The 115,343-nt window shown below is 39.1% G+C and carries 93 protein-coding genes and 3 pseudogenes (1 of these 96 running past the window's edge); 34 read left to right on the forward strand and 62 right to left on the reverse strand.

Features of this window, described 5'->3' with window-relative positions; all coding sequences use genetic code 11:
• The first annotated feature begins 436 nt into the window (after positions 1 to 436).
• Together OQZ33_RS15815 and OQZ33_RS15820 are read left to right on the forward strand one after the other, a co-directional pair.
• Positions 437 to 613: a hypothetical protein gene (locus tag OQZ33_RS15815; protein WP_265800073.1), complete on the forward strand. Its 177-nt coding sequence runs from the start codon at positions 437 to 439 to the stop codon at positions 611 to 613.
• Between the two features lie 137 nt (positions 614 to 750).
• Positions 751 to 1,128, forward strand: a complete 378-nt coding sequence (locus tag OQZ33_RS15820; protein ID WP_265800074.1) for a LytR/AlgR family response regulator transcription factor — start codon at positions 751 to 753, stop codon at positions 1,126 to 1,128.
• A 224-nt stretch (positions 1,129 to 1,352) separates the two neighbouring features.
• Here OQZ33_RS15820 and OQZ33_RS15825 read toward each other — a convergent pair whose 3' ends face one another.
• The 3 genes from OQZ33_RS15825 to OQZ33_RS15835 all read right to left on the reverse strand — a co-directional run bounded on the left by OQZ33_RS15825 (position 1,353) and on the right by OQZ33_RS15835 (position 3,319).
• Positions 1,353 to 1,667: a phage integrase SAM-like domain-containing protein gene (locus OQZ33_RS15825; protein WP_265800075.1), complete on the reverse strand. Its 315-nt coding sequence runs from the start codon at positions 1,665 to 1,667 to the stop codon at positions 1,353 to 1,355.
• Between the two features lie 654 nt (positions 1,668 to 2,321).
• Positions 2,322 to 2,831 (reverse strand): hypothetical protein, encoded by a 510-nt coding sequence (locus tag OQZ33_RS15830; RefSeq protein ID WP_265800076.1) that lies wholly within the window; start codon positions 2,829 to 2,831, stop codon positions 2,322 to 2,324.
• A 71-nt stretch (positions 2,832 to 2,902) separates the two neighbouring features.
• Positions 2,903 to 3,319 (reverse strand): lysozyme inhibitor LprI family protein, encoded by a 417-nt coding sequence (locus OQZ33_RS15835; protein WP_265800077.1) that lies wholly within the window; start codon positions 3,317 to 3,319, stop codon positions 2,903 to 2,905.
• A gap of 307 nt (positions 3,320 to 3,626) precedes the next feature.
• Between OQZ33_RS15835 and OQZ33_RS15840 the strand changes: the two genes are divergently transcribed.
• The gene (locus OQZ33_RS15840; RefSeq protein WP_265800078.1) at positions 3,627 to 4,043 is read left to right on the forward strand and encodes a hypothetical protein; all 417 of its coding nucleotides are present in this window, start codon (positions 3,627 to 3,629) and stop codon (positions 4,041 to 4,043) included.
• A gap of 148 nt (positions 4,044 to 4,191) precedes the next feature.
• Here the strand turns inward: OQZ33_RS15840 and OQZ33_RS15845 are convergent, their stop codons facing one another.
• The 4 genes from OQZ33_RS15845 to OQZ33_RS24530 all read right to left on the reverse strand — a co-directional run bounded on the left by OQZ33_RS15845 (position 4,192) and on the right by OQZ33_RS24530 (position 5,834).
• Positions 4,192 to 4,416: a hypothetical protein gene (locus OQZ33_RS15845; protein WP_265800080.1), complete on the reverse strand. Its 225-nt coding sequence runs from the start codon at positions 4,414 to 4,416 to the stop codon at positions 4,192 to 4,194.
• A 688-nt stretch (positions 4,417 to 5,104) separates the two neighbouring features.
• A complete protein-coding gene (locus OQZ33_RS15850; protein ID WP_265800081.1) occupies positions 5,105 to 5,263 on the reverse strand; it encodes a hypothetical protein in 159 nt (52 codons plus the stop codon).
• A 70-nt stretch (positions 5,264 to 5,333) separates the two neighbouring features.
• Positions 5,334 to 5,576, reverse strand: a complete 243-nt coding sequence (locus OQZ33_RS15855) for a hypothetical protein (RefSeq protein WP_265800082.1) — start codon at positions 5,574 to 5,576, stop codon at positions 5,334 to 5,336.
• Positions 5,577 to 5,615: 39 nt separating this feature from the next.
• Positions 5,616 to 5,834 carry an alpha/beta hydrolase fold domain-containing protein gene (locus OQZ33_RS24530; protein WP_416338758.1) on the reverse strand — a complete coding sequence of 73 codons (219 nt, stop codon included), beginning with the start codon at positions 5,832 to 5,834 and terminating at the stop codon, positions 5,616 to 5,618.
• A 463-nt stretch (positions 5,835 to 6,297) separates the two neighbouring features.
• Between OQZ33_RS24530 and OQZ33_RS15860 the strand changes: the two genes are divergently transcribed.
• A complete protein-coding gene (locus OQZ33_RS15860; RefSeq protein ID WP_265800083.1) occupies positions 6,298 to 7,716 on the forward strand; it encodes an MDR family MFS transporter in 1,419 nt (472 codons plus the stop codon).
• 56 nt (positions 7,717 to 7,772) lie between these two features.
• Here the strand turns inward: OQZ33_RS15860 and OQZ33_RS15865 are convergent, their stop codons facing one another.
• Complete coding sequence (locus OQZ33_RS15865) at positions 7,773 to 7,967, reverse strand: hypothetical protein (RefSeq protein ID WP_265800084.1); 195 nt, start codon at positions 7,965 to 7,967, stop codon at positions 7,773 to 7,775.
• 335 nt (positions 7,968 to 8,302) lie between these two features.
• On the opposite strand from OQZ33_RS15865, the gene fdhD reads away from it, so the two are divergent.
• Genes fdhD through OQZ33_RS15880 form a run of 3 tightly spaced genes read left to right on the forward strand, consistent with a single transcriptional unit; the run spans position 8,303 to position 11,857 of the window.
• A complete protein-coding gene (gene fdhD, locus OQZ33_RS15870; protein ID WP_265800085.1) occupies positions 8,303 to 9,169 on the forward strand; it encodes a formate dehydrogenase accessory sulfurtransferase FdhD in 867 nt (288 codons plus the stop codon).
• Position 9,170: 1 nt separating this feature from the next.
• Entirely contained in the window at positions 9,171 to 9,518 is a 348-nt protein-coding gene (locus OQZ33_RS15875; RefSeq protein ID WP_265800086.1) for a DUF7009 family protein, read from the forward strand.
• A gap of 8 nt (positions 9,519 to 9,526) precedes the next feature.
• On the forward strand, positions 9,527 to 11,857 hold the full coding sequence (locus OQZ33_RS15880; RefSeq protein ID WP_265800087.1) for an FdhF/YdeP family oxidoreductase: 2,331 nt from the start codon (positions 9,527 to 9,529) through the stop codon (positions 11,855 to 11,857).
• 26 nt (positions 11,858 to 11,883) lie between these two features.
• Here the strand turns inward: OQZ33_RS15880 and OQZ33_RS15885 are convergent.
• The 3 genes and pseudogenes from OQZ33_RS15885 to OQZ33_RS15900 all read right to left on the reverse strand — a co-directional run.
• Positions 11,884 to 13,002: pseudogene (locus tag OQZ33_RS15885) on the reverse strand (FAD-dependent monooxygenase); the annotation flags it as partial.
• Between the two features lie 13 nt (positions 13,003 to 13,015).
• A pseudogene (locus tag OQZ33_RS15890) lies at positions 13,016 to 14,100 on the reverse strand (MFS transporter); the annotation flags it as partial.
• A 206-nt stretch (positions 14,101 to 14,306) separates the two neighbouring features.
• On the reverse strand, positions 14,307 to 14,897 hold the full coding sequence (locus tag OQZ33_RS15900) for a Crp/Fnr family transcriptional regulator (protein ID WP_265800090.1): 591 nt from the start codon (positions 14,895 to 14,897) through the stop codon (positions 14,307 to 14,309).
• Between the two features lie 229 nt (positions 14,898 to 15,126).
• Here OQZ33_RS15900 and OQZ33_RS15905 point away from each other — a divergent pair, with 229 nt between their 5' ends.
• Positions 15,127 to 15,357: a response regulator transcription factor gene (locus tag OQZ33_RS15905; RefSeq protein WP_265800091.1), complete on the forward strand. Its 231-nt coding sequence runs from the start codon at positions 15,127 to 15,129 to the stop codon at positions 15,355 to 15,357.
• A gap of 136 nt (positions 15,358 to 15,493) precedes the next feature.
• On the opposite strand, the gene OQZ33_RS15910 is transcribed toward OQZ33_RS15905, so the two are convergent.
• From OQZ33_RS15910 to OQZ33_RS24355, 9 genes and pseudogenes are all read right to left on the reverse strand, one after another.
• Positions 15,494 to 17,206, reverse strand: coding sequence for a RagB/SusD family nutrient uptake outer membrane protein (locus OQZ33_RS15910; protein ID WP_265800092.1), 1,713 nt, complete (start codon positions 17,204 to 17,206; stop codon positions 15,494 to 15,496).
• A 10-nt stretch (positions 17,207 to 17,216) separates the two neighbouring features.
• Positions 17,217 to 20,369: a SusC/RagA family TonB-linked outer membrane protein gene (locus OQZ33_RS15915; protein WP_265800093.1), complete on the reverse strand. Its 3,153-nt coding sequence runs from the start codon at positions 20,367 to 20,369 to the stop codon at positions 17,217 to 17,219.
• Positions 20,370 to 20,424: 55 nt separating this feature from the next.
• Positions 20,425 to 21,528, reverse strand: a complete 1,104-nt coding sequence (locus tag OQZ33_RS15920; RefSeq protein WP_265800094.1) for a phosphotransferase enzyme family protein — start codon at positions 21,526 to 21,528, stop codon at positions 20,425 to 20,427.
• 50 nt (positions 21,529 to 21,578) lie between these two features.
• Positions 21,579 to 22,931, reverse strand: a complete 1,353-nt coding sequence (locus OQZ33_RS15925) for a Gfo/Idh/MocA family protein (RefSeq protein ID WP_265800095.1) — start codon at positions 22,929 to 22,931, stop codon at positions 21,579 to 21,581.
• Between the two features lie 242 nt (positions 22,932 to 23,173).
• On the reverse strand, positions 23,174 to 24,493 hold the full coding sequence (locus tag OQZ33_RS15930) for a hypothetical protein (protein ID WP_265800096.1): 1,320 nt from the start codon (positions 24,491 to 24,493) through the stop codon (positions 23,174 to 23,176).
• Positions 24,494 to 24,979: 486 nt separating this feature from the next.
• Complete coding sequence (locus OQZ33_RS15935; RefSeq protein WP_265800098.1) at positions 24,980 to 25,282, reverse strand: GNAT family N-acetyltransferase; 303 nt, start codon at positions 25,280 to 25,282, stop codon at positions 24,980 to 24,982.
• An 87-nt stretch (positions 25,283 to 25,369) separates the two neighbouring features.
• Entirely contained in the window at positions 25,370 to 26,539 is a 1,170-nt protein-coding gene (gene uxuA, locus OQZ33_RS15940; RefSeq protein ID WP_265800099.1) for a mannonate dehydratase, read from the reverse strand.
• 9 nt (positions 26,540 to 26,548) lie between these two features.
• Positions 26,549 to 27,373 carry an SDR family oxidoreductase gene (locus OQZ33_RS15945; protein WP_265800100.1) on the reverse strand — a complete coding sequence of 275 codons (825 nt, stop codon included), beginning with the start codon at positions 27,371 to 27,373 and terminating at the stop codon, positions 26,549 to 26,551.
• Positions 27,374 to 27,457: 84 nt separating this feature from the next.
• Positions 27,458 to 27,589 (reverse strand): annotated as a pseudogene (locus OQZ33_RS24355) (glucuronyl hydrolase); the annotation flags it as partial.
• A 170-nt stretch (positions 27,590 to 27,759) separates the two neighbouring features.
• Here OQZ33_RS24355 and OQZ33_RS15955 point away from each other — a divergent pair.
• The 4 genes from OQZ33_RS15955 (at position 27,760) to OQZ33_RS15970 (ending at position 32,122) form a co-directional block, all read left to right on the forward strand.
• Positions 27,760 to 28,797, forward strand: coding sequence for a LacI family DNA-binding transcriptional regulator (locus OQZ33_RS15955; protein ID WP_265800101.1), 1,038 nt, complete (start codon positions 27,760 to 27,762; stop codon positions 28,795 to 28,797).
• 131 nt (positions 28,798 to 28,928) lie between these two features.
• Positions 28,929 to 29,726 carry an alpha/beta fold hydrolase gene (locus OQZ33_RS15960; RefSeq protein ID WP_265800103.1) on the forward strand — a complete coding sequence of 266 codons (798 nt, stop codon included), beginning with the start codon at positions 28,929 to 28,931 and terminating at the stop codon, positions 29,724 to 29,726.
• A 1-nt stretch (position 29,727) separates the two neighbouring features.
• The gene (locus tag OQZ33_RS15965; protein ID WP_265800104.1) at positions 29,728 to 31,206 is read left to right on the forward strand and encodes a sensor histidine kinase; all 1,479 of its coding nucleotides are present in this window, start codon (positions 29,728 to 29,730) and stop codon (positions 31,204 to 31,206) included.
• Positions 31,207 to 31,591: 385 nt separating this feature from the next.
• Positions 31,592 to 32,122, forward strand: coding sequence for a ferritin-like domain-containing protein (locus OQZ33_RS15970; RefSeq protein WP_265800105.1), 531 nt, complete (start codon positions 31,592 to 31,594; stop codon positions 32,120 to 32,122).
• Positions 32,123 to 32,738: 616 nt separating this feature from the next.
• On the opposite strand, the gene OQZ33_RS15975 is transcribed toward OQZ33_RS15970, so the two are convergent.
• Entirely contained in the window at positions 32,739 to 33,635 is an 897-nt protein-coding gene (locus OQZ33_RS15975) for an SDR family oxidoreductase (RefSeq protein WP_265800179.1), read from the reverse strand.
• Positions 33,636 to 34,375: 740 nt separating this feature from the next.
• Between OQZ33_RS15975 and OQZ33_RS15980 the strand changes: the two genes are divergently transcribed.
• The gene (locus OQZ33_RS15980; RefSeq protein ID WP_056848743.1) at positions 34,376 to 34,747 is read left to right on the forward strand and encodes a response regulator; all 372 of its coding nucleotides are present in this window, start codon (positions 34,376 to 34,378) and stop codon (positions 34,745 to 34,747) included.
• 184 nt (positions 34,748 to 34,931) lie between these two features.
• On the opposite strand, the gene OQZ33_RS15985 is transcribed toward OQZ33_RS15980, so the two are convergent.
• Positions 34,932 to 35,060, reverse strand: a complete 129-nt coding sequence (locus OQZ33_RS15985; RefSeq protein WP_265800106.1) for a hypothetical protein — start codon at positions 35,058 to 35,060, stop codon at positions 34,932 to 34,934.
• Positions 35,061 to 35,668: 608 nt separating this feature from the next.
• Between OQZ33_RS15985 and OQZ33_RS24360 the strand changes: the two genes are divergently transcribed.
• The gene (locus tag OQZ33_RS24360; protein ID WP_265800107.1) at positions 35,669 to 35,821 is read left to right on the forward strand and encodes a DUF2256 domain-containing protein; all 153 of its coding nucleotides are present in this window, start codon (positions 35,669 to 35,671) and stop codon (positions 35,819 to 35,821) included.
• A gap of 127 nt (positions 35,822 to 35,948) precedes the next feature.
• Here the strand turns inward: OQZ33_RS24360 and OQZ33_RS24365 are convergent, their stop codons facing one another.
• The 3 genes from OQZ33_RS24365 to OQZ33_RS16005 are packed head-to-tail and all read right to left on the reverse strand — an operon-like array spanning position 35,949 to position 37,468.
• Positions 35,949 to 36,221, reverse strand: coding sequence for a UBP-type zinc finger domain-containing protein (locus OQZ33_RS24365; protein WP_265800108.1), 273 nt, complete (start codon positions 36,219 to 36,221; stop codon positions 35,949 to 35,951).
• A gap of 2 nt (positions 36,222 to 36,223) precedes the next feature.
• Positions 36,224 to 37,006: an NAD(P)/FAD-dependent oxidoreductase gene (locus OQZ33_RS16000; RefSeq protein WP_265800109.1), complete on the reverse strand. Its 783-nt coding sequence runs from the start codon at positions 37,004 to 37,006 to the stop codon at positions 36,224 to 36,226.
• 60 nt (positions 37,007 to 37,066) lie between these two features.
• A complete protein-coding gene (locus OQZ33_RS16005; RefSeq protein WP_265800110.1) occupies positions 37,067 to 37,468 on the reverse strand; it encodes an FAD-dependent oxidoreductase in 402 nt (133 codons plus the stop codon).
• 259 nt (positions 37,469 to 37,727) lie between these two features.
• Here OQZ33_RS16005 and OQZ33_RS16010 point away from each other — a divergent pair, with 259 nt between their 5' ends.
• The 7 genes from OQZ33_RS16010 to OQZ33_RS16040 all read left to right on the forward strand — a co-directional run bounded on the left by OQZ33_RS16010 (position 37,728) and on the right by OQZ33_RS16040 (position 44,289).
• Positions 37,728 to 38,225: a hypothetical protein gene (locus tag OQZ33_RS16010; protein ID WP_265800111.1), complete on the forward strand. Its 498-nt coding sequence runs from the start codon at positions 37,728 to 37,730 to the stop codon at positions 38,223 to 38,225.
• Positions 38,226 to 38,573: a hypothetical protein gene (locus tag OQZ33_RS16015; RefSeq protein ID WP_265800112.1), complete on the forward strand. Its 348-nt coding sequence runs from the start codon at positions 38,226 to 38,228 to the stop codon at positions 38,571 to 38,573.
• A gap of 184 nt (positions 38,574 to 38,757) precedes the next feature.
• A complete protein-coding gene (locus tag OQZ33_RS16020) occupies positions 38,758 to 41,160 on the forward strand; it encodes a TonB-dependent receptor (protein WP_265800113.1) in 2,403 nt (800 codons plus the stop codon).
• Positions 41,161 to 41,382: 222 nt separating this feature from the next.
• On the forward strand, positions 41,383 to 42,678 hold the full coding sequence (gene eno, locus OQZ33_RS16025; protein WP_265800114.1) for a phosphopyruvate hydratase: 1,296 nt from the start codon (positions 41,383 to 41,385) through the stop codon (positions 42,676 to 42,678).
• Positions 42,679 to 42,864: 186 nt separating this feature from the next.
• The gene (locus OQZ33_RS16030) at positions 42,865 to 43,164 is read left to right on the forward strand and encodes an FtsB family cell division protein (RefSeq protein ID WP_265800115.1); all 300 of its coding nucleotides are present in this window, start codon (positions 42,865 to 42,867) and stop codon (positions 43,162 to 43,164) included.
• Positions 43,165 to 43,179: 15 nt separating this feature from the next.
• Positions 43,180 to 43,626: a hypothetical protein gene (locus OQZ33_RS16035; RefSeq protein WP_265800116.1), complete on the forward strand. Its 447-nt coding sequence runs from the start codon at positions 43,180 to 43,182 to the stop codon at positions 43,624 to 43,626.
• A 48-nt stretch (positions 43,627 to 43,674) separates the two neighbouring features.
• Entirely contained in the window at positions 43,675 to 44,289 is a 615-nt protein-coding gene (locus tag OQZ33_RS16040; protein WP_265800117.1) for a trimeric intracellular cation channel family protein, read from the forward strand.
• Positions 44,290 to 44,466: 177 nt separating this feature from the next.
• On the opposite strand, the gene OQZ33_RS16045 is transcribed toward OQZ33_RS16040, so the two are convergent.
• Positions 44,467 to 46,551: a hypothetical protein gene (locus OQZ33_RS16045; protein WP_265800119.1), complete on the reverse strand. Its 2,085-nt coding sequence runs from the start codon at positions 46,549 to 46,551 to the stop codon at positions 44,467 to 44,469.
• Positions 46,552 to 46,757: 206 nt separating this feature from the next.
• Here OQZ33_RS16045 and OQZ33_RS16050 point away from each other — a divergent pair, with 206 nt between their 5' ends.
• On the forward strand, positions 46,758 to 47,492 hold the full coding sequence (locus OQZ33_RS16050) for a L,D-transpeptidase family protein (protein WP_265800120.1): 735 nt from the start codon (positions 46,758 to 46,760) through the stop codon (positions 47,490 to 47,492).
• Positions 47,493 to 47,722: 230 nt separating this feature from the next.
• Here OQZ33_RS16050 and OQZ33_RS16055 read toward each other — a convergent pair whose 3' ends face one another.
• From OQZ33_RS16055 to sucD, 11 genes are all read right to left on the reverse strand, one after another.
• Complete coding sequence (locus OQZ33_RS16055; RefSeq protein ID WP_265800121.1) at positions 47,723 to 47,992, reverse strand: hypothetical protein; 270 nt, start codon at positions 47,990 to 47,992, stop codon at positions 47,723 to 47,725.
• A gap of 211 nt (positions 47,993 to 48,203) precedes the next feature.
• Positions 48,204 to 48,947 (reverse strand): 3-oxoacyl-[acyl-carrier-protein] reductase, encoded by a 744-nt coding sequence (fabG, locus tag OQZ33_RS16060; protein WP_265800122.1) that lies wholly within the window; start codon positions 48,945 to 48,947, stop codon positions 48,204 to 48,206.
• 113 nt (positions 48,948 to 49,060) lie between these two features.
• Positions 49,061 to 50,137 (reverse strand): agmatine deiminase family protein, encoded by a 1,077-nt coding sequence (locus OQZ33_RS16065; protein ID WP_265800123.1) that lies wholly within the window; start codon positions 50,135 to 50,137, stop codon positions 49,061 to 49,063.
• Positions 50,138 to 50,256: 119 nt separating this feature from the next.
• Positions 50,257 to 51,132, reverse strand: coding sequence for a carbon-nitrogen hydrolase (locus OQZ33_RS16070; protein ID WP_265800124.1), 876 nt, complete (start codon positions 51,130 to 51,132; stop codon positions 50,257 to 50,259).
• 498 nt (positions 51,133 to 51,630) lie between these two features.
• Positions 51,631 to 53,598, reverse strand: coding sequence for an SPFH domain-containing protein (locus tag OQZ33_RS16075; protein WP_265800126.1), 1,968 nt, complete (start codon positions 53,596 to 53,598; stop codon positions 51,631 to 51,633).
• Positions 53,599 to 54,125: 527 nt separating this feature from the next.
• On the reverse strand, positions 54,126 to 54,398 hold the full coding sequence (locus OQZ33_RS24370; RefSeq protein ID WP_323670581.1) for a cysteine-rich CWC family protein: 273 nt from the start codon (positions 54,396 to 54,398) through the stop codon (positions 54,126 to 54,128).
• A gap of 189 nt (positions 54,399 to 54,587) precedes the next feature.
• A complete protein-coding gene (locus tag OQZ33_RS16085) occupies positions 54,588 to 56,972 on the reverse strand; it encodes a ribonucleoside-diphosphate reductase subunit alpha (protein ID WP_265800127.1) in 2,385 nt (794 codons plus the stop codon).
• 147 nt (positions 56,973 to 57,119) lie between these two features.
• Positions 57,120 to 58,091, reverse strand: a complete 972-nt coding sequence (locus OQZ33_RS16090) for a ribonucleoside-diphosphate reductase small subunit (RefSeq protein ID WP_056848724.1) — start codon at positions 58,089 to 58,091, stop codon at positions 57,120 to 57,122.
• Between the two features lie 455 nt (positions 58,092 to 58,546).
• Positions 58,547 to 58,927 (reverse strand): septal ring lytic transglycosylase RlpA family protein, encoded by a 381-nt coding sequence (locus OQZ33_RS16095; protein WP_265800128.1) that lies wholly within the window; start codon positions 58,925 to 58,927, stop codon positions 58,547 to 58,549.
• 144 nt (positions 58,928 to 59,071) lie between these two features.
• Entirely contained in the window at positions 59,072 to 59,572 is a 501-nt protein-coding gene (locus OQZ33_RS16100) for a methionine-R-sulfoxide reductase (RefSeq protein ID WP_265800129.1), read from the reverse strand.
• A gap of 314 nt (positions 59,573 to 59,886) precedes the next feature.
• Positions 59,887 to 60,759 carry a succinate--CoA ligase subunit alpha gene (gene sucD, locus OQZ33_RS16105; RefSeq protein ID WP_056848721.1) on the reverse strand — a complete coding sequence of 291 codons (873 nt, stop codon included), beginning with the start codon at positions 60,757 to 60,759 and terminating at the stop codon, positions 59,887 to 59,889.
• A gap of 300 nt (positions 60,760 to 61,059) precedes the next feature.
• Here sucD and OQZ33_RS16110 point away from each other — a divergent pair, with 300 nt between their 5' ends.
• Positions 61,060 to 61,482 carry a cupin domain-containing protein gene (locus OQZ33_RS16110; RefSeq protein ID WP_265800130.1) on the forward strand — a complete coding sequence of 141 codons (423 nt, stop codon included), beginning with the start codon at positions 61,060 to 61,062 and terminating at the stop codon, positions 61,480 to 61,482.
• A gap of 825 nt (positions 61,483 to 62,307) precedes the next feature.
• Here OQZ33_RS16110 and rlmF read toward each other — a convergent pair.
• Together rlmF and dctA are read right to left on the reverse strand one after the other, a co-directional pair.
• Positions 62,308 to 63,273 carry a 23S rRNA (adenine(1618)-N(6))-methyltransferase RlmF gene (gene rlmF / locus OQZ33_RS16115; RefSeq protein WP_265800131.1) on the reverse strand — a complete coding sequence of 322 codons (966 nt, stop codon included), beginning with the start codon at positions 63,271 to 63,273 and terminating at the stop codon, positions 62,308 to 62,310.
• 240 nt (positions 63,274 to 63,513) lie between these two features.
• Complete coding sequence (gene dctA / locus OQZ33_RS16120) at positions 63,514 to 64,782, reverse strand: C4-dicarboxylate transporter DctA (RefSeq protein WP_265800132.1); 1,269 nt, start codon at positions 64,780 to 64,782, stop codon at positions 63,514 to 63,516.
• Between the two features lie 181 nt (positions 64,783 to 64,963).
• On the opposite strand from dctA, the gene OQZ33_RS16125 reads away from it, so the two are divergent.
• Positions 64,964 to 65,560 (forward strand): RNA polymerase sigma factor, encoded by a 597-nt coding sequence (locus OQZ33_RS16125; protein ID WP_265800133.1) that lies wholly within the window; start codon positions 64,964 to 64,966, stop codon positions 65,558 to 65,560.
• A 1-nt stretch (position 65,561) separates the two neighbouring features.
• On the opposite strand, the gene OQZ33_RS16130 is transcribed toward OQZ33_RS16125, so the two are convergent.
• Entirely contained in the window at positions 65,562 to 66,563 is a 1,002-nt protein-coding gene (locus OQZ33_RS16130) for a hypothetical protein (protein WP_157255619.1), read from the reverse strand.
• A 137-nt stretch (positions 66,564 to 66,700) separates the two neighbouring features.
• Between OQZ33_RS16130 and OQZ33_RS16135 the strand changes: the two genes are divergently transcribed.
• The 4 genes from OQZ33_RS16135 (at position 66,701) to OQZ33_RS16150 (ending at position 74,319) form a co-directional block, all read left to right on the forward strand.
• The gene (locus tag OQZ33_RS16135) at positions 66,701 to 67,882 is read left to right on the forward strand and encodes a FecR family protein (protein ID WP_056848715.1); all 1,182 of its coding nucleotides are present in this window, start codon (positions 66,701 to 66,703) and stop codon (positions 67,880 to 67,882) included.
• A 141-nt stretch (positions 67,883 to 68,023) separates the two neighbouring features.
• Positions 68,024 to 71,467 (forward strand): SusC/RagA family TonB-linked outer membrane protein, encoded by a 3,444-nt coding sequence (locus OQZ33_RS16140; RefSeq protein ID WP_265800134.1) that lies wholly within the window; start codon positions 68,024 to 68,026, stop codon positions 71,465 to 71,467.
• Positions 71,468 to 71,476: 9 nt separating this feature from the next.
• Complete coding sequence (locus OQZ33_RS16145) at positions 71,477 to 73,021, forward strand: RagB/SusD family nutrient uptake outer membrane protein (protein WP_056848713.1); 1,545 nt, start codon at positions 71,477 to 71,479, stop codon at positions 73,019 to 73,021.
• 68 nt (positions 73,022 to 73,089) lie between these two features.
• Positions 73,090 to 74,319 carry a M14 family metallopeptidase gene (locus OQZ33_RS16150; protein WP_265800135.1) on the forward strand — a complete coding sequence of 410 codons (1,230 nt, stop codon included), beginning with the start codon at positions 73,090 to 73,092 and terminating at the stop codon, positions 74,317 to 74,319.
• 110 nt (positions 74,320 to 74,429) lie between these two features.
• Here OQZ33_RS16150 and OQZ33_RS16155 read toward each other — a convergent pair whose 3' ends face one another.
• The 10 genes from OQZ33_RS16155 to OQZ33_RS16200 all read right to left on the reverse strand — a co-directional run bounded on the left by OQZ33_RS16155 (position 74,430) and on the right by OQZ33_RS16200 (position 89,497).
• Positions 74,430 to 75,272, reverse strand: coding sequence for a cyanophycinase (locus OQZ33_RS16155; RefSeq protein WP_265800137.1), 843 nt, complete (start codon positions 75,270 to 75,272; stop codon positions 74,430 to 74,432).
• Entirely contained in the window at positions 75,272 to 76,297 is a 1,026-nt protein-coding gene (locus OQZ33_RS16160; protein ID WP_082454896.1) for an isoaspartyl peptidase/L-asparaginase family protein, read from the reverse strand. Before OQZ33_RS16160 ends, OQZ33_RS16155 begins: the two co-directional genes overlap by 1 nt.
• Positions 76,298 to 76,303: 6 nt before the next feature.
• The gene (locus OQZ33_RS16165) at positions 76,304 to 77,395 is read right to left on the reverse strand and encodes a cyanophycinase (RefSeq protein WP_265800139.1); all 1,092 of its coding nucleotides are present in this window, start codon (positions 77,393 to 77,395) and stop codon (positions 76,304 to 76,306) included.
• 122 nt (positions 77,396 to 77,517) lie between these two features.
• A complete protein-coding gene (locus OQZ33_RS16170) occupies positions 77,518 to 78,912 on the reverse strand; it encodes a RagB/SusD family nutrient uptake outer membrane protein (RefSeq protein WP_265800140.1) in 1,395 nt (464 codons plus the stop codon).
• 11 nt (positions 78,913 to 78,923) lie between these two features.
• Complete coding sequence (locus OQZ33_RS16175) at positions 78,924 to 82,235, reverse strand: TonB-dependent receptor (protein WP_265800141.1); 3,312 nt, start codon at positions 82,233 to 82,235, stop codon at positions 78,924 to 78,926.
• Positions 82,236 to 82,398: 163 nt separating this feature from the next.
• The gene (locus tag OQZ33_RS16180) at positions 82,399 to 83,574 is read right to left on the reverse strand and encodes a FecR family protein (RefSeq protein ID WP_265800142.1); all 1,176 of its coding nucleotides are present in this window, start codon (positions 83,572 to 83,574) and stop codon (positions 82,399 to 82,401) included.
• Positions 83,575 to 83,666: 92 nt separating this feature from the next.
• On the reverse strand, positions 83,667 to 84,254 hold the full coding sequence (locus OQZ33_RS16185; protein ID WP_265800143.1) for an RNA polymerase sigma factor: 588 nt from the start codon (positions 84,252 to 84,254) through the stop codon (positions 83,667 to 83,669).
• A gap of 36 nt (positions 84,255 to 84,290) precedes the next feature.
• Positions 84,291 to 86,063, reverse strand: coding sequence for an ABC transporter ATP-binding protein (locus OQZ33_RS16190; protein ID WP_056848705.1), 1,773 nt, complete (start codon positions 86,061 to 86,063; stop codon positions 84,291 to 84,293).
• 119 nt (positions 86,064 to 86,182) lie between these two features.
• Positions 86,183 to 86,977, reverse strand: coding sequence for a tRNA pseudouridine(38-40) synthase TruA (gene truA / locus OQZ33_RS16195; RefSeq protein WP_265800144.1), 795 nt, complete (start codon positions 86,975 to 86,977; stop codon positions 86,183 to 86,185).
• A 27-nt stretch (positions 86,978 to 87,004) separates the two neighbouring features.
• On the reverse strand, positions 87,005 to 89,497 hold the full coding sequence (locus OQZ33_RS16200; protein WP_265800146.1) for a prolyl oligopeptidase family serine peptidase: 2,493 nt from the start codon (positions 89,495 to 89,497) through the stop codon (positions 87,005 to 87,007).
• Positions 89,498 to 89,779: 282 nt separating this feature from the next.
• Here OQZ33_RS16200 and OQZ33_RS16205 point away from each other — a divergent pair, with 282 nt between their 5' ends.
• The 5 genes from OQZ33_RS16205 (at position 89,780) to OQZ33_RS16225 (ending at position 97,376) form a co-directional block, all read left to right on the forward strand.
• The gene (locus OQZ33_RS16205) at positions 89,780 to 90,247 is read left to right on the forward strand and encodes a DUF4293 domain-containing protein (RefSeq protein ID WP_056848703.1); all 468 of its coding nucleotides are present in this window, start codon (positions 89,780 to 89,782) and stop codon (positions 90,245 to 90,247) included.
• 393 nt (positions 90,248 to 90,640) lie between these two features.
• Positions 90,641 to 92,575, forward strand: a complete 1,935-nt coding sequence (locus OQZ33_RS16210) for a DEAD/DEAH box helicase (protein WP_056848702.1) — start codon at positions 90,641 to 90,643, stop codon at positions 92,573 to 92,575.
• Between the two features lie 178 nt (positions 92,576 to 92,753).
• Positions 92,754 to 94,601, forward strand: a complete 1,848-nt coding sequence (locus OQZ33_RS16215; protein WP_265800147.1) for an alpha-L-fucosidase — start codon at positions 92,754 to 92,756, stop codon at positions 94,599 to 94,601.
• A 69-nt stretch (positions 94,602 to 94,670) separates the two neighbouring features.
• On the forward strand, positions 94,671 to 96,257 hold the full coding sequence (gene bshC, locus OQZ33_RS16220) for a bacillithiol biosynthesis cysteine-adding enzyme BshC (protein WP_265800148.1): 1,587 nt from the start codon (positions 94,671 to 94,673) through the stop codon (positions 96,255 to 96,257).
• Between the two features lie 33 nt (positions 96,258 to 96,290).
• Complete coding sequence (locus OQZ33_RS16225) at positions 96,291 to 97,376, forward strand: Ldh family oxidoreductase (RefSeq protein ID WP_265800149.1); 1,086 nt, start codon at positions 96,291 to 96,293, stop codon at positions 97,374 to 97,376.
• 107 nt (positions 97,377 to 97,483) lie between these two features.
• On the opposite strand, the gene OQZ33_RS16230 is transcribed toward OQZ33_RS16225, so the two are convergent.
• The 12 genes from OQZ33_RS16230 to OQZ33_RS16285 all read right to left on the reverse strand — a co-directional run bounded on the left by OQZ33_RS16230 (position 97,484) and on the right by OQZ33_RS16285 (position 114,716).
• The gene (locus OQZ33_RS16230) at positions 97,484 to 100,159 is read right to left on the reverse strand and encodes a glycoside hydrolase family 3 protein (protein ID WP_265800150.1); all 2,676 of its coding nucleotides are present in this window, start codon (positions 100,157 to 100,159) and stop codon (positions 97,484 to 97,486) included.
• 11 nt (positions 100,160 to 100,170) lie between these two features.
• The gene (locus OQZ33_RS16235; RefSeq protein WP_265800151.1) at positions 100,171 to 101,595 is read right to left on the reverse strand and encodes an alpha-L-fucosidase; all 1,425 of its coding nucleotides are present in this window, start codon (positions 101,593 to 101,595) and stop codon (positions 100,171 to 100,173) included.
• A 41-nt stretch (positions 101,596 to 101,636) separates the two neighbouring features.
• Entirely contained in the window at positions 101,637 to 102,827 is a 1,191-nt protein-coding gene (locus OQZ33_RS16240) for an ROK family protein (protein WP_265800152.1), read from the reverse strand.
• Between the two features lie 44 nt (positions 102,828 to 102,871).
• Positions 102,872 to 104,179 (reverse strand): calcium-binding protein, encoded by a 1,308-nt coding sequence (locus OQZ33_RS16245; RefSeq protein WP_056848696.1) that lies wholly within the window; start codon positions 104,177 to 104,179, stop codon positions 102,872 to 102,874.
• Between the two features lies 1 nt (position 104,180).
• Complete coding sequence (locus OQZ33_RS16250) at positions 104,181 to 104,750, reverse strand: redoxin domain-containing protein (protein ID WP_265800153.1); 570 nt, start codon at positions 104,748 to 104,750, stop codon at positions 104,181 to 104,183.
• 51 nt (positions 104,751 to 104,801) lie between these two features.
• Entirely contained in the window at positions 104,802 to 106,520 is a 1,719-nt protein-coding gene (locus tag OQZ33_RS16255) for a SusD/RagB family nutrient-binding outer membrane lipoprotein (RefSeq protein WP_265800154.1), read from the reverse strand.
• Positions 106,521 to 106,541: 21 nt separating this feature from the next.
• Entirely contained in the window at positions 106,542 to 109,823 is a 3,282-nt protein-coding gene (locus tag OQZ33_RS16260) for a SusC/RagA family TonB-linked outer membrane protein (protein ID WP_056848693.1), read from the reverse strand.
• A gap of 334 nt (positions 109,824 to 110,157) precedes the next feature.
• Positions 110,158 to 111,351: a signal peptidase I gene (gene lepB, locus OQZ33_RS16265; protein ID WP_056848692.1), complete on the reverse strand. Its 1,194-nt coding sequence runs from the start codon at positions 111,349 to 111,351 to the stop codon at positions 110,158 to 110,160.
• 169 nt (positions 111,352 to 111,520) lie between these two features.
• Positions 111,521 to 112,255 (reverse strand): 4-hydroxy-tetrahydrodipicolinate reductase, encoded by a 735-nt coding sequence (gene dapB / locus OQZ33_RS16270; protein WP_265800156.1) that lies wholly within the window; start codon positions 112,253 to 112,255, stop codon positions 111,521 to 111,523.
• Between the two features lie 10 nt (positions 112,256 to 112,265).
• On the reverse strand, positions 112,266 to 112,868 hold the full coding sequence (locus OQZ33_RS16275; RefSeq protein ID WP_265800158.1) for a DUF5683 domain-containing protein: 603 nt from the start codon (positions 112,866 to 112,868) through the stop codon (positions 112,266 to 112,268).
• Between the two features lie 128 nt (positions 112,869 to 112,996).
• The gene (locus OQZ33_RS16280; RefSeq protein WP_265800159.1) at positions 112,997 to 113,905 is read right to left on the reverse strand and encodes a ParB/RepB/Spo0J family partition protein; all 909 of its coding nucleotides are present in this window, start codon (positions 113,903 to 113,905) and stop codon (positions 112,997 to 112,999) included.
• A gap of 7 nt (positions 113,906 to 113,912) precedes the next feature.
• The gene (locus OQZ33_RS16285) at positions 113,913 to 114,716 is read right to left on the reverse strand and encodes a ParA family protein (protein ID WP_056848688.1); all 804 of its coding nucleotides are present in this window, start codon (positions 114,714 to 114,716) and stop codon (positions 113,913 to 113,915) included.
• Positions 114,717 to 114,897: 181 nt separating this feature from the next.
• Here OQZ33_RS16285 and OQZ33_RS16290 point away from each other — a divergent pair, with 181 nt between their 5' ends.
• On the forward strand, positions 114,898 to 115,343 hold the 5' portion of the coding sequence (locus OQZ33_RS16290; protein WP_056848687.1) for an NADPH-dependent FMN reductase. It continues 76 nt past the right edge of the window; only the first 446 of its 522 coding nucleotides appear in the window; its start codon is at positions 114,898 to 114,900; its stop codon lies beyond the right edge, outside the window.

A 115,343-nucleotide genomic window follows, 5' to 3' on the forward strand; every position in this document is an offset into this window, starting at 1 on the left:
GTATGGAATAATAACACGGATGTGCTTTCCATCGGAGCATTTGACCTTACTCCCATCGAAATCAGCGAACAATTAATCAAATCTGATCGGATATATGAATGCTGCGCATGCTGTCCTTCAATACTTTAAATCACAAGGCCATGGCATTCTGATCAATAACATCCCCATTGGGCGGCTTTCTACCTGTTCCTTATGGCCCAGGCTATTCCGCTGCCAAGTTTGGCCTCCGGGGATCCTCAGCGGCATTGAAATCAGCATTAAAATCTTATTCCCGTATACCTATATGCGATGCATTTCCGCGATTTCTTGACAGTCCGGGTATACAGCATGCGGCTAATTACACAGGGAAGCATTGAAACCCGGGCCAATCGTTTATGATCCATTCCAACTCGGGAATGCGGTCTATGAGTTATCACTTCATAACCTTTAAGAAAAAATGGTGGGAAGCTCTTCAATCCTGATGCGTATGTCCTATGGTCTGCTTCCTTCGCCAACCAGGGGAATTGAATCGGCAGTAATTAATGCCCACCTGAAGCAAGCAAAAAACATCACCCCTACCTACGGAAATGTTGGCAACAACGTGGATTACAGGCATTCCATCCATGATGGATGAGGAATCCCAGGAAAGTCCAAAGCACATCGCCCCCACGCAGCCATAGAAAAAAAATAAATAAATATTATATTGCAACATTAACTACTTTTTGATCGCTAATATCGCATCAATCAATAAATGGATAATTGACCTATATTATGGATAATAAAACACTCCATTGCATCATTGTGGATGATCAGCGCTTCGCCATCGAAAACCTACAGGAGGCAATAGCCAAATTTCCCCAAATAAAAATCCGGGCCACTTTTTTAGACCCCCTCGCTGCTATGGAATACCTGCTCACTCAAGAAGATATTGACATTCTGTTTTCTGACATTGACATGCCCAGACTATCGGGAATCCAACTGGCGGAGAAAGTACGGAAATACGTTAGGCATCTGGTATTTGTGACCTCACACTTAAAGTTTGAGCTGGAGCCGGATAACGTCGGTGACTGGCATTATTTGCACAAACCCATAAGATCGCGACATCTGGAGAGGATCATTGATGACATCCAGTCGGCAAACAAAAGCTAAATCTTTTCTTTGGTCACTTATTTTGTGCCATAATTTACGATGGGCTAAATCACAAGTGATAAAAACCATGAAAGTGAAAAGAATAAAGAGTAGTCCGAGCGTTAGCAGCCCTTATTTGTAGAGATACTTCACAACGAATGGCTCCACCAGAACACCCATCGGGGAGCCATTACCATATCTAAAAAAACCTTTCAGTATTGTTCGTACACATCCTTTGCCACTTATCAGGGGTTTTTGGTCCGTAAATAAATCCCTAAATCTGTTACAAATTTGAAGTCTATCTTTGCCAGTCGAATATTTTTCAATTTTTTACCTGCCAGAAACTCCATGAGAAATCTCTCAGTGGTATAGTGATTTTTTATGGTGCCCAGAGCTAAAAGTTTATTGGGCTGATCGAAATGGTATTTGATTATATCTTTTAACGTATTACCCTGATTCTCTCCCTGAAGTTTTTGCACTATCTTATCTGCAGTGATCAATTCTTTCTGAAATCTCAACTCACCGTAGGCTGTACTGATCTCATTCGCTATCTGTCTCATACGGTCCCTACGGATGAGGTTTCAATACTGCTTCGTTTCAACTTTTGTGCTTTTTGTTCCCATTCGGGAAGCTACACAAATTTCTTAATTGAAAAATCGATACCTTTACCATCTACAGTAATTCTCACATACATTGGAACTCTTACAAAATCCGCCCTATTGCTTCTAACAAAGAAATTGACGCTGAAACTGTGCTTTGATTTCATAGAATTTTCTCCTTTAATTATGGCCAAATTCTGCACCAAAACAGATAAATTGTACAACATGACTCAACCAGTTTCATCCTTAAAAAAATATTCCTAAAAAAACAGTTTTGTTAACAAGACAATGTTATGAAGAAAAATTTGGTACAGGATTTGGCCACGAATTATTTATATTTCATTGCACCAAACTGCCCGATTATAAAAAATAAAACTCCGTAAATTCATCATTTAGAGGTTTTTTGATACATTAAGTATCTGCTAGCTGCTGGCGTTCTTTGTTTGAAGTGTGGATTGAAAACAGTGTTTGTCCATGAATAAGATGGAGAAAATAAATATAAAATAAGGAAAAGCTACTCCATGCATTTTTAAATATTTTTTTAATTACAGTGACCAACACTAAATTTAGATCGCTCCGGTAATGTAGCCCCATCGAAAGTAAACATCTCGTAGCTTATTTGCAGTACGAAGCCTCAAAGCGTCCTTTAAAATCAATATTTTGTTCCGCCCATTTCACATTAACCTGACCACTCACCTTATCCCCTGTTATGGAGCTGATGGTGATAATGGTTTGTTCTGAAGAGAACAATGCACCATTTTGACCGCTTGGGTCGCCCGGATCATTAACCAGGATATAAGTGTCATTGCCCGAAAAAGTGCCTGTTTTTTTTGGCACCGTCAGGCGTATTGAAAACTCACTCAATGGTGAGCTACAGGTTTTAGATCCATCTCCTGCCAGATATATAGAGAACAAGTCTTCAGAGCGGTAGTTGTTCATACTGAATTTGGTATAACGCTCGATTGTCACTTTTGCCGTAAAAGGCGATCCATAGAGGTTTCCTGTAACCACCGCCGGCATATTTAGTTCGGGTTGAGGTTGATCTTCCTTTTTCTTACAGCAGGTGAATATACAGATCAGTAAGATTAGACTAAAAAAACGTTTCAAGAGCTGATAAAAAGTCATTGTATTAGCGTTAAGTAAATTATGGAGAATTATTTTGATTAATCAAAACATCATTGGAAGAGCGTAATGTGTTAGGATTTCATCCTGACCGAGCCCAGGCAAACCTCACCTTCTTCGATTCCAGTAATCCATATATTTAAAAATTTAATCCGGTCCCTGGTCAGCGTTTCCAGGTATATTGATTCGCACATAGGTGCCACCGAACCATAGGTTCCACTATTGGGATATTTTGCTGCCAGTTCTGCATCACGAAGCTGTATCCAGAGCCGTTGTGCATTCCTGAGTTTTTTTATAAAAGTGGTTTTGCTTGAATAGCTTTTCAGGATCTTTTGATACACACCATTTAGTTCCGCATCTACCCTTTTAAAGTCGGAATAAGCCTTCATATTCATGGCAGTTTGTGACTGCGCAAAAGCCGGAGCATTAAACAGCATAGCAATGAGGATAAAAGACAAGCGGAAAATTGGCGATTGGTAGAAATTTTTCACGGGATTGATTATCAATATTCCAAATCTAAACCATAGAAACATCCTTTTGTTTGAACAACTTTGTTTACCATGCCGGGAGAATGCTTAAATCGAAAAGGTTGGTAAAATTTAAACCTCATAGCGTAAAGAAACTGTTACATGCTTTTTCTTATCGTCATTTGGGATCAAGCAGAAAGTTGGCGAGTTGAGAAGTTTATTTAATTTTGCTCAACATAATTATTTTGAACAGCTCAATATTATCTTTTATACTACCAGAAGGGTTAACCGAATACTTTGAACTTGATAAGTGCAAACTTTCTGAAGGCTCTTGTTATATTTATCTTTTAGAGAAAAACATTCATTCCGAAGAGTATTCAGGGAGAAATTGATTTCTAAAGGCTTTTTCGATGCAATTACCGCTCGTGATTTTCCTTTGCTTGGAAAACCTTGTTTTTTGAAGGTAAAGCGGCGCAAGTGGCAAATCTCAATACAAAAAAGATTGTTTTCAGGGATTGAAAACCTAATTGCCGATGGCACCAAGATGACTACCGAGTTTGCATTTTCTAAAAGCTTATTGGATTTAAACCCAATAAGCTGTAAAACGCTAGGTCATTTCTGTGGTGTTGACGGCAAACGTCTTGAGGAAGAGTATGCTAGCCATCTGAGTGGATTTACCGTCTGGGATCAGTTGGAACGAACTGGGACTGGCCCGAACGCAATTTCTCAAGGGCTACTTGTTTCATAAACCATAGTTAAGCTGTTCTTCTCTCGTCATCATAAAATCTATCTAAATTTAGTAATTTAACTTATGCCACAGTTTATTTTACAGGCTCCACTGACCAACATAAAGCAGACATTCTTTGTTTGAACTACCTTGGGGTAATTTTCTATTGCTATTCGATGCCCATCAATCTAAATAAAGGCAACAAATCTTCCTTCGTTTTAAATCGTACAACATGCGTCTTATAGTTCTGAAGTTTGTTATCTGGGGCAATATAAGCTTCTCTGTGAGATTCTGAAGGAAGATATACTTCTATTTTATGTTGGATACTATAATGCTCACCATCTTTATCAAACCCCAGAATTGACAAGAATTCATTAGAAATTAATTTTTCCATAGGTTCAAATATAAATTAAATAGTTATCATCCTTGAACTACTAATTACCATTCCTATCAGCAGTTGTCCATGTAAATCCTTAGAATACGATAGTGTAGTTGATCTTCTAATAGATTGTTAATTATCAGCAAGAAATTGATTGCAATCCGTATCCGTTAGATAATACCCTTCAAGCAAAATTAACCGAAACCGTCACTCACCGAAAAATCAGCTCACGATTGGTAGTGTTTGATTTACCGTTGTCACCGTAAATAAACGAGATATGCCACTTAATAAACGTAAACCACTACCTGTCAAATGTTTGCTATTTGCAAGACAAATAGCCGTAGTTGAGAGGCTGCAGCAATCAGCCCTTAAAAATTACGGAGTTAAACTATGAAAATTTCAAAAAAATTGCAAATGTGTTATTCGTGATATTAGTCTCAATTGGAACAACGGAGATATTAAGCTTTGGGATTCTTTGTACGCATCACAAGATCGACAGAGAATTTTTCACACTTTGGAGACCGGATTTATCTCGGGTTGCGTAATATCAATTCCTACTTGTTTCATATTGAACCCCCAGATTAAAAACTGATTGATCGGTTTACTGTTGAGGATGTGAATTAATAAAATAATTAGTTAAGATATACTTTTATACACAAAAACTTGTAAGACATCAAAATGCCTGCTCTTTAGTATACCATAATCAAGAGATCGAGGAATAAATTAATCCATTACCTGCTCTGTTTAAAAAAGTTTCCAGAAACCTTAACGATGGTTTAATAGCATCTGGCATATATCCTTTAGCATGTAATGTTCCAGAAACAAGCTGAAGGGTAGTTGGTATTCCCGAATCTAGTAACATTTTTTTTTGTTTAGTGCACCTTTTTCCGGAACAACCTCATCATGCAAGTTGCCATAGAAATGGGCCCACTCTATGAACTTACTGTGTTTAGCGGGGTAGCCTCTTTCAATAAATCCCTATCATTACCGATCAATTCATAAATACACCACCTTAAAAATGCATCATTTCTCCCCCCTTGATTTATGTTAGCACTTGGAATATTTCCAAAATCCAAATCATCTTTCTTCTCTGCTGAATTTCCATCTGTTTCTGATATAAAGCCCTCCAAATCAATTATTCCCGACCAACTTATTGCCGGAATCCCGGCCGCCAAAGTTACCTCTACAGAAATATTCCTCCCTGCTGAACTCCCCTAGGCCGCTATTTTTGTACGGTCGAAACTATACTCAGATTGGCGAAGCCACTCAAGAGCGAAAAGTATGTCTTGCTTCCCTGCCGGATACACACCATCTGGCGTCAAACGGTAATTGGGAACAATAACCAGATAGCCTTCCTGAGCCAGTCTGGTAGCCAGATCTTCATCCTTAGCCTTATCGCCATGAAACCAACCCCCTGCGTGAATATTAATAATTCCCTCATCAAATTAGTTCCGCTATAAAGATCAAGGGCTAGATTATCCTTGTAGACAATGTTTCTAATGATCGTTATTTCATTTGCCATATATTATTTATATTATAGCTAAGCTAGCGATGTCTTCCTCAAATCAATCCAAAAACAACTTTTTGAATACCAGCGTTTTATGTAAAAAACACTTTTTCTTTATTAACGGAATGCGATAAATTTACGACCCCTAAACAAAGCTGTTAATTTTGAAGTTATTTATCGCTAGGTCGACATCAAAAGAAAAATATGAAGTCATACTTTATCGAAATATATCCACTTCCTAACGATTCGATATGTCTATTCGACGATCATTCCAAACAGCATTGATATATCTTTCGGAAATTTAGGATTTAAATCAGGATATAGCTGGATGACCTCATATTTTAATAGGAATAAAACAAGCAATTCTTCTTATCATTAAATCCATGTAAATGAAAAATCGGATAGCCGTCTTAATCACCCTCATGCTTGGAACAGCTATGGCTGCCCTAGACAGTAGCATTGTCAACGTTTCGCTACCTGTAATCCAGAAACAGTTCGGAGCAAGTATTAATGGGATAGAGTGGGTTATCCTGGGTTATATGATATCTTTTTGTCTTTTTATTCCTCTAACCAACTGGCTAAAAAACAGAATCGGATATTACAATCTTTTTATCGCAAGCGTTATCATATTTACTACCGGTTCATTACTTTGCAGTTTATCTACCAATTTATCCTTTTTAATCGCTGCTCGGATATTTCAGGCAATTGGAGGCGGGGCAATCACGCCAACATCATTGGCCATTTTGACCGATAGTTTTCCAAAAGAGCAGCGGGGTTCTGCAATTGGCTGGTGGGGCATAGGCAATGTTATGGGGCCGGCGATTGGCCCAACATTGGGTGGTGTACTGACTTATTACTTCGAATGGCCATCAATATTCTACATTAATATTCCAATCGGAATTATTACTGTAATAATGAGCGTACTTTTTTTAGGATTTCTAAAAAAGCAACCTAAGCTCAAGCCTTCATTCGATCTGGGCGGCTATGCATATTTCGGTATATTCATCGTATTGTTGCAGTTAAGTTTGACTATGATTACCGATCCTGATGTAGCACCCTGGCAATATGGAGTTGGTCTGGCTGTTTCGCTCTTATCCTTAGTTTTATTTATCCGTTCATCCAAAAAAGATAATCCTCTGATTGATCTCACCGTTTTCAGGTCCGCAACATTCATAAATTGTTCAGTTATTATCCTGATTCGCTCTCTCGCGTTATATGGCGGATTATTTTTTCTTCCTTTTCTCTTACAGGGACTGATGGGCTATTCTGAAATTGAGACAGGTCTATTGTTGTTACCCAACGCATTGATGATGCTTTTATTGAGACCCTATGCCGGAAAACTTGCTGACAGAGGGGTGATCAGAAACCCCTCGGTAGTGGGCATCGTCATGATAGCAATTTCGATGGCTGAATTTGCTTTCATGAATTCAGACAGCCACATCGGGTTTATCATACTTGCAATGGCTATACGGGGCTTTGGCATGAGTTTATTGATTTCACCTGTTTCAACATCACTTTTAAATTCCATAAATGGTGGGCAAACGGCTACTGCAACATCAATAAACAGCCTTTTACAGCAAGTTGGAGGGTCTGTCGGAATCGCCATTAGCGGTATAATGCATACTTATATCAATAGATACTATTTACAAATGGGTAGAAATAGGGAAATTGCAGAGCATTTTGCATTGCAGGATGGATTCCTAATCTCTGCAGTCATCATTACATTCGCGATCATACCAGCGTTAAAATTACCGAATCAAAATAAAGTAGATAAGCTTACTGCGGTGAAGCTAACGAGCTTGAGGTAGCTTAGCTAGAATCATACACTATTTATAAAAAACTGATATTACTGTCGCCCAAGCTTTCAGAAAACAATGCAGTAGTCTCCTCCTATTCCGGCAAAAGAATTGAAATTCTCGAAGCCTTGGATATCCACCTCTTCCATCTTCAAGGCATTGATGATCAATTCTTTACCCATCCTGATGCTCTTACCTCCACAAACTACAATTCCTGATACTTTACTAGACTTTATAATTGGTTGTTTTAAAAATAGGTCCATCACATTCTAACCCAGGTTTTGCAATGTTTATGTGAAATCTAATTTGAGCGGATACTAATTAGCGATATGATGTAAAGCTTCAAATTTTGTAACGCGCTGAAAAACACAAATACCATCACTTGTCGTGAAAGTATCTGATTTATTAAATTTTATCGGATAAAATTAGGTAAATTTAAAACAGTATTTATGTAGGGGAATCGCATCACAAAATGGCAAAATATCTTAATTAAAAAATGCTGTAAAAGCCTCAAAATATTAATAGAAGAAATTCATTATCGGCACAACATTGGGAAATAAACTATAGATCGCATTTTTATGAATATAATATGGAGCCAATGAACAATGAAAGTATAGCTAGTGGCTCTACTGTTACCATTGGACTCAAAAAATTCCATAATGGCCGTTTTTCAGATACAGAAGATATTCTTGCGATTGAGGAACCGCTAGAAATTAGATTAGGCTATGGTCCTTCAGGAAATCGCAAAGTTTCAAATGTTTCGGTAACCATGCGTACTCCAGGATCGGATGAAGAGTTGGCAACGGGCTTCCTGTTTACTGAAGGCATTATTTCAAACCGAGACCAGATCTCAAAGGTAGAACACCTGTTCGTTGCCTGCAGAGAGGATAAACAAAATACCATTCTTGTAAATCTAACTGAAAATGCCATTCCGAAGTTACCGGAAATAGAGCGGTCTTTTTATACCACATCAAGTTGCGGAGTTTGCGGAAAAGGTTCTATCGAAGCCATAAGAACAGTTGGCCCGCCGAAAAAAGAAGATATTGGATTATTCCAAATAGATAGCGGAACGCTGATTGCACTGCCAGAGAAACTCAGGGCAGCGCAAAATGTATTTAGAAAGACAGGAGGCCTGCATGCCTGCGCCTTTTTTGATCGCGCTGGAGAACTATTGCTGGTACGGGAAGATGTTGGCAGGCACAACGCCCTCGATAAATTAATCGGTGCTGGATTAGAAAACAGATCAGTCCCAATGGATGATGGCATACTTTTGCTAAGTGGACGGGCAAGTTTCGAACTGATCCAAAAGGCGGTGATGGCAGGAATCAAAATCGTAGTAGCTGTAGGTGCACCCTCCAGTCTCGCGGTTGAGTTATCCAAAGAATTCAATATTACACTTATAGGATTTATGCGGGAAGATCGTTTTAACGTATACACTTCACCGGAGAGAATAATTTTTGAATAAAATGAAGATAAGAATCAAGGAACAATCTATTCGGTTTAGATTGACACAAAGCGATGTCAAAAATCTGGATGCACTGGGAGCGCTTGAAGAACATACAGATTTTCTCATCGGCAGATTTACCTATGCGATTGCACAGACCGAAATTGAAACCCTATCTGCAACGTTTGAAAATGGAAGGATTACACTTCAGATTCCAAGAGAGATGATCAATGAGCTTGTATCGACAGATCAAGTGGGCTTTTCAGGAAATACAGGAACATTAAAGTTATTGATTGAAAAGGATTTCACCTGTCTTGACAGCACAATAGAGGATCAGAGTGATAATTATCCAAATCCGCTATTAGCTTAAGTATCGTTATGGAAAATAAAAAAACAAATAGCGTACCTTCAGCGGAGAACCCGTATAAGCTTCTTAAGCTAAAGGTCGTCCCGGCAAAGAAATGGGCTGCCGGTATTCCTGCGGTATTGGCGGCCATGGCAGATCTGGTAGAAGAAGATATCCCTTTCCGCGGGATGCGGGCGCTACTAACCATGAACCAGAAAGGGGGCTTCGACTGTTCAAGCTGCGCCTGGCCGGATCCTGATGATGAACGTTCAGTAGTTGGAGAATATTGCGAGAATGGTGCAAAGGCGCTTGCAGAAGAGGCCACTACGAAAAAAGTTACTGCAGATTTCTTCGCCGCCAATTCGGTGTATGACCTTTCAAAACTCACCGATTTTGAGATCGGAAGAAAAGGGCGTCTTACCGAACCGATGTATCTTCCTAGAGGAGGAACACATTATGAGCCAATAAGCTGGGATGACGCATTTAAGAAGATCGCCACACACCTGAACGGGCTTAAATCTCCAGATGAGGCAGCCTTCTATACTTCTGGTAGAACAAGTAACGAGACTTCTTTCCTCTATCAACTTTTTGCAAAGGAATTCGGAACCAATAATATGCCCGACTGTTCGAATATGTGCCATGAAACCAGTGGAACTGCATTATCGGCAACCATCGGCATTGGAAAGGGAACGGTGAAACTGAGCGATCTTTACGACACGGATGTTATCGTAATCATTGGCCATAATCCCGGAACGAATGCCCCGCGGATGATGAGTGCGCTGGAGAAAGGAAAGGCAAATGGTGCAAAAATTATTGCCATTAACCCTCTGCCTGAGGCAGGACTTATGGGGTTTAGAAATCCACAGCAGATCAATGGAGTTCTGGGAACTGGCGTACAGCTTGCAGATCTTTACCTTCCGGTAAAGATTAATGGTGACATGGCGCTGCTAAAAGCCATATCGCTTTTACTTCATCAAGCTGAAAAAGCAGAACCTGGAAAAGTCTTCGATCTGGAATTTATTAAAACCAACACCGTGGGTTTTGCAGATTATATTTCGCAATTTGAGAATTATGATGTTGGCCAGCTTGCTGAATCGGCTGGAGTTTCTTTGGAGCATATCGAAGCTGCAGTAGAAATACTTAAATACAAAAAAAGAATAATTTTCTGCTGGGGAATGGGGCTTACCCAGCAGCCAAACGGAGTAGAAATGCTCAAGGAAATTGTAAACATCGTACTATTAAAAGGCAGTATAGGAAAGCCAGGTGCTGGATTGTGTCCGGTAAGAGGACATAGCAATGTTCAGGGCAACAGAACTATGCTCATCAACGAAAAGCCTACTGTAGCGCAATTAGATAGGATTAAAGATGTTTTCGGATTTGAACCACCAAGAAATCATGGTTTTGATGTTGTAAATGCGATCCGTGCGATGCATGATGGAAGGCTTAGGGTATTCTTTGGTATGGGTGGAAACTTTATTTCTGCAACACCAGATACCTCTTACACAGCAGCGGGGATGAGAAAGCTTGACCTGAGCGTGCATGTCTCCATCAAAATGAATCGCAGCCATTTGGTACATGGAAAAGAAGCCCTCATCCTTCCTACCCTTTCCAGAAGCGATAAGGATATGGTGAATGGGGAGGCCCAGTTTATCAGTACAGAAAACTCGATGGGCGTTATTCAGTCATCGAAAGGGATACTTAATCCAGTATCCGATAAGCTTATCAATGAGACACAGATTGTGTGCAGAATGGCGAAGGCCACACTTGGTAAAAGATCACTGGTGGATTGGGACAAATACCATAATAGCTACGACGAGGTTAGGGATATTATCGAAAAATGTATCCCTGGGTTTGAAAACTATAACCAGAGAGTAAGGGAAAAGGGTGGTTTTTATTTACCAAATGCTGCCAGAGACGGCAAATTCCTTACTGAAAAATATATCGATAAAGCTCCTTTTACAATCAGCCCAGTTCCAAACAATCAGCTTGAGGATGGAGAATACCTGATGGCAACGACCCGAACCCACGACCAGTTTAACACTGTTATTTATGGATTGGAAGATCGTTACCGTGGGATAAAGAACGAACGCAGGGTCATTTTTATGAATGAAGAGGATATCCAAAATGCAGGCTTTAAAAATGGCGACCAGGTAGATCTCTACAATTACGACGACGGCATAGAGCGAATTGCCCCTTTATTTGTAATCGTTTCCTACAGTATTCCCAGGGGCAACACGGTAACCTATTTTCCGGAAACTAATGTATTGGTATCGGTTAACAATGTAGTTGGAGAAAGTAATATGCCAGCATCCAAGTTCGTTCGGATAAAAATCAAAAAGCATATTCCAATCATCAGCGAATAGTTATCCTATTGCCCTGCATTTGTAGGTTATTTTCCAAGCTGGCTTCTAAGGGCAAGTTGTCTCCCGTGGATAGCCAATGCCTGGGCATGCCCTAACTGCTGATCATTCCATAGTTTTAGAGATGACTGAAGATCGTCTGTATCTGGTATAGCCATAGCTAAAGTAATGGCATCGCGATATGCCTTGGCCGAACCCGAAGCCGTATGAGGACGCACCAGATAAGCTGCATCGCCAAGTATTGCCACATTCCCCTGAAACATTTTCGGAACCTCCATATCCATTATCGCCTGTACAAATGGATTTTGTGTCTGGTTGACTCTTTTCCTTAAAATTTCCGGAAGCTCTGCCGCTGCCCTTGCTCTTAGCTCACTTAAATTTTCTTCACTCAGGTAACCAGCCGGAATGGAGAATTCATGTTGCCTCCCGTCCTTATCGGTCAGGATTTTCTGGAGCGCTGCCAATGATTTGTTTTGAAACCACACCCAATTTAACAGTCGTTTTCCCTCTTCAAGTTCACCTTCAGGACCGGGAATAGTATAGCAGAGCAGATGGGAATTTGCATAGGGATAGATAGAAAACTTATCTGAAAAGAAGGCGATCTCCTCATCGCTCAGCTCGCTTTCCGGAATAAGCCCCCTATAGGCGATGTAACCCGCATAACGCGGATGAATTCCTGAAAAAAGATACTCCCGAACTAGGGAACTCACTCCGTCTGCTCCGATTAGGAGATCGGCCTGGATCGTCTCCCCGTTTTTAAACGTAGCCCAAACCTGTTCTTGTTCATCTCGAATATCTGCAAGCTCATAGCCCTGATGATATCTTGAGCTTGGAAATGCACTCCTCAACTGCTTCCATAAATAGTTCCAGGAGGTAAATACCGTATCATTGGGATAAATTAATGAAGGGTTCCCGTTATCATCCAAAACCTGGCGCTGAGCGGCAAGAACTCCAAAAACTTCCCTTGTTGAAACGCCGGCTTCTATCAGATATTCCATCATATCTGGCTGAATAACCAGCCCTGCTCCCCTATCTTTCAATCCTTTTGCTGAGCGTTCGTAAATTTCGACATCGAAGCCTCTTTCCAGAAGTGCAATTCCTGCACATAGTCCACCTATCGAGCCGCCTATAATGATTATTTTCATTTTCTTATTTTGCTTATTATTTAGACAAACGTTTTGTTAGCATTACATTTAAAATCGCTATTAAGGCCAATGCCCCCATAAACGATGTTGATAAGGGCCATCCTCCGGCTTGATATAATTGGATTGCGATGTAAGATCCCAAAGCGCCGCCGATGAAATAGCTGGTCATGTAAACAGTATTTATCCTACTGTTAGCGTTTTGATCGAGCGTGTAAATGATAGCTATATTTGTTACCTGCGTGGCCTGTACACCGATATCCAGCAGCATTACCGTAACCCATATGGCAGCGATCGATCCTGGAAAAAATTTAAGTAGTAATATACTGATTAGCGTTACAACCGTTGAAAAAAGCAATGATCTTGAATGAGAACCTTTGTCTGCCAGTTTGCCGAATACCGGAGCAATTAAAGCACCTGCCGCAGCCAGCAACCCAAATAAACCAATACTGGAGGCTGAATAATTAAATGCTGCCCCACTAAGATAGAAAGTCAAACTTACCCAAAACGCACTGAGCGTACCGAATGCTAACATTCCTGTTAGTGCAGTTCTCCTTAGTAGAGGAAACCTTCCCAATTGAGCAAAAGTCGATTTCAACAGGCCAGCGTAAGTACCGCTAAAGCGTTCTTGTGTTGAGGGAAAGTCTCGTTGCATTAATATTGCCGTGATCAGTACCATCACTGCAGAAATAATGTAAACGTATTGCCATCCAAGAATGCCGGTGATAAACCCGCTGTAAACCCTTGCTACCAGAATCCCGACCAAAATACCGGTAAAAATCTGTCCTACAATTTTTCCTCTATTCTCCTTACCAAACTGGCAGCCATGGGCAAAATCACCTGGGCTACCACAGAAAACACGCCGATAAGAAGACTCCCTACATATAGAAAGGCTAAGCCGGGCGAAAAAGCCACTAATAAAAGAGAAATAATCAATCCGATTTGAAGGTATAATATCAAACGCTTACGTTCAATCATATCTCCTATCGGCGTTAACAGAAACAAGCCCAATCCATACCCGATTTGCGAGAGAACAGAAATGTTGCCAGCCTTTTCAATGCTGATGTGGAACTGCGTTGCCATCGCCTGTAATATCGGCTGGCTGTAATACACGTTGGCAACCGCAATACCTGCCGTGGCTGCCATAATTAATACCTGGGTTTTCGTTAGATTTGCCATTTTATGATTAGCTTTTTCTTTTGTAAATGTCTTTCAGCGACAATACAAATTTGGCAAGTCTTAACTTCTCTAACGATGAACTGGTTTAGGAAATCATCATGAACTGCTTCAAGATGAAATGTTGAAGTAGATTAACTTTTTGGCGAAACCCGTTTATTTCGAAGCTTTGAAAGGTATTCTGTGGTGATGCCAAGAAACGATGCCAGTGCATATTGGGGTACCCTATTTACGATTTCCGGATATCTTTCCTGAACGAATTCGAAACGCTGTTCAGCTGTTTTTGTCAGATTGAGGATGACACGGCGGGCCATGTGCGCAGCGGTATGCTCGGCAAGTACCCGGAAGAAAGACTCATAGAGATGCTTACGTTTTTTTAGTTCCTGCTCAGTTTCATAGTTAATCTGCAGCACTGTGCTGTCTTCCAATGCCATGACAAACATAGAGGCCGGCTGCTGAAAGATGTAGCTATTATAATCGGTGATCCACCAATCTTCAATCGCAAATTGTATGGTATGTTCCTGCCCCTCATCACCAATTACGTAAGCCCTGAAACTGCCTTGCACAACATAGAATCTATTTTTTGCTGTAAATTCAGGCTGAACGATAAATTGCCTCTTTTTTACTCTGGTCAGCTTGAAATTCTGGCAAAAATCATCCGCTTCGCTATCGGTAAAAAAGTGTCGTTTTTGAATATGTGCCTTAAGTTTCGAGAACTCTGTCATGAAATCAGTTATAAGTTTCTATTGTTTGCCTTATGGGTAGACTAAGATAGCAATTGTTTAAGTTTTCGAGCAAATCCATCTCTTTAAAACTCAAAATGTAAGATGCAGTAACTATCGTTCAAGCCCTGGAAAGCCCACCGAAAGCTCTCGTCAGATGCAAAGTCCGAGAATAGCCCTTTTGTACCATTCCAATTGATAAAGTTCTTAACTAACTTTATTCATAATCTCTATGGAAAAGAATCAAGTTTATGCACCAAGTTTTATGGGACTTACACAGGTAGACCATAAAACATTAGAACTCATCGCTCTCGGTTACTCTTACAAAGAAATTGCTGACAAGCTCTCCCTTTCGGAAAAAGCGGTTGAAAAGATTAAAATGGAGATGCTGTCCAAAACCAAATCCCGAAACAGTGCTTCACTAATTTCATTTGCCTATAAATACGGCCTGCTAAAAGTTTAATTCAATTGCAGAAATTTTCTCATCAATCTGTGTTTAAACATCAAAAGCCCGATAAAATATCAGGCTTTTGATGTTTAGTAAATAAATTCCGCTAAACATGCTTCGGCTAGGAACCAAGCATGTTTTATCATCCGCGTTATTGCGTAGGATTTTGTGTCAACTTACCGGGATAAGAGTTGATTGCACTTTGAGGGATATAATAAACAACTCTAAAATCGCTCGCCTGTACATCAACAGTTTGATTTTGAGGCCCTGGATATCTTCGTACCAAAGGTTTACCATTACGAAATACATCAAAGCTTCTTTCGGCCTGATAAGCCAACTCCAGTTGTCTCTCTTTATCAATCAAATCGCCGGCGTTGGCTGATGTTAATGCACTATAGCCACCATTAACAATCGAACGCGTTCTGATCAGATTTAAATCCACAAGCGCATCACTATAACGCTGCAATTTAGCGTAGGCTTCTGCCCGGTTCAAATATATTTCTCCAAGCCGGCTAATCACTGGCGAGTGGAGGTGTGAATTTTCTCCTTCTCGAGAATCCTTTACGATGTAGAATTGTGGATATACCCGGTTTAAGCTGATAAAGAAATCGATTACTCCGGTATAAGTTTTGCCGTTTTTGTAATTAATACTGTAAATTTCCTGAGCAGCATCTACCGGTGTTAAAGTATAAACATCCGTTCCTTCGGTGCAGGTAATTGTGCTTCCATTTCGGGTGATGTTTGCCTGAACATAATTTAAGGTATTGGCCGCATCATCTTTGATAAACCTAAAAACTTCTGTGTAAGCGCCTGAGGCATTGGTAGCATATGTGGGCTCAATAAAAGCTGCTCTGGCGTCGACAATTTTATATTTGGTTGGTCGCCAGTCGTTTCTACCGGTTTCATTTAACAAATCGATATATTTTGCACTAGCATACATCTCGCCCCAACCCTGACCACCGATATTGGCATACATGCCGCCTATGCCATAGTAATGATCTGATCCGGAAAACTCAGAAGCTACCCGTTTAATTGCGAAGATGGTTTCTCTATTGTTTTCTGGCAAAAAGGTATTGTATTTCATAAAATCAGCTCTAGGCAAAAGGCTATATCGGCTGGTAGCATTGATCACTTTTGTGGCATAATCTACCGACAATTGTGCATAAGTTTGATTGGGACTTTGATAGGTTCCACTCATGTACAAATAAACCCTGGAAAGCAAAGCCTGAGCAGCCTCTTTGGAAGCAAAAATAGATCCTTTATTGATATTAATCAGCTCTTCTGCCTTTTTCAAATCTGCAATAACCTGCTCGTAAGTAGCTTTAACCGTCGATCTGTCGGGCAAAGTTAAGTTAATCACATCCGGAGGAGTTCCATTTACAATTGGCACGCCGAGGTTGGTCTCCGGATTTTGGTAATATGGTCGGCCATAAGCCCGCACAAGGTAAAAATATACCATGCCACGAATAAAATAACATTCGCCTAGCTTACTATCTAACGTAGTGCTTTTGCCTTGAGGAATGATGTTGATGATATTGGATGCCTGGGCGATAGCTTTGTATCCACTATCCCAAAAAGTGGATAATCTTCCATTATTAGGTGTTCTGGCAAAAGAAATAAACTCATAAAAAGCATCAGTAGAGGAACCCCTGATCATGATGTTGTCTCCGGCATATTCGCCTAAACGATGCATTGGATCAGACCAGGCCTTTAACTGGGCATAGGTTCCGTTAAGTAACGCGTCTATTGACTCTTCCGGGTTATTATTTATCTTTTCTGACTGCAATGAACCGAAAGGTTCTCTATCGATTTTGCAGGATGAGATGGCAATCACTGCCAACAATATGATTATGATCTTTTTCATTTTATAATGATTAGAATGAAACATTAATACCAAACATGAATTTCCTGGTCATTGGGTAAACCGAAGGCCCCGCGGTAAACAAAACGCTTCCGTCAGACTCACTAACCGGTATCTCTGGATCTACACCTGAATATTTTGTGAGGACAAACAGGTTTTCTCCAGAAACAAAAGCCCTTAAATTTTTGATCTTGTACTTCTTCAAATCAAAATTATAACCCAAAGCCAACGAGCGCATTCTGAAAAAATCATTGCTTTCGATATACCTTGAAGACACCAAATTTCCTTTATCCTGATTGTTGTAACGGGCAACCGGATGTGTGGCGATGTCTCCTGGTTTTTGCCATCTCGACCAACCTTCCATCAAAACCATTTGGTTTCTATCGGTATAGGTACCATCAGCATCGTATTCCTGACGTGAATAGTTATAAACCTTACCGCCCAATGAGTAACCGAAAACTGCATTTAAATCGAAATTTTTGTATTTCAAATAGGTAGTGATCCCTCCAAATAAATCAGGAGAAGCTTTGTCCAATTTTTCATCAGTAGCTTTTGAATAATCTGAAGTGGCTGTTCTGGAAAGCTCGTTTCCTTGAGCATCTCTTGTTACAGTATACCAGGTTGGCTTACCATCAGCCGGATTTACGCCCGCCCATTCTTTCATATAATAAGTATCTACTGGCAGGCCAATCTGAATTACCCTGTTTGCTGAGCCTGCAATACCTGCACCATCACCCACTATTAGCGGTTTTGCAGTATAGCTTCCATCTGCGTTGCGGGTTTTATAAATATCAGTCAATTTGTTTTTATTGTGACCAAGATTTACATCCAAGCTCCAGGTAAAATCTTTAGTTCTGAAAATATCTCCTCCCAGGGCAACCTCAATACCTTTATTGCTCATTTTACCGATATTCTGTGTGATACTGGTAATTCCAGTCAAGCCAGAGATGGGCACATTGTACAAAATGTTGTCTGTTTTCTTGATGTAGTAATCTACTGTTAGTCTAGCTCTATTGTTAAAAGCATTCACATCCAGTCCCAAGCCACTGGTGTACGTTTCTTCCCAGGTTAAATTTGGATTACCTATTTGGCTGATTAACAATCCAGGAATACCATTATAACCAGCTGCTGGATTTACGGCATACAAATCAAACTGCGGATACAAACTGGCCGGACGATTACCCACCGAGCCATAGGCAGCACGAATTTTCAGCATGTCGATGTATTTCGCTTTGAACCATTCCTCTCTGCTGATGTTCCATCCACCACTTACAGAAAAGAAATTGCCGTATTTTTTTCCAAAATTTGAAGCACCATCTCTACGAAGTGATACCTGTGCTAAATACCTGCCATCATAATCATAATTGGAATTGAACAACATAGATTGTACCGCCCACTGATTAATTCCTCCTCTGGTTCGCTCTGGTTTTGCGGTTACATCCAGTACTTCAAATCCAGGAACAATACCTGTACCATAAGCATCCAAAGTTTTACTGCTGAAATCGTTAAACTCATAGCCTGCCAATGCATTTAAGTTATGCTTTCCCCAGTTATTGGTGTAACGCAAAATCTGGTTGGTATACCTGCGTGTGTATTCCGAACGGTAATCGGTTACCCTTCCGTTTACACTTAGACCGCCATTAGATCGTGGATCGGTATAACCTGCGGCAGCATAACTGTTGTAGCGGTAATTATTAACTGATGCAAAAGTAAGGTTCTTGGTAATTTTGATATCGAAATCTAAATTCCCCATGAACTCATAATTCACATTCGAGCCTTTATTCCATTGCAAATCGTATAAATAATTTGTGCTGGCAGTGTTTACCCATAGTGGTGAACGGTGAGGCACTAAATTTCCGTTAGCATCGAAGGCACTATCCCAAGGTAAATTTGAATAAATAGAGGTTACCGAATATTGTTGATCAGAAACGCTACGTCTTGACCCTACCAGAGACGGCTTTACCGTTAACCATGAAAAAGGCATATAAGTGGTATTTAATCTGAAATTATAACGTTCATAGTCGTAACCTCTGATTGCGCCAGATTCATCGTAATAACCCACAGACAAAAACGATTGCAGCTTTTCTGTACCTCCCTGAAGCGAAACGTTATGATTTTGATTGAAGCCGGTCTTTGTAGCTAAATCCCACCAGTCAAAATTACTGTCACGCAAATCGGGTTTCCACCGTGGAAAGCTGATGGTGTTCGCATTTGCGAAAGAAGCAAAATAATCATACAGTTCTGCTCCATCCATCATTTTCAGGTTTCCGTTGGTTAACTGGTTTACCCCTGTTCGTGAACTCACATCAACTGTCATCTGACCAGATTTAGCCCTTTTTGTAGTCACTACAATAACGCCGTTAGCGCCCTGAGAACCATAAATTGCTGTTGACGCGGCATCTTTTAGAACCGTGATCGATTCGATATCTTCCGGGTTAAGTTCTCCTGGGCTTGAACCAACAATAACTCCATCGAGTACCCATAATGGATTGGTTGTACCATTCAAGGTGGCCTGACCGCGAATAATTACCGCAGCTGTTGCTCCTGGCTTACCAGAAGCTGGTGCAACAAATAAACCAGGCGCTTTTCCGGCCAACAGGTTTTGTACATTCGGAGAAGTCACATTTTTTAGTTTGTCCGCACTGATGGTACTTAATGCGCCCGTTAAACTTTGGCGTTTCTGTACGCTATACCCTACCACTACAAGCTCGCTAAGCGTTTCTGCAGATTCAGAAAGCGTAACTACACCAACAGAGGTACCGCTGATGGTCACTTCTTTGCTTGCAAAACCGATTGAGCTGATTACCAGCGTTTCCCCCGCTTTTGCTTCGATACTGAAAACCCCTAAATTATTTGATGAGGTTACACGGTTTGTTCCTTTTACTGTGATACTTGCACCTGGGATAACTCCTCCTTTCGCATCTTTCACCGTTCCGGTAATGGCTTCAAATGCTGAGGTTTCAATGGAATTGGTTAAGGTATGTTCTAAATCATTTGGTTCCTTGTTCAATGCAAAATGATGCGATATGTTCGCTGGATTTAATTTTGCAGTTAACGGCGTTTCTGCATGAGCGGTAATATATGTACCCAATTCAAAGAGGGTCAGTAGCACCACTATGGCAAAAAATCGCATTTTGTCTGGTTTCTGGTTAGTTGTTAGTTTCATTAAGTTAGGGTTTTGTTGGAATGGTTTAATCAATTTCTAGGATTACATTTCGTTTTTAGGTTTGATCTTCTTCATTATGATTTCCGTTAATGTTTTGCTGACTGAGGTTTTTATCTTGAATAATCTCTTCGAACCGAGGAATGCTGGCTGTATATTTATTTAATAAATGGATCTGGTTTTGTGCCCGGTTCAGGTTATGATTTGCGTAAGCGGCACCATAATAAATATCCCCATTTAAGAAGTCGGTTAAAAAGCGTAGTGCCTGCATGAAAATCATGAACTGACCCGAATAGATGAATAACTGCTGCTCTGAAGGCGTTAATACAGGGGCCATTTCGCTCATGTATCCACTATAAATCGCTTTGAAAATGTCAACGCGAACAGCAATCAGGTTAAAATCGGTTTCCTCTTCTGTTACCGGTGAGAGATAGGTCCGCATCATATCTCCTACGTCGCTTATAAAATAGCCTGGCATTAGCGTATCCAAATCAATAATGCACATTCCAAGTCCAGTGTCTTCGTGTAGCAATACATTGCTTATTTTGGTATCATGATGAAATGTCCTGATTTTGAGAATATCAGCTGTTAGAATATCATTATACCGATTAGCAATATCCATGTGCCTGTTAATTTCTGCAATTGCACCTTCTGCCACTGATAATCTTTTCCCATCGGCAAGTTCTACAGCTTTTTGATACTGATTCACCCGCAGATTTAAGTTATGGAAGTCTGGAAGAGAAACACTCAAACTCGAGGCATCAAAATCGTTCAGCAGACAGGTAAATTTCCCAAACTGCTTCGCTGCTTCATAGGCTTGTTTAGGATGCTCCACTTTCTCAATAGTGATTGATTTCTGAATGAAAGGGAAACACCTAAAAGCAAATCCATCCATACGCAGCACGGATTGGCCGGCAGTAGTTTTAACTGGCCCCACGAATAAATATTCTGGTGCCTTTTCTTTCAGATAATGCTGCAAACGAACAATGTTATCGATGATTTTTTCGGGGGCAGCAAAAATATCAGTATTGATTTGCTGAAGAATGAAATCTCCATTAGCGGTACTAACCTTCCAGGTGTTATTAATTAAACCTCCGCCGAACAGACGGTAGATTGTTTCAGATCCGTCCAGACCAAACGCCTTGAGAACTTCTAATATCATATTATGTATTACTGAATTTTTATTATTGACTGAAAGACCGGCTCAAGTGACTAAAAACCACTATCATCTAATGCGAAAACATTTTTTCGATCTTTCCATTTTCCTTTTGTGAAATCAGGAAATTTTTGAGGCATATTACCTTCTTTTAAAGATTTGGTAGAAAGCGGGGTAATTACGCTCATGGTTACAGAGTCGTAAACATCAATTGGCGTTTGCCTTTTTTGTTTTACCGCCTGAATAAATCCATTGAACACAAACCAATCCATTCCTCCGTGGCCAGCTCCAACGGCTTCTTTTTCATATTTTTTCCAAAGTGGATGATCATATTTTTCAAACCATTCTTTTACTGGTTCCCATTTATGATTGCCTTTGGAGTTTTTTTCTATATAGATCGACTTGTTCACATCCATCCAAATTCCATCTGTACCCTGTACCCTAAAACCGATAGAATATGGGCGAGGCAGGTGCACATCATGGCTGAGCATTACTGTTTCGCCATTGGCGCAGTTGATGAGCGTGGTGGTAACATCTCCATTTTTGTAATTGATTTTAGCGTTTGGATGCCCTGGAGACATATCTTCAACATACGCAGCTAAACCTCTGGCTTTTGAACTGAATGACACCAGATTGGTGAAGCGATTGCCTCGGTTGATATCTGCATATTGTATTATTGGACCAGCACCATGGGTTGGATAGAGATCTCCATCCTGATCGATATTAAATTGGGTACGCCACTGGGCTTCACTTCTGGCATTGGGTCCAAACTCTACTCCCCCGCCATAATAGTCTTTTCCATTATTGAAGAGCACGTTTCTAAGGTTATGTTGGTAGCCGCCTTCCAGGTGAACCAGTTCTCCAAAAATTCCCTGCCTAACCATGTTCAAAGCAGCCATTACATCCCGCCTGTAACACACGTTTTCCAGGGTCATGTATGGCATCCCTGTTTTTTCAGATGTATTTACAATGTCCCAATGGTCTTGCACCGTTAGGCCTGCAATCACCTCGCAACCCACATATTTACCGGTTTTCATCGCATCAACTGCCTGGTCTTTATGAAACTGCCAAGGGGTCGCAATAATTACTGCGTCGATATCTTTTATCTCCAGAAGTTTTTTATAAGCATCAACACCGCCGGTAAATTCTTTGGCTGCCGGCCTACCTGCTTTAGCAATTGCAGATCTACATATTTTCAATGAGCTTTCCTGTGTATCGCAGATCGCTACAATCTCTACATCGTCGCGTAAAAGTCCTTCAGAAATGTGACTCATTCCCCTGGCCCCTACACCAATGTAACCAAGCTTTACCTTACTATTATCTGATTTTGCAAAAAGTGTTCCGCCTGGTAAAATCGTAAGCCCAGCGGCAGTCAACGTGCTGTTTTTAATAAAATCTCTACGCTCCATTTTTTCTTGTTATGTTGTTATTTTAAATACTTGCCCTGTGAAGTATTTATAAAACTAGAAGCTATTGAAGCGAAAAGCTAGAAAGTGAACATACAAAGCTTAAGACAAAAGAAGGTACAAATAAGTCATTTAAAAACAACTAGTTACATCAGCATATTTAATAGAATGTACGGCAAATGCTCCGTTGAAAATGAAAAAGATGGGTAAAGCGAGAACGGATTTGGGCCATGGCAGGAGACGAATTAATAAGAAACACCAGTTTTGAGATCGAACAATTGTGGAGACTTTGCGATTCCCACCCCGTTAAAGAGAATTTTAATGCCCAGTATTCTACCAATTGACTGATTATAAGCACTGTTGAGCATCAGCTTATTGTTGATAAATAAAGAGACTTTCTTATTTTTTACCAAAAGCCTGACATTTCCACCCTTGGCAAAATCGTAAGTCATTTTATTGAGGTTTTTAGAACTTCCCATGACTTTAACTTCAGAAAAGTGATACTCAGAAAAAGCCGCACAACTGGGTTTTACCATTAACACCCTGTGCCGGCCTTCACTTCCAAGAATGAGAATGCTCGTCTGCATACAGGCTATGCCGGGTCTGCTTTCCTCAGTTCGCAAATAGCTACTAAATGAAAAGTTATCGCCATCCACACCACTGGTATGAATATTACTAAAACCTATTAAAAATGGTTTAGAAAGGTTGAGGCCCGCAGAATCTAATTGGTTGGTGGAAACATACAGACTATCTTTCGGCAATGGCTTGAGCTTGGCAATTGGAAAAGCACTCAACGAGTCGTTTCCCGAATTTGCCACCCAACCCTTAGTTTGCATAGAAACGGTGAGGGTATCAATCGCTTTATTATGATGCAAAAGGCGCACATGAACTACTCCCGGATTTTTGAAAAACTGCACCACCTCCTGGTTTACTTTTATCGGCGTGATGGGTCCCTCATCCATAAAATCTATGGCAAACTGGTTATCCTCGCTTAAAGTTCCCTTATGGGATAATTTAAACACAGCCGTATGCGGCACTTCCCCATTCGGATTTTCGCAAAACAGCTTCACCTCTCCAGGTGCAATTTCTTCACTTTTGGTATAATAGAGGAATGCAATAGTTAAACAAACCGTTAGCAGGACAGCCAGGCTAAGATAAAACCGAAATCTTTGTGTAGTAAATTTATTTTGGGATGTGGCTTCAACAGCCTTTGTATCTCCGCTAAGCGCTGCCTTAGCTGCCGGTGGTTCCAACGGAGAGAAACGATTAATCAGCTCAAACTCCTGCCAATCTCTGTAGCCAATAAATTGTGCAAGGGCATCACGGGTGGCTTTTTGAGGATAGTACCGTGTTGGTGTTTTTAACCTTCCGAAGATTCTTTTGAGTGTATTTTCGCTTAAATAAACTTTGGTTTGCCGGCCTAACTGACTGTTTAAATTATTGTAATCTGCAGATCGCCAATCTGCAATTGGTTTTAAACCCATTTTCTCTTCGATCTTCTTACAGCATAAATCTAAGACTTCGAAGAAACGCTTGTCGTCAACCTGTTTAGGGATAGGTGTCATCTTTTAGGTTTTATTTGAAGCTGTTTCAAATACCTTAATAGGGTCTGAATATTTGAAACCAGCACCCAACGACTTACCTGCTCAATGACGCCAGTAAAACTGTTTACAAAAAGCCAAAGCTAGGGATCACCGCAAATTTCAAATAAATACGCTTCACTCCAATCAAAAATGCTGACCAAGAAAAAGCGGATGATTTAGGTTTTTGAAATAACTTGTTGTAAGATGGTAAAAAGATCTGAAGAAAATCAACGCAAACGTTTGTCTGTTTTTCAAAAACACCTTTAACGGTATTGAATTAATTGATGCGGATTCGCATTAGAATATGTGCCAAGACATTTTGATAAACCTGGGGGGCGACCACCGTAATCATGAAAAACAAGACATCCTGATGGTTTGGATATCCCTACGCTGCCGCCCCTGCCGTGAATTTAATCCTGGCTTTTTGCCCAATTAATGCTTCTTTCGGTTTTTATTATGCGATTAATTTTACTCTTCTTTAATTTTATTCCAAATATCCTTGTACAAATCTTCATGACGTTTAAACTGAGCATGCACATAAGGGCACATTGGGATAATCATCAATCCGTTTTTCCGAACATAGGCTACCATTGCATCGAGCAACATCTTGGCATAACCCATTCCTTCTTTTTCTGGCTCAACCTCTGTATGATAAACGGTCAGATCTTTTCCGGTAATATCGAAGATCATCTCCCCAACCTTACCATCCTCATCAAAGATATCGAATGAACTTGGTTCGCCTTGCTGGATATTTAATTTTACTTCTGCCATTTTTTATTAATTAATTTTCGAAGTAATTTATGTAAATCTTCGTGTAAATACTCCTATTAAAATGCGTTCCAAATTCATTAACTGCTACTAATAGTTTCCGGTTACTCCTACTTCCAAACCTCTCAGTTCTGCAAGGCCGCGTAAGCGCCCAATAGCCGAATAACCCGGGTTGGTCTGCTTTGCAAGATCATCCAGCATCTGGTGCCCGTGATCTGGGCGGAAAGGAATCGGTTGTTCCCTTTTGGCATTTTCTTCCGTTAATGCCTTCATTATCTCGAACATGTTTACATCGCCGCCCAAATGGTCGGCCTCGTAAAAACTGCCGTCATCATCTTTTTTAACGTTACGCAGATGCGCAAAATAAACCCGCTCTTTAACTGCATTAAAAATGGCCAGGGTGTCGTTTTTCATTCCCGCACCCAAAGATCCGGTACAAAAACAAACCCCGTTAAAAGCCTGGTTTACCTCGTTGATGATATATTCAAAATCTTCCAGCGTACTCGCTATCCGGGGCAGACCCAAAATTGGATAGGGCGGGTCATCGGGATGGATCGTCATCTTTATCCCCTCTTCGGTACAAACTCCGGCAATGGCGTTAAGGAAAAATTTCAGGTTTTCTTTCAGTCCCTGGGTACCTATTGCCGCGTATTCGTTTATGCTGGCCCTCAGGGTTTCCAGTTCAATTTCCTTTTCGTTGGGAATGCCCATCAGCACATTGATGCGCAGATCCTGAAGTTCCGCTTCGTTGAGGGTGGCGAATTTTTCGTTTGCCCTTTTAAGGATGGAGGAATTGTAATCAGCCTCCGCATTTTCTCTCTTCAGAATATGCAGATCAAAGATCGCCAGATCGATCCAGTCGAAATAAAGTGCCTTTGATCCATCGGCCATTTCCAGATCGAGCTGGGTACGTGTCCAGTCCAGAACAGGCATAAAATTATAGCATACCGTTTTGATGCCGCACTGCGACAGGTTGCGCAGTGAAATCCGGTAATTTTCCAGGTAGTGTTCCGCATCATGTCTACGGGTTTTGATCGCCTCGTGAACCGGTACACTTTCCACTACCGACCAGGTTAAACCTGCAGCTTCAATAATCGCTTTGCGTTCCCTGATATCTTCCAAAGGCCAAACCTCGCCGTGTGGAATGTGGTGTAAAGCAGTTACGATTCCGGTGGCACCGGCCTGTTTAACATCCTGCAGACTTACCGGGTCGTTCGGACCATACCAGCGCCAGGTTTGTTCCAGTTTTTTATATTTCATTTCCATAATTTAAACTCCCGAAAAAGCACCAAAACCACCATCAACGGTGATATTCTCCCCATTTACAAATTTTGAGGCATCACTTAAAAGATAAATCAATGCCCCGATCAGTTCCTCGGGCGCACCAAACCTTTTGAAAGGTGTTTTTGAAAGAATCGCATTACCTCTTGCCGTTAATGAACCATCTTCATTGGTTAAAAGGGCTCTGTTCTGGTTGGTAATAAAAAAGCCCGGAACAATGGCGTTCATCCTGACCTTGTCGCCATAACGATTGGCCAGCTCTACGGCCATCCATTTGGTATAACTGTCTATCGATGATTTTGCCAGTGAATAACCCAAAACCCTGGTTACCGCCTGTGTTGCCGAAACAGATGAAATATTCACGATACTTCCGCCATTCTTGGCTATTTCTCTACCGAAGATCTGCGTGGGTACCAGTGTTCCAAAAAGATTCAGATCGAAGGCCTGTTTCAAGGCTGAGATGTTCAAATTAAAGACATCGCTGCCAGGCTGGACTACGGCTTCGGCAATATTACCGCCTGCACCATTTACCAGAGCATCTATACGACCAAAGGTGCTGATAATCTCTGCGTTCGCATCGATAAGGTTCTGCTCATTAAGTACATCGGCAAGGATGTAGATTGCTTTGCCACCAGCGTTTGTAACCGTTTCGGCCCTTAAACGGGCAACTTCCTCATTTCTGCCGATGATTGCAATGATTGCCCCTGCGGAGGCAATTCCGTTTATAAATGCTTCGCCCAAAACCCCGGTTGCCCCGGTTACCACCACAACTTTATTTTTGAGCGAAAACAGGTGCTCGATATTTTCTGCCATTCTTTGTTCGTTTATTTTCACTGGCCTCATTCGGACCAGATAAAATGGATATTTATGTATGTAATTAGTTGAAATACGACAAGCCTATTTACTTCTAAGCAGTGCCTCTAAATAATAATAGTCAGCATAATTGATTGGCACATCGATTTCTGATTTAGCTGGTCGATGCCCAGTACTATGCTCCAAAATAAAACCATAGTTATCACCAATTTTACTTAAAATGTGTGAATATGATAAGGGTGGAATATAGCAGATATGTCGATACTATCTAACAATCTAAGTTATGGAAGCAAATTACAATTTTCAAGCCTACTTAGCAATAAACCTTTAAAACAGTGTTAAACGATGTTTCAAACGTTTGAAATAATAGCTGTTTTTGCTTAACTATGCATTACCTACTATCCATTTATATGCAAAACACACCAGTTACCTTAAAACATTTGGCAGAAAAATTAAAGATGTCAATATCAACAGTGTCTAAGGCATTAAATAATTACCCTACTATAAACGAGTTTACCAAAAAACGAGTTCAGGATCTGGCAAGTGAATTACACTTTACGCCAAATAAATCAGCGATTGATCTTAAACAAGGAAGGTCGAAAATTATCGGCATTATTTTGCCAAATCTGTTAGATCATTTTTTTACCAGAAGTATTTATGGCATGGAACAGCTTGCTTCGAAACATGGATATAATGTAATTATTAGTCAATCGCACGATGTTTTAGAAAAGGAAATCCAGTCTGCGAATATGTTGTTACAGACCCGAGTGGATGGATTAATTGTAGCCATTTCGAAGCACACCCAAGATTTTACTCATTTTAACGATTTTGAAAAAATAGGGACGCCGGTGGTTTACTACACTCGAAACCCTAGTTTTAACGGGAGTTGCCATAAAGTTTTGTGCAATACCTTTCAGGGTGCCTATCAAGCTACCAAATTTCTAATCGAGCGGGGGCATCAAAATATTGCCTATTTAGGTGGACCAAAAATGATCAGTTTTACCCACGATAGGTTTAATGGTTACATTCATGCGCTTAAAGACCATGGTATTCCCTTTTCTGCAGAACTGGTGGCTTATACAGATTTTGATAAAGAAAGTACCATTACCGCAATCAAAAACTTGTTTTCATCCGAAGATACAATACCTACTGCACTAGTGGCCTTCAAAGAGCCGATTTTATTCGACGCCATGAAATATCTGCGCTCCGTAAACCTTCCAAACTTTGAACAATTGGAATGCATCGGTTTTGGCAATAATTCGTTTATAAACTATTTTAACTCACCACCAATTGCCTCTATTGAAGAAAACCCGGAATCTGTAGGCGAAAATGCAATGAAACTTCTCTTGCAACTTTTAAATAGAAATATTGAAATAAACAATTATCAAAAGATACAGGTAGATTGTAAGCTTGTTGTTCATTAGCAGTGTTTTAGAATGATTTATCAATTATTCGTTTGCATTTTATACTTACCTCGATATCCGTGTAAATACTTGTCCGTTTATTTGCAAATACCATATTTTCCATATCTTTATCGAATCAATTCCTATTATACATGCAACAGTCAGTCTTAATCCGTAACAATGTAAATGTTATCGGAAAAGGGAATCAGGTTATGCTATTCGCACATGGTTTTGGTTGCGATCAGAACGCCTGGCAATTTATTATAGATGGCTTTACAGCAGATTATAAAGTTGTGCTATTCGACTACACGGGTTCGGGTAAATCAGATATTGGAAAATACGACTCTAATAAATACAGCAAGCTAGATGGTTATGCGCAAGATGTGCTTGAAATTTGCGAGGCCTTAGCGCTAAAAGACGTTATTTTTGTAGGGCACTCTGTGAGCTGTATGATCGGACTTTTAGCCGCCAACCAGAAGCCTGAATACTTTTCGAAGTTAGTTTTTGTGGGTCCCTCGGCCAGATACCTAAACGAAGGCGATTATTTCGGCGGCTTTGAGAAAAATGACCTGGAAAATCTTTTTGATTTTATGGATAGCAATTACCTGGGTTGGTCAAGTAAAATGGCCCCAGCCATTATGGGCAATCCTGAGCGACCTGCACTCGGAGGATTTTTAACACAGAGTTTTTGTTCTACCGATCCAAAAGTAGCCAGAGACTTCGCCAGGGTTACTTTTTTCTCTGATAATCGGGCAGATCTGTCGAAATTAAAAATTAAAAGTTTGACGTTACAATGTGCCGATGATATTATTGCGCCAAACAGTGTTGGGGAATTTGTTTATCAGCATACCCCTGGAAACGAGATTGTTTTCTTAGAGGCAACTGGCCACTGTCCACATATTAGTGAACCTGAAGAAACAATTCGGGCTATTAAAACGTTCATTACCTAACATGAGCTATCCTGACGAATCAATGAGCGGCAAAAATTATCTAATAGAAACCCTTATTAATTCAGATGAGTTATATCATACAGCGCCATGTGGCTATTTTTCGCTCTCCACGAAGGGTGAAATTATCAAAATAAACCATACCCTACTTCATTGGTTGGGCTTTTCAGAACAAGAATTATCAGGAACAAAGTTCGCCGCTCTTTTACCAAAGGGTGGCCAAATGCATTTTGAAATGTTCTTTCTACCTATGGTAAAAGTAGATGGCGGAGTAAAAGAACTTAGTTACGAACTGCTAAAAAAGGATGGCAGCTCCTTATCAACATTACTAAACGCCAGTACCATCCGTGATAAAAACTGCGACATTAAAGCGGTTAACGTAGTAGTGGTTGATGTGACAGAACGCAAAAATTACGAAAGAGAACTGCTTAAGGCAAAGAGTTTGGCCGAAAACGAGCAAAAACGGCTTGAATTTATGGCAGATCTTGCTCCAGAAATGATCTGGACGGCATCTTCTACTGGCCGGATAAGTTATGTTAATGCCCGCTTCTGCAAATATTTCAATTGTACAAAAAATGAGACCCGATCTTCGTTCGTCCTCTCAAAAATTCATCAGCTGGATTTAAGAAAATTACTTACGAGTTGGTATAGCTGCCAAACAGGCGGTTCAGATTTAAATGAAACGATTAGGTTAGTTAATCAGGAAGGCAATTATGAATGGCATCAAATCAAAGCTTCACTATTTGTAGATAATCACGGCGAACAAATCAATTGGTTCGGCTCATGTACCAATGTAGAGGAGCATATTAGTCAGTTAAAAAAGAAAGACGAGTTCATCAATATCGCCAGTCATGAATTAAAAACACCACTTACCAGTTTAAAGGCCATTCTTCAACTTATGCAACGGATGAAGGGGGAAACCAGCGAACGCATGTTGAGCCTTATTGAAAAAGCTAATCACAACATTTCGAGAGTTACCGAAATGGTGGAGGATTTATTGAATACCAGCCAAATGAATGATGGCCAGTTGCGATTAAACAAGAGCAATTTCAATGTGGTTGAAATGATTGGCAGCTGTGTACATCACATTCGGGTTGAAGACAATTACAAAATCATCACCGAAGGAGATAAGTCTATATCGGTGTATGCTGATGAAAGCCGGATAGAGCAAGTGGTAACTAATTTTATCACCAATGCGATGAAATATGCACCAGAGAGTTATCTCATCAAAATCAATATTAAAAATATTGAAGGCTTTGTTCGCATCACAGTAAGTGATGAAGGGCCAGGAATACCTGCAGAGAAAACACCACACCTTTTCGACCGTTATTACCAGATTAATACAACAGGAGGGAAATATTCGGGCCTTGGTTTAGGACTATTTATATGCGCCGAGATCGTAAAGCAACATGGAGGAGAGATAGGCGTAAATAGCAGCATTGGTAGCGGAAGTTCTTTCTGGTTTACCTTACCTCTATCATAGAAATCCTCTTCAAATATCTTTCCCACGTTAATTTATCTATGATTTTCCTTTGCTAAAAAATGATTTCCCCATTAGAACCCAAACATTTCCTGTAGAGCACGAATATCAAAATTCGATTTATTCGGGTTTTAATTTAATATATTATTTAGTTTCATGCTCAGTTCGATAAAAACCAATGCAAAAAATGCCGTATATAATTACGTACTATTACTACATAAAGCGGGTAGTTTTCTCCAAACCTTGAATAATTTTTAATGTTTTGTTTATAGAACCCGGCGATAAGCAAATAGTGGACATAAGGGAAAACTGTAAAGAATGAGACTTATTGGGCAAGCTGGCAATAAAACTTAAACAGTAAAAACTAATAAATAATAAAATCGATATTATGGCAAAACAAAGCAACAGTACAACTATGCCGAACGGGCATTTGCACGAATTATTTGTAGATGAATTAAGAGATATTTTAGGGGCAGAAAAACAACTGTTAAAAGGACTGAAAAAACTATCGGATGCAGCCGGAAGTAAAAAATTAAAACAGGTGTTTGATACGCATTATGAACAAACTGAAGGGCAAATTGAACGACTTAAAAACGTTTTCAGTTCAATAGCCTTCACGGCCCGAGCCAAAAAATGTAAAGCAATGGCTGGCCTTTTAGAAGAGGCTGAAGAGATTATCGAAAGTTTCTCTGATCAACCCGAAGTTTTGGATGCAGCCTTGATTTCTGCAGCTCAGAAAGTGGAGCATTATGAGATTGCAAGTTATGGTTGTCTGGTTACTTACGCCAAATTAATGCAGCATACAGAGGCCGAAGAGCTTTTAAGGCAAACGCTTGAAGAAGAAAAGCAAACAGATGTTTTACTTACCGAAATTGCCATTAGCGAGGCAAATGCGGGTGCAGAAGAAAAAAATAAATAATATTAACAAGAAAATAGCGATAAGATTCATCGCTGTTTTCTTGTTAATCGAATACTGGAATTAAATGCCACTCATTTCATTTTCGCATCATCGCTGGGCTGGTTACCGAAACCAAATCGCTATATAAGGGCGTACATATGTAATTTTGACGAATTATCACTAGTTTACCTTTTAAAAACGAAGAGGTGCGCTATTCTCCATTCCCTATTCGCTATTTACCATTCCATATCGCAATTACTCGTATTTGACGAAGATTAGAAAGAATAAATTTCACAAGCATACAGAAGGAGCTGGGACATAGAATTCTTTCTTCCGATTCCTAAAACAGGAACCTAATGTCAGCCAAGTTATTTCGCTTAACAAAAATGGGATACAGGTAGTGCTGTACATGACGCTGATCGTTGCAATTATGCTGATGATGTACAAAAAAGCTATAAAATCGGTTACAAGACTGCTAAAAGGCGTTTCGCTATGGAGGTTAGAGACCTAATAATTGCTATGATCGTTGTGTAATGTGGTGGAGATCCAGGCCTATTTTTTAAAAAATGGCCGGAATTTCTTCCGACCATGACTGGCTTTTTAAGGCCTATTTTTAATTATGATTAAATCTAATTATTTAAATCGTTATTCTACCCCCGGTTACCGGAATAGTGGCACCGGCAATATAACTTGCATCATTGGAAGCCAGGAATACATAGGCTGGCGCTACCTCTGCAGGTTGTCCGGCACGTTCCATTGGTGTATCTTTTCCAAATTCTTCATGTTCGGGGATAGTTGATGGAATCAACGGTGTCCAAATTGGACCTGGGGCTACCGCGTTTACCCGAATTCCTTTTCCATTCATCAGTAAAATCTGGCTGAGGTTTGCCGTAAAATTTTGGATAGCACCTTTGGTCGCAGCGTAGGGTAAAAGTTGCTCGCTTGGCGAATAAGCATTTACCGAAGTGGTATTGATGATACTACTACCTGGCTTGAGGTGAGGTTCTGCAGCCTTGCATAGAAAAAACATTGCGGTAATGTTGGTGCGAAACGTACGCTCCCACTCTTCACTCGGAATCTCGCTTAATGATTTTCTTGCCATTTGAAAAGCGGCATTATTAACCAAAATATCTAAGCCACCCAATTCGCTTACGGCGCTATCAATAATTGACTGGCAATGAGCTTCATCCTGAATATCTCCTTTAATCAGAACTGCTTTTCTACCCGCCTTTTCTACATATTTAGCTGTAGTTTTTGCATCTTCATCTTCACTATCATCTAAATAACTAATTAACACATCAGCGCCTTCGCGGGCAAAAGCAATGGCCACAGCTCGGCCAATTCCTGAGTCGCCACCGGTAATAATAGCCTTTTTACCTATTAATTTACCGCTGCCTTTATATGATTCTTCTCCATGATCGGCTTTGGGCTCAAGATCAGACTCTGTCCCGGGTGGCTGCTGATCTTGTTTAGGAAATGGTGGCTTCGGATACTGATCGGATGGATCTTGCGAATTTTTATTTTCTTCTGTCATCATCTTTATTATTTAATAAACGGATTATACATCGTTTAAAAAACCCGATAAAAAACAGAAAGGTTTTAAAAAAATCACATTAGAAGGTTATTTTAAGTTATATTTTATTAGGTTACTCGACAAGCGATTCCCCACTACCGGTTGTTCTTCATAATACCTATTGTTATTTTTGCATTACCACTATGAAGAAATTAAATAGAATACGAATCGATTATCGCTATAAGAATTGAGGCAAAACAGAGAGTTGTTTGCTAACAGGACGCTGACGATGATTATTTATTTGTGCTATTAAAAAAAGGGTAGAGTATTGGCACCATTTACAATATTGGCAAAAATATGGAAGTCTAGTCACTACAACACTTCCTCCCTGCCGATACTGTCAAAATTGTGAATCAATTAATGAACATATAACAGCAAGCAAACAAATATTTATGAGGTAAAATTCTGGTATTCTGTTAGCTTCAAAATTCACGGATTTTTTGGTCTCAATCTGACTATAATTAATTTCCTTTGCGGCGAAATAAATTCAGTTACGCCAGCCATAAAAATTTTCGAAAAGTGCCTCCACACCTCTATTCTATAAAAGCATCTCGTTTTAAGTTTATTGACATTTCAATAGCTCGTTTTCAAGATTTATAAGTAAGTTTAAATACGCAATCTTTTGGGATAAATAGTGAATGTTATATCAAGGGGTATATTTAGCGGATAATTCGTTATTTTTATATTCCAAATAGAAGTAAATGTCGAAAATATTAGTATTAGATAACGATTTAGGCAATGCTGACGTAATACAACTTGCACTGGAGGAACAGAACCATCAAGTTAAAAATATTAATCAGGCTGATCTGCTAAATGAATCTATTAAAAATTTCAAGCCAGATTTAATTGTGATGGATATTATTCTGGATGTAGCTGATGGCAGAGATTTATGCAACCTCGTCAAAAAAAATCGAGATACCGGGCATATTCCAATCATGTTGATCACTGCTTTGTTAGAATCGCAGGTAGAGGACATTTCTTGCAAAGCAGATGGCATCATTTTTAAACCTTTCGATTATAATAAATTAACCAGAATGGTTAATAGGCTAATTATGCCAGGAGGACACATTTAACCTCATGAAGCTCACTTTCTATAAAAACTGTCTCACTCTATTCTGTTGAGCAGATGAAAATCTAATCATCCACAATTTCTATCCCTATTACCGATAGCGCTTCAATATGAATCAAGATGATTAATCCCTACAGCATCAACCTCAATCACGTTATCGCCAAAAGCTTAAGTAGTCCGCTTCCTACCTAACCTCCATATCTTTCGCTATCAATAGAAATATATATCTCATAATCCCCTTTAAAAAGATAGAGCAAATAACTGCCGTTAATGTCCCAGGTGAAGATTCTTAATCGCTCAGTAAAAATATTCTTCATTATTTTTTCTTGTTAAAATAAAGCTCCACGAAACTAACGTGGAACTTTTTAAATCAAGTTTTCAAAGGGGATAAACCAGAGAATACCATCTCTATCCCTTGCTTGAATTTTTAAATCAATTTGTAGTACAAACTACGGCGTTGGGGTAGTTGTATCTTGCATGCTACTATCTGTTGTGGTAGTATACTGCATTGGCGAAGTTGCATCCATCGAACTCATAGAAGTATCAGGACTTGCTCAATCTGCATTATCTAATTTTGAATCGGAGTTACAAGACACCGCTAATATGGCTAGCGTGCCTAATAAAAAAAAGTTGTTTTTCATCGTTTCTTTGTTAAGGGGTTACTAATGAAAAAGCCTTTTTTGATTGCAAAAGTTTTATCATTTCGGTAAGCGTTACTAAAACAAGTATTTCCCGAGGAAGTAACCCGTAGTTACTGTAAGCCCTTCTAAAACTGTGAAACAACTGGAATAATTGACGATTAAGCCACCTTAAGGACAAGATTAAGTACTGAACCTTCGCAGAGCCGGGTATGGATTTCTACTCGGCAATTTTAATAGAGAAAAATAAAAAATGACGTTCAACGTTCTGAAATAAACACCTTAAGTTGAAAAAAGAGAACTTACCGGAAAAGACCTGCCCTACTTGCGAACGCCCATTTTCCTGGCGGAAAAAATGGAAGCTAAATTGGGATAATGTTATTTATTGCAGTTTGAAATGCAAAACACACAAAAAGAATAGAGATACGGAAGAGCGCTAATATTTACGCTCCACGAGAGGAAAGTAGAGCTATGCGATATTTAGTTTTTAAAGAAAAGATAAAATGTAAAGAAACACTTCATTGGTTTAATAGGCGATGAAACAGACTAAACCAATGATCACTTATCTTAATAGCCATCCATTTCGTCGTCGACGTAACAATACAGCCACCTTTCCCCAGGTTCTGAAGAAATTACGACAGGATGGCTTACCTTTTTGCAGTGTTGCGACATGTGTTGCATGGGTGAAGAATCGCAGCACAAAGTAACCCCACAGGTTTGGCAGGTACGTAAATGCACCCAATCACTTCCTATTTTGATGCATTCTTCGCAAGCGTATTCTTTAGCCACTTTAAGCGTTTTTATAGCCTTGATGTGTTGGCAAATTCCATTGTTTTCCATAGTTAAAGTTTTGATAAGTATTGATGAACTTGAGTAACAGCCATAGCGCCTTCACCTACTGCCGATGCCACTCGCTTTACAGAATTTACCCTGACATCGCCCGCCGCAAAAGATCCTGGTACGCTGGTTTCTAAATGATAAGGTAATCGATCCTGATTCCAGCAATTTTTATATTGCTCCAAGCTGACTACATCGTTCCCAGTGTACAAATAACCATTTTTGTCTCTACAAATCGCAGTTTCAGCAGCCCATTCTGTATTGGGTTTGCCACCTATACAAATGAAAAGCTTGGAGGTATCATGCCAGTTTTCGGTTCCTTGTTCACTATTTACAATTTTAATCCGTTGCAAATAATCATCCCCTTCAAGCGCTGTAACTTGCGAATGGTACAACACATGAATATTATTGATGCTGGCAATACGCTGAATCAAATAATCTGATAAGGTTTCGGCAAGATTTCCTTTTCTTATCACCATAAAAACACGTTTGGCGAAACCAGAGAAATAGGTTGCAGCTTGTCCGGCAGAATTTCCACCACCGATAATATAAAGATCTTTATCCTGACAAAAGAAGGCTTCACTTGCACCGGCCCCGTAATAAACCCCTTTATGGAAAAAACGATTTTCATCGGGAAGGTTTAACCTCGCATACTCTACTCCCGTTGCGCAAATATTGGTTTTAGCCACTAATTTTTCTCCAGAAGCAAAATCGACATGAATTTTATTATCGTAAAAAGTTCCTTTAATACCTTCCTTTAACAGCAAAATTTCCACGCCAAATTTCAATGCCTGTTGCCTTGCTCTTTCGGCAAGGTTCGCCCCAGAAATACCTTCTGGAAAACCGAGCTAATTCTCAATTAAAGAACTGGTACCCGCCTGCCCTCCAATAGCTTCACGCTCGATTAAAATAGTTTTTAAACCTTCGGATGCCGCATAAACTGCAGCACTTAAACCTGCAGGACCAGCGCCATATATTGACAAATCATACTCTGCATATTTCGGTTGGGTAATCCAGCCCAAATTACAGGCAATTTGCTCCAGCGTTGGATCGACAATTACCTTCCCATCAGGGAATTCAATTACCGGCAATTTATGTGGATTGTTATAAGAGGTAATACCTTGCCCCCAACCCAAATCATCATGTGTAATATCAAACCAATCGAAATCTACCACACTTCGCTTTAAAAAATCTCTTATCGGATAAATCTCAGGAGAATCGGGAATGCCGTATAATTTCAGTTTATTCATATGGTTAGCAAATCATTAAGATAAATTCTCCAAATATTTAAATTGTATGTCAATTTTTGAATTAAACCTATATTATTAAAACTCAGTGTTAAAATATCTGGTGTATAAATGATGTAGGGCGCTATCAATATTAGCTAAAAATTAAAAGCTATCCAAATCGACGAAATAATTAACCCCACAAATCTAAATATCAATAAAAAACACATCGTTTTAAGGCACCCCTTCTTTATTTTTACTAATTTTATTAAAAATCAGACTTATGAAGAAAATTTATTTAACGCTACTTTGTGCCATGATGGCTTTTTGTAGTCTCGCTCAAACCGGATCACAGAAGGAAGATATTATTAAAAAAATTAATGGTGATGAGCTTAAAGGAAGACTTATTCGTGTAACTGATAGTGATGTATCTTTTGTGTACACTGGAGAAACCGCAGAATACATCATCAAAAAATCAGATATCGCTCAAATTCTTCATTCCAGTGGGCGAACTGAAGTTATTTCACAGCAAATGCAACCCTCTCAAATCAGGCAGAACGACCAAATTACCATGGTTGCTAGCCCTGCAGATCACCATAACAAAATAGCGATTTTACCCTTCACATTTCTGGTGGATAACCAGCCCGGAGCTGATGCCATTGGTATGAAAGCGCAACAAGATACTTATGCTTTACTAAGCCAACATGCTGCTGGTTACACCATTCTTGATCCTCGGACAACAAATGCAAAACTTGTGCAGGCTGGAATTACCAAAGATTAAATGATTGGATTTACCATGAAAAATTTGGGCGATATTTTAGGGGTAGAATATATCATTGATGGTACAGTAGCACAGAACAAAGCTTATCAAACGAGTTATACGTCGACAAGTGACAATACGAGTGTGAAAAGAGATGATGATGATAAAATTAAGAAAGTTTCGACTTATGGCTCATCAAGTAGCAACGCCGCACAGCGATTTGATGTACGGGTAAGCCTTCAAATTTACATGGATAATAACGCTAGTATTTATAATGCAAACCATCAAGCGCTTTTTAGCAACACCGACGGATCTTATGGCGCACCCTTAGAATATTTGCTTAAAAGATGTCCGCTTTACAGAAAATAAATTCATAAAAATCATTGCAAAGGGTTTGTTCTTAACTGTACAAGCCCTTTTTTATTTTTCAAAAATATCAAAATATTTCGCCACTGGCATCTCGGCCAATTGTTATTTAGAATAATTAAAAATAATTTTCTAATCTCATTTTAATTTCTTTCTTTTGCGCCACCTAAGAATTAATCTAAATAAGATGTATAAAAAATTTACCCTATTTTTTACTTTGATAATGCTGGTTTTCTTGACAAGCGGAATAGTATCAGCACAATCAAAAAACGGATCGGTATCTGGCTCCGTAAAAACGAGTGATGGAAATCCGGCGGCTTTCGTAAGTGTTGGCCTAAAAAACACATCGAAAACAACGCAAAGCGATGAAAGCGGAAACTTCACTATCAAAAATGTAGCTCCAGGAAATTATACTATAAAAGTATCTGCTGTTGGCGTATCAGCTCAAGAAAAGCAAGTTTCAGTTACAGCTGGCGAAACAGCAACGGTATCTTTTTCTATTGCGGAATCGTCTTCGCAATTGAAAGAAGTGGCTATTAACGGATATAGAACACCCAATACAAAACCAGTAAACCTAGGTAAAATTGCAATTGCGCCAAGAGATCTGCCGCAGGCAGTTCAAATTATCGGCACACAAGTTATTGCCGATCAACAAGTAAATAGTTTGGGCGATGTAATGAAGAATATTAACGGAGTGGCGTTGGGTGCCAACCGTGGCTCGGTTGGAGAAAATTTTTATGCAAGAGGTTATAGTCTGGGTACGAACAATGTTTTTAAAAACGGTGCCAGAACTACCATTGGTGGAAGCCCTGAAGCCAGCACACTAGAATCAGTTGAAGTTTTAAAAGGTAGTGCTGCCTTATTGTATGGTGGCGTGAGTGGTGGTGCTGTGGTAAACATGGTAACTAAGAAACCTAAATTTGAATATGGTGGCGAGGTTCTGATGAGAACCGGAAGTTACAGTCAATATAAACCGACTGTTGATTTCTATGGTCCCATTTCAAAAAAATTAGCTTTCAGAGCCATTGGAACTTTTGAAGATGCCGGAAGCTTTAGAGATTTTGTAAAATCAAAACGCTTTTATGTCAACCCATCATTACTCTACAAGATAAGTGACAAAACTGAAGTATTGGTTCAGGGGGATTATTTAAAAAGCGATTATACTCCAGATTTTGGCGTAGGATCGGTAAACAGTCAGATTGTTGATTACGGAAGAGAAAAATTCATCAATACCCCTTGGGCTTATAACAAAACAAACACCGCTACGGCACAAGCTAACATATCCCATAAATTCAATGAGAACTGGAAGTTAAATGCTTTGGGATCATTTCAATCTTATAACCGCAACTACTATGGTGCAGAACGTATTCAGGCAAATGCTGCTGGTATCGCTTCGAGAAATTTGGCCCGAACAGTTAGTCAGGAATATACTTATAACCAACAAATCAATTTAAATGGTAGTTTCAACACTGGCCGTATTAAGCATACGCTATTAGTTGGTGTAGATGCAGATCAGTCTAGAGTAACCAACAACGCATTTGCGTACGGGAAAAACCCGAACGGAACAAACATCACCACATTTAATTATGGTAATGTAAACCTATTCGACCCTAATACTTATTTCGGCTCAGGCATTATGCCGGAGGCGTTCGCGGTAACACAAACATTAGCACCAGTTTACAGATATGGCGCGTTTGTACAGGATTTAATTGAGGTTACGGATCAATTTAAAGTGTTGGCTGGGGTTCGCTATACAGATCAAAAAACAGCAAGCTCACAGGCACTTAACCTGGAAACCGGTGCGGTAGTAGGTGGGGCCACTAAGTTTGATGATGCATTTTCTCCAAAATTTGGCTTAATTTATCAGCCACTGAAAACAACATCATTATATGTTAGCTATGCCAATAATTTTATTGCCAACTCAGGTATCGACATCAACAGCCAGGCTTTACCGCCATCAATGGTTGATCAATATGAAGCTGGTGTGAAAAATGATTTCTTTGGAGGTAAATTAACGGCCAACTTAACCTATTACAAAATCATCAATGGAAACATTTCACAAGCAGCAATTCTGCCTGATGGATCTACCAGTACAGTTTTCAGACAGTTAAATGGAGAAACCACAAGTGATGGCTTTGAAGCCGATATTACCGGAAATCTAGCAAAAGGATTAAACTTTCTAATGGGGTATAGCTACAATTATATGCGTTATACCAATACAGCCGACGCAACAGGAATGATTGAAGATGTGCGTTTGGTAGGAACAACAAAAAACACAGCTAATGCAACATTGTTTTACACTTTCCAAACTGGCGCTGTAAAAGGGTTGAAACTTGGAACATCTGCATTCTACACCGGAAGAAGAAATGGTGGATGGAACGATGCAAAAAATGCAACATCACTAAGATTAATTCCATTAAGCGCATTTACTACTTTAGATTTCTCTGCAGGATACAGCTGGAAAAAATTCTCACTTTTGGCCAAAATATCAAACATCACAAACGAGTTGAATTATTTCGTTCATGAGAATTATAGTGTTAACCCAATTGCACCACGTCAGTTCTTAACCACGCTTTCATATAAATTTTAGTTAAAACGATAGTCATAATCTAACCCTAAAGCCAAAAGCTTTGGGGTTTTTTATTTAAATAATTTTCATCAAAAATGGCGACAAATTGGCCAGATCAACGATCGTAACATTAACGCCTGAAACCCTTTATTTATTTAAAAAATATACTAACTTTGATTTAAGCTTAGTAATTGTACTTTGTACACTAAGCAGGTTAAAAAATCAACAAAAAATCAAATAGAAATGAGCATAATCGTTAATGTCCATGCCAGACAAATCCTCGATTCGAGAGGCAATCCAACAGTAGAAGTTGAAGTAGTTACAGAAGCAGGCGCGTTTGGCCGTGCGGCTGTACCAAGCGGTGCATCTACCGGGCAATATGAAGCTGTTGAATTACGTGATGGAGATAAATCTACCTATTTAGGTAAAGGTGTTTTAAAAGCTGTTGAAAATGTAAATACTAAAATTGCTACTGCTTTAAGAGGTGTTGATGTTTTCGAGCAAAACGCTATCGACAAATTAATGTTGGAGCTTGATGGTACTGAAAATAAAGGTAATTTAGGCGCTAATGCAATTTTAGGCGTCTCTTTAGCTGTTGCTAAAGCTGCTGCAGATGAAATTGGTCAGCCGTTATACCGCTACATTGGTGGCGTTAGTGCAAACACTTTGCCAATCCCAATGATGAATATCATCAATGGTGGTTCTCACTCTGATGCGCCGATCGCATTCCAGGAATTTATGATTATGCCAGTTGGCGCACCATCTTTCTCAGAGGCTTTACGTTGGGGAACTGAAGTTTTCCATAGCTTGAAGAAAATTCTTCACGATAGAGGTTTATCAACTGCTGTAGGTGATGAAGGTGGCTTCGCTCCTACTTTTGATGGTACTGAAGATGCAATTGAAACGGTTTTAAAAGCAATTGAAACGGCTGGTTACAAACCAGGTTCTCAAATTTGTTTGGCATTAGATTGCGCATCATCTGAATTTTACAAAGATGGTAAATACGATTATACTAAATTTGAAGGCGCTACTGGCGTAATTCGTTCAAGCGAAGAGCAAGCGCAATATCTAGCCGATCTTTCAGCAAAATATCCAATTATCTCTATTGAAGATGGTATGGATGAAAACGACTGGACGGGTTGGAAAAGCTTAACAGATAAAATTGGCGACCACGTACAATTGGTTGGTGATGATTTATTTGTTACAAACGTTACGCGTTTACAACGTGGTATCGACGAAGCTACTGCAAACTCAATCTTGGTAAAAGTAAACCAAATCGGTTCTTTAACCGAAACCATCAACGCAGTAACTTTGGCTCAAAACAACGGTTATACTTCAGTAATGAGTCACCGTTCTGGAGAAACTGAAGATGTCACCATTGCTGATTTAGCTGTTGCATTAAACTGCGGACAGATTAAAACAGGTTCTGCATCTCGTTCTGACAGGATTGCAAAATACAATCAATTATTACGTATTGAAGAAGAGTTAGGCGAAAACGCTCGTTTCATCGGTTCTAAATTCAAATACGCTAAGAAATAATATTCCGTCGGTTAAAACCGACGGCAATGAATTGTTAACAAGTTGAAAAACTTATATATAGAACATCCGGAGATTTAAAATCTTCGGATGTTTTTTTATACATTTACGTCATTGTGAGGTAGAAAGCAATCTCCCCAGTATAACAGATTGCATCGTGCCTTATATCACGATTTTTTCCAGAGAATTATGAAACGTTTAATAGACCTTTTCCGTAATAAATATTTCCTTGCAACGGCTGCTTTTGCGGTTTGGATGTTGTTTTTTGATAAAAACGACATGATGTCGCAGTACGAATACCGCAGTCAGGCGAATAAATTACAAGAAGAAAAGGCGTATTTCGAAAAAGAAACTGCTCAGGTTAAAAAAGATCTAAACGAACTGAGTACCAATCTAAATACCGCTGAAAAATTCGCCCGCGAAAAGTATTTCATGAAAAAAGATAACGAAGATGTTTTTGTTATTATTCGTGAGGAAAAGAAGGATTAACCTATACAACAACCAATGCGCACTTCTAAATTACTTGCCTCCGCTCTTGTCCTTATTATTTTATCTGCCAGCTGTAACTTTAGCCGAACCTACTTAAATCGGGAGGAAGATAAACAGGAGGCTGTTAAGGTTGTAGATCAGTTTTACGATCGGGTTGCCGAAGGCAAATATGAAGCTGTCGATGCGCTTTTTAGCTCAGAATTTTGGAAAGTTACTTCCAAAGAAAAACTTCATAATCTCTTAATTAAAAAGAGTGAAAAACTTGGCAAGCTTAATACTAAACTACTCACTAAGTGGGAAACTAAAAGAATTGAGAGCAGCAACCCCTCGTCAAATTATGCTTTGTTATATGACAATAAATATGATAAATTCGAAGCCAAAGAATCTTTTAGGTTGGTAATGGAAAAGAACCAGATTAAAATAATTGCCTTCAATATTAATTCAGACGCCTTTCTTCAATAATCTCCGAGAAAATTTCTACGGGGTATTGTAATTAAAATTTCTCCCGATATGCTCCACATTTTATATATCATCGCTATTACTGCCGAAGCCATGACCGCTGCGCTTTCTGCTGGCAGAAGAGATATGGATTGGGTTGGTGTTTGTATTATTGCCTGGGTTACGGCCTTGGGCGGTGGAACAGTTAGAAATGTATTGTTCGGTCATTATCCGATGAGTTGGGTTGAACATCCCGAATACCTGGTTATTACCGCTGCCGCTGCATTGCTTGCTGCATTCATCGCATCAGTAATGACGAAACTTAAAAAGCTATTTCTATACCTCGATGCAATGGGTTTGGTTGTGTTTACAATTATTGGTTGCCAGGTTGCACAGCAAATGCATTTGCCTTATCTAATCGTTTTATTCAGCGGAATGATTACAGGCTGTGCTGGCGGAGTACTGAGAGATGTGCTTTGTAATGAAGTTCCGTTTCTTTTCAGGAAAGAAATTTACGCAAGTGCGGCAATCGTTACTGGAGCAGTTTATATCGGCGTGGAACATTTCCATGGAAGTGAAATTCTAGCGACCATCCTTGCAGCTTTAATAGGTTTAACGCTCAGATTACTTTCGATAAAATATAAATGGCACATGCCCAAATTCGTATATAAGGAAGAATGGCACTAGTTTCAGTTTGTAATTGTCAGTTCTGAGTTAAAACAAGGCCCTCCAAATTTATGCAAAACTAAAGCAGCACAAGAGTGAATGAGATACCCAACTTTGTGGCCCTCTGCGCCCTTTCTTTGTGTACTTTGCGGTTCATTGACACCCAAAACTTCAAACTTCAAACGCTCAATTCAGAACTTATAATTCCCCATTTCTTTTCCTTAAAAACCACTCAACGCTTAGCAAAATCAGGATTAACCCAAATAACCATTTAAGATTAATGAGTTCGTCATACTTACGGTCTTCGTAGCTGATGGTTTTAATATTCTCGTTTTTCAGGATTTCATCGGCTATTTTTAATAAATCTGCTGGCATAAAAAGTCTACCATTACTTTGTTTTGAAATGGTATTCAGCAATTGGTGATTAGCTGTTGTTTGCTGATATTCTGCTATGAGCGCATTTACATAAAAACTTCCTGCAGCGGTAAATTTTTGACCGCCTAGTGAAGTACTCGCTACATAAGAATAATTCCCCGCAGGTATTGCTCCTGCATCGAGTAGATAGCCTTTGTCTGTTTTCGAGAAAACGTAGTTAAAAAGCTTTCCTGCATCATTTTTTATTTGCAAGTTCACTTCAGGCTCGTTTACAGGCTGATAACTTTCATTGTAAAGTGTTCCGTTGAATTGAATCGATTCATTTTCATCGTAGGCAGATTTAGATGTAAAAACTTTAAATCTTCTCTTATCATCCTTTACCGAAAGATATTGAACGGTTTGAGAAATTAAATTATTTATACTTGATTGTTCAATCTCATTTTCAGCGGCTGATAACTTCGATCGCCACAGGCCCTCACCCATTAAATAACCGGCTTTTAAACCATTGTCATTAGTAAAAAACAATAAGGGTTGTTGCGTACTCACCTTGCCTATGCGCTGATTAAATACTGGGGTTGCGCTTGCATTTACTGTCAATCTACCGAAAGGCATCAACAATGGGTCGAAACCCGAAAACTGCCTTTTATCTTCCTCTGATAAATTAAAGCTGGTAAAGCCATTTGCAAAATCTGGGTAAACCTCTTGAACAGAGCCGCTAGCAGCGCTTAAATTAACTTGATTCTGAAGTTGATTGAAAGCATTCACATTGCTTTGTGCACCTAAAATATACCATATTGGCTTCTTTAAAGCCGTCACTTTTTGCAAAAATGAAGCAGAAATATTCTGCGCATCCGGCAACTGATACAACACAATCAAATCAAATTTCGATGGATCTATCGCATTCAAATCATCCGCCAATGCGAGTTTAGCCTCGTAATGTTTGTTGAGAGAAATCGCTTCTCTTAAAACCCCCAGATCCGGATGCGGAGCTGCAGCAGCTAACAATACCTTTTGCCTGCCATCAATTACTTCTACATAGAACGTTTGTGAATTATTCTTCGTCGTAATTTCATTAGGCAGTGCACCAACCTGAACGGTATACTTTTGCACACCAATTTTACCCGCATGTAATTTAACAGAAACCGTTTTCACAAATGAATTTCCAGTAATTACAATACTTTGTTGCTCAACTTTAGCACCGTTTTGACTGACCGTTAAAGCCGTATTTTCTCGGTCGCTTTGGAACGCCTGCACCTGAACTTCTATCGTAAAATCATCGTCTAAATAAACAATATCATTATAGTTTACATTCGAAATTAAAATATCCCGTTTCGGAATGCTATCGCCCAAAGCAATGGTATATACTGGTGAATTGATCTGATTGATACTGTACAAAGGATTCCCGCCGTGGTTAAAAATCCCGTCCGTTGTCAGAATGATTGCTCCAACATTTCTGTTGGTATATTCATCTCTTATTTTTTGAAAAAAAGCACTTGCATCGGTTAGCTTCCCCTGGTTCTTAAAATTGAAATCGTCGCCAACAGAATCGCTGAAGTTGTAGGCTTTTACCTCATACTTGTCTGAAAGTTTATCGTAGAGGGCCTTTAGGTTTTGTTCGTATAATTTTTGGTCGAAACCAGCTGCTTTAACCTGGCCGACTGAAAGTGAATTATCTTGGCCGATAATGATGAGAGGCTTATCTAAATGGTAATTAAGTGTTTTGATTAAAGGCGCAAATAGTAGCCAGGCAATAGCGGCAACAGCAATAATTCTGACGGCAGTTAACCCATATTTCAGTTTTTTATCAAGATTTTTATTGCTCCGATATAGCAGCCAGGCATATAAAATCCCCAAACAGAGGCAACCTATGAAATACAAAATAGAAGTACCGGCAAAAAAACTGTTCATATTTTATAAAGATGCTAATTTTGTATTTAAGCGCAAAGGACGCAAAGAAACGGAAGACGATTTTTTTAAACAGAGGACCAAAGAATTACACAGAGTAGCACAAAGAAAAATTCAAGGTCTCACTTAGTGTGCTCTGTGCCTAGCATAAATTTAATATTTCTGTGTTCTCTGTGGTTAAATAACTAGCTTTAAACAAACCAAATTTCATGAAATTAATCTTTTTAACGTTTCTTTTATCCATCAGTATAATGGCCAATGCCCAAAACAATTTCAAAGCAACCCAAATTAAATTCGAACGAGTAGAAAAAGCCTACAACGAGAAATGGGGAACTTTAGAAAAATTCGTGAAAGCTGCTGATTTTGGCAATGATTTTTCCATGCTCATCAACGCCTATAAAGCCGAGGGAAAATTAGAAGTCTGGCTAAAATCTAAATCAGCCAAAAGCTATTCTTTATTCAGGACTTACGATTTCTGTGCGCATTCTGGTACTCTTGGTCCGAAAGTTATAGAAGGGGATGGACAAACACCCGAAGGCTTTTATTTCATCAGTGTTTTTAATCCGATGAGTAATTTTCATCTATCGCTCGGGGTTAATTATCCAAATGCGGTTGACTTAGCCAGGACAGGCAAAAATAGAAAAACTGGCGGCGACATTTACATCCATGGCAATTGCGTAACCGTGGGTTGTATTCCGCTTACGGATGAAAAGATTAAAGAAGTTTATGTTTTAGGTGTGGAGGCAAGGAATAACGGACAGGATAAAATTCCAGTTAATATTTATCCTTTTAAAATGACAAATGCCAATATGCAAAAGTATTCAGCTCAATTTCGTGCACAGCTTAGCTTTTGGAAAACCTTACAGCCAGGCTATTTAACTTTTGAGAAGCACAAAGATATGGCAGATGTTAAAGAAGTTAAAGGGAAGTATGTTTTAAGATAAAAGCTAAAAGGCGTAAGGCTTAAAGTAAAACCTACCTTAGGCCTATCAATATTTTTAATGGCTTCGGAAAAGAAAACCCGCTTGTTGGTCGAGATTTATAATCTCGATCGATTGATTTATAGATTAGTGATCCATATTGTTCGATGATTGAAAAGACGGATTTCAAATCCCGACTAACGAATACCAAACGGAAAATATTTGGTGAAATAGATTTATTTGGCTTTTTGAAGTCAAAAACCTGTTTTAACTTGTTTTCTACGTTGAATTAAATAAGTTATGGCAAATGTAGTTCCGGCTACTATTATCCCATCAGTTATAAAAGCTAAAACGATAAAATGATGTCTGCTGTCTGATGCAAAATATCTTTTACCGCCCGAATATTTATAAAAAGAGAAAGGGAAACCCATCAAGTTATTACCATCAGATGCACTATTAAAACTAAACGATAGTAGAAATATGAGTACGGTTACACCAAGACTAATTAAAATTCGTTTTCTCATAACCATCATAGAAACGCTTGGTGGTCGAAATTTACAAGCTCGATCGATTGAATTATGGATTTGTAATCCATATTTTTAGATGATTAAAAGAGGGATTGCAAATCCCGACTAGCGAGACTAATTAAAATTCTTTTTCTCATAGCCATCATATAAACTGTAAAAGGTGGAAGTAAACCCTCCACCTTAAACCTTTAAACCCTTTGCCTTTCTTTTACAGCATCCCGCCACAAACAGAAAGCGTTTGCCCGGTTACGTAAGCGCTCATATCCGATGCCAAGAACACACAAACATTTGCAATATCTTCCGTTTCACCAGCACGTTTTAATGGGATATCCTTCTCCCAACCAGCAACAACCGCAGGGTCTAAAACCTCAGTCATCTCGGTACGGATAAAACCTGGAGCAACCACGTTAGCACGAATATTTCTTGAACCTAATTCTTTAGCAACTGATTTTGTGAAACCGATAATTCCGGCTTTTGATGCCGCATAGTTCGCTTGTCCTGCGTTGCCAGTAATACCAACCACAGAACTCATATTGATAAAAACACCTTTACGGGCTTTCATCATTACTTTAGAAGCAGCTTTAGTTACATTGAAGATCGATTTTAAGTTGATGTTGATGACATCATCCCAATTCTCTTCGCTCATTCTCATTAATAAACCATCTTTGGTAATACCGGCATTATTTACAACAATGTCGATTGCTCCAAATTCGGCTACAATATCATTGATTAATTGTTCCGCCTGATCAAATTTTGATGCATCAGAACGGTAACCTTTTACTTTTGTGCCAAAGCTTTGCAGTTCTTGCTCCAAAGCCTCCCCTTTTTCTACTGATGATAAATATGTAAAAGCAACGTTAGCGCCTTGCTCTGCAAATTTTTCAGCTATTTTACGACCAATACCTTTCGATGCGCCTGTAATTAAAGCTGTTTTTCCTTCTAGTAATTTCATAACCCCTAAATCCCCTAAAGGGGACTTTTATATAATGTATAAAAATTTAAACTGTTGTAAAGTTAATACTTAAAACGAAATTGACTAATGACTTTCGATTTAAGACTAACGACTTAAACCGCTGGCTCCTGTTGACTCAAACAATGAAAACTGCCTAAGCCCCAAATAATATCTACTGAATTGATGCCAATTACCCTTCTGTCCGGGAAACAACCTTGAATAATATCCAATGCTTTTTGGTCATTCACATCATCGAAAATGGGAACAATTACAGCTGCATTTGCAATATAAAAATTAGCATAAGAAGCAGGCAATCGAGTATCCTCATAAATTACCGGCGATGGCATCGGAAGCTCCACAATGTTTAGCGAGCGACCATCTTTCAGTTTCATCGCCTTTAAAGCTTCCAGGTTTTCCTGCAACAGGAGATAGTTTTCATCCAGAGGATTGCTTTCTACAACCGTTAAAACAGTATCTTCATTCACGAAACGTGTGATATCATCAATATGACCGTCAGTATCATCGCCTACAATTCCATCACCTAACCATAAAACCTGCTCCTGTCCATAATACTCAAGCAGGTATTTTTCTATCTGCTCTTTAGTTAAATGCCGATTGCGATTTTCGTTGAGCAAACAAGCCGTTGTGGTTAAAATGGTTCCTGCACCATTAAATTCTACTGAACCACCTTCCATTACGATATCAGGAATAAATAAAGGCAAATTGAAATGTTTAGCAATTTTGCTTGGCACTACATCGTCCAAATCAAAAGGAGGATATTTTCCACCCCAGGCATTATAACCCCAATCTACTACCGCCTTTTCATTTCCATTAACCACAAATGCAGGTCCGTGGTCACGGCACCAGGCATCGTTCGTTTCATTGAAATAGAATTCAATCTGCGATAAATCTGCATCAAATTTTGTTAATTCAGCAACAGCAAAAGCTTTCATTTCCTCGTCCTTAACATTTATACGAACTATTTCGCCTTTTGCCACAGCTTTAATGAATTCACAGTATGGCTTGTAAATCGTTTCGATTTTTCCCGGCCAACTCGCCTCTTTATGCGGCCAGCTTAACCAGGTTGCTTCATGTTTCGCCCATTCGGCAGGAAAAACATAGCCCTGTTTTTTCGGAGAATAATCGAATTGATTGATATTTAAATGTTCTTTCGGTGGGAAATTTGACATTTCGTTTTGTCTTATAAATTAGAGGTGTCACATTGAGCTTGTCGAAATGTTATGTCCATCGACGGGCTCAGGATGACACCTAGGAATATAGGTTAAGCTTTGGCCTCTAACCTTTCAGCTTAATCGTTATCAATATATCTTTTCGTAATCGGCTGATAAGAGTCAATTCTCCTATCTCTCAAAAACGGCCAGTGTTTACGCATGAAATCACTTTGATCTAAATCCAGTTCCACCACTTCGGTTTCTTCCTGATCATGTGAAGCCAAATAAAGCAGCTTACCTTGTGCGTTTGTTGCAAAACTTCCTCCCCAGAATTTCATTCTGCCTTCCTGCTCAAAACCAACACGATTTACACTCACAACAGGAACGCCATTAGCTACTGAATGCGAACGTTGAATGGTTTGCCATGCATTATATTGGTCTCTATTGGTTTCTTCATCCTGTGTTGTATCCCAACCAATTGCTGTTGGATAAAACATAATATCAGCGCCCATCAAAGCAGTAATCCGTGATGCTTCTGGGTACCATTGATCCCAACAAATCAAGATACCAATTTTGCCAAACTTGGTTTCGAAAACCTTGTACCCTAAATCGCCTGGAGTAAAATAGAATTTTTCATAGTAAGCTGGATCATCAGGGATATGCATCTTACGGTATTTCCCCAAATATGAACCATCAGCATCCAAAACAGCGGTTGTATTGTGGTACAAACCTTCAGCACGTTTCTCAAATAAAGAAGCAATCACCACAACGCCAAGCTCCTTAGCCACCTCCTGTAAAGCATCAGTCGATGGTCCAGGAATTTTTTCAGCTAAATCGAAGTTGTCGTAATCTTCTACATCGCAGAAATATAAAGAAGTAAAAAGCTCTTGCAAGCATACGATTTGCGCACCTTTCGCGGCTGCCTCTCTTACTTTTACAATCGCTTTATCTAAATTTTCCTGCTTATCTTTAGTACAAGTCATTTGTACCAAGCCAACTTTTACTTTCTTCATTTCTTAAAATTATTGGATGAAAGAATGATAGAATGAATGAATTTGTAAAGCATTCAACCATTTCCCAAAGGGATGCCTTTGGCACAAAATTCCTTCACTCTAAATTAGGTTGCAAAGTTAATATTTTGTTTAAAAGTAGAAGGGCATAATTATGTAATTGTTTTCTGAAAAGCAGAGGCAGTATCGAAATCATCGTTGGTCGGGCTATCCGTTAAATCTTTTTTGTGATTGCTACACATTAACCTTGTCGAAGTGCAACAAAAAGGATATCACTCCTATCCCGTTTAGGTGGGGAATCTTTTGCTACTATCTTGGGTTGCATAGCGTGTAAATGTGGCTGAAGCCTTTAAAAATTCTACATTATTCATGCAGCTAAAGCAGCCTGCAATGAACAGTCAATCTAATAGCCACATCGCATTACATTGCCGTTCGGCTTCAGCGAATGGATAATTAGAAAGGCCTCGATTTTCAGCGAGGCCTTTCACCTTTAAAATAAAATTAAGAATTAATGTTATCCCTTTTAGGTATCGGTTTTGTTTCTACAACTCCGGCAACCGCTATCACCTCTTTTCGTTGTTGCGGGTCCATTAGCTCCATTAACTTCAAGCCTAATAAACCATCCATTGCTGAGCCGCCATTATTACCCCCATTTCCACCAATCAACACATCAGGAATTAGCTTTACATTACCTTTAGATAATTCTTCGGTAATTTTATAACGCGTAAAGTTTTCGCCACCCAAAGCCTTAACAGCTAATTCATAGGCTTCGGCCGTAGATTTACCGATAGCTAAAATTTTACCAGCTTCGGCTCCACCTGTTAAAGAAATTTGTTCAGCTTCTGCCGAAGCCCTTAACTTAATCGCTTCAGAATCTGCTTGCGCCCTTGCTTTTGTTGCTTCGGCTTCGGCATGTGCTCTCATTTTGGTTGCTTCTGCTTCTGCACCAACAGCTAATTTCACACCAGCTGCATCACCTTCCGATTTTTTAACCGTTGCACTTGCGGTACGCTCGGCAATCTCCACACTTTGTTGCGCCTTAACAATATCCTTTTGCATATCAGCAATAGCAGTTTCTTTTTCCATTCCCTGACGTGTTTCCTGTGCTTGCTTCTGGGTTTCATAAGTTACCTTTTGTTCTTCTGCAATTTTACGGTCAGTTAAGGTTTTCATCAACGATTCTGGTGGAACAATGTCGCCAATCAGCGTATCAACTGCGTTTACATTATATTCATCAAGCACTTTTCGGATATGTTCTTTTGCAGATTCTTGACGCTCTTTACGCGTACTTAAGAAAGCGATCACATCGCTTCCCTGTGCCGAGTTACGGAAATAGTTACCAATAGTTGGTTCCAAAACCTGCGAAACCAAGTTTACCATGTTACCAAAACGGGCAATTACCTTTGGCGCTTCAGTTGTTGGAACGTGAATAATTTGAGCCACATCCAAATTGAAGGGAAAACCGTCTTTGGAACGTACTGTAATGGTAGATAAATTTTTATCCAAATTATGTGCTTCACTTCTTGCAGATGCCCAGTTTAAAACCAGGTTTGTTGTAGGCACTAATTCCACTTTCATAATGTACTTGTTAATTGGATATTTACCTGGGCCAAGTGGTTCTAGCCAAACCCCTTTCGAACCTTTCCCAACAATGTTACCATGTTTAAAATCGGCACCGGTTAAATCGTTTCCATCGGTACCAATAAAGGAGATCACCACGCCTACATAGCCAATCGCGATTTCAGTCATCGGAATTTCCTCCAATTGAATAGCCCAAGGATTAAGGTTGTAAGAACCTGCCAAAATTACTTGTGGCTGTAAACCCCTATTTCCTCCAGCTTTTATAAAATTATCAAAGTTCTGGAAATTGTTATGTCCTTCTACTAATTTACCAGCAATCTGGTTGGCTTCAATCGGCAAACCATCAAGTGTTGTTACAATACCTACCATACTTTCCTGAATACGAATCATATCGGTAACCGAAACTTGAAAAAGCATCGTGTTGATACGATAAGAGCCAGAAGTGATGTACGAAGTCTGCCGACCTCGCTGCCCGCCGTTCTCCAGGAACTTTACAGCATCCTGAAAATTATCAGATTCTACTCTTTGTCCGAGGATATTTCCGGTGGGAATTTCCGAACCATCTTTGGCCATGATTAAACCAATTTTACCTTCTGGAATGATGGTAAATTGTTCCATAGTTACGCTGTACTGCCAAAACCACATTCCAAAATATAATCCAGGCGCTAATGTTTTACCCTGGAAACCCGCTTCGCCTTTTACGGCAATGATGCGCCCGTCGGGCAGTTCTCTGTCTGAACCAAATAGCACGAATTTTTTGGTAATTAACCCGATTCTATCTTCGGGAACAATGACCATCCCAAATAAGAAACGCAAAATGTATTTGTATAAAACGATGCACAACAGTGCCACTAAAACCCACCAGTAATTAGAAATGAGCGCTTCCATAATAATATGTATTTTCTATTTTTTCTGTTGATAAACCATTTATCAGCTAGCATATTGTTATCAAAAGGAGTGCACTATTTGCAAAAAACACTCAATCCGAGAATATATATTTCTTTCCATTTTAAGGGCTCAGATCTGATTTGAGATAGTGCATTGATAAAATACCACCTGAACTTGACATTTCGGAAAATGACCGAATAGACAAAAGAAAAAGAGTCAAAAATTAAGGTTTAGATATGGAGTGATTTGTTCCAATGAAAACCTGGCAGAACTTAAATTTTTCTTACTTTAAGCTGTCCTATTTCAGACCTTGTGATTTGACTAATAAAATAGACAGTTTACTTTTGTTGGGGGTTACGTATTTACTTAAGTAAGATAAACCCGATTGAATGGATGCCATTTTTTTTCTAAATGGCAGCAACAAAAGCGGGGCTGATATAGCCAAAAGTGCAGAACATTGCTTTTCAAAAAAATCGAAGCAGATGGAATTTAGTATACACAGATGCTTTTAAGATTTCGCAATTTAATTACACTCCTATCTCTTCCCTGTACTCCTGTTGTAACTCGAAAAGGCATTTAGCGCATAAACAACCATCGTATAACTCGGAGATGTATTGAACTTCGTTAATGCTCAATTGCACCACGCTACACTGACATTTAGTGTATGAGTTTGCCTTGCATTCAATAGCCGTTCCGCATCTTTCGCAGGGAATGATTTCGTGTTTGCTATGTTTTTGGGTGTTCATTGGTTCAGTGGTCAATAGTTCATTGGTATTTGGCGCATTACAGTAATGAACCATTGACAGATGAACTATTAAACTAAAAACCAAAAGTAAGGACAAAAAATAAGGTTTTGAGCGTTTGCCCAAAACCTTACGATATTATTAGATTCATTATCCTGAACTTATTTCAGGAAATATTCAAACAGATGCTGAAATAAATTCAGCAAGACGATCGTTTTAAAAGTCCCCCTTAGGGGATTTAGGGGTTTAACCTGAACAGCTAATGCAGCCTTCTTCCATTGAACAAACTGGTCCGTCAACGATTTCTTCTGCAACCTGGTCTTGAGTCATTTCAGCAGGAATAACTGCTTCAATTGCTTTACCACCTTGGTTCTCTACAGTAAATTTAACTGCTTGAGATGCTGCTTGAGTACGTAAGTAATACATACCAGTTTTCAAACCTTTCTCCCATGCATAGAAGTGCATTGAAGTTAATTTCGAAGTATTTGGTGCATTTACGAACAAGTTCAATGATTGTGATTGACAGATATATGCGCCACGATCTGCAGCCATATCGATGATGTTACGCATCTTGATCTCCCAAACAGTTTTGTACAATTCTTTAATATAATCAGGAATAGCAGCAATACCTTGGATTGAACCGTTAGCCAATATGATTTGGTTTTTCATATCGTTGTTCCACAAACCTAGGGCTACTAAGTCTTTCAATAAGTGTTTGTTCACCACTACGAACTCTCCACTTAATACACGGCGGGTGTAAATGTTAGAAGTATATGGCTCGAAACATTCGTTGTTACCTAGAATTTGAGAAGTAGATGCTGTTGGCATTGGCGCAACCAATAAAGAGTTGTATACACCATCTTTAACTACTTTCTTGCGTAAAGCATCCCAATCCCATCTTCCGCTATCTGGTGTTACGTTCCATAAATCAAATTGGAATTTACCTTTTGATAATGGCGAACCTTCAAAAGTTTGGTAAGGGCCGTGTTTCACCGCTAAATCGTTAGAAGCTGTCATCGATGCGAAATAAATCGTTTCGAAAATATCTTTGTTTAAACGTTTTGCCTCATCACTTTCGAAAGGTAAACGCAATAAAATAAACGCATCGGCTAAACCTTGAACACCTAAACCAACCGGACGGTGACGCATGTTTGAATTTTCAGCTTCTTGCACCGGGTAATAGTTATGGTCGATGATTTTATTCAGGTTTAAAGTAGCCTGATAAGTTACATCGTATAATTTTTGGTGATCGAAAGCGCCATTGATTACAAAACGTGGTAAAGCTAATGATGCCAGGTTACAAACCGCAACCTCATCTTTAGAAGTGTACTCAATAATCTCCGTACATAAGTTAGAAGACTTGATTGTACCGAGGTTTTGTTGGTTAGATTTGCTGTTCGCTGCATCTTTAAACAACATATAAGGTGTACCTGTCTCAATTTGAGAATCTAAAATAGCAAACCAAAGTTCTTGAGCTTTAATCGTTTTACGTCCACGGCCTTCAGCTTCATATTTCGCATAAAGATCTTCAAATTCTTTACCAAAACAATCTGCTAAACCTGGAGCTTCGTGTGGGCAGAATAATGTCCAATCACCATTGTCTTTAACACGTTGCATAAACAAATCGTTAATCCAAAGCGCATAGAATAAATCACGGGCGCGCATTTCTTCTTTACCGTGGTTTTTACGTAAGTCTAAGAATTCGAAAACATCTGCATGCCATGGTTCTAAATAAATAGCGAAAGCACCTTTACGTTTACCTCCACCCTGATCTACATAACGGGCAGTATCGTTAAATACACGTAACATTGGAATGATACCGTTACTCGTACCATTTGTACCGCCAATATATGAACCTGTTGCACGGATGTTGTGGATGCTTAAACCAATACCACCAGCACTTTGAGAAATTTTAGCGGTTTGTTTTAATGTATCATAAATCCCCTCGATGCTGTCATCTTGCATAGTTAACAAGAAACATGAAGACATTTGGGGTTTAGGTGTAGCGGCGTTGAATAAAGTTGGAGTAGCATGTGTAAACCAACGCTCACTCATTAAGTTATACGTTTTAATTGCACTCTCAATATCCTCTTTATGGATACCAACAGAAACACGCATGAATAAGTGTTGCGGACGCTCAACAATTTTACCGTTCACTTTTAAAAGGTATGATTTTTCCAGCGTTTTGAAACCGAAATAGTCGAAACCAAAATCACGGTCGTAAATGATAGAGCTATCTAAAATATCTTTGTTTTTTTCGATAATTTCGTACACATCATCAGCGATAAGCGGAGCCGCTTTCTGCGCTTTCGGGTCGAAATATTCGTACAACATTTTCATCGTACCCGAGAATGACTTGGTAGTGTTCTTATGCAAGTTAGAAACCGCGATACGCGAAGCTAACAAAGCATAATCAGGATGTTTCGTAGTCAACGATGCGGCAGTTTCCGCAGCAAGGTTATCCAACTCTGATGTAGTTACACCATCATATAAACCTTCGATTACCTTTTTGGCAACATCGATTGGGTCTACAAGGTCTGAATTTAAACTATAACACAGCTTTTGAATACGGGCTGTGATTTTGTCAAATTGCACCGCCTCTTTGCGGCCATCTCTTTTTAGTACGAACATAATTTATGAGATTTTTCTTTAATGATTGAATGAGTGAGTTTTGAATGAGTGATTTTCTTATCAACCTTTCGAACCAACTCGTAATGTTTTATTTATTTTTCCGAATGATAAAAGAGCATTCTATCATTCTTTAATTCAAAATTTTAACTAAAAGTCTTCGTCTAAAGAAAACGCTTGTTTATTGTTATCAGCAGAAGTTAACACACCACTTTTCTGGTAATCGCCAACACGTTTTTCGAAGAAATTGGTTTTACCCTGCAATGAAATCATTTCCATAAAATCGAAAGGATTGGTTGCATTATAGATTTTTTTATAACCCAATTCCTGTAACCATCTGTCGGCAACAAACTCGATGTATTGGCTCATCAACTTCGCATTCATCCCGATTAAAGCAACCGGTAATGCATCGGTAATAAATTCTTTTTCAATTTCAACCGCATCGCTGATGATAGAATGAACTTGCTCTTCACTCAATTTATTGCTTAACATGCTATACAACAAGCAAGCAAATTCGCAGTGCGAACCTTCATCTCTAGAAATTAACTCGTTACTGAAAGTTAATCCAGGCATTAAACCACGTTTTTTCAACCAGAAGATAGAACAAAAACTTCCGCTGAAGAAAATACCTTCAACAGCAGCAAACGCTACCAAACGCTCAGCGAAAGTTCCGTTTTCAATCCAGCGAAGCGCCCATTCTGCCTTTCTCTTTACTGCCGGAACAGTATCAATAGCATGGAATAAGCGATCTTTTTCTTCCGGATCTTTGATATAAGTGTCAATTAATAAAGCATAGGTTTCGGCATGGATGTTTTCCATCATAATCTGGAAACCATAAAAACAACGAGCTTCTGGCAACTGCACTTCACTCATGAAGTTTACCGCCAGGTTTTCGTTAACAATACCATCACTAGCAGAAAAGAAAGCAAGGATATGAGAAATGAAATGTCTTTCGCCATCATTTAAACTATCCCAGTGCTTTTGGTCATCAGAAAGATCGATCTCTTCTGCTGTCCAGAAACTAGCTTCGGTCTTTTTATACATCTCCCAAATTGCCGGGTATTTAATCGGCAAAAGCACAAATCTATCTTTGTTTTCTTGTAGTAATAATTCCTGTTCCATATCTGATACTTTAATATTTTATTCCATTTAGTTAGAGCCGACAAAACCACGCATCCACCAATTTATATAGTGATTGAAATGTTTTGTCTTAAAACTCTAGTGTAAGTGCTAACCCTTGGCGAATGACAAACAACAGAGTCTTTAGTCGGGAAAATTTAGATTTGTTATCAGAGTGATACACCTGTAAATTACTAAAAACTAAGCTTTTATATTTGTTTTCAAACGCAAGAAGTTAAAGAACTTTGTTATAACAAATATATACACCGGGGGGCTTTTTTGTGAACCAAAGTTGTTAACACTACGCTGAATCTGGTGGAGAAAACGATCAGCTAAATATCATTTTCAAGCGAAAAAAAAGCTAATCGTTTCTTTTCAAGGGTTTAGCAAACTAAAATAAGTGTTAATAACTTAAATTTGAGGTGTATAGCAAGTACATAATAGAGCAAAAAGGAATATTACTCCACACTATAACTTAGATTTACTTTAGCTATGCCTTTACGATAGATACCAATCTCTTTAGCAGCACTTTCTGATAGATCTATTGCCAATCTCTTAGAGAAAGGACCACGATCGTTTACCTTTACCGTTACCGATTTTCCGTTGTCGGGATTGGTTACTTTGATCATTGTGCCGAATGGCAAAGTGCGGTGAGCGGCGGTGAATTTTTTGGCTCTGTATTTGGCGCCGCTAGTAGTGCGGCGGCCTTCGAATTTTCTGTGATAGTAAGTTGCAAGAACTGTTTTGCTAACGCTGTCTGGTTCATTTGAGGGACCGGATTGCTTTGCTTTACCTTGTAAAAACAGGAAACAAAAACTTAATAACAGAAGATACTTCATAGGCTAAAATTTTTATATCGAGCCTGCAAATATAAGCATTTAGTTTATAATCAATAATTTGTGGAAAAACAGCCTGATTTTCAACATCAAAAAAGGCGTACAACTTGTCGCTGTACGCCTCTACCTAACCTCACTACACCCACCTTATTTCTTGTCTGGCACAAAGTTCATCGAGATAGAATTTACACAATGACGAGTGTCTTTAGCAGTAAACCCTTCTCCTGTAAAAACGTGACCTAAGTGTGCGCCACAGTTGGCACAAACTATCTCTATACGCGATCCGTCAGCGTCAGGAATCCGTTTTACAGCACCCTTAATTTCATCATCGAAAGCCGGCCAACCACAACGGGCATCAAACTTACTTTCCGAACGGTACAATTCCGCATTGCAACGTTTACAAGTATATGTTCCTTTATCTGTGGTATGCTCATACTTCCCTGTGCCAGGATATTCTGTTCCTTTATTAACAATTACTCTTTCTTCTTCAGGTGTTAATGTGTTCCAGTTCATTTTCTTTTTTATAATATTTTCTGATGACTGCGCTGATTTTGTTTCTTTCTTTTCTTGCTTTTGTGCGCAAGCAGAAAGACTTCCAATTAAAACAACAGCCGAGATCAAAAATAGTTTATTTAACATCGTTTTCATACATCAATATACGTGATAGATTTCAATTTGGTTTACAGGTTTAATACATTCGAATAGTGTTTACAAAGCGATGATAAAACCTTACCCTATCAAAGTTTGTGATAATGGTTTTGTAGTGCCATCCCTCCTGAAAGAGAGGGAAACATAAGATTGTGATCCTAAACAAATGGATTACCGCCTAAACCGTCAACCCTCTCTTCCAGGAGAGGGACAGCAAAAATTAGCCAAATCAAAAACTTTCACAGGGTGAGGACAAAAAAAAAAGCGTCCCGAAATTAATCGAAACGCTCTCATTTATATAAAATTCTAAAATCTTACTTTGCTAATTCTTCTGCCATTGCAGCGCCAATTTCAGCAGGACTTTCTACTACACGGATACCACACTCACGCATGATTTTCATTTTAGCAGCAGCTGTATCGTCAGCACCACCTACAATTGCACCAGCGTGACCCATTCTACGTCCTGCAGGAGCAGTTTGACCAGCGATGAAACCAACAACAGGCTTAGTACCGTTTTCTTTAATCCAACGAGCAGCTTCAGCTTCCATTCCACCACCAATTTCACCAATCATGATGATACCGTGAGTTTCAGGATCATTCATTAATAATTTTACCGCTTCAACAGTTGGCGTACCAATAATTGGGTCACCACCGATACCGATAGCAGTAGTAATACCTAAACCAGCTTTAACAACCTGATCTACCGCTTCGTAAGTTAAAGTTCCTGATTTTGAAACCACACCTACATGACCTTTTTTGAAGATAAAACCTGGCATGATACCAATTTTAGCTTCATCAGCAGTAATTACACCTGGGCAGTTAGGGCCGATAAGCGTAACATCACGGTCAGAAATATATTCTTTAACCTGAATCATATCCTTAGTTGGGATACCTTCAGTAATACAAACAATCACTTTAATGCCACCATCGGCAGCTTCCATAATCGCATCAGCAGCAAAAGCCGGTGGAACGAAAATGATAGATACATTTGCTCCTGTTTTATCAACAGCATCTTTAACAGTATTAAAAACAGGCTTTTCTAAATGTAATTGCCCACCTTTGCCAGGCGTAACACCACCAACTACGTTTGTACCGTACGCCAACATTTGTTCTGCGTGGTATGTTCCTTCGTTTCCGGTAAAACCCTGAACGATAACCTTAGAATCTTTATTTACTAAAACGCTCATGTATCAATATTTTTTTGTGCAAAGCTAATATTATTGACTGGAAAGTCAAGCTTAAAAATAGATTATTTAGCCCCATTTTTTCATGAAAATGTAAGGAGTTCGCCTATGGCAGCTGTGGTCCTGCTATTCACTTTACTCCGTTGCACTCCCTGTTCGTTGCTATCAGGTTTATTTAACAAAATTTCTTCGCCTTTGGCAACCCGAAACAAAACGCCTAATTTTACTTAAGCCTAAAGCTGAAAGTAGAAAGACTAAAGCTAAAAGCATGATGCAAAATAATACAGCCAAAAAGAGTGTAACATGAAAAACAAGGTTTTTATCCTTCTTACATTATTGACAACCATTGCTTTTGGCGCCAAAGCCCAAAGTAACGACACGTCGAAATACATATTACAAAACGATATCGAAGTGGCGAAAAAAGAACCCGGCACACACAAGGGTGGTGGCGAAACCATTGGATACAATTTCTTTGGTGATGCCAAAAATCTTAAAACGGCTTTCCGTAAAAGGATTTTAAAACCCGGTTCATCCATCGGCTATCATTTGCAAAAAGAAGATGAAATATATTACGTGATCAGTGGAAATGGCACCATGCAAATGAATGGGAAAACATTTCCGGTTAAACCTGGCGATGCGATTTTAACGCGTCCGGGGAGTACGCATGGCATTAAGCCAAACGATGATAATGATTTAACGATATTAATTGTTTACGAGAAAAAATAAATATAAGGATCGCAATGCTTCAGATTCGGAACAAAAATCCTAATCGAGTAGGAAGATAGGAATTAGTTCCCTATCTGTCCTCTCTCACCACTGTACGTACCGTTCGGTATACAGCGGTTTGTTGAAACAGTATCTCTTGACAAGCGATGATATTCACCTATTGCCAGGCATTGTGCCCATTGGTTGCACGGCTCGGCTCAGCTCCTCTTATATTTTACTCTCGGATTCCGTCCTACCCTCATATAAGCAGTTCTCTAATGTGGTTCTGCTGTGAACGCTCTACCATAAACTTCCTGTTTCCTTTGCCATTTCAACATTTGGTCCTTCCTGTAATTCTGCTACAGTACTATGACCGCTGCTGACTTCTGAGTGAGCCATTGAACGTCCCCGCTAAATGTTTCCTCTCCTGTAATCGCGCTTACACTTGACAGAACTCATTCAGATCTCCCGGGGTAAGACAATCTACTTCCTATGGATGTGGCCCCTGTATTTACGTAATAGTCCCCGTGCAGTATCGGGCTTCTGTTTGTCGTGCAACATCACCCGGACTAAATCCGCCTCATATACAGTTTCTGTTCGTAAGCCCCCATATTTGCCGCCGACTTCCTTTAGATTCGCAGTCACCCACGACACCCTTGTCTTAAGCTAACACTTCCTACTGCTAAGCGTGTTCGGGACTCTAACCCTATAGTCGATTGCCATGCCCGGCGCACACGAAAAGAAAAAGCCGAATAAATGAGAATTTATCCGGCTTTTGGTTAATTTTTATTTCAACTCGCTGGCAAGAGACCCAAGACTTTCGACTCCAGACTAACGACTAAAAACTTACTTCCATCCTTTCGCCCACTCTGTTTGTGCAGCATCATCTTGAAAAGTCCAAGCCACAAAACGGCTAATTTTTTGTCCCTGGCTCATTTGCACCGTACGCACTTCAAAGGCGTTTGCATTAACCAAAGCACTGTAAATACTTTTTAAGTTTGCACTTTTAGATACCAATGAAGTAAACCATAACACTTGGTTTTTAATTTGTGCGCTTTGAATAATCATTTGCTCCACGAAAGCTCGTTCACCTCCTGGGCACCAAAGCTCAGCCTTGTTTCCACCGAAGTTTAAAACGTGTTTTACTTCTTTTTCGTTGCCACCCAAGTTACGCCATTTCTGGCGGGTTCCTTGCTCTGCCTCTTTTAAAGATGCGTGAAAAGGCGGATTGCAAACCACAGCATCAAAACGCTCTTTTGCACCCACAATATTTCTAAAAATACCCATTTTAGAAGATTGCTGACGGATTTCTACCGCACCCTGCAACGGTTTATTTGCTTCAATAATTCGTTTGGCAGAATCAACAGAAAGCGGATCAATCTCAGAACCTACGAAATTCCAACCATATTCCTGATGACCAACAATTGGGTAAATACAATTTGCACCCACGCCAATATCAAGCACATTTATATTTGCCCCCTTTGGATTTTTACCCTTGTTGCTCGACCCTAAAAGATCGGCAACATAGTGAATGTAATCAGCCCTGCCCGGTATTGGCGGACAAAGGAAATCCTGAGGAATATCCCATTGAGAAATATTATAAAAATATTTTAATAATGCCCTGTTAAGTGCTTTAACGGCATTTTGATCTGCAAAATCAATAGAATCGTCATTATGCTCGTTTTTAAAAACGAAACGTTTCAATTCTTTTGATGCAGCAGTAAGTTGTTTGAAATTGTAACGCGAACGGTGTTTGTTGCGTGGATGTAACTCGCTTTTTTCTTTGCGGTTATTTTGTTCTTCTTGAGCCAATGTGATCTGGTTTAACTAAACATGCTGTGTGCATGTTTCTGGCACAAAGGTAAGTTAAATAGTTGGTTTATGTATTGTGAGTTGCCTGTTACATGTTACCTGTCATAGTTCCAATAAAAAGTAAAAGAAGCTATCGCTCACTTTGGTGTTAGCATCTCGAGAAGTCTAATGAATACACCTCTGAAAGATTGGGGTGCTAGAATCCAGCCTGGCAACAGATAACTGGTAACCCGCAACACTTTAACTTTCCTCATTTTTCTCAATCGCTGCTGGCTGGATTGCTCTTAAATACTTCGCCTGATCAAACTGATTTTCGCTTTTGGCAATTACGATTGTCGCCACCCCGTTTCCAATAACGTTGGTAATGGCTCGTGCTTCGCTCATAAAACGATCTACACCAATCAAAATAGAAATATGCTCGATGGGCATTATTTTTAAAGCCGTAAGCGTAGAAACCAACACGATAAAACCACTTCCTGTAACGCCCGCAGCACCCTTTGAGGTAACCATCAACACACCCAAAACAGTAATCTGCTGACCCAGAGATAAGTCAACATGAAAAACCTGACAAAGAAAAATAACCGCCATGGCCAGGTAAATTGCAGTACCATCCAAATTAAAAGAATATCCTGTTGGGATAACTAAACCCACCACAGATTTATCGCAACCAATGGCTTCCATTTTTTGCATCATACTAGGCAAAGCTGATTCAGAAGAAGAGGTACCCAAAACAATTAAAATCTCCTGCCGGATAAATTTAAGATAAGCCCATAAGCTGAACTTATAATACCTACAGATGCCATTGAGCACCACAAAAATGAATAAAATGCAAGTTAGATAAACCGAACCCATTAGTTTAGCCATCCCGAAAATACTTTGCAAACCATGTGTGCCGATGCTAAAAGCCATACCGCCGAAAGCACCGATTGGTGCCAAACGCATAATCACTTTCATGATTTTAAATAGCACTTTTGAAATTTTATCGAAGGCATTTAACACAGAAGTACCCTCCCCTCCTAGTTTGTTTAAACCATATCCGAATAGGATGGCAAAAAGCAAAATTTGTAGAATATTTCCTTCAGCAAAGGCAGCAATCACATTATGGGGAATGATATGCAAGAAAAACTCAGCCCAATTCATATCTTTTGCCTGCTCGGCATAACCCGAAATTTTCGATGCGTCGCCTGCTTTCGCAATTACACCTGCTCCGGGTTTAAGCACATTTGCAACCAGCAAACCGACTGCGATGGCCACGGTACTCACAATTTCAAAATATAACAGTGCCTTTCCTCCCACTCGGCCAACTTTTTTCATATCACCCATGTGGGCAATCCCCAAAACAATGGTAAAGAAAATAATAGGTGCAATGAGCATGCTAATCAGGTTAATAAAACCCTGGCTAATTAATTTGGCTGTCGATGCGAACTCAGGAAAGTAGGTCCCAACAAAGATCCCGATGATAATTGCGATGATAACCTGAAAAGTTAAATTGGAAAGAATAGATTTCATTTTGGTTTTTTAAAAACGAAATATAGCTTATATTTTTATCTTACCTTGAAAATAGCTAAAACAACAGGAGATAAAATGTTTGTTTATCAAAATCATTCAGTTTTCTGCCCATTTTTTACTGAAAATATTTTTATTATTCAGTAATTCATATATTTAGCCAACCGAAACCAACGAACTATACATGTCTGTTTATAATTTATCTGCGGAAAAAATATTGCTGCAAAAAATTGCTGGTGGCGATGAAATTGCTTTTAAGCATGTTTTTGAGCTTTATAAAAATAGGGTTTACAGTTTCGTGGTTAGATTTGTACATTCTAAAGCTGATGCGGAAGAAATTGTTCAGGACACTTTTTTTACCATCTGGCAGAAAAGAGATACGCTACCGAATATTGAGCATCCCCGAAACTACATTTACACAATTGTTCGTAACAAAACCTATAATTATTTAAACCAGGCTGCTAAAAATCAGAAAATACTGGCCCAGCTATGGGCAAATATGCAGGTAGAAAGCAATGGTATTGAAGAACAAACTGACTTTAAGGATAGTGAAATGCTAATCAACAGGGGGCTGGCAAATTTATCAGAGCAGAAACAGCAGATTTTTAAAATGAGCCGCTTTGATGGTTTGAGCCACGAGGAAATTGCCCTTCAGGTTGGCTTATCAAAAAGCAGGGTGAAGAACGTTATAGTTGATGTGCTAAAATACCTTCGCCACTACCTTTCGATTAATACACTTAAAATAAGTATAACTGCATATTTTGTTTGGTTGCTTTCTTAATCTACTTAAAATATTTAGCCATAAACTGATTAATGGCCTTGGTTATTGATTTCACATACTCGGGCCTTTTTTTATCATCCATCCTTACATCCGAATTAAACTCCAGCTGGATTGCAGAAATGTTTCCAGAAAATTTAGAGCCATGCCTTGCCGTGTTGTAACCGCCGTTAAAGTACCTGCCATCCGGAAAAAATTCTTCATCAACCGGGTTTGGAACCGATTTGCCAGGAGTAGCCAAGATATCTTTCTCGCTTAACAAGGTACCCATAGCATAATCACCTTTTATTAGCTCAGTCATTGTGGCCTTGCCACTTTTGACCATAGCTTTTACGCTTGATTTATCGGCATATTGCTCCAAATCGTTGGATTTGAAATCTTTGCCTTTTAAAAGCAAACCAATTTCTGTGCGTTGCGGGCGGTGTGCATTTCCATGAATATCAAACAGCAAGCCCTCATTATTTTTAAGCACCTGCGCTTTCGCATCATCAATGAAAGCATGAAATGCTTTCCAGGCAGCTTCGGCATTTACATCGCCCTGCGCAGCTAAAGACATTGCCCGGTTCGCATCCAGCTTACTTCTGTGTAAATGGTTTAAAATGATGTGTGGCCTTAATCCTGTTGTTCTTTTTATTTCCTCGGCTAGTGCCTGGGTAAGCTCAAGGGTTTTAGAATCCGATACTGCAGAGAAACTTTCGGTGTCGCCATAGCCATTATCTTCGGCTTTAACTACGTATTCATTCGTTCTAGTTCTGATGAAATCCGGTTTCAAACTTCCGCCATGTGGCGAAGTTAAAATTAGTTTAGATTTATGATCGCCTGCGATGTATTCTATTGCCAGCGCATATTCGCCCGATGGCGCAGTTACGTTAAAGGTATAGGTTTTGCCCGGTTGGTAATGCCTGGTAGTATCCTGAAAGCCCGGTGATAAAATTTTGTTGGCCATTAGGTCTGAAGTACAGATCGTCAAAATGAAAGCAATTAGAATGGTTGTTTTTCTACACATTTTTTGAAGTTTAAGCTTAAATGATAGACCGGACACAACAACTAAAGGACCGCTAAAAAAAATATTTTTATTTCCCGCGGTCCCTTGTATCCACTTAATAGTCTATGTATTAAAGGCGCAATTTTGCCAATCCCGACATGCCTGAAAACAACGACAGAATTAACGATTTACTGGATCAATATGTAAACAAAACTATAACGGAAGAAGATTTCGCGGAGCTATTTAATTACATCAGCAAAGAGGAGTACAAACCGCTTTTGGATGATTACATGAAAAAATTGGATAAGGTTACCTCACCAGATGCCGATGTACACCATGTTGATTGGAACTACATGTACCAAAACATCGTAGTTGATAAAAAAGAAAGATCGAAAACGGCAATCATCATCTCCCTTGCTAAAAAATTAACAATTGCGGCCTCGCTGGTCATTGTTGGTTACTTAGGGTATCATATCTACAACAAGCAAAAGGTTCCACAACCTACTGTACAAATCGTAAAAAAAGATTTGCTTCCCGGAGGAGATAAAGCTATTTTAAAATTGGCTGATGGTTCTGAAATCATCTTAAATGATGCGCAGAAGGGAACACTTACCCGGCAAGGCGCATCAAATATCAACAAAAGCGATGAGGGTTTTATTGAGTATGCAGTTAACGATAAAGGAGAGCAGAACGTATATACCAATACCTTATCTACACCCCGCGGCGGCCAGTACCGTTTAATGTTGCCTGATAAAAGCTTGGTTTGGCTTAATGCCGAATCATCCATCACTTTCCCTACAGCATTTGTGGGCAGCCAAAGAAAAGTTATGGTCACAGGTGAAGTTTATTTTGAAGTATCGAAAGATAGAACCAAACCATTTGTTGTAGAAAGCGAACAGGCAAACGTAGCAGTTTTGGGTACACATTTTAATGTAAACCTTTATCCTAACGAAGAAAATGCCGCTGTTACCTTATTAGAGGGATCAATAAAATTGAATCATAACAATGTCTCGAAAATTCTGGTTCCTGGCCAGCAAGCTGTTTTTGATGCAAATAGTTCCCGCATTTTGCTTAGAAATGTTGATGTAGATAATGTGGTAGACTGGAAAAACGGGCTATTTATTTTCGAAGATGCCAGTATAAAAGATGTGATGCGCCAGGTGGAGCGATGGTATAATGTAGAGGTGAAATACGTTGGTAAAACACCAAGCATTAAGTTTAACGGGGTAGTAAGTCGCAATAACAATGTTTCGAAGTTATTAAAACTGCTTCAGGCAGCTGGAAACGTAGAATTTAATATTAACAATAAAACGATAGAAGTGAAACCAATCAGCAAGTAACGTATGAAGTAAAGCCAAAAACCATAATAGCAAAAAAATCTTCCCGGTTGCACCCGGAAAGATTTAATTAAAGCTGCAAGCAGCAGTTTTGGGCTATAAAAATTTATCAACTTATCAATAAACCCAAACCAAAACAAACTTATGAAAGATTGTCTACAATCTCAAACGGGCAGCCCCATGCCCAAACCAATTACAAAATTAAAAGGAACCTGTTATGCGTTTAAAGCTTTTTTGGTTATGAAACTAGCGGCAATAATTATTTTTTGCTTATCGCTCCAGGTGAGTGGTAAAACAATGGCCCAGAAAATCACACTTACCGCAAATAATGCTTCCTTAAAAACTATTTTCAAGGAGATAAGAAAACAAACCGGCTATTATTTCATCTACAGTAATGAAGTAATTGAAGAAGCTAATCTGGTTAATGTAAAGGCAAAAGATCAGGGTTTGGATGAGCTGTTAAAAAATATTTTTAGCAGGCAGCCACTAAATTACGCCATCGAAGATAAAACCATTATTGTAAGCGTAAAACCTGTGGCTAAAGTGTTCGGGGTAGATCGGATTATCTCGGGCGTGGTAAGCAGCAGCGATGACAATACTACCTTACCAGGAGTTTCTGTACGAGTAAAAAGTAAAGGTAACGGTGTAATTACCAATTCTGACGGAAAGTATACCATTACGCTTAGAACAGGAGAAACCACCTTAGTTTTTTCATACCTGGGTTATACCTCGAAAGAAGTTATAGTTGGCGCCAATAACACGTTAAATGTTCAGTTAACCATCGAGAACAAGCAGCTGGAAGAAGTTGTTGTTCAGGCATATGGTACGGTTAGAAAGAGCGCATTGACCAACTCCGTATCAACAATCAATTCGAAAGAACTGGAAAACCGGCCAATTTCGAACCTGGCAACGGCATTAGTTGGTGCTGCGCCCGGTATTCAAACCACTACGGGAAGCGGTCAGCCTGGCGCTGGCCCGAGCGTACGTATTCGTGGTTTCGGTACCATCAACGGAGGTTCTGATCCATTATATGTTGTAGATGGCGCACCTTATGAGGGCGCACTGAATAACTTAAATCCTGATGATATCGAAAGTATTTCTGTTTTAAAAGATGCATCGGCATCAGCGCTTTATGGTTCAAGAGGTGCAAATGGTGTGATTCTAATTACTACAAAAAAAGGGAAGGATGTGGCCCCGAAGCTTACTTTGAAAACAACGCAGGGTTTAAATTCAAGAGGTTTGTCTGATTACGAGAAAGTTGATGCTTTCCAGTATTACCCGCTACTTTGGGAATCAATGCGGAATAGTTTAGTATCCGGTGGCGCAACACTTGATGCGGCAAACACGCAGGCATCAAATAATATCGTCGGATCGTTAATTTCAAATCCATTTACTGTAGCCGATAACCAGGTAGTGTTAACTAATGGAACGATAAATCCGGCGGCTTCTCTAATCTATCCTGAAGACTTAAACTGGGTAAATCAGCTGAGACGCACCGGCATACGCAGCGAATATAATATGAATTATAGCGGAGCGAGTAACAAAAGCGATTTCTTTGGTTCCCTGGCTTATTTAAAAGATGAGGGTTACTCTGTATTAACGGATTTCAACAGGTATAGCGGCAGGGTAAATATAAATACCCACGTAAAAAAATGGATTAAAACCGGCATTAACCTTTCGGGTTCAGTTCAAAAAACAAACGTTGGCAATCAAGAGAGCGGAATCTGGGAAGATCCATTTTATACTGATTTAATTTTTGCACCAATTTATGCTGTACACAAGCATAATGCCGACGGAAGTTACTTACTGGATGCGCTAGGAAATCAGGTGTATGATGAAGGTTACACCCGCCCTATTGCTCCTGGCAGAAACGTGTTAGCAGAAACAGAATACAATGAGAATTACACCGAGCGTAATTTTATCAGCGGGCGTACATTCGCTGAGATTTCTTTCTTAAAGAATTTTAAGCTGACTACCAATTTCAGTCTGGACTTAAACAACTACAAATTTAACGTTTTTGATAGCCCTATTATCGGCGACGGTTTGACCTCCAATGGAAAAAGTAACCGCACTAGCTCAACAACCAGAACAATGAATATTAACCAGTTATTAAACTACAACCGTTCTTTCGGAAGCCATAATATTGATGTATTGGCTGGCCACGAGGCTTACCAACGCCGTTATGATTATAATTTTGGCAGTGCATCCGGTCAAATTGTTTCAGGATCAACTGAACTTAAAAACTTTGCTACAATTCTTTCTTTAACTTCTTATCAGGATAACTACCGGATTGAGTCCTATTTCGGAAGGTTCCAATACGACTATGATGGAAAATATTTTGTTTCCGGATCTTACCGTACAGATGGATCTTCAAAATTCTCTCCGGTAAACCGCTGGGGAGAATTTTGGTCTGTAGGTGCTGGATGGCAAATCAATAAAGAAAAATTCTTTAATGTTAGCTGGGTTGATAATTTAAAACTTCGTGGCTCTTATGGCCAGGTAGGGTCTGATGATTTGGGAAGTTATTACCTGTATCAAACTTTTTATGATACTGGCTTTAAAAATGGTAATGAAGCAGGTATCAAGCAAGCTTTGGCACTTGGAAATGAAGATATCCAATGGGAATCGACCAATAGTATGGATATTGCCCTGGAGTTTGGCTTTTTGAAAAACCGCATTTCAGGTAGTGTTGAATATTTTAACCGTTATACCGATAACCTTTTATTTAACGTACAACTTGCCCTCTCTTCGGGGTTAAATACACAAAACCAAAACTTCGGCAGTCTTTACAATCGTGGTGTAGAGATTCAGTTAGATGGTACGCCAATCAAGACCAAAAGCTTTAAATGGAATGTTGGCGTTAACTGGACAACCTTTACCAATAAGATTTCCAAGTTACCCTACGATGAGTTTATCGATGGCACCAAGAAATATATGGTAGGCCAATCTCGCTATGATTATTGGCTGAGAGATTATTATGGCATAGATCCTGATACAGGTTCTGAACTTTTTGTGGCCGGGCCGGCAGCAACGACTACCAAGACCATGCCCGATGGCACGGTGGTAACCACGAGCGGTACCAATGCCTTGTACCATTATGCAGGTTCATCTATTCCTGATTTCTATGGCAGTATCAACAATACCTTTACATACAAAAATTTCGCATTGGATTTCAGATTTATCTATCAGGTTGGCGGCGTTTCTTTTGATGGCGATTACCAGTCTCTGATGTCTAACGGCACTTATGGAAGAGCATTACATGTTGATGCCTTAGATCGTTGGCAAAAACCAGGTGATGTAACAAATGTACCCAGGCGAGCAATTGGAACTACAACGTACGATAGCGATCGCTGGTTGGTAGATGCTTCTTATTTATATTTAAGAGCAGCGAACTTTAGTTACACCGTACCAAAAACATTTTCCCGCAAACTATCGATTACCAATGCAAGAATCTTTGTAACCGGCGAAAATTTATTTATGCGCTCATACCGGAAAGGCTTTGATCCATCGCAGGCATACAACGGAAATTCGAGCTACACTTATGCTCCAAACAGAATTGTTTCTTTAGGTTTAAATGTAACGCTTTAAAATATCATCATGAAAAATTGTAAAATCACTTCAGTAATCATGCTTATGATAGCATTGTTTACTTCATGTAAAAAAGATTTTCTGGAAACCTTCCCAACTGATCAGGTTGCGCAAACAACGGCTTTCGAATCTATTGCCAATGCAAAACTTGCCGTAAACGGGATGTATCGTTTAATGTATCTTCAAATTTCAAATCAGTCGCAGGATGCACATGGTGCCATGATGTTGAATATGGATGCCATGGGCGAAGATTTTGTATGGTCAGGAAATACTTACAGTTATTTTAAGCCCGCACTAAGATGGATCGATCACCGAAGTGCATCAAGCTCACTTGCCGCTTTCCCTTATTTACTATACTACCGGATTAACAGTAATGCCAATATGATTATCGAAAACATCGATAAGATTGATGGTGCTGCGAATGAAAAAGCTGTGATTAAAGGCGAAAGCTTAGCTGTTAGGGCCTGGTGCCATTTTAACCTGATCCAACTTTATGGCAAACGTTATGAAGCAGGAAAGCAGAACACACAGGCAGGTATTCCAATCATTATCTCAACGGAGGGTGTAGATCAACCGCGTTCATCGGTAGAAGCCGTTTATACTCAGATCAATCAAGATTTAAATCAGGCGATTTCTCTTTTAGAAAACGCAACAGCCAGATCAGCAAAGACCCATGTAAACTTAAATGTCGCCAAAGGCTTTAAAGCAAGGGTTGCACTAACTATGCAGGATTATGCCAACGCGGTGAAATATTCAAAAGAAGCCAGAACTGGTTTCTCTTTAATGACAAATACGGATTATCTGGGTGGATTTACTTCGATTTCGAATGTGGAATGGATGTGGGGTGCTAACCAGTTAACAGATCAGGTACCAAGCTTTGGTTCTTTCTATTCTTACGTATCGGGTAATTTTAATTCGTCGTGGAACAGGCTCGAGCCCAAGATGATCAACTCTCTTTTATATGCTAAAATCCCCAGTACAGATATCCGAAAAAAATTATGGTGGGATGGTACCACTGCAGATAAAGTTAATTTCCCTGGTGCAATAGATGCCGCAACGGGTGCTGCCGCATCAAATGTAAGGGTAATTAAATACATGCACAGAAAATTCAAAGTTCTGGATGTTACCAGCCGGGCCGGCGATATCCCCTTTATGCGGGTTGCCGAAATGTACCTGATAGAAGCTGAAGCTTTGGCACGAAGCGGACAGGATGCTGCTGCAGCTGCTGCACTATACCCACTAGCGGTAAACAGAAACCCAAATTATGTACTATCTGCAAAAACAGGCGCAGCTTTAATCGATGAAATAATGGTACAAAGACGTATTGAACTGTGGGGCGAAGGCTTCCGTTTCTACGACCTGAAACGTACAGATGCCGACATGGACAGGAACGGAATGGATAACCCTAGAGTAAGTAGCACCGTAACCTACACCGATATTGCCAATACTTTATTTAAAGCTCGGGCATCGCAAAATAACCTTTGGGAATACAGAATTCCTCAAGATGAAATTGATGTAAACAAGGCCATTGGTCCTGAAGATCAAAACCCTTAAAGATTTCTCTTCTCGTTGAACAGGCTGTCGTGAGGCAGCCTTGTTTCTTATTTTAAAACTTTCACATCGTGATTAAATTACAAAATCAAACGGCTTTTATAGTAATCCTCGCAGCATTCATATTAGCATGTAAAACTAAAAGTTTAACGCAAAGTATTAATGAACACGCATCAAAAGCAACCACAAATTTCCAAATAAGAAAGACTTATCGCTTTAATAAAAATCAGATTCTGTTAACCAATAACTTTGGTGGCGCCAGGCTAAATTCAATTTCACAGGAAAACGATAGCACCTTTAACATTGAGATTGCTCCCGAAAACGAGCCCATCAATCCCAGCCCATGGTATGCTTTTAAAGTTTGGTCGGCACAGCAAAAAAATCTTTACGTTAACCTCAATTATAAAGGTACTTCACATCGCTACAACCCTAAATACCGTTATCAACATCAGCCCTGGAAAGATCTTGCTGATGTCAAAATCAATCAGAATAAAAAGCAAGCCTCTTTTAAACTATCAGCAAACAACGATACCATATTGGTTGCTGCACAGGAACTGTTAAGTGCTTCGGATAATTATCATTGGGAAGATAGCTTGGTCAGGCTTCCTCAGGTAAAAAAGCAAAAAATTGGTGAAAGTATTTTGGGTAAACCCATTAATGCAATAAACATTGGTAATCAAAGCAAAAAACTGATTGTGGTATTGAGCAGGCAGCATCCACCTGAGGTTACGGGTTATATGGCCATGCAGGAATTTATCAGAACCGTAACTGCCAATACTGAACTGGGAAAGAGCTTCAGAATGAAATTCGAGCTGCTCTTAATTCCGGTAATTAATCCTGATGGTGTGGATGAAGGCAACTGGCGACATAATGTGGCCGGTGTAGATTTAAACCGCGATTGGGAAAACTTTGCACAACCGGAAACAAGAGCGGTTAAAGATTATCTCTTAAAAAAAATTACGCAGCAAAATGCAAAGGTATATTTCGGGATAGATTTCCATTCAACCTATTACGATGTATTTTACACCAATGAAGACCAGCCTCAGAACAAAACCAATTTACCGGGTTTTACGCGGAAATGGCTCCACGCTTTTAGCGAAAGTATCCCCGGTTTTAAGCCTAATATTAAACCATCTCCAAATGGTGGTAATGTATCTAAAAGCTGGATGGGGAGGGTTTTGCATGCAGAAGCATTAACCTATGAGGTTGGAGATGATACGCCCCGGACTTTGCTTAAACTAAAAGGTAAGGTTGCAGCCGAGAAAATGATGGAATTATTGCTGGCCACTGAAAATAAATAATAGGATTACCTTCAAAATTGCAATATAATCGAAAGAAATCTTTAATTGACTAGATAAAAAAAGCACGAAGCAATTCTATCATTTAGCTTGCTTCGTGCTTTTAATTGAGGTTAGGGTTTAATTTTAATGACATCTCCTGCGGTAAAAATTCCAAATTCGGATTGCTTAAATTTCATCAAACCTTTATCTGTTTTTTTTAATTCTTTTGGATTAGCCAATCTAACCACCTGACTTTCGCCAGCAACTGTGGCTTTATTGCCATGAACAATAATTGCTGTACTTTCATCGATACCGACACAAACCAAATCAGGATGGGCCGCAAGAGCAGAAATTAAACGGTTGTAGCGGTTTCTTTTTAAGAAATGTTGATCAATAATTGTATTTTCCAACAAACCCATGCCCGGCAAAAATTCAATGTTTTTATCCCAAAGCTTGTTAAAAGTTTCTTTGTAAACGGTATCTAAAAGTTGTTTTCCGGTAATCATATATTTACTCATCACCGCAGCGCCAGCGCTTGTTCCGGCAATAGTAGCGCCGTTTTGATAAGCTTTATGAATGGCGGTGTAAACTGGTGTATTCAAAACCACATTCATAAAACGGCTTTGATCGCCGCCCAGGATATAAATAAGCTTTGCGCTGGATAAGGAATCAGTCCACTTTTTATCATTTACGTCATGCTCTGCGAAATTGAAGTTTTTAATTACTCTGGGATCAAGCTTTTGCAACTGAGCGGAAAGTGTGCCAAAACCAACATCAGGAACTTCACTGGCCATTGGCAGAACAACAATGTAATCGCTCGGTTTTAATTCGGCAGTATTAAGCATTTGCTTCATTAATTCATCAGAACGATTGCCGCCGCCGATGATAAAGAGATTTCCTTTTGTAGCTTTACTTTGTGCATTTAGCATTAAGGAAAAGCCAACTAAAGCAAATATTAGAAATAACTTTTTCATTATTTATAAATGTTTACTTCAATTTTCCCATCAGCAGTAATTGCACCGCGATACATGCCTTCAGTATTAAAAGGCATCGCAATATTTCCTTTTTTATCCAATGCAATTAAGCCACCATCTCCACCCATTTTACCAACTTTATCTAATGCCATTTTAGATGCTACGGCAACAGACAAACCTTTGTATTCCATTAGATCGGAAATGGTTTTGGCTACTACATTACGGATGTAAAATTCGCCCCAACCAGTGCAAGAAACACCAGCTGTTTCATTGTTGCAATAAGTTCCAGAGCCAATAATTGGCGCATCGCCCACGCGACCGTATTTTTTGTTGGTCATTCCACCTGTAGACGTACCGGCAGCCAAATTACCTGCTTTATCTAAGGCCACGCAACCAACAGTACCGAATTTGTAATCGTGATTTTTACTCCCTAACAATTCTGATTTTTTACTCCCATGATCCAAAACCGCTTTGGTTGAATCTTCTTTTATCGCTTGTTGTAATCCATCCCAACGCTCTTTAGTCCAGTAATATTTCGGATCAACAATTTCCAAACCAGCATCTTTTGCGAATAGATCCGCACCAGCGCCAACCATCATCACATGCTCCGATTTTTCCATCACCGCTCTTGCTGCAGAAATTGGATTTTTCACTGTGGTCACTCCGGCAACCGCTCCTGCCATCAATGTTTTACCATCCATAATGGCGGCGTCCAGTTCGTTTTTACCATCGTGGGTGAAAACCGCACCTTTACCAGCGTTGAAATGTGGGTCGTTTTCCATCACATGAATAGTTGCTTCCACTGCATCTAAACTGGTTTTGCCCGATTTAATTTTTTCATAACCTGCCTGCAAAGCCTGGGTTAAAACAGCAATATAAGCAGCTTCTTTTTCAGGGGTCATATTTTTTTTTAAAATGGTTCCGGCACCGCCGTGAATAACCATTACATATTTTTTCTGCTGCGCAGAAACATTCAATGCTAACACAGAGAATAGTAATACCGTAAATAATTTCAATGTTCTCATTTTATTTTATTGATCTTTTTTATTTAAAACTCCGTTATCGATCCACCACCAATACCATTTTCCACCGGTGGCTTCACTTGCCTTAAAGTTAGCAACATTAAAGCTTCCACCACCATTAACCGAGGCAGCAATTTCATAAACTGCCAACGCTTTTTCACCATTGCTCCAGATTGCCTTTTTAAACGCTTCCATTTGCTCGGGTTGTTTACCAGCATCAGAAGAAATGAAATAAGCATAACTGTAAGGTCTGGTTAACGAATAATCTCCAAAAACTTTAGCCATTCCATCCTTATCAATGCAAACAGCGGTACGCTCATCAGCAGCGATGCATTTGGCTGGCGTTTTCCAATCTTTATTTATCCTACCTAAAAACACGACAGATCTTCCTTCCCGATCGCGAGTTAAGTAATGTTGGTCGGTAATTACATTCTGCAAATACGGCGCTTTCAAAAAGTCATTGTTGTAGAGTGTAACATTAGCATCATAAGGGTTTGCCAAAGCTTGTGCAGAAGTAACGCCGCCCGTTTCGCCGCTGTAGTAAAAGCCACCCAAAATGGCACAACCAGCACTTGTTCCTCCAACTGGTGCCTTTTTGTCATTTAACAGATAATTTAATGCCTGCTCGGTTTTTGTTCCTTTCCAGTTTCTCATATAGTCAGATTGATCGCCACCGGCAATAAAAACCATTTCAGCATTGCGGATGATGTAAGCCACTGTATCATTATTCGCCAATTCTTTCGTGTTGATTAACAAAGTTTCAACGGAATTTACACTGCCCAAACTATTGATATACGGATTGTAAGCATCAGTTCCGGTAGCACGTAAAACTACTACATCTCCTCCACCACTTCTTTCAATCATCCATTTAAAAGCGGCATCAACGTCGGTTCCGCCACCCATTAAAACCATTCCACCATTTGTAGATTTTATCACGTTGGAACTATCGCCAACAATACCGATTGAGGCAGGTCGGCGTTTAGCCACCGGTATGGCTGTACCACCACCTGTCGGTTGAGGTTTTGGAGTTTCAGTTGTTTTACTGCAGCCCATTACAGAAAAACAGCAAGCCACTAAAATGATTAGAAAAGATTGTTTCATTTTAAAATTTACTAGGTTAAATGATGATCACGCAAGGCTTGTCGAAAGCTAACAGATATCTCTATTTGCGTTTCGACAAACTCAACGTGACAATAGTCATGCGATATTCACTTATGATTTACCTAATAATTAGGATTTTGAATCGTTTGCTTGTTGACTGAAATTTCTGCTGCCGGAATTGGAAACGAATATTGCGCCTGAGTAGTTGGCAAAGTAACTGCCCCTGAAGCATTTGCAGCATCAACGGCCAGTCTAACAACAGGCAAATTCCTTCTTTTTAAATCGAAAAAACGATGACCTTCGAACGATAATTCCTTATAGCGCTCTTCCATAATGGCCGCTATTAGTGTTGGCTTATCAGCAAAAGTAGCACTAACATAGCCGTTTATACGGGCATTACGTAAAGCATTTAAATCTCCAGCGGCGTCACCGGTAGATTCTGCTTCAGCTTCCGCTTTAATCAAATACATTTCACCTGTACGGAATAATTTAATATCTGTTAAACCAGGAGCTGTTGATGTTCCACCAATATATTTATTAACAAGGTACTGTGATCTCGTTCCGGTTCTGGTAGCATCAAATCTGATATAAGCTGAATAGCGTAAATCATTCACTTTATCAAAAGTATTAATCAATTTCTGAGCTGGTGCATACAAGACAATTCCTCCAGCCTGGCGGAAATAAAAATCGCCTAGTCTTGAATCGGTTGTTCCCACACGTTTTGCCTTCCAGATCACTTCACTATCATTGGCGTCAGTCCAAATACCTGGGAATTGCGCTTTAGTGGCCAGTGGAAAAGCAGCAATGGCTTCATTGGCATAGGCAATTGCTTCACTCCAATTTTTCTCATACAAAGCTAATCTTGCTTGAATAGCGGATACTGCTGCTTTTGTAATCCGTGTTTTATCCGTAAATGTTGTTGGAATTAGTGGCTTAGCTGCAATAAGATCTGCTTTTGCGTTAGCAATAACTACTTCAAAATTATCTCTCGCTGGATAACTAATGGTTGAGAACTGCATATAAGGAACACCTAACGCACCTGTTTGATATGCTGAAGCATAGTTACGAAGCAATTCGAAATGAAAATACGCCCGTAAGGCCAGCAACTCCCCACGATAACGAGCAGCAGTTGTTGCATCTACTCCTGTCAACGAGAGCGCATCAAGTCCTGCTAAAGTTCTGTTTACACGATCAATAGCGACGTAAAAAGTATAATATTGCGAAGTAACAGAACCGCTCCCAGCGTTGTATAACCACCTAAATGCATCACTATTACCAACTGTGTTTTCCGTTGGAAAAGTAGCCTCATCAGAAACGGTTGAGGTAACACCAATAGTACTTCCATCTAAAAGCGCATAGGCACCTAAAACACCTAAATTAATATCACTAATATTTCTGTATGCCTTGTCTGGAGAAATGGTATCTGTAGGAACCAAATCTAATTTCTTGCATGACGATGCCGTAAGAACCAACAAAGAAAATATAAGGATGTATTTTTGATATATTTTATTAATCATTGCTGTAAATTTTAAAAGTTAACATTTAAACCAGCCGTATAAGTTCTGGTATTTGGATATTGGAAACGACCATATACTGCATTATTTTCAGGATCTAAACCTCTCCATTTGGTCCAGGTGAATAAGTTCTGACCTTGAACAAAAATTTTAACTCCTTTGATAATTTTGGTTTTTTCCAATAAGCTTTTTGGCAGTGAGTAACCAATGTTCACGTTTCTTAGTCTTAAGAAAGATGCATCCTGAATATCTTTCGAAGTAAAGTTTCTTGGAAGATCGAACTTCTGCAAAATCGCATCATTACCGGTATCGCCAGGAACCTGCCATCTGTTTTCTAACATTCTTACCGTTTGGTTACTGGTTGCATAACGTTGATTCTCGTTGTAAAAATCTTCATTATTCCAACGCATTACGTTAGTTACGAAAGAAAATAAAGCCGATGCCGTAATGCCTTTGTAACTTAATGAAGTATTAAAACCACCAGTAAAGGTTGGATACAAACTGCCAGAATTGGTGGTACTTTGTGTATTAACGTTGTAAGCTGTGGTAATTGATCCATCTAAATTATAGTACTGGGGTTCTCCAGTTTGAGGATTTACGCCGGCCCAATCTGGAGCATAATACGTTCCATAAGGCAAACCTACTTTCAAAATTCTTGAGTCGCCATCAGGATAAGAATCTACTAAATCGGTAACATGAAGGATCTTATTTTTATTGTACCCGGCATTTACACCCACAGTCCAGATAAAATCCTGGTTCTTGATTACATCGCCGCTTACATCAAATTCCACCCCTCTATTTCTCATTACACCAGCACTTAAATTTAACTCGCTAAAACCAGATGTTGCAGAAAGCGGCTGATTGATAAACATGTTAGTTGTTTTACGATTATAGTAATCAACTGTAATACGCAACCTATTTTTAAACATAGCCAAATCAAAACCTGTGTTAAATTCTTTTACATACTCCCAATCGAAAGCATCGTTACCAGGAGTTGTGGCTCTAATTGCAGATGCGCCACCGTATGAAGTGTTAACTGCATAAGTTGGCAGATAAAGGAAATCGCCACCGAACGGACTTGCAGTAATACCGTAGCTTCCTCTAACTCTTAAATCATTGATGAGCTCGTTATTTTTTAAAAATTCCTCTCCTTTAACATTCCAATTTGCACCAAATGAATAGAAGCCATGCCATTTGTTTTGTGGAGCAACTCGTGTAGATCCATCGTAACGGTAACTTCCCGTTAAGGTATATTTATCATCATACGTATACCTGGCTACACCCATGATAGATGCCAATGCATTTTTAGTTTTTCCACCAGTGGTACTTGGTAAAAAAGTAGCACTACCATTTGTTGCACCTGCCGGCGTTTCTGGCAAACGGCCATCAATACCATAGGCACTGAAACCAAACGAATTGTAGTTGTTGTACACATATTCGTAGAATGCAGAAGCTTCAAAATCGTGTATTTCATTAAAGTTCTTAGCGTAAGTTAAACCAGTAGTAGAAATGATATTAAAGTTTCTTCTGCTTGCATCTGTTAATCTTCCTCTTCCACCCAATGTATTGGCTACACTTCTCGATCCATAATATGAATCTGGGTTAACAAACTGTTGATCTGTCGACTGACGGTAATCAATACCTGCTCTTGTTGTTACTTTTAACTCTGGCAAAATCTGATAAGCAAAATTAGTGCTGATAATCGACTTAAATTGTTCTGTTTTATCTGAAGAATTCAATAAACGTTCTAAAGCCTGACTACCTTCACGCTGATCTAAAATAAAATATTGAGATCTGTTTCCTGGATGTACCAAAGTACCATCAGATGCGTATGGATTTTCGTAAGGCAAGGCATAATAAACAGAGGCCATTGCGGTACCGGCACCTGTGCCACCCTCGCCTTCAGTAAAACTAGATTGAGAATAACCAATGGCAACATTTGTGCTTCCGCTGAATTTGCCATCATTAAAATCAAGGTTACTTCTTAACGAGTAACGGTCAAGACCTGTACGTTTAGCAACACCCTCTTGGCTATAATAATTTAATGAGTTGTAAAAACGAAGTTTGTCATTACCACCGCTTACACTTACCTGTTGTTCCTGGAATTTACCTCGTTGAAAGAAAATATCCCGCCAATCTGTATTGATTTGTCTTAAACTGTCGATAATATAATCAGCACGGGCACGAGTTGCAGGTGTGCCGGCAGCGTAAGTAGGATTTTTTGGTGAATATGTCCAACCCGGACCGATGTTACGGCCAAAACTTGCCCCAATTTCCTCTTCAAACTGCAAACGTTGTTGGGTGTTCATCATTTCGAAATTTGGTCTGCTCAAATTTGAAAAACCATACTGAGATGTATAATTCACCGATAATCTTCCTGCCTTACCTTTTTTCGTGGTCAAAACAATAACACCATTCGATCCTCTTGAACCATAAAGCGCTTTAGCAGAAGCATCTTTTAAAACGGTTGCAGATTCAATATCTTCTGGATTAATGGTTTGAAAATAACCTGCTTCAATTGGTACGCCATCTAAAACAAAAAGTGGCGTAGATGAACCATTTATACTTCCAATACCGCGAATTACAACTGATGCACTCTGACCTGGCTGTCCAGACGTAGAAATTACACTCATTCCCGGAACGCGGCCTTGTAAAATTTGATCGACAGTTAATCCTGGAACGGTATTAATTTTATCGGCCGATACCAACGAACTTGCCGCAGCAGATTGTGTTTTGGTATAATTGGTATAACCAGTTACCACTACATCGCTCAATGTTCCGGCAGATGGCGATAATTTAACAGCACCCATTTGCGATTTTGCCGCAATCTCTCTATCCGTATATCCTATATAAGAAATTACTAAAACTGCGTTTTCATCTACATTTCTGATCGTAAAGTTACCGTTGCTATCACTTACCGTACTAGCCGATTGTCCTTTAACCCGTACTGAAGCACCTGGCATTGGGTTTCCGTTTTCATCAACAATTTTTCCGGTTACATCTATAGCTTTTAAGTTTTCATTATTGGATGATTTAGGAAAAATCAGAATGGTATTGTCTTTAATTTCCCAACCAAATGGTTGTGATTTTAGCGTTTGCGTTAGTACTTCACTAAGCTCTGCATTTTTCAGATCGATTGTAACTGGTCTCGATTTTTGCTGAACTAAATCGGTATCATACAAAAAGAAATAACCAGTTTGGCGTTTAATTTCTTTTAAAACACGTACCAATGGAACATTCTTTTGGCTAATGTTAATGCGTTGAGAAAATGCATTCGCACTTACCTGAACACATAAAATAGTCATTAGAAAAACAAATATTTTCATAGTTCTAACAATTTTTTGGTTTAAATAATTTGTAGTAAAGCCTTTTGTTTTTTCTGACAAGAGATTACTACTTCGAGTGTAAAAGTTCATACATTCAGTTTGGTTTTAGGTTAAATTGATTAGTTATTGTTTGCTGGGCTTTATAGCCCTTAGTTATTCTTAATTATATTTTTGAGATCACTTTTAATCGTTTCCCTTCGGTGAGTTGAAATTTGATGTTACCGGTTTTCTCCAACATGGCCAAAACTTGTGATAATTTCGATGTTCTGGGTACCATGCCATTGTATCGTTTATTAGGAAGCGATGAATAGTCGATTTTTACATCGTACCACCGCTCCAGTTGAATCAGAACATCCCGCAGTTCCAAATCGTTGAAACGGAATAATCCATTTTTCCAGGCCACTTCGTCATCAAGGTCTACATCATTTGATACGTGGATAAAAGCATTTTCTGCTATTCCCGTTACCGCCTGCTCGCCGGGTTTTAAAGTTTTGTTGGATTTTTGATTACTAATTTTGATACTACCCTCTAACAGTGTGGTTTTTATGGTTTTGTCATCCATGTAACTGTTGATGTTGAAATGCGTCCCCAATACTTCCACATCCTGGTTTTTGCTTCTTACGTGGAATGGTTTCGTTTTATTTTTAGCCACTTCAAAATAAGCTTCGCCCGTTAATTGAACCGAACGCTCATTACCAACAAACACTTCCGGATATTTTAAAGAGGATGCAGCGTTTAGCCAAACTTTCGTCCCGTCGGGTAAAACAATTTGGTACTGACCGCCATTAGGAGTTTCGATGGTATTGAAAGCGTTATTTTCTTTATCTACTAATTGGTGGTTAAGAACAGTATAAACCAATTTTCCGTCTTCAGTTTTCGAGATGCTAATACCGTTTGTATTACTGATGTTTGCAGCTGTATTGGCATCAAGAACCACTTTTTTCCCATTCGCTAATGTTAAAATGGCCTTGTCTGAACCAGGAAGCACATCTAAATTTTCTACCTTGGCTTTCGTTGTGCTTGAACTGGATATTATTTTTTGATTTCTAAGGAAAAATATGCTTCCGCAAACCAGTACCAATGCAGCGGCGATCGAAATGTATTTATAAACTGTATTTAGATTATATTTTTTATCTGCAGTAATTTTATTTTGAATGGCCCTGAAGTTCTGATCTTCTAAAGATTGAAGTTCTTCGTTCGGCACATGTTCGGAAATATCTCTTTTTCCAAGAAAATTATAATATTCGTCAATAAAAGAAATCTCTTCAGCACTTGCCTTGCCAGATAGATAACGTCTGACAATATCGTTTAAGTGTTTCTCAGGTTTGAAGGCGCTCATTTTTCTGGCTTTTCTTATACTGTACCAGAAAATAAAAAATATCCCAAAAGAAATTTAAATATTTTCCAAAAAAAATTGGCAAAAGAATTCTTTTAACTGAAAAAGGCGAAATAAAACGAGACCAGAAATACAAACAGATGTGTTAATCGAAATTTTAGCGCATGGGTGGCAGTAGTTAATTGATTTTGCACCGTTTTTTGCGATATATTTAGCTGGACAGAAATTTTTGCAGTAGATAAACCTTCAAAATAGTGTAACAAAAAGATTTTTCTACGCTTTTCCGGAAGTGCTTTGATAAATAATTCCAGCAAACCTTTTACTTCCCGATCTAACAATTCCCCATCCGCTTGCATTGGAGATATCAATTGGTTTTCAAAAGATTCTGTAAAAAAGCTATCTTTTGGTTTTCTGGAAATATGTTTCAGCACCTGAAACTTTACCGCAGTATGCAGGTAAGCCAGTGGATTTTCCAATTCCAGTGTTTCTCTTCTGTTCCAAAGATCGGCGAAAACATTTTGAATTACATCCTGGCATTTTTCCTTTTCTGGCAAACGTTTGTAAGCGGCATTATAAAGCTCTACCCAATAAAGTTTGTAAATTTTTCCAAATGCTGCCTCGTCTCCTTGCTTTAATAAGTCAAAAAGTACGTTATCGTGCTCACTATTTCTCGACGCGTTCAATAATCAGGTTTATAGGAAACCCAAACATAATCATTTTTAAGAACTTTTAGCGATCCCTCCGGATGAGAATTGCAAATCGTAAAGCTTTTTGTAATAACCGTTTAGCTTCAGCAGTTGTTGGTGAGTTCCCTTCTCTTTAATCTCGCCTTTATCAAGCACGATAATTTGATTGGCTTTCTGAATGGTTGATAAACGGTGTGCAATTACGATAGAAGTTCTTCCTTCCATCAGGTTATCAATCGCCTTTTGAATCAATAATTCGGTTTCGGTATCTACGGATGAGGTCGCCTCATCCAAAACCAAAATGGCTGGATTGTGAACTAAGGCCCTGATGAAGGAAATTAATTGCGCCTGACCTGCAGAAAGTGTTGCACCTCTCTCCATCACATTATATTGATAGCCGCCAGGCAAACGCTCGATAAATTCGTGAGCACCAACTTTTTTTGCCGCATTCACCACTTCCTCAATCGTGATTTCAGCATTATTTAAGGTGATGTTATTTAGGATTGTATCCGAAAACAAGAAAACATCCTGCAGAACTGTGGCAATATTGCTTCTCAGATAATCAAGCTCAAAATCTTCAATTTTTATTCCGTCAACTGTAATTTCGCCTTTTTTAACTTCGTAAAAGCGATTTAAGATGTTAATGGTAGATGATTTCCCTGCACCTGTCGCACCAACCAACGCAACCGTTTCTCCAGCTTTAACTTCAAAAGTTAAATCTTTCAATACGTACTGCTCGTCGTTATAAGCGAACCAAACGTTTTTAAACTCAATATTTCCATCCAGTTTCACTGGCTTTTCGGTTCCATCGTTAATGGTCACTTCGTCGGTATCCAAAACCTTAAAAACCCGCTCTGCTCCAACCATTCCCATCTGCAGGGTATTAAATTTATCGGCCAGCTGGCGAATCGGAGTAAAGACCATCCCCAGATACATGATAAATTGGGTGATGGTTCCTGGCGTAACGTCAATCGGTTTTGCTAAAATACTTTTAGCGCCGTACCAAACCAGCAAACCTAAAGACATTGCTGAAATCAGTTCTACAACTGGAAAAAAGATAGAATAATACCAGTTGGAACGGATATTGGCATCGCGATAGCGTTTATTTATCGCATAAAACTTTTTGTATTCCTGCCTTTCACGAGCAAAATATTGAACGATAGAAACCCCGGTAATATGTTCTTGCAAAAAGGTATTGAGGTTAGAAACCTCATTTCTAATTTCTTGGAACGCCACTTTAATGGCTTTCTGAAATTTTCTAGTGGCTACAATCAATAAAGGGATCGGTAATAGCACCACGAGACTTAATTCCCAGTCGGTATAAAGCATTACGCCCACAATTACCACTACCTGCAATGAATCGCCAATCATCGAGATCAACCCTTCTGAAAATATATCAGCGATGGTTTCCAAATCAGAAACTGTCCTGGTAATCAACTGTCCTATAGGCGTTTTGTCAAAATATTTCAACCGCAAACTGGTAATATGATTAAAAACTTTTATCCGCAAATCGCGGATAACCGATTGGCCCAAAGTATTAGTTAACAAGGTATGATTATATTGAATCAGCGTTTGCAAGATCAACATAAAAATCATCAGCATGGTCATTTGTACCAGGCCAGAATAGTTTCCCAAGAGGATATAATGATCGAGGGTATACTTGATTAAAAAAGGCCGAACTGGGGAAATGGCCGCCAGCAAAACCGTTAAAATAACCGACCAAACAAAAACAGCACGATAAGGCTTTACGTATTGAAAAATACGTTTAAGCAATCCTGTGTTATATACTTCGCCTGTTACTGCCATTGTCTGTTGTCTGTTAAGAAATTGTTCCGCCTAAAGGTTTAATTATCTAAAAATTTTTTTTTGCACCCGACTGGTAACCGGTAATTGTTAACTGAAAACCGGTAATCGCTAACTGATTTTTACTTTATATACGGATATTCAACTTTAACTAAATATAAACCGCATGCTGGAACTGACTGGCCAGCTTTGCTGCGATTTTTGCTTTCAATTATTCCTTTAAATTCATTGAGTGTTATTTCATGTTTCCCTACTCTAACCAAAGTGCCCATTATTGCCCTAACCATGTTTCTTAAAAAGCGATCGGCCTGAATGGTAAAAACCAAACCATCTTCTAGTGTATCGAAGCTAGCTCCTACAATTTTACAATTATTAGTGAAAGTTTGGGTATTTGACTTACTGAAACAAGAAAAATCGGTATACTCCAACAATATCGCAGCTGCCTGATTCATTAATGGTACATCAAGTCTATCTTTAACCAGCCATGATCGATTTAATTTAAAAGGATTTTTTTCGAAATGCAGATAATATTTATAGGCTCTCGCAGTGGCATCAAAACGAGCATGTGCGTCGTCATGGACAGGAATGATTCTTTTTGCAGCAATTTGGTAAGGCAGCATGGCATTTATCCCTACTACCCCCTGTATCACTTTCGATTCTTCCATATCTTCCACATCGAAATGTGCAAAAAACTCGGTAGCATGAACCCCAGAATCCGTCCGGCCGCAGCCCAAAGTTTCTATTGGCTGCCTGTAAAAGGTAGACATCGCTTTATCCAAAAGCTCCTGCACAGTTATTGCATTGGGCTGAATTTGCCAACCGTGATATAAGCTGCCATCATAAGCAATTTGTATGAAATACCTTTTTTTACTCAAAGCGCTGCAAAAATACTTTTTTCCTTTTACTTCAAAGGACAAGCATTGCAAATTACATTCAAATGATTCTTATTCTGATTTAGCGACATTCTTTTCATCAAGTTGCCATTTGTTGTTGTAGAATCCGGTTAATTTTATACCCTTACTTCCTTGTTTGGGCAGATCGGATGAAAAAATCATAAAATCAGGAAACCCACTTCCGCCGGCAAAATATTGATTGGCATAAGCCACTTTTGTACCTACAGCACCTGTTCCAGCAACAACACCAATTAAAAGCTTGGGATCTTTTTGAGGCCAAATATAATATGCAGCTAAGTCAGCTCCCTTCCATTGATGTTTTCCAGCCGTTATTTGGGTATTGCTTACCTGAATCGGACAATCTTTCAAGAGTCCTTTCCATGCGCTGTTATTCTCCGAATTACCATACAAAATGATATTTCTCCCTGCATATTTCGAACCCAAAAATTCTTTGTCCGTAATGATATCCACCGCTCCGTTACCACGGTAATACCAGCTTTCCGCATCATATTTTGCTTTATTTAAGTTGGCTTGATTGGCCTCAGCATTGCCTTTGGTACCAACAACAAATATCATCTTGTAATTAAAGGCTTCTTTAAACGTACCAGATCTAAGCGGATTCTTATTTTGAACATTAACCCCTTTTACAATTTGCCACTGTTGATCAGATTTTTCCAGTGTTAACGTATCGTGATCGGTTTGCGTGATGTAATTGATATCAGCTAAACTATCTAAAGTAATTTTAACGCTAGTTTTAGCGGCAAATTCTGTCAAGGCTAAACGCAACATCTCAATGTTTTCTGTTTTACCGGTTATGGTTGAAGACTTCCTATCTCTGTTCAAAATTATCCGGCTGTATTGTGAAGGTTGAATTTGCTGATGAATTGTAGCCCATCGATATGTTGCAGAAATACCTGGACTGGAGGTAATGAAATCAATATGGTTGACAGCAGAATCAGCTTTGATGTTATGCCATTTAAAAAAATTAAATATTGGCGGCCAATCTACACTTTGATCACCAAACCAATGTTCGCCGCCCGGGTATTCGTAATAGCTAAAATCAGGATGAAAATCTGCCAGCACTTTTTTCATTTGCCTGGCGTAGCTAACAGGAACAACACGATCTGCATCACCATGTAAAATATATACTCCGAGCTGTTTGTAATTGCTGGCTAACTTTGGTACATCGCTTTGATTTCCGGCTCTCAGCAACATCTTTTCGATCATATTTTTGCTGCTGTCTGGAATTTTACCATCTGCAGAGCCATAGTCTTTTAGCGATGCATAACCGGCTGCGGGAGCAATTGCCGCCCATTTATCAGGATATGTGGCGCCTAAAAACCAGGTGCCGTGTCCGCCCATAGAGTGACCAGTAAGGTAAATCTGCTTTTCATTCGGCTTAAATTGTTTTTTCGCCAGCTCTAAAACCTCAAGCGCATCCTGACGGCCCCAATCTTCCCAATTAAAACCTCGTGGCCGGCGATTGGTAGCAGCTGCAACTGTACCCCAATCTTTTGACTTGTAAGCCCGTGCCTGTCCTATTGCTTCTACCCCCGCACCATGTACAGAAAGAAACAAGGCAGAATTAGGCTTCCAACCACCCAGCTGAGGAGTTACGGCAAAATACTGCAAACTGCCATCTATTTTACTGATAAAAGTTTGCTTATAACTTGATGAACCTTTTACGGCTTCAACTGACAAGTTTTGCAGATCAGCAATTTTTCCATTTTTTAGTAGCTGAATCTCCAGATTATAATTACCTTCCTCCCTGACTGCACTGGCGTCGAATTCGAAAATCGACTTTCTCATACTTAATTTTAAGATTTTCGCGATCTTAGTTTGTTTCTGCCTGCCATTCAAAATTGTTTTTATCTGTAAAGCATCTTCATCATTTAAAGAAGAATTGCTAATGGTTATGGCACCTTTCAATATTCCGTTTATTTCACTGATTACAATATGAGGTAGCGTGAGGTCATCTGTATGGATGATTAAGGGTTTAACATTTAAAATGATTCTTGGCAGAATACTGGCACCTCGAACAAAAAGTTCGTTAACTCCTTTTTTCAATTGCACAGGGATGTGCATATAACCAGAACCGTAAGGATCGCCCATATGTGGAATACCATTAAAAAACAGTGTATTACCGCCAATTACGTTCAAAATGGCCGTTTGTTCTTTTAGAGAAGTATAACTTAGATAGATGTAATCGGAACCTCTGTCTATACCCCCAGGATTTAAAAAAGGATTATTGGTGGTTTGCGTCGACCTTCTGGTAAATACACTGAAACGACCGTTCGCATCTGCTTTAATTGCTTTCCAAAAAATTTTTTCACCGTTCGCACCGCTAGTAAATTCGCCGCTTTCATTTGGCGTTTGTAAGGTGCCGTTCGCCATTTTATACGCTAGCTGATCAGTGTATATTGCCTCACGGCCATAGCGACTTCCGCTGGCCACCGTAAGAGCATTTTCAAATTTAAGGGTATCTTGAGCAAAAGCTTTTGATGCCGCAATTAAAATAATTAATGTAAATAAGTGTTTTAACATAAATCGTTTTATTGAGTGACGTGAGTTTGAATTAAATTAGTTTTTATAATTGAAAAAGTGTCGTAACTTATCTGAAGAATTGGTTTTGACTAATATCAGCTATAATTTTCAGATCACCATTAAAAAAAGGGTTCACCTCACATTTTCACCTATTTGTTACATTAATGAAATAAGCTTACGGTGATAAATTTAAAAATTTGACAGTAGTTGATTAGCAGAGCAGGAAAATATTTTTTAAGGATGAAATAGAATTCCTATAATTGCCTATTATTTTAAATTAACATGATACAAAGAATACAAACCATTTGGTTATTACTAGCGGCGCTAACATTGGCTTTAATGATTTTCTTTCCAATTGCATTCAAAGAAACAGGGCCAACTGTAGCTGAGATTTATACGAATGGCTTACATAAAGCGGTTATAGGAAGGTCAGGTTCAGGAGTAACTGTTAGTGATTTCCTTCCGTTGTTTATCACCAATATCGCGGTAGCTTTGATGAGTTTTGCCAACATCTTCAATTTCAAACGAAGAAGCGTTCAAAAAAAAGTAGCGATTTTAAACATCGTGTTGATTATTGGTTTTGCTTTTTGGTGCAGTATTTACGCCAAACAACTTCCTGGAGGAATTGACAGCGCAAAGTTTGGAGTCGGTGCTTACCTACCCGCTATTGCAATCTTATTTATTATTTTAGCCATTTTCGGCATTAATAAAGACGAGAGGTTAATCCGCTCTGCTGAAAGGTTGCGATAATATTGTTGATGCTTTTGCCTTTTAAACCCGATTGAAACGAAAATACTTTTTGCAAACCTCGTAGGTTTTTAAACGGCGAAGTACTCAATGAGGCAATTACAATAATAGACTACTTGAATTAAACCTACGAGGTTTAAAACAAAAAGATTGCAGTGTAAAGCGGGAGTGATTTAGCCCACAGAAAGCAGGTTTTGATTTTCAAATTCTAAAGATATTAACAAACGTTTCGCTGCTAATTTACCTTCGTCTATTTTCTATTTCCAATACCCTCTTCCCCTTAATTTCTTTCTTGCTTATTTTCAATTATTTAGCTATAAAAACTATTTAACTAACTATCAGTAAAATACGAAATATTAACCGTACCTTTGCGGCTCAATTAAAAATAAAAGACGAATGACAAACCCATTTCAATTATTGGGGATAAGTGATGACGTCGTTAATGCCGTAAAGGACCTTGGATTTGAAACTCCAACGCCTATTCAGGAGCAAAGTATTCCTGTACTGTTAGAAGGCACTAATGATTTTGTTGGTTTGGCCCAAACAGGAACAGGAAAAACAGCCGCATTTGGTTTGCCGCTGTTAGAACTAATCGATTTTAAAGTTAATAAACCACAGGCATTGATTTTATGCCCTACCCGTGAGTTATGCTTACAGATCGCTAACGACCTTAAAAACTTTTCTAAAAACGTTGCTAATGCCCACGTTGTTGCCGTTTACGGTGGCGCGAACATTATGCAACAACTACGCGAAATACGCCAAGGCGTTCAAATCGTAGTGGCCACGCCCGGCCGTATGTTGGATATCATTGGCCGTAAGGCAATTGATTTTTCAAACGTTAAATATGTTGTGCTTGATGAAGCTGACGAGATGTTAAACATGGGTTTCCAGGATGACATCAACGACATTTTATCAACTACTCCTGATGACAAAAAAACCTGGTTATTCTCGGCTACAATGCCAGCAGAAGTTCGCCGTATTGCTAAAAAATACATGAACGAGCCTGTTGAATTAACCATGGGCACAAAAAACACGGGTAACGTTAACATCGAACACGAATATTATATTGTTCGTGCCCGTGATAAATACGCTGCCTTAAAACGTATTGTAGATTTCAACCCTGAAATTTTTGCCGTAGTATTTTGTAAAACCAAATTGGATACACAAGATGTTGCTGAGCATTTAATTAAAGATGGTTACAATGCTGATGCTTTACATGGCGATTTATCGCAACAACAACGTGATAAAGTAATGCAACGTTTCCGTGAGCGTAACATGCAATTGTTAATTGCTACTGATGTTGCTGCCCGTGGTATCGATGTAAACAATGTAACCCACGTAATTAACTATTCTTTACCTGATGAAATTGAGAGTTATACCCACCGTTCTGGCCGTACTGGCCGTGCTGGTAAAACTGGTATTTCAATCTGTATCATCAACTCAAAAGAGCTGGGAAAAATCCGTCAATTGGAGCGCATTATTGGTAAACAATTTACTAAAGCTGAGCTTCCTACCGGATTTGATGTTTGTGAAAAACAATTATTCTCATTGGTACATAAAGTGCATAATGTAGAAGTTAATGTGGAGCAAATTGATCAATACATTCCGCGTATTATGGATGAATTTAAAGATTTATCTAAAGAGGATGTAATCAAACGTTTTGCTTCATTAGAATTTAACCGTTTCTTAGACTACTATTCTAAAGCACCTGATTTAAATGCAGCTGTTGGCGATGATCGTGGCGAAAGAGGTGAACGTGGTGAAAGACGCGGACGTGGTAGCGAAGGTTACACCCGTTTGTTTATCAACTTAGGTTCTGTAGATGAATTTACCCGTGGCGATATGTTATCATTTATCTGTAACAACGGAAAAATTGCTGGCAAAAGCGTTGGTAAAATCGACTTAAAAGGTGTTTTCTCTTTCTTTGAGGTTGAAGATGATGTAGCTGATAAAGTTTTCGAAGGCTTTAAATCTGTTGAATTTAACGGTCGTGCAGTACGTATCGAGAAAAGCGGAGATGGTGGTCGTGGCGAAGGTGCTGGCGAAAGACGCGGTGGCGGTGAAAGACGTAGCGGTGGTTTCGGTGGCGAACGCAGAAGCGGCGGTGGCGGTGGTTACCGTGGTGGCAGCGGCGGTGGCGACAGAAGAAGTTCTGGCGGTAGCGGTCGTAGAGAAGGCGGAAGCAGAGAAGGTGGAAACGCTGGTGGTGGTTTTAGAGATTTCTCAGGACGTAGCCGTGATGAAAAAGGTGGAAGTAGAGAAGGTGGAAGCGGACGCAGAGAAGGTGGAAGTCGTGAAGGTGGAAGTGGCGAACGCAGAAAAAAATGGTAAATCACTAAAAACATATATTTTAAAAGCCGTCCTGTTCATTCAGGACGGCTTTTTTTGTGCTTAAAATTTGCAAAAACTGTATCAATATGGGTGGCTATTTCAATATAAATGATGTAGTTACCGCAGTGAGTTTAGATAATAGGAGTATATCTGCTATATTTAAATCAACAAAAATATTATGCAGTTTTTAAAATTTGTTTTCTCGTTTTTATTTCTACTACAAACCAGCAAAGTTTCAGCTCAACATGTGAGTAAGTCCAATGAAAAAATGCAGTGGTTTGCCGATGCAAAGCTCGGTATTTTTATCCATTGGGGAATTTATTCTGTGAATGGAATTTCAGAATCGTGGTCATTTTTCAACAATTACATTAACCACGATGCTTACATGAAACAACTGGAAGGGTTTGGTGCTGATCAATACAATTCGCAGGAATGGGTAAATCTGATTAAAGAAAGTGGAGCCAAATACGCGGTAATCACCACAAAACATCATGATGGCATTTCACTTTGGAATAGCAAAGCAGCGAATGCAACTACAACCATAAAGAATAGTGCAGCAAAAAAAGATTTGATCACGCCTTTTGTAAATGACTTAAAGAAAGCGGGATTAAAAACCGGTCTGTATTTTTCGCTGCCCGATTGGAGTTACCCTGATTACGATATCTTCACCCGGGAAAGGAAACGTTATGATTTAAAAAAAAATCCAAAACGCTGGAACATTTTTTTAAACTATTACCATACACAGCTAAAAGAACTTTCAAATCAGTATAATCCTGATTTATTTTGGTTTGATGGAGATTGGGAACATACTTCTGCCGAATGGCAAACAGATAGAGTTCGAAGTTTATTGCAAAATAAAAATCCTGAGATTATCATCAACTCACGCCTTGATGAGCAGGGCGACTATGAAACGCCAGAACAAGGTGTACCAATTGTTAAACCCACAGGTAGCTACTGGGAGCTTTGTTATACTATGAATGATTCATGGGGCTACCAGCCTTATGATAGTCGTTATAAATCGTCTAATATGATCATTAGAACTTTGATAGACTGTATCAGTATGGGCGGAAATTTGTTGCTTGACATTGGCCCGAAGCCGGATGGAACAATCGCCTCTGAGCAAGTTAAAATTTTGAAAGATTTAGGCCGTTGGACTAACAAACATGCAGATGCAATTTATGGCACTACAGCAGGCATACCAAAAAAGCATGTGAATGCTAAAACTGCTTTATCAAAAGATAAAAAGCAGCTCTACATTTATTTAGATTTCAAAACCACACATGGTATTGTTTTATCAGGCATTAAATCAAAAATAAAAAAGGTAGATGTGCTTGGCAATGATGCGCCCGTTGAAACAACAAAACTTAATGATACAGATTATATTTTTGATATTAAAGAAGAACAGTTCGATAAAGATGCTACCGTATTACGGGTTACTTTTAGCGGAGAAATACAGCTATCAGAAGAAAAGGATGAGCCAATTTCGTTTCAAACGTTATTCGAAGTTACTCCTGCAACGGATTTTACAAATTTAAATCTGAGCACCCTTTCAAGTAATTTAAATGATGGGATCAATATTTTCGATAATACTAATCTTGCTGCAGATGGAAAGGACTTTAAATCGGGTATCAAAAATTCAAAGAAAAGCATAAACGAATGGGTTATAAAAAATGCAGAAGCTTTATATAAAACCAAAGCTGGCATTCCTACAGGGCACTATCAAGGTAATACTGTACTTTCTGCAGATAAACAAACACTGTATTTATTTTTAGAAGGTGAGCCTACAGGCCCAATTTCGATAAAGGGATTAGAAAATAGAATAAGTAGAATTCGGGTGGTTGGACAAGGCACGATGCTAAACCATGAAATTTACAACAAGCTTTATTGGAGCAAAATACCAGGTATTGTATACATCGATATTCCAAAAGAAATATTAGATACACACTTAACTGTAATTGCGGTACTTTTAGATGGACCTCTAAAATTGTACCGAGGAAACGTGGGCGCAATTGAAAGCAATCTCTAATTCTTTAACTATTGTAAAATAGTAGTTCTGCTTTACAAATATTCTTAAATTGCATTACTTTCGCTAATTATGCAGGCAAAATATATTTCCTATCAGGAAACTGGCTCTTTTTCGAAACTGGTTTTAGATTATATTAATGATGAAGCGCAGTTAAGGCCTTTTTACAGTTATCGTCCTGATAGGGATGGTTTAGCCCAGGCAATAGAAAACAGGAATTTTTTAGGAGACCGAAACATTCTGGTTGATGTTCTGAAAAATCAATATCGGCATATCCAAACCAATAAATCGGTAACAAAAAACATCGAACTGCTGGCTTCTGAAAATACTTTTACAGTAACCACAGGCCATCAACTTAATCTTTTTACGGGTCCTTTATATTTCATTTACAAGATCGTTACCGCGATAAATCTTGCTATCGAGTTAAAGATGGCCCATCCTGATAAAAATTTTGTCCCTGTTTATTGGATGGCCACAGAAGATCATGATTTTGAAGAAATTAATCACGTAAGTGTTGATGAAAAAAATATCAGCTGGATACAAACCACCAATGGTGCTACTGGCAGGTTAAGTACCAAAACTGTCGCTGCTGCAGTAACCGCTTACAAAGGCTATTTGGGTATTTCGAAAAATGGAAAGCACATTGCTAAACTGGTAGAAAAAGCTTACCTAGAACATGATAATTTAGCAGATGCTACACGTTATCTGGTAAATAATTTATTTGAAAAATACGGTTTGGTAATCGTTAATGCAGATGAACCGGCACTAAAAAAGATTTTCGCGAGTATAATAGCGGATGATGTGAGGCAGCATAACAGTTCTAAAAATATCGACTCTACCTCTAACCAGCTCGAGGAAAAAGGCTACAAAACCCAGGTTAACGGCAGGGATATTAATTTCTTTTATCTCAAAGATGATTTGCGGGAACGTTTAATATTTGAAGATGGAAAATACGTGGTCAATCATACTGACATCAGTTTTACCGAAGATGAATTGTTAGCAGAAATCGCATCGAATCCCGAACGGTTCAGTCCAAATGTAGTGATGCGACCAATGTACCAGGAATTAATTTTGCCCAACATTGCTTACATCGGTGGGGGCGCCGAAATAGCTTACTGGATGCAGCTGAAAGCCAATTTTGATTTTTATAAAGTAGACTTTCCGGTGTTATTGCTCCGTAATTCGGCTTTGTTGATTGATAAACGTAGTGCCGAAAATTTATACAGTCTAGGGTTCTCTTTGGAGGATATCTTTTTACCGGTTGAAGAGTTGAAAAATCTGTGGGTAAAGAAAAACTCAACTGCCCAGCTTAGCCTTGCCGATGAAACCCGTGCCATCAATAGTATTTTTGACCAGATTAAGTTAAATGCTTACAAGATTGATAAAACCTTATCGGTTTCTACCGATACCGCAAAGCAAAAGACGAATCGCTTGCTAGCCAACCTGGAAAAGAAACTTTTTAGGGCTGAAAAACGGAAGCATGAAATGGCATTGGTACAAATTGAAAATGTTAAAAAGCGCCTTTTTCCTAATGGTACGATGCAAGAAAGAACTTTGAATATCGCACCGATGTATGTCAACTACGGGGAAGATTTTCTTTCATCCTGCATAGAAAACTTTGAGCCACTTGGCGGCGATTTCACGCTACTTTTACCCTAAACAAAGTCATTGTAACGACAAATTAATGCAAAAATGAACTTTATAAACTTCACCGAAACCAAGCTTCGAACTTTTACTTACAACGTTTTTAAAAAAATGGGCTGTTCTGATGAACATGCCGAGCTTGCTACAGATGTATTAATTCGTTCTGATTTACGTGGAATTGATTCACATGGTGTAGCTCGTTTAAGTGGCTATGTTCGTTTATGGGAGAAAAATAGAATTAATGCCGCACCTGATATTAAAATTGTGCATGAAACGCCAACCACTGCAACAGTTGACGGAGATGCGGGTTTGGGTTTGGTTGTGGCACCTTTCGCAATGAAAGTAGCCATCGAAAAAGCAGAGAAGTACGGAAGCGGATGGGTTTCAGTAAAAAATTCCAACCATTTCGGCATTGCAGGTTACCATGCTTTAATGGCGGTAGAAAAAGATATGATCGGCATCAGCATGACCAACGCAAGTCCACTGGTTGCGCCAACTTACGCCAATGAAAGGCTACTTGGAACTAACCCAATGTGTTACGCATTCCCGGCAGGGAAATATCCACCCGTAATTGTAGATATGGCTACATCAGCAGCTGCAAATGGAAAATTAGAAATCGCTCAAAGAGCTAACAAACCTATACCTGAAGGCTGGGTACAAGATAAAAACGGAAAAAATTCCATCGACCCTAATGAATTGAAAGGTGGGGGTTCGCTTTTGCCTTTGGGTAGCGATAAAGATCACGGAAGCCATAAAGGTTACGGATTGAGTGCTACAGTGGATATTTTATCGGCTGTGCTTTCAGGTGCAAACTATGGCCCATGGGTGCCACCTTTTGTTGCTTTTTTAGAACCCTCGGCAAACCCTGTTGGTGAAGGTTTAGGCCATTTCTTAGGCGCAATGCGTGTAGATGGTTTCCGCCCTGCCGAAGAATTTAAAAACCACCTGGACAATTGGGTGGAACGTTTTAAAAATGCAGAAACAATTGATCCTGATAAGAAAGTAATTATACCTGGCGAACCGGAACATGAGTATGAACAAGAGAGAAAAGTTAGCGGAATACCTTTGATCGACGTTGTAGTAAAAGATTTGAATGAGTTAGCCGAAAAATTAGGAATTGAAGGTTTAAATTAAAGAAAAAGCCGCGAGTGTAACCAGCACTCACGGCGATAACTAACTAAGTACATATGGTTAACCTACCATAAAAAGGCAAAATCTTTCTGCTTAAACGAAGTGTAGCATCACAATACTTTAAGGGTTTCCTTTAACAATAACGCTTTACTCGATGCGCCAATCATGATTCGGAAATCTCCTGGTTCAATCACAGATTTCATTTCTGCATTGAGCATTTTCAGCATTTCTGGCTCGATTTCAAACACAATCTCTTTACTTTCTCCTGGTTTTAAGCCAATTCTCTTGAATCCTTTAAGTTCCAATACTGGCCTTACAACGGTTGCCAACATATCCCGAATATAAAGTTGAGCAACTTCTTCACCTGCCCGGTTGCCGATATTTTTTAGTTTAAAAGTGGCGGTAACCTTCTCATGTTGATTGATTTCACGTTTACTCAAAACCAAGTCACTGTATTCAAATTCTGTATAACTCAAGCCGTAGCCAAATGGGAATAGTGGTTCTCCACTAAGGTTATTGTAATCATCACCACGTCCGGTAGGTTTATGGTTATATACCAATGGCAATTGCGATTCATGTACCGGGTAGGTTATCGGCAATCGCCCGGCAGGATTATAATCGCCAAAAAGCATTTCCGCTATTGCGTTTCCTCCTTCTTCCCCCGGATACCAAACATTTAAAACAGCAGGTACATGATCTATCCAATTATTCATCGTAATTGCACTTCCACCAACCAATAGCACCACAACAGGCTTACCGGTTTTAGCCATTTCATTAATTAGCTGCTCCTGATTTCCAGGCAAGTTCAACATGGCTCGATCTTGAAATTCACCCTCCTTTATACCGGCAGCAATCACCACAACATCTGCTTGTTTGGCAATCGAAACGGCTTCAGCGAGTTCTTTGTCAACATTATCAATCACTTCAAAATCAGAAATGAATTTGATGTAGGCATTGCCTTTCGTTTCTTGGAATTCGATGCGGACGGCATATTTTTTATCTTTTTCAAAATTAAAAGAGATCAGGCGACTATGATAAGAAGTTTTCTCCCATTGATCGATCAACAATTTATCGTTGATAAAAAGTCTGAAACCATCATTCCCTTCTAAGCCGATCTTGAATACTCCGGTTTTCGGAGCAACTAAATTTCCAGTCCACCTTACCGAGTATAGATCTTTTGCAAGTTTGCGGTCGGGCGCATAAAGGGTCCACATGAAATCGATTTTCTTGTCGATTCTGGTAACCACCGGTGAGCCGCTGAAGTTCAAATTATCGAAGAATTCGGCCTTTAAACCACTTGTTGTATCGGTACGTAAAAAATTAGCTGGAATAATTTGGTAGAATTTAGGATCGCGACTGCTTCCTTTCGTATAAAGTACATTTCCTGGTTGCCCCACCCTTTTCCTGATTCCTTCCAGAATACTGATTTTACCATTTCCAGAACCGCTGTAACCTCCTAGACGTGCTTCAGTGGCATCTTCTCCTAATACTAAAATCTTCTTCTCGGTTTTTAGGGGCAGTATTGATTGCTCATTTTTTAACAGCACAAATGACTTTTGGGCGGCTGCTTTTGCTACAGATTTATTGCGTTTATCGCTTACAGCTTTTTCAGCATCCTTTTCTGATACATATGGATTTTCGAAAAGCCCCAAATCAAACTTTGCTTTTAAAACCCTTGAAACGGCATCATCGATTCGGCTTTTCGAAATTGAACCATTCAAAAATGGCGGAATGAAAAGTTTGTAGTGATCAAATTCAGTTTGAAAAATCACATCTAACCCGCCTTCAATGGCTTGTATGGTGGATTGTGCATAGCCTGTTGCGGTATGATGCAATACGCTAGCTCCACCAACGGCTCCAGCATCAGAGATTACAAAACCTCCGAAACCCCAATCCGTTTTTAACTTTTGAGTAAGCAATTGATAGTTTGATGTTGCCGGAGTTCCATCAATAGAATTGTAAGCCGTCATCAGCGATCTGCTTTTGCCCTGTTTTATGGCCACTTCAAAAGGCGGATAATAGATTTCCTTCATCATCCGCTCATTGAAATGGATAGGATAACTGTCGCGACCGCCATCGCCCACATTTGCAATAAAGTGTTTAGGTGTGGTAATAATATTTTGCTTTTCGAATGCGCTGACAAAAGCCAAACCCATTTGCGAAGAAAGAAAGGGATCTTCACCGTAGGTTTCTTCGGTTCTGCCCCAACGCACATCCGATGCGATGTTTACTACCGGCGTCAAAATATCTCTAATTCCTCTCACTTTAGTTTCTCCAGCTATTGCCCGGGCAACATTAGCCATATTTTCGGTATCAAAACTGGCTGCAAGACCAATTGCCTGGGGAAAAGCAGTTGCACCTTGACGCACCAAACCATGAAGGGCTTCATCAAAAGGAATAATCGGAATGCCCAGCCTGGTTTCAGTTACGAAAAATTTCTGGATGGCGTTAATTTTCTTGGCCAATGTGAACGCATTTTCTGAAGTATTGTAGCTCATCATTTGGTTGGCACCACCACCACCTTGAGATACAGCACTTACCTGTAAACCGAAGATCCCATTTTGATAACGCTTTTTGTCCACTCCGTCAAGGTCGCCGGGAATCATAAACAATTGCCAGAATTTTTCTTCCGGAGTCATTCTCGCCAGCAAATCCTTCACCCTGTCATCAATACTTGCCTTCGCATCTTTGTAAACAGGGGTTGTTTGCTTTTGTGCAAATGTGTTTATTGCATCAAGAGAAAAAATAGTTATCCCAAGAATGGCTACAAAACATTTTATCTTCATAGTGTTTAATTTTATTGCGCTGTAAACTCAAAAGCAAGCGCTGCCGTACGATCAACTTTAGGAATAGAAACGCAGGTTTCTCCATCAACACTTTTCCATTTTACTTTGTTACCTGTGGAAAGCAAAATGATTTCAGTGCCTTTTTTGGGTGCGTTTCCTTTCCATTTCACCATATCTGGTATTGCTTGCTCTGGTAAGCAATGAATTGCGAATCTCTTTTTGGAATCTTTACTTTGAGTAAACCAGGTTTGTCTGTCGTGATAATCTTTTGTGATGCGGGTGCCGTAAATTGCTTTTCCATTTTTGGAAGTCCACTTTCCAATTTCATTAAGTTGTTTAGTCACGTCGTCAGGGAGCGTTCCATCTGGTTTTGGCCCAGCACCAAGTAATAAACTGCCACCTTTTGCAACAATTTCTACCAGTTTATGAACTACTTCTGTTGAAGATTTATATTGATCGTTAGGTACAAAACCCCAGGCACCGCCTAAAGTCATGCAACTTTCCCAGGGATAATCCAATTGTTTTTCCGGAATCCGCTGTTCAGGAGTTTGGTAATTTTCGTAAGGACCATGAACGGTTCTATCTACCATTAACAACCCTGGTTGTGCTTTCCTTGCCATTGCAGCAATTTTTGGCATATCAATATCCTGGCTCCATTTAGGGATATTTGCACCCCACGACAGCACCTCTTCGTTCACGGTTTCCAAAGGACGAACCCAGCCCCCATCGAGCCAAAGAATATCTACACTGCCGTAGTTATTCATTAATTCTCCAATCTGGTTGTAGGTAAAATCCTTGAATTTATTCCAACGCCATGGATATTTTTTGATATCGTAATTATTGTTTCGATCTGCCGTAGCATACTTTTGCCACCAATAATATTGCGAATGCCAATCGGGTTTAGAAAAGTAGGCACCAATCATGAAGCCATCTTTTCTAAAAGCATCAAAAACATATTTGGCAACATCTGCCTTTGGGTTATTGGCAAAAGGTCCTTTGGCAATGCTGAAATCGCTTTGCTTGGTATCAAACATGGCAAAACCATCATGATGTTTGGTAGTAAATACGAGATATTTCATCCCTGCAGCTTTCCCCGCAGCCGACCATTTCTCGGGGTTGAACTTAGTTGGATTGAACTTTTTGCTAAAATCCCAGTACCGTTTTTTATATTCCTCGTAAGCGATGGTAGAATCTCTTTCGATCCAATCTTCAGAACAGATAGACCAAGATTCGATAATTCCTGGAACAGCATACAAACCCCAATGGATGATCATGCCAAACTTTTTATCCTGCCACTGCTCTAATTTTTCTTTTACCAAAGGATCTTTTGGCCACTCGTAAGTAGCAGATTGTTTTACAATATCATTGCGTTCCTGTGCAGAAGAAAACGCGATTGAAAGTGAAAATAGATAAAAGGAAAATATTAATTTTTTCATATCAATGTCGTGAGATTTTTTTCATTTAAATCTACAGTCTATTAATCAAATTGACTGTTTTCGATTATTAGGCCGGCAGCTGCTAGTAATTCTGCCTCATCAGTTAGCGTAGATAACTTGATTTTGGTTTGGCCTGCAATTCTTGGTATACAGAATTCATTTATCGCTTGTTGGATTGGAGGCAGCAGCATTTCTCCGGCCTTTGCTCCTCTTCCACTTAACACAATGCATTCTGGGTTAAGAATATGAATTAATGTTGATAACCCCTTTCCTAACTGAAATCCGGCTTTAGACAAAATAGAAACTGCTAAGGGATCTTGAGCAATTACAGCATCTAAAAAATGATCTCTTTGATGTTTAGTTTTATCTTTAAACAACTCTTTCATACTAGATTCTGCGCCATTGGCTAAAGCCTGTCCAGCTTTTTCTGCCATCACGAGCAATGAAGTATCAACCTCTAAACACCCCCTTTTTCCGCAAGAACATAAATTGTTACTATCAGATAGTGGAATATGGCTAAACTCACCAGCATAGCCCGTACTTCCTCTGTAAAGTTGGCCGTTGATAATCATACCAAGCCCCGTTCCCCAGCCAATATTTACAACCATCACTTCTTTCAAATCCATTGCCTCACCGAAATTGAGTTCGGCCAAAGCGATTAAACTTGAATCATTATCAATAAAAACCGGAAGTTTCACTGCTGAGGAAATAAATTCGCGTAATGTTAACCCATTATTAATTGGAAGATAGGACAGGTTTATACCTAATTCTGCATTCACAAAACCTGGCATTCCAATCCCTATACCTAAAATATCTTTTCTTTTTATTTTTGATCTATCAATACTCTCATTAATAAAATTTACCAGTGTACAAACATCGCTTTTATCATTAGACAAGTCGAAATCCAGGTATTGCATGGGTACGATTAACTTTCTAGACATATCATAAACGGTAAGTCTGGTAATGAGTTGATCCATGGCAATGGCCACAATAAATTTATTATGATTTGGGTTAAGCAGGTACATGGACGGGCGTCGACCGCCAGTAGAAGGTGCTAATCCTTGTTCTATGATATAACCTTCAGCCATTAAATTGTTGACAACAGAGGTAACCAATGGTAAACTCTTTTTGGTGAGCTTACTTAAATCGGTTAATGACAGCGCTATTTTATAATAGAGATGCTTGATAATATCAGCTTTTAAACGCTGACCTTTCTCGATGATAACAGACATCTGAACTAAATTTTAATGATAATAATAAGCCTAAGCAAGCTCGGTTATTTTAATAGGAGCTTTTCATCGCCCTCTTTGTATGGAAGAAACAGCATTAACATCGTCATCATCTCATCACTTGATTTCATATCATTAGCTGAAAAAACCATTTTGGGAGGATTATTAGGATTGTTAGGGTTATTTCTCGAGTTATCGTAAGTAGCCTCCATTGTTAAAATGGAACCCTTCGGAATTTTTATCAGTTGCTTGAAACGATAAATTTCTTGCCATCTAAAATCCCATGATGGAATAGAAACTAAATTAATCGTTTTTCCATCTGGTGTTACTGCATAAGCTTTGAAATCTTTTCCCAACAGATGCATATGTGGCCAAATATATAATAAGGACTGATCTTTCGGTGTAACTATCTTTAAGTTAAATTTCTTTATAGAATCAGCCGGAATCATGAAGTAAGGATCAATTGAATTTTCTCCGACTCCAGCAGAACCCAAGCTGACTACATCTATTTTCCTTTCTATTGGTGCCTTTTTAAAGAAAAAATTAACGCCTGAAATGCTTTCTTCTTCTTTTGCTGATGGACCATAATGAATGGTAAGTAGAATTACACCTCTTTTCGGCATTACCCAACCTAAATTAGCCGGATAGGATTCGAATGATGTTCCCGGAATCCAACCCCCATAGTAGGTCATTTCCTTTTTAAATGGCATAAATTGATCATAATCGGATCGGTCGCCATCTGTTAAATTTACATAGTCGGCCGCACTATTGATATCTACACCATCCGCTACCGGATGTATGGCGAAATTTGCATGATGAATAAGTTTCTTATTTGAGGAGAAAAATTCAATTGCCTCTACATTTTTTTCTTCGCCGAGCTCAAATGGTATCTTGAAAACGATGAAACGTTCTTCCCTATCTGATTTGACGATGAAGGGCTTCATTGTTTTTAAAACCAGTTCTGGCTTACGGCTGTATTGTGTTCCTTCTATATAATCCTGCTGCAATTTACCTTTAGCCTTAACTGTACCCTGAGGCATTTTATCATCAACCCAGGCACTAATCATTTTCTTTTCAACTTCACTTAACGACCGATCATTCTCAAAGCTTCGGTAATGATTATCTGGCTTCCAGGGCGGCATAAAACCAGATTGGGTCACTTTCTTTATAAAGCTTCCTCTTTTTGAAACATCTTCATAGGTTAATAATGCAAAAGGTGCCGCTTCTCCTGGCCGGTGGCAGGGTGTGCATTTATTTTTAATTATTGGTGCAATATGCTCATAGTAGGTTAATTTCTGACTAAAACCCCCTTTAATCACTAGTAAGGCAATAAATAATAACAAAATTTTCTTCATTTTATTTGTCGTTAATTAAGCAGCCAACTGGCTTAGTAATTTTAACAGGGTAGTTGGGTGTAGTCAGGTTCGCAAGGGCGTCATTTAAATAATGCGACGTGACAACTTTGCGTTTAACTCCAAGGCTCTCGGCCCAGTTATCAATTAATCCACGATATTTTAGTGTACCCTCTTTATCGATTAAGATAACCTCTGGCGTAGTGGTGGCATTCAATGCTGATGTTAATAATTTTAAATCGTCTACCAACAAGGGGAAACCTACCTTGTATTCATCCTTGAAAGCCGATATTTCCTTCAGTTTATAAGCATTTCCGGGAATTAGGCCCAGTATTTCCACGTTTGGATATTTTAATTTTAATGCGTTAAGTTCCGCTACATAATTTTGACATAGCGGACATTCTGGAGACAGGAAAATAAAAGCCGTAGCCTTACCAGCCATGATATGATCTGTTTTTCCATTTAATGCCTTTAACGGAATTTTTTGCAGCTTTTGAACGGAAATTTTGCTTTGGGCCTTCGCTCCGTAAATGCTTAAATTAATTAGCAACAGATAGGTGAAAATTCTAAACATCCTCTTAATATAAAAAACTCCCGGCTTTCACCAGGAGTTTTTGAAAAAAATTTATTTCTTATCCCACCAAACTCTTCCGGTAATATCACTTGGTCCCTGACCAAAATCAGGATCTGCCTGCATTGCTTTGTAGGCATCTGTAATATTTTGATAGTTTAGATTTGTGATTGACGGGATGCTTAACGCTGCTCTTCTTGGAATAGATTGCTCGGTACCCGAGGCTATAATCCTTTCAAGCGCAACAACAGTTGTGGTATTTGGCATACCTGTTCTTTTAAAAATTGCCCAGGCTTCGTTAGGTTGTTTAAAAAAGTTAAGGTAAGCCTGACTGATAATTTGATCCAAACCTTTGGCTGCATCATACTTAACTGGCGTTTTAGCAAGATAGTTGCTAATTTCTGTCGCTGTTACGGCTTGATAATTAGCAGCACCTGTGCGATCAATAATTTTAGCTTTGTTTGCAAGATCATCATACAACCTGATAGATGCTTCTACACCTTTATTGTACCAGCTTTCAGCGCTTTCTGATGTTACGCCTCTTGCTGCTAACTCAGCACGCATAAAACAAACATCAGGATAAGTAATCAAAGGAAATGCGTTCATCCCTGTACCGCCATTTTCACCAGCGGCAAAAAGGCGTGGTTGAATCAGTGATAAGGTATCCATCACCTGGGGCACACTTTGTCCACTTGCATTTCTTACCGTGATAGTGATGTTGTTAAGGAATTTAGCAAAGTCTGGCGCAGCAGAGGCATCCGGACTTGTAGCAACACCATAATATCTTCTCGGATCGAAGGTTGAAGAAGCTGGAACTTTACCTTGTGCCTTAGCCAGGTCGAAATTGGTTTGACTAAATAAATTCTCCTGATAGAAAAACCTGATTCGAGGATCGGAATTGGTATACATGAAATCAACAATTGGCCTAGGAGCACGCAGGTTCCCAGCCGACCAGTCTCCACCATCTGCGTAGTTGGCATTGGCTCTAAAAATCCAACTTTCATTCGCATTATCAATCAAACCACCTGGGGCGGCTAAAATATCCAATACTTTAGTTCTCATTTTAGCAGCATCTCTCTTCATTAAACGCATCGCTATTCTCAATCTTGTTGAGTTTGCCACTTTTATCCATTTAGCCACATCACCCTGAAAAAACAGGTCGTTTTTACCAAAAGAAGTTTGTGCAACAGGTTGCGTTGCACTTAAAGTTGTTACTGCGCTTTTTAATTGAGCGTCAAGAATATCAAATAGTTCAGGTTGAGTGTTATATTTTGGTGTTTCAGTACCGCCATATCTCACCATAAAGGCATCTGTGTATGGAATGCTGCCACTAATATCAGAAACATAAAAGGCATAATAAGCCTTAACTATTTTTGCAATTTCGACTTCATGTACTCTTTTTGCCTGTTCTTCTGCAGACATTTTTCTAATCAGTTGTTCTACATCTGTAAGGTTACCACCTACTGCAGGATAGAAAATGCCATAACGAACATTTCTTAAACTGCCAGATTCCGAAATAAATGTTACACTATTTCCAGCAAGTGGAGTCAACATTTGCATCCAGGGCATAATGCCTCGAAAGTTATCATAATAAGCCTCGAAACGGTCTCCTTGAATACTTGCAACAGCATTCATAAATTGTTGTTCCGGAGTAATTACATCGATCAGCTGAGGATTGGTGTTCAGTTCAACAAACTTCTCCTTTTTACAGCCTGTAATGGTCAGCCCAATTAAAGCTGTACAGGTTAAACCTATTTTATATATCGTTTTCATTTCAATTTCTTTTTTAAATTACTATAAAGAACCTTTTAATGAGAATGCAAATGTACGTACGTAAGGCATACCTCCGTATTCTGCAAAAGCTCCTGCAGTATTATTGAACAAACCTTCAGGATTAAGATGATCTGGTAAACTGTTGTATATGTAAGTTAAATTCCTTGCGATTACACTTACGTTAATTCGGTTGAAACTAAGTTTTTCTGTGAATTTTTTAGGTAAAGTATATCCTACCGAAACCTCTCTCAGTGCAACCCAGCTATTTTCGAATGTAGAATATTCTCTAATACCTGTAGACCATTGTGTTAAACGTGCGTAATGGACACGGGCACTTACTGGCTGAATCAGCCCTCTGTTCACAGCCTCCTGGAAAGTTAAACCAGAAACATTAACATTACTGATTGTTGTACCTGCTGCAAAAACACCTTCAGGGATGATACCATCATTTGCAATGATATTTCCTTGTGCATCTTTTCTAGGTAAACCACCTAAATCAGCAGAACGGCCAAATAATGTGCTTTCAAATGCACCGAAATTTGTGCCATACTGATGTGTTCCAGAAGCTATTAAACCACCTACTTTAGCATCAATTTGGAAATTAACATTAAAGTTTTTATACCTGATATTATTGATTAAGCTTCCGTTGTACTTTTCCATCATACTACCCAAATTTTTGTTGCCCTGGCCTAAATCACCACTTCTCCAATAACTTCCATTTGCTTTTAAAAGCTTTTGACCGCTGTTAGGATCAGTAGCATAACCATAACCAGTATAAATACTTCCGTATTCTTGTCCTGCAACAGCAACTGAACTCATGTCAGCTCCAAATGCATACCCCAAAGTGTAAGTATCAACGCCTGGAGCTAATTCAATAATTTTATTGCGATTGCGAGCAAAGTTCAAGGTGGTATTCCATTCAAGATTATTCGACTTAATTGGTGTACCAGTCAATAGTATTTCTATACCCTTGTTCTGAATGTTTCCTGCATTAAATAGTTTTTGACGAACTCCAGACTCAGACGGCAATGCCAATGACAAAATCTGATTAGTTGTATTCTTTTTATAGAATGAGAAATCTATTCCAAATCGATCATTAAAGAAACGTAATTCTGCTCCCAATTCAATTTCCTTAGTTAACTCATTTTTCAATTGTGAATTTCCTAAAGTATATTCAGGATATCCATACCTAGGCATTTGATTGCCATTTTCATCAATATAAGTGCTTAAAAACGAATATTTACCTTTACTCGTTGTGTATGGCGCAGTTCCCAATCCGGTGTGACCATAATTGGCTCTTAATTTACCGTATGAAAGAAATGCGAAAGCATCATTATTTTTTAAAGATTCAGAAAAAACATAAGATAAACCTACTGATGGATATAAATAACTATAATCGCCACTACCATCAGGATAAGTTAAAGTTGAAGACCAATCGTTTCTTACACTATAGTTTAACGTAAGCATATTTTTATAAGAGAAATCTCCGTAAGCATATACCGCATCGGTACGTTGGCTTCCATCTATCGAGAAGTCAGTAACTGCTGTATTTACAGAGTTTCCGATAAAGAACTTACCCGGATCTTTCAATCCTCCGTCAGTTCTGGTACGGGTGTAGTTATTACCAAAATCTTTAGTGGTTTCGGCACCAACACTTAAGCTTAAGCTGAAATTATCTGTAATTTGCTTATTTCCGTTTAATAAAAACTGGAACCTTGTACTTCTTTGATCTGACTGGCTTTTAGCATATTCGCCTCCGGTAAACCCAACACCTGTACCAATATTTTTTGTTTCCTGTGAAGTATTGATTTGGTTTAACGTACCACGTAAAACTGCATTTAACCATGGCCTAATATTGGCTGTAATATCAAGGTTACCTCTAAAATTGTTTTCACGTTGTCTAACGTTAGTATTGTAGATCGACCACCAAAGCGGAGCTAAACCATATGGGTCATCGCTACCTGTTAAGATACCGCCATTTGTTGGGCTAATATATTTGTCTTTCCAATAGTTGGTATCATAGCTTCTTGGATTCGCGTAAACCAAGGCAAATAAAGGATTATTGTTATTTGACTGGTTAACCGGATTAAAACTATTACTAGTAGTATAGTTTACACCAGCGTTAATTTCGAATAGTTTAGCAAATTTATGCGAACCTCTAAAATCGAAAGCGTCCCGCTCAAATTTATTATTTGGCAAAATACCTGTGCTGAAAAGTTTAGTATATGAAAGACGGAAAGTTCCGTTTTCGTTAGCCCCCTGGAATGCAAGATTTGAATTGCTGTAGTTTCCTAATTTATAGGCATCAAGTAGATTATTTGGCTTTGCATCCCATGTAATTATCCTACCATCAATGTCCTTAACCTGACTTCCGTCGAATCTTGGGCCAAAGCTCCAAAAATAGTTAGCGGCATCAACCTGTGGAATACCATCGGTACCTTTCGTAAATGTTGGATTAATACCCGCACCGAAGTCATTCTGTAAATCCATAGTCCGGTAAGCCTCCTCGATTGTTTGAGTATGAGAAAATGAAATTCCTAAACCCTGACCTGCTTTCCCTTTTTTAGACGTGATCAAAAGCACTCCATTCTGGGCTCTCGAACCATATAAAGAACTTGCAGCAGCACCTTTCAATACCGTTATGCTTTCATAATCATCAGCATTTAAGTTTTTCATGATGTTACCAAAATCCTGGGCACCATTACCATATGAGTCAGCTCCTGAAACACCTGGCTGAATCAAAACTCCATCAATCACAACTAAAGGTTGAGTATTCGGACTTAATGAAGAGTTACCCCTGATTCTGATTCTTGATGATGATTGCGGACCGCCTGTTCCCTGGTTAATCACAACACCAGCTACTTTACCCTGTAAAGCGTTTACAATGTTTGGTTCATTGGCACGAACCAAATCATCGCCTTTTACATCCTGAATAGAATAACTCAACTTTCTGGTTTGTTGCTTCACTCCAAAACCTGTTGTTACTACTACTTCATCAAGGGCTTTAGAATCTTCTTTCAGAGAGATGTCTATTGATGAACGATTTTCAACTGGTATTTCAGTTCTTAAATATCCAATTGCTGAGAAAACAATAGATTCTCCTGGGTTTAGAGAAAGACTATATTTTCCGTTTGCATCAGTTTGGGTTGCCCGCTTCGTTCCTTTTACAGAAACACTAACCCCAGGCACGGGGTTTCCGGTTACATCTTTAACGGTACCAGTAACCGTTTTTTGAGCATACGCACCTATAAACAATAATGTTAATAAGAATGCAGTAAATAGCCCTTTGTAGATTTTTTTCATTACAAATGAATTTAGTTAATAAATAGTTTGGTTGTCGGCTTTGTGAAGATTGTTTCTGTTCTGTAATTATAATAGTTTGATTAGGTTAAAATATTCTCACCACTTGTAGCTAATCTGTATTGTGCTAACGTACTCGATGTAATCGTAAATTCGAAGCACTCTATCGCTGTAGTTATCAGGCGATAGGAGTGTAAGCTTGGTTGTTTGTAACAAACTTAATAAATAAATTTAAAACTTAAAATAAACTTATTAATTTTTTTTAAAAGTTTACCACAAAACAAAAAAAGGCTTAGATTTCTCTAAGCCTTTTTTTGTTTTGATTTTCCAGGAAAAACTAGTCAATTCCTCTAAATAACCTGCTCCATCTTATTTTACTAAAGAAAGAAGCATCACTATCCCAGCTCATCCAAATAAATAATGCTTTACCTACAATATGATCTTCGGGAACGAAACCCCAGTAACGTGAATCTGCTGAATTATGGCGATTATCTCCCATCATCCAGTAATAATTCATTTTAAAAGTGTAAGTGTTTGCCACCTTATCGTTGATGTACCAAACGCCACCCTTCTTCTCTACTTTATTTCCTTCATAAGTTCTGATGGCTCTGTAGTAAAGTGGCATTGTCAAACTATCTATTTTCACCGTCCAACCTTTGGCGGGAACTTTAATCGGTCCGAAGTTGTCCCGGTTCCAAACCCGATTTGGATCGTGAGGGAAAACTCCACCTTGCTCAGGACCGGCAGCATCAGGGCTTAGCGTTACCGAACTGATAAAATCAAAAGCTTTCAATTTATCAGCTATTTCTGGTGACGCATTTACGATATAGGTATTTTCAGCAATTGCAGGACTATTACCCAAATCCAATTTAAATTCATCGAGCGCTGCGTAATTAAAATCCATAGTTTTAAATACGATTTTATAAGGCATCATGCCCGTATTTTTTAATGGCTCTTGCTTTCCGTTTACAACAGCAACGCCGTTAGCCATTGAAATCACATCACCTGAAATGGCGATGCAACGCTTAATAAAGTTCTCTCTTTTATCAACTGGCCGATCAACAATCGTAAAGTTATTACGAACTTGCTCTCTACCCATGTTACGAACCATATTGTAGTAACTATCTGACTGATTTTCTACAGCAACGGTATCACCTTCCGGAAAATTAAAAACCACTACGTCGTTTCTTTTTATTTCGGATAAGCCAGGCAAACGGTGATATTTCCATTGAACGCCATCCCAATAGGCTTTTGTTGATGTTGTTAACGGCATTGTGTGGTGTGCAAAAGGGAAAGCAACCGGTGTCATCGGGATGCGGGCTCCATAATTAACTTTACTCACAAAAAGAAAGTCGCCAATTAATAAAGAACGCTCCATTGATCCGGATGGAATGGTGTAAGCTTCAATAAAAAAAACACGAATAATGGTTGCTGCCACTACAGCGAAAACAATGGCATCGACCCATTCTCTTGTTTTTGTTTTTTTCTTTTTAGTGGCATCTTTTTTTCGTTGCCAGAATTTATAATTCATATTATTTTATGCTATTAAAGCCCCACCCCAACCCTCCCCAGAAGGGAGGGAGTTGCAAAGCGACTTAAAATCTTTGTTTCTTATTTCTTGCTCTTTGTTCCTTAATCTTTGTTCCTTGCTCCTTAATCCTTGTGCCTTAATCCTTGCTCCTCACTCTTCCTTCTCGCTCCTATTCAAAAATATCAGTGATACTGAAAAATCCTTTTTTGTCTTTTAGCCATTCTGCAGCAACCACAGCGCCTAAAGCAAAACCTGCTCTGCTGTGTGCAGTATGTTTAATTTCAATGTCGTCTACCTCGCTGCTGTAAATCACCGTGTGCGTTCCCGGTATGTTTTCAATGCGATGCGATTCAATAAGCAGTTGATCTGCTTTCGCGAAAGCTTCTACATCTGTTCCCACAACTTCATTTAACCACTCTGTCTTTCTCTCTAAATTATCTACGATACCTTCGGCAATTGTAATTGCAGTACCACTTGGCGCATCTAATTTTTGTGTGTGATGAATTTCCTCCACCTGCACTTCATAGGCCGGGTAGTTATTCATCAGCCTTGCTAAAGTTTCATTTAACTTAAAAAACAAATTAACGCCAATACTGAAGTTAGACCCATAGAGCAAAGTATTGTTACTGGTATTACAGTCATTTTTAACTTCCTGCAATTTGCCGTACCAACCTGTTGTACCTACCACGACAGGAACATTTGCATCGAAACACGCACTAATGTTATTTAAAACCGAATCAGGTGTACTAAAATCGATAGCCACATCTGCCGATTTTAGGTTCTGCCTGGTTAAATCTTCCTGGTTATCGATGGATATTTTTAGCACGATTTCATGACCGCGTTCAAGAGCAAATTTTTCTATAATCTGTCCCATTTTGCCATAACCTAAAAGCGCAATTTTCATGGATTTATTTTTAAAAAGTTAGAGATAATTTTAAGGCTGGCATGGCTCTAAAGCTGTACATGCTGTTTGAATTTATCAATGTAGGAACCGCCCTGAAGGATAATTTATCATCGATATTAAAGAAGTGCAAACGAGCCGCAACGTAAGCATCTACCACGTTCGCGATGTAAACTAAACCGTATGAGAAAAGTACAATTTGCTTGTTTCTCCTGTAAGTATCTTTGCCGGTAGTGATCCCTGAAGTAGAAAATTCACTTCCATCGTCTTTAATAAATGGCCCATTAGGATCTGCCTTGCCGCCGTGATTATTCCGATACTGTAATTCTTTCAGGTACAAATCATATTGTTTACTACTCTCGATATACGACAGCGTTAATACGGTAAACCCACCATAAATGGCTCCTATTTTACCTATGGTGTAAATGCGTTGGAAGGTAAGATTTTTACCCGCCCTGGAACCATCATTCAATAGTTGAAGATTGTAAATCTGGCCAAGTCCGGGCAATATTAATGATTTTAAAACTGCCTTTCTTCCGGCAACTTTACCTGGGTTTACATATTTGGATTTTACGGAATCACGCCGGGTCATTACTTTAGGCGAATCTACTTTCATAGGCCTATAGTTACGACTTTTCAGCGTATCAGTTGCTTTTGATACTGTATCTTCTACCTGAGCCGAAGCTTGGTTTACCAGAAAAAACGTAAATAAAGACACCAGTATTAAAAGCTTATTGAAATGCATTACCAGTCTAATAATTCTAAAATTCGGTTCAAATCATCATCACTCATAAAAGGAATTTCGATAGCGCCTTTGCCATTCTGCGAAACTTTCAATTTTACACGTGTAGCAAATTTAGATGCCAGATCATCCTGCAGTTTTTGATATTGGAAAGAAACGCCCTTTACTGCTGGCTTCTCCTCGATTTTGAGTGGCGAATGCTGTAAATTACGAACCAGTTCTTCTACTTTACGTACTGACAAACCTTTATCTAAAATCTCCTGATGGATAAATAATTGTTTATCAACACCATCAACATTAATTAAAGCCCGGGCATGCCCCATTGATATTCGCTGATCGCGGATGGAAGCTTGAATGGCCGGTGGAAGTTTCAATAAACGCAAATAGTTGGTTACTGTGGTACGATTTTTTCCAACCCGCTCACCTAACTGTTCTTGTTTTAAACCCACCTCATCAATCATCCTCTGAAAACTTAATGCAACCTCAATGGCGTTCAGGTTTTCTCTTTGGATGTTTTCGATCAATGCCATCTCCAACATCTGTTGGTCGTTAGCACTTCGAATATATGCTGGTACTTGTGTTAAGCCTGCTAGTTTGGAAGCCCTAAATCTACGCTCACCAGAAATTAACTGGTATTTGTTTGCACCGATTTTTCTTACCGTAATGGGCTGGATTAAGCCTTGTACTTTGATGGAATCTGCTAGCTCATTTAAAGCTACCTGATCAAACTCGGTACGTGGTTGATAGGGATTGGTTTCAACTTCCGTTAAACTTACATGACTGATATTACCAATCTGCTCGGTTTCACTTACAGCATTTACTTGCTGTTTTGATGGATGAGAAGATTCGCTATCATCTAAAAGCGCACTTAACCCTCTTCCTAAACCTGTTTTTCGCTGAAAAGATGTCATCTATAATTTATAAAGTTGCTGTATCTATGTTTTCTTCCTCTTTTAACAGTCCGTTTTTCTTCACGATTTCTCGGGCAAGATTGAGGTAGTTAATTGCGCCTTTGCAATTGGCATCATGCATAATTACCGAAACGCCATAACTTGGTGCCTCACTTAAACGGGTATTTCGCTGAATAATGGTATCAAAAACCAACTCATGGAAATGCGTACGAACCTCTTCAACCACCTGGTTTGATAAACGTAAACGAACATCGTACATGGTTAATAAGATTCCTTCTATTTCCAATTCAGGGTTTAAACGGTTTTGAACAATTTTAATTGTATTTAACAATTTACCCAAACCCTCTAACGCAAAATATTCGCATTGAACCGGAATAATAACCGAATCGGCTGCTGTTAAAGCATTGATGGTAATTAATCCTAACGAAGGAGAGCAATCGATGATAATGAAATCGTATTGATCTTTAATTTTTTCTAACACCGCTTTCATTTTATACTCACGGTTATTGAGATTGATCATTTCAATTTCGGCACCAACCAAATCAATATGCGCAGGTAACAAATCTAAATTTGGAGTATCTGTTTTTTGGATAGCCTGGGCAGGGTCGATATCGTTGATGATACATTCGTAGATACTGTCCTTGATATTCCGGGGATCAAAACCAATACCTGAAGTTGAATTCGCCTGAGGATCAGCATCTACCAATAAAGTTTTGTATTCTAAAACGGCTAAACTCGCCGCAAGGTTTATAGATGAAGTTGTTTTACCAACACCACCTTTTTGATTTGCTAATGCAATTATTTTGCTCATCTATCTATCCGAAATTTAATAACGCGTATTTGGGCGCTGTTTATTTATGCCTTTAAATCGGCAAAAAGTTCTATTTTTGCGTTGTTTACGCCCTTTTTATCAATCAGCTAAGATACAAACTATATGGTAATTTTAGCAAGAAGGTCTATCGGGTTTTAAACATCTTATTAACAATTCATTCATGATCACAATTATAGCTGCCACCAACAGGCCCAATAGTAACACGCTAAAAATTGCTAAATATTACCAAGCGCAACTGAAAATAAAAGGCCAGGAAGCTGGCATTTTTAGTTTGGAAGATTTGCCTGCAGATATTTTAAATACGGATATGTTTGGAAAGCGGTCGCCAGCGTTTCAAGAAATTCAAAATTTGATTAGCGAGACAGACAAGTTTATTTTTGTGATGCCTGAATACAATGGAAGTTATCCCGGAGTGTTAAAGGTAATGATCGACGCCGCCGATTTCCCGGGAAGTTTTTATGATAAAAAAGCAGCGTTGGTTGGCTTATCGTCTGGTAAATATGGAAACATTCGTGGAGTAGATCATTTCACTGGAGTGTGCCATTATATTCACCTGAATGTGCTTCCACTGAGGATACATATCCCTAACATCAAACAGGAGCTCGA

This window comes from Pedobacter sp. MC2016-05 (genome assembly GCF_026239735.1).
Taxonomy (GTDB): domain Bacteria; phylum Bacteroidota; class Bacteroidia; order Sphingobacteriales; family Sphingobacteriaceae; genus Pedobacter.

Bases quoted from the DNA above. Each gene is read 5' to 3' on its own strand.
- OQZ33_RS15815 (WP_265800073.1), top strand. From the start codon at position 437: ATGGTGGGAAGCTCTTCAATCCTGATGCGTATGTCCTATGGTCTGCTT.
- OQZ33_RS15820 (WP_265800074.1), top strand. From the start codon at position 751: ATGGATAATAAAACACTCCATTGCATCATTGTGGATGATCAGCGCTTC.
- OQZ33_RS15825 (WP_265800075.1), bottom strand. From the start codon at position 1,667: ATGAGACAGATAGCGAATGAGATCAGTACAGCCTACGGTGAGTTGAGA.
- OQZ33_RS15830 (WP_265800076.1), bottom strand. From the start codon at position 2,831: ATGACTTTTTATCAGCTCTTGAAACGTTTTTTTAGTCTAATCTTACTG.
- OQZ33_RS15845 (WP_265800080.1), bottom strand. From the start codon at position 4,416: ATGGAAAAATTAATTTCTAATGAATTCTTGTCAATTCTGGGGTTTGAT.
- OQZ33_RS15850 (WP_265800081.1), bottom strand. From the start codon at position 5,263: ATGTTACTAGATTCGGGAATACCAACTACCCTTCAGCTTGTTTCTGGA.
- OQZ33_RS15860 (WP_265800083.1), top strand. From the start codon at position 6,298: ATGAAAAATCGGATAGCCGTCTTAATCACCCTCATGCTTGGAACAGCT.
- OQZ33_RS15865 (WP_265800084.1), bottom strand. From the start codon at position 7,967: ATGGACCTATTTTTAAAACAACCAATTATAAAGTCTAGTAAAGTATCA.
- fdhD (WP_265800085.1), top strand. From the start codon at position 8,303: ATGAACAATGAAAGTATAGCTAGTGGCTCTACTGTTACCATTGGACTC.
- OQZ33_RS15875 (WP_265800086.1), top strand. From the start codon at position 9,171: ATGAAGATAAGAATCAAGGAACAATCTATTCGGTTTAGATTGACACAA.
- OQZ33_RS15880 (WP_265800087.1), top strand. From the start codon at position 9,527: ATGGAAAATAAAAAAACAAATAGCGTACCTTCAGCGGAGAACCCGTAT.
- OQZ33_RS15900 (WP_265800090.1), bottom strand. From the start codon at position 14,897: ATGACAGAGTTCTCGAAACTTAAGGCACATATTCAAAAACGACACTTT.
- OQZ33_RS15905 (WP_265800091.1), top strand. From the start codon at position 15,127: ATGGAAAAGAATCAAGTTTATGCACCAAGTTTTATGGGACTTACACAG.
- OQZ33_RS15910 (WP_265800092.1), bottom strand. From the start codon at position 17,206: ATGAAAAAGATCATAATCATATTGTTGGCAGTGATTGCCATCTCATCC.
- OQZ33_RS15915 (WP_265800093.1), bottom strand. From the start codon at position 20,369: ATGAAACTAACAACTAACCAGAAACCAGACAAAATGCGATTTTTTGCC.
- OQZ33_RS15920 (WP_265800094.1), bottom strand. From the start codon at position 21,528: ATGATATTAGAAGTTCTCAAGGCGTTTGGTCTGGACGGATCTGAAACA.
- OQZ33_RS15925 (WP_265800095.1), bottom strand. From the start codon at position 22,931: ATGGAGCGTAGAGATTTTATTAAAAACAGCACGTTGACTGCCGCTGGG.
- OQZ33_RS15930 (WP_265800096.1), bottom strand. From the start codon at position 24,493: ATGACACCTATCCCTAAACAGGTTGACGACAAGCGTTTCTTCGAAGTC.
- OQZ33_RS15935 (WP_265800098.1), bottom strand. From the start codon at position 25,282: ATGGCAGAAGTAAAATTAAATATCCAGCAAGGCGAACCAAGTTCATTC.
- uxuA (WP_265800099.1), bottom strand. From the start codon at position 26,539: ATGAAATATAAAAAACTGGAACAAACCTGGCGCTGGTATGGTCCGAAC.
- OQZ33_RS15945 (WP_265800100.1), bottom strand. From the start codon at position 27,373: ATGGCAGAAAATATCGAGCACCTGTTTTCGCTCAAAAATAAAGTTGTG.
- OQZ33_RS15955 (WP_265800101.1), top strand. From the start codon at position 27,760: ATGCATTACCTACTATCCATTTATATGCAAAACACACCAGTTACCTTA.
- OQZ33_RS15960 (WP_265800103.1), top strand. From the start codon at position 28,929: ATGCAACAGTCAGTCTTAATCCGTAACAATGTAAATGTTATCGGAAAA.
- OQZ33_RS15965 (WP_265800104.1), top strand. From the start codon at position 29,728: ATGAGCTATCCTGACGAATCAATGAGCGGCAAAAATTATCTAATAGAA.
- OQZ33_RS15970 (WP_265800105.1), top strand. From the start codon at position 31,592: ATGGCAAAACAAAGCAACAGTACAACTATGCCGAACGGGCATTTGCAC.
- OQZ33_RS15975 (WP_265800179.1), bottom strand. From the start codon at position 33,635: ATGACAGAAGAAAATAAAAATTCGCAAGATCCATCCGATCAGTATCCG.
- OQZ33_RS15980 (WP_056848743.1), top strand. From the start codon at position 34,376: ATGTCGAAAATATTAGTATTAGATAACGATTTAGGCAATGCTGACGTA.
- OQZ33_RS15985 (WP_265800106.1), bottom strand. From the start codon at position 35,060: ATGAAGAATATTTTTACTGAGCGATTAAGAATCTTCACCTGGGACATT.
- OQZ33_RS24365 (WP_265800108.1), bottom strand. From the start codon at position 36,221: ATGGAAAACAATGGAATTTGCCAACACATCAAGGCTATAAAAACGCTT.
- OQZ33_RS16005 (WP_265800110.1), bottom strand. From the start codon at position 37,468: ATGAATAAACTGAAATTATACGGCATTCCCGATTCTCCTGAGATTTAT.
- OQZ33_RS16010 (WP_265800111.1), top strand. From the start codon at position 37,728: ATGAAGAAAATTTATTTAACGCTACTTTGTGCCATGATGGCTTTTTGT.
- OQZ33_RS16015 (WP_265800112.1), top strand. From the start codon at position 38,226: ATGATTGGATTTACCATGAAAAATTTGGGCGATATTTTAGGGGTAGAA.
- OQZ33_RS16020 (WP_265800113.1), top strand. From the start codon at position 38,758: ATGTATAAAAAATTTACCCTATTTTTTACTTTGATAATGCTGGTTTTC.
- eno (WP_265800114.1), top strand. From the start codon at position 41,383: ATGAGCATAATCGTTAATGTCCATGCCAGACAAATCCTCGATTCGAGA.
- OQZ33_RS16030 (WP_265800115.1), top strand. From the start codon at position 42,865: ATGAAACGTTTAATAGACCTTTTCCGTAATAAATATTTCCTTGCAACG.
- OQZ33_RS16035 (WP_265800116.1), top strand. From the start codon at position 43,180: ATGCGCACTTCTAAATTACTTGCCTCCGCTCTTGTCCTTATTATTTTA.
- OQZ33_RS16040 (WP_265800117.1), top strand. From the start codon at position 43,675: ATGCTCCACATTTTATATATCATCGCTATTACTGCCGAAGCCATGACC.
- OQZ33_RS16045 (WP_265800119.1), bottom strand. From the start codon at position 46,551: ATGAACAGTTTTTTTGCCGGTACTTCTATTTTGTATTTCATAGGTTGC.
- OQZ33_RS16050 (WP_265800120.1), top strand. From the start codon at position 46,758: ATGAAATTAATCTTTTTAACGTTTCTTTTATCCATCAGTATAATGGCC.
- OQZ33_RS16055 (WP_265800121.1), bottom strand. From the start codon at position 47,992: ATGAGAAAACGAATTTTAATTAGTCTTGGTGTAACCGTACTCATATTT.
- fabG (WP_265800122.1), bottom strand. From the start codon at position 48,947: ATGAAATTACTAGAAGGAAAAACAGCTTTAATTACAGGCGCATCGAAA.
- OQZ33_RS16065 (WP_265800123.1), bottom strand. From the start codon at position 50,137: ATGTCAAATTTCCCACCGAAAGAACATTTAAATATCAATCAATTCGAT.
- OQZ33_RS16070 (WP_265800124.1), bottom strand. From the start codon at position 51,132: ATGAAGAAAGTAAAAGTTGGCTTGGTACAAATGACTTGTACTAAAGAT.
- OQZ33_RS16075 (WP_265800126.1), bottom strand. From the start codon at position 53,598: ATGGAAGCGCTCATTTCTAATTACTGGTGGGTTTTAGTGGCACTGTTG.
- OQZ33_RS24370 (WP_323670581.1), bottom strand. From the start codon at position 54,398: ATGGTTCATTACTGTAATGCGCCAAATACCAATGAACTATTGACCACT.
- OQZ33_RS16085 (WP_265800127.1), bottom strand. From the start codon at position 56,972: ATGTTCGTACTAAAAAGAGATGGCCGCAAAGAGGCGGTGCAATTTGAC.
- OQZ33_RS16090 (WP_056848724.1), bottom strand. From the start codon at position 58,091: ATGGAACAGGAATTATTACTACAAGAAAACAAAGATAGATTTGTGCTT.
- OQZ33_RS16095 (WP_265800128.1), bottom strand. From the start codon at position 58,927: ATGAAGTATCTTCTGTTATTAAGTTTTTGTTTCCTGTTTTTACAAGGT.
- OQZ33_RS16100 (WP_265800129.1), bottom strand. From the start codon at position 59,572: ATGAAAACGATGTTAAATAAACTATTTTTGATCTCGGCTGTTGTTTTA.
- sucD (WP_056848721.1), bottom strand. From the start codon at position 60,759: ATGAGCGTTTTAGTAAATAAAGATTCTAAGGTTATCGTTCAGGGTTTT.
- OQZ33_RS16110 (WP_265800130.1), top strand. From the start codon at position 61,060: ATGAAAAACAAGGTTTTTATCCTTCTTACATTATTGACAACCATTGCT.
- dctA (WP_265800132.1), bottom strand. From the start codon at position 64,782: ATGAAATCTATTCTTTCCAATTTAACTTTTCAGGTTATCATCGCAATT.
- OQZ33_RS16125 (WP_265800133.1), top strand. From the start codon at position 64,964: ATGTCTGTTTATAATTTATCTGCGGAAAAAATATTGCTGCAAAAAATT.
- OQZ33_RS16130 (WP_157255619.1), bottom strand. From the start codon at position 66,563: ATGTGTAGAAAAACAACCATTCTAATTGCTTTCATTTTGACGATCTGT.
- OQZ33_RS16135 (WP_056848715.1), top strand. From the start codon at position 66,701: ATGCCTGAAAACAACGACAGAATTAACGATTTACTGGATCAATATGTA.
- OQZ33_RS16140 (WP_265800134.1), top strand. From the start codon at position 68,024: ATGAAAGATTGTCTACAATCTCAAACGGGCAGCCCCATGCCCAAACCA.
- OQZ33_RS16145 (WP_056848713.1), top strand. From the start codon at position 71,477: ATGAAAAATTGTAAAATCACTTCAGTAATCATGCTTATGATAGCATTG.
- OQZ33_RS16155 (WP_265800137.1), bottom strand. From the start codon at position 75,272: ATGAAAAAGTTATTTCTAATATTTGCTTTAGTTGGCTTTTCCTTAATG.
- OQZ33_RS16160 (WP_082454896.1), bottom strand. From the start codon at position 76,297: ATGAGAACATTGAAATTATTTACGGTATTACTATTCTCTGTGTTAGCA.
- OQZ33_RS16165 (WP_265800139.1), bottom strand. From the start codon at position 77,395: ATGAAACAATCTTTTCTAATCATTTTAGTGGCTTGCTGTTTTTCTGTA.
- OQZ33_RS16170 (WP_265800140.1), bottom strand. From the start codon at position 78,912: ATGATTAATAAAATATATCAAAAATACATCCTTATATTTTCTTTGTTG.
- OQZ33_RS16175 (WP_265800141.1), bottom strand. From the start codon at position 82,235: ATGAAAATATTTGTTTTTCTAATGACTATTTTATGTGTTCAGGTAAGT.
- OQZ33_RS16180 (WP_265800142.1), bottom strand. From the start codon at position 83,574: ATGAGCGCCTTCAAACCTGAGAAACACTTAAACGATATTGTCAGACGT.
- OQZ33_RS16190 (WP_056848705.1), bottom strand. From the start codon at position 86,063: ATGGCAGTAACAGGCGAAGTATATAACACAGGATTGCTTAAACGTATT.
- OQZ33_RS16200 (WP_265800146.1), bottom strand. From the start codon at position 89,497: ATGTTAAAACACTTATTTACATTAATTATTTTAATTGCGGCATCAAAA.
- OQZ33_RS16205 (WP_056848703.1), top strand. From the start codon at position 89,780: ATGATACAAAGAATACAAACCATTTGGTTATTACTAGCGGCGCTAACA.
- OQZ33_RS16210 (WP_056848702.1), top strand. From the start codon at position 90,641: ATGACAAACCCATTTCAATTATTGGGGATAAGTGATGACGTCGTTAAT.
- OQZ33_RS16215 (WP_265800147.1), top strand. From the start codon at position 92,754: ATGCAGTTTTTAAAATTTGTTTTCTCGTTTTTATTTCTACTACAAACC.
- bshC (WP_265800148.1), top strand. From the start codon at position 94,671: ATGCAGGCAAAATATATTTCCTATCAGGAAACTGGCTCTTTTTCGAAA.
- OQZ33_RS16225 (WP_265800149.1), top strand. From the start codon at position 96,291: ATGAACTTTATAAACTTCACCGAAACCAAGCTTCGAACTTTTACTTAC.
- OQZ33_RS16230 (WP_265800150.1), bottom strand. From the start codon at position 100,159: ATGAAGATAAAATGTTTTGTAGCCATTCTTGGGATAACTATTTTTTCT.
- OQZ33_RS16235 (WP_265800151.1), bottom strand. From the start codon at position 101,595: ATGAAAAAATTAATATTTTCCTTTTATCTATTTTCACTTTCAATCGCG.
- OQZ33_RS16240 (WP_265800152.1), bottom strand. From the start codon at position 102,827: ATGTCTGTTATCATCGAGAAAGGTCAGCGTTTAAAAGCTGATATTATC.
- OQZ33_RS16245 (WP_056848696.1), bottom strand. From the start codon at position 104,179: ATGAAGAAAATTTTGTTATTATTTATTGCCTTACTAGTGATTAAAGGG.
- OQZ33_RS16250 (WP_265800153.1), bottom strand. From the start codon at position 104,750: ATGTTTAGAATTTTCACCTATCTGTTGCTAATTAATTTAAGCATTTAC.
- OQZ33_RS16255 (WP_265800154.1), bottom strand. From the start codon at position 106,520: ATGAAAACGATATATAAAATAGGTTTAACCTGTACAGCTTTAATTGGG.
- OQZ33_RS16260 (WP_056848693.1), bottom strand. From the start codon at position 109,823: ATGAAAAAAATCTACAAAGGGCTATTTACTGCATTCTTATTAACATTA.
- lepB (WP_056848692.1), bottom strand. From the start codon at position 111,351: ATGAATTATAAATTCTGGCAACGAAAAAAAGATGCCACTAAAAAGAAA.
- dapB (WP_265800156.1), bottom strand. From the start codon at position 112,255: ATGAAAATTGCGCTTTTAGGTTATGGCAAAATGGGACAGATTATAGAA.
- OQZ33_RS16275 (WP_265800158.1), bottom strand. From the start codon at position 112,868: ATGAAAGTAGATTCGCCTAAAGTAATGACCCGGCGTGATTCCGTAAAA.
- OQZ33_RS16280 (WP_265800159.1), bottom strand. From the start codon at position 113,905: ATGACATCTTTTCAGCGAAAAACAGGTTTAGGAAGAGGGTTAAGTGCG.
- OQZ33_RS16285 (WP_056848688.1), bottom strand. From the start codon at position 114,716: ATGAGCAAAATAATTGCATTAGCAAATCAAAAAGGTGGTGTTGGTAAA.